Raw genomic sequence first — 115343 nt, 5'->3', positions numbered from 1 at the left:
TCTCTTGTATAGCAGATTTGATATTTTGTAATAAAGAGTTTCTGGTATTTAATAATGACATACACGTCTCCTAATTATTCTTGTGGTTCAGGCATTTGAAAGACATCTAGATGCTCGTTATTCATTTGATGTCTTTTATCATCATATAGATCATCTAAAAAATCTTGCTGCCAAACGTGCAAATTGTTCTGTTGTAATCCATGCAATAATTCCTGATAACGACGCTTTCGCTCGGATAAGGGCATCTCCAAGGCGGTTTTTAAACCTTGTATGACGCTACTGGGTTGGAGTGGGTCAATCAGGACCGCCGCTTGCATCTGCTCAGCAGCCCCTGCATAGCATGACAACACCAACACACCTGGGTTATCAGGATTTTGGGCAGCGATATATTCTTTAGCGACGAGGTTCATGCCATCTTTTAGGGAGTTCACCCAACCGATATCACTTTGCCAAAATGCCGTCATCAATGCTTGATGATTTAATACCTCTTCGCTATATGTGATGGCGTTCCAGTGGTTTATAGAGCCGTTAATGTTACCAGCACGGCCTTTAATATCACTGCCTCCAATATTTCCTGTCTTAAATTCATTGGCAGAAAACTGCTGATTGATATTATTCACCGCTTGCGTGACATCATCATAAAGTCGTCGATAAATGGGTAAATCTAAGCGGCTAGGGCACGCAATTTGTAAGAATTGCAGCTGGTTTTGATACATTGGATACTGCTGCAAAAAAGCGTGATACGCCGAAAAACGCTCTAACAAACCTTTAGAATAATCAATCCTATCAACGGCAATGATTTGTTGGGTGGCAGGTTTTATGGCCTCTTTTTTCTGACTGTTTTTTGCCGATTGAAAGGATAAATCAATGACCTGATTCTGTATTCTTGCGACGTTTACGCCGATTGGATAAGCGTTGATCGTCAATCTGTGCTGGTTACACCAGTCTAAATTAAGCACTAATTGTGTAGGCACTGATTTGGGCGTATGGAAAAAGCCATGCTCTGTATACGACGCCGTTATTTGCGACTCTTTTAAATAGGGTTCTTTTAAAAAGTGGCTTTGTAAATAATGCTCGACGACGGCGAGGCAGTTGGCTTTATCTTGCTGAGTTTGCGTGCCGAGCACATCATAATGGGCAAGGTGCTCAATCAGCGTTGGGGTTTTATCAAGTGTTTGCCAATACGGTAGTGAGGCAAAAGGAATGTGCAAAAAGAAGCCAATACGATTTTTGATTCCTAACTGTCTGCAATAGTAGGCCACGCTTAAAAAATGGTAATCATGCACCCAAATGACGTCGTCAGGCTGGAGGATTTTTTTTAGCTGTCGCGCGAAAAGACGGTTAACGGCTTGATAGCCTGCGTAATCTTCTGGCGCTTGGCTGATCAAATCGGGTTGCTCATGCAATAACGGCCACAGTACATTATTGGCAAATCCGCAGTAAAAGTGCGCATACTGTTGGCTGGTGAGGGCAGTCGTTACATAGGTGATGGTGGTACTAGCCCCAAGCTCGCCAGCACTCGCTAAGGAGATTTGTTTGCTACTATCAAACTTATTGGTAGCACAGGCACAGCAATCATGAGTGTCTATAACGTCGCCATTCCAGCCCATCCAAATGACTGAATTACCCATTAAAACATCTTCTAATGCGACCGCAAGCCCACCTGCCATTGGCCCGCTATCTGGCAGCTTAACTCGATTCGATAAGACTACTAAGCGACTCATATAATAGGCCTCGTTACTTTTTTTGATGACAAAGGATTGCTGTCTACTGAGTTGACAGAGCGACTACCGTGTTTTTGGCAAAAGCTTAAAAAGCTTTGAAGTAGAACCGTTACTTCAGAAATGTCATTTACATAATAATGGGCGCAGGTTGGTTCAGTACCCACTTTAATGCCCATGCTAGTTGTTGGCGAGAAGGCGTTTTCTATTGCCCCGTCTCCCTCTTGTATTGCTATAAATCCTGCCTCGTCAGTGACATCATCACCGATAAAAATCGCACAAGACGTCTCACTGGTTTGCATTTTTTCTAGTAAACTCAAAATGGCGGCGCCTTTATTTATCCCCTTTGGCACAATTTCAAACACATATTTTCCTAGCTTTACTGTCCAATCAGCGTGACTGTCCAGAACGGTTGACACAATGCTATCAGCCACATCGGCTAGAGTAGGGTTTTGCCGATAGTGTAAGGCGACAGAATAGGGTTTGGTTTCTATAATGAAGTCACTATAAGGTGTGCAAGAGTCGATTATGGCTTGCCTAATGGTAGACAGCTCGGTGATATCAATAGTGATACCGTCATTGTCTGTCTCATCATCAAACGCTATTTCTAATCCGTGAGTCGCTGCAATGGGTAATGTCATAGGGAAGAGCATCTGCTTTGCTTCTATCAGGCTGCGTCCTGTGATGGCAGCGATTTTGACACCGTGACTTTGGATTTTTTGTAAAAGCGTTAATGTTGCATCTGGGATAACACTGTCTTTTGGATTGAGCGTAAAGTCTGCAAGCGTGCCATCTATATCTAAAAACAAATAATAGTTCTGCTGATGGGATAAGTAATCGGCAAAGTTATTTGGCCTGATATATATAGGTGATAAATTCAAGCGGGGCATCCTTGCTGAAGTCACATTTTTTCTTTTGGAATAGAGCGGCATTATGTTTTGGCCTTATTTAACCCAAGTTCGAGATGATCTATGTGCAAAAAGACAACAGGTCGTTAAGTCGTGGTTTATAGAGAAATAACCAATAATCAACCAAGCCTTATCATGAGTTTGCCATAGACCCAATCAATTTTTGATAAGAAGAGTGTTTACTTTGGCGTAAGTTCTGTAACTTGACGAACATCTTTTAACGCGATTCTGTTATGGAATGTTCAGTTACAAAATCAAGGGCTTGCCTTATTTTTGATTGAGTCAAACAATACAAGAAGTGGCGTGAATTTGGTAAAAAATTATTGTTTTTTAAGGTAAATTTACAAGCGTAGATACTTGTAATGGCTAGTCACTGGATAAGACTGATTGAACTGGTATTTTTATAACGGTATATCCAAAAGCGTCTGAATAAGAGACAATACGCCCATAGATAGTAGACAATAGATATTCAACAAAGCTAACCCAAATAAAAAGGCCGTTTCAAATGACCGTTAATAACCCGTATAATTTTTTACCGCTGCAGCCTACAGGTAGAAACGAGACTGATAGTGCCAATACCTATGCGCCTGAAGACATGATTAAAATATACGAGCAGCAGTTTCTTATTCCAGTACCTGAAGAAAAGCTGACAGAGTTTTTGCCCGCGCTAAAAGCGTTTTACGACATTGATAATCATACCTTGGATGTCAGTGCCATTATTTTCGATGCGATAGCGGACTCTAGTATCATTTACAATCATAAAATCAAAGTAGGCGACTATCAAATACTAGGCGGATTGATAGAAGAAGCGATTGAATATGATGAAGACAATAAAGAAGAGGCAGGCGTTCAAGAAGATAAAGATGTCGAAAATGAAGAGCTTCAAGCCTATACGTTAGAATGTCAGCGTACTTTTTTCATTAACGATGTAGAGATACCGTATCATTTTAATTTATTCATTTATGGCGATGGTTATTCTACGTTGACCAAAAAAGAAACCGTGCTAGAAAAAATGTATTGGTTCGTCAGAGGAAGATTCGAAGAAAATCTATTGGATGATGCTGAGAGTAATGACAGTTTAGACTCTATTAATGAGCAGCTAGCGAGCTTAGGTATTCGAGAAATGGATCTGACGACCATCGATGAGATAGTAAGCTATGTAGAAAATAACATCATAGATGATGCCATGGTAGAGGCGCTTAACAAACTATTAGATGATGCGGAATAGTAGGGTGGTTCAGTCTGTAGGGTTGCTCTAGATAAAATAGTCTAGGACAGCCTTTTGGCTGTTGAGAGTTTGGCCCACGGCAAAAAATAAAACAGTGTTAATAAAAACGGATTAGAAAATTACATTGATATTTCTTATTATCATGATTAAACCACTGATGACCATGAGTATGAGTAGCATAATTCTAAACTGACTAATGCTCATTCCCGCCAAAAAGCGTTTGCCAATGATATTGCCAATAACCGCACCCAATCCTAACACAAGACCATAGACCCAAAGCTTGGCAGTGAGTAAGCCAAAAAAAGCGTAGCTAGCGATTTGTATAATACCCACAAAAAAAGAATTGGCCGTTTTGGTGGCGATAAGGTTTTCTTTTTCTAGTCCAGAATTCATATAAAAGGGGTTCAGTATAGGACCGAGACCACCCACCAATGTGCTCATAAAGGCAATGACAAAGCCTAACGGTATAAAGCCTACTTTGGGCATATCAAAGGTTTTACTGACTTTGCCGAACTTATATTGGAAGATGGTAGACACTAAAAATACGCCAATCAATAACTGAATCCAGCCTGCTTCCAAGCGACTAAATATCAATGCTGCCAGCCATGCCCCGACGAGAGCACTTGGCACGTAATATTTGGTCAATGACCAATCAATATCATGCCAGAATAGATACATCCGCGAGCCGTTACTAACAAAAGTGGCCAAATTGATCACAGGAGCTGCAGCTGTTGCCCCGAGCATCCAAGAAGTGACAGGTATCAGTAATATGGCACCGCCACCACCCGATATTATAGAGATAATAAAAGCAAGCATGCCAGCCACAAACAAGCCTACTAAGTGCCAAGTTGGGATGGTTTGTAATAAATCTAAAACAATGGACACTATAAAATCCTATTCCCATATAGTCGATACTAAATGAAATGAAATGAACACGCTACCTTATGATACGGTACTGAGGCAAGCTTTTTTGTTTACTGTGTTGTTGCTGACAGAGAACAAGAAAATATTATTCTAGCAGTACTGTATTTATTTTACAGTGGATTGACTATAGGAAGTTGGTAGAAACTTATAGAGTATCAGATTGAAAGCATGATGCTGATGTTAAATCTAATGTTTACAAAGGTTGTAAGAAACTCTTTCAACGCCATCTAAAATTATACGACCCTGCATATATTTCTAGGTTTTTGACCATCTCTCCTCAAAGAGTCCCTCAATTTCCTATATAATGTGAGCTGTTTCGTTATTGATAATCCATTCAATTTAGGCTTTTTTCTTAGCAAAAAATGCTTCTTATCAGGTAAAACGGTGCTTTATGTTCAACGCTTCCTCGACTCGTCTCAATAAATACATCAGCGAAAGTGGGATTTGTTCCAGGCGCGATGCTGACCGCTTTGTTGAACAAGGTAATGTATACATCAATGGCAAGCGTGCATCGGTTGGTGATCAAGTGGCTGTTGGAGATGTAGTAAAAGTCAACGGACAGCTGATTGAGCCACGCGAGCCTGATGATTTTATTTTTATTGCCTTGAATAAGCCAGTGGGCATTGTCAGCACCACGGAAAGCTCCGAGAAAAATAACATTGTCGATTTTGTGAGACATTCGGTACGTATTTTCCCGATTGGTCGTTTGGATAAAGACTCTCAAGGTCTAATCTTTTTGACCAACAATGGCGATTTGGTGAATAAAGTATTGCGTGCTGGTAATAATCACGAGAAAGAGTATTTGGTGACGGTGAATAAGCCGATAACAGATAGTTTTATTGAGGGTTTAGCGGGCGGTGTGCCTATGCTTGGCAAGATGACGAAAAAATGTCCTGTTACTAAAGTGGCGCCCAACGTATTTAACATCACGCTCGTGCAGGGTTTGAACCGTCAAATTCGACGTATGTGTGAGCACTTTGGCTACGAAGTCGTAAAGCTTGAGCGTACGCGGATTATGAATGTGAGTCTCAAAGGTACTCCCGTTGGAGACTGGCGAGACCTAACCCCAACAGAGTTGTCTGTCTTGCTTAAATCTGTAGAAGACTCTTCTTCGCAAGACAATCATTCGGGCAAGAAATCTGGCAATGCAGCACGCAAAAAACCTCGTACTGATGCCTCGTCAAAAGAGAGGTCGTCTTCAAAATCAGCGAGTTCAGCAAAGGGGCGTAATAAATACGCCAAGGATGATGCTAAAAAACCAGCAGGTTCGAAAGGTAGAAATAGACGTCCTTTTGGTGATGGCAAAAAGTCTGGGGGCAATGGCAAACCTGCTACAAATGGCAAGCGTCCTGCAAAAGGTCGAGGCTCTTCACGGTAATAAGTTTTTAAAGTGTGACTGCTTTATTTATTTCTGAAATGGCAGTAAGCTAAATAACTTTAACCTTAGTGAGATAATGTTATGTTTAAAATAAAAGTAGAACGCATTGTCAAAAAACCAATTGATGAGGTATTTGAGGCACTAAGTGATCATGCCAGTTATGGGTTATTCAAATCTGTAGGTGTGGCTAAGTTGGTGACTGAAGGTGATGAAGAGCGCAATGGAGTAGGCGCTTTACGAACGGTACAAACCGGAGCCTTTAAAGTCTGGGAGCGAATTACTGCGTTTGAGCGTCCTACGCATATGCAATATCAAATCGAAAAAGCTAACCCTATAAAAATGGAGCACTATAAGGGCATTATTGATTTAAAAGATTTAGGGGATGGAAGCACACATGTGACTTGGATATCTGAAGGCCGATTGGTTGTGCCATTGGTCGGGCGTTTGTTTGATCGTAAAATGCAGAAACAAGGTACGATAGTCTTTAATAGCATGCTCAAGTCTTTAGAAAGCCGCTAAATGAGCGGCAATGTTTAAGGCATGTCTTCAATTCAATCGATGGTAATCTAAATGGGCTAAAAATGGCTAAAAATGGCTAAATTTTGCCAAACTGCGTCAAATAGCTGGTTAATATCTCGATATTATTTACGCTATTTTCCTTGTTTGACTACAACTTATCTCATTATTGTTCTTATATTGGCACCATTTTTAAAATGAAGACACGCCCTAGTTTTATCTTGGGGTTTTTGTAATATCTTTTATAGTTTGCTCTGAGTGTTGCTTATGGAGTTTGGGCAACTCTTATTATTCTTAATCAGTCTTGTCCTTTATCAGGCTCGTTTTTGGCAGCTTCAATCTCGCTAAAACGCGCTAATTGCTCTGGTGTGGCTTTTTGTTGATACTTCTCTTTCCACTCAGCATAAGGCATACCATAAACAAGCTCGCGCGCATCTTCGTACTCGATTTCAATACCACGTTCCTCACCAGCAGCTTTATACCATTTGGATAAACAGTTACGACAAAAATCAGCAAGGTTCATTAGGTCAATATTTTGTACATCTTTACGCTCGTCTAAATGAGCCAATAAGCGACGAAATGCCGCGGCTTCTAATTCGATGTTTGATTCTAATTTTGCCATAAGATTTTTCCTAATCATTAATGTGTGTTTGTTACTATATTTGGCACTTTAAGAGTGCTGATAACCTGTATTAATCTATATTAAAAAAATCGTACAAGCAAACTTGGTAAACTTATCATAGTAGGGGTTCACTAATTTAAGACCTCTTCATCATAATATTAAACCACTTTTCATCTCCAAACCCCAAAAATTCGACAAAAAAAACCTCACTTCTTATATTAAGAAGTGAGGTTTTTAGTGCTTTTTCAATCCATATTTGGAGCGGGAAAAGAGATTCGAACTCTCGACCCCAACCTTGGCAAGGTTATGCTCTACCACTGAGCTATTCCCGCTGAATCATCATTTAAGTAACATCAGATGATGAAGGCGTATTATACGCAGTTTTTTTGGTGTGTCAACACTCATGATGAAAAAAAATAAAGTTAATAAAATAGGCATGTCTTCTAGCCATGAATTTATGTTATAACGGTTTATTATGATATGTATTCCAAAATATTTGTATTACATGAATAAGCAGGGATGCACTTTATAATTTAACCTTAATCACATTCACAATTTTCAATACTTACAAAGATAAGTTACAAGGATAAAAAATGAGTCAACAATATACCATCGCCGATTACTTGTTTGATCGTGTCGCAGAAGCAGGTGCCTCTGAGATATTTGGCGTGCCTGGCGATTTTAATTTGTCTTTTTTAGATAATATTATTGCCTCTGACAAATTACGCTGGGTGGGTAACACCAATGAGTTAAATGCAGGATACGCAGCAGACGGTTATGCGCGCGAGCGCGGGTTCGCAGCGATGGTGACGACTTTTGGGGTAGGTGAGCTATCAGCAATCAATGCGACGGCAGGCTCTTTTGCTGAGTATGCGCCAGTATTGCATATCGTAGGCGCACCCAGTACCGCATTACAAGATGCCAAACGTCGAATCCATCATTCATTGGGTGATGGCGTATTCAATCATTTTATCAAAATGGTCGAGCCAGTGACTGTTGCCCGTGCACAAATCACACCGGAAAATGCCGCATCAGAAATTGATAGAGTCATTCGCTTGATTCTCAAAAAACACCGCCCTGGTTACTTGATGTTATCACCTGATGTGGCACGCCAGCCCATTTATCCGCCGTCTACCAAACTGATTGATAGTGAAGAAAATATCACCAGCCAAGCCGCTTTGGCTGATTTCAAACAGGCGCTGATCGAATTTTTGCCAAACAAAACCACGACCTTGATGGCAGACTTAATGGTGCATCGTTTGGGGCTACAAAATCAGCTCAAATTACTCATTGCTGATACTGAAATTCCTTATACAACGCTGTCATGGGGCAAAACGTTACTCGATGAAAACAGTGAGCGCTGGGCAGGAACTTATGCTGGTGTGGCGTCACGTCCAATCGTCAAAGACGCGGTAGAAAATTGCGAATGCTTGATAAAAATCGGCGTGCAATATACCGATACCACCACCGCAGGTTTTAGCCAAGATATCGATGACGATGTCGTGGTTGATTTGCATTACGAGCGTGCGTCTATCAGTGGGCAGAACTTTGCACCCATTTCCCTAAAAGATGCCTTGCAGACCTTACATGAAGTGCTGACCTCAGGTATCAAAATCTTACCTAAACAATTCTGTAAAGAAGTGAAGCCGCACGAGCAAAATGGCAAAGATGATGAAGCGATCAGACAGGATGACCTTTGGCATATTATTGCGGATCGTCTAGATCATAATAATCTGGTGTTTGCTGAGCAAGGGACGGCCTATTTTGGTATCAGTGATGTTCGTCTGCCAGAAGGCGTGACCTGCTATGGACAGCCGATGTGGGGTTCAATCGGCTATACTTTGCCTGCCAGTTTGGGTGCGGCCATTGCGTCGCCGCACAAGCGGAGTGTGCTCCTGATTGGCGATGGCTCAGCTTTATTGACCATTCAAGAATTGGCGGTGATGTTCCAAGAGCGCATCAACCCTGTGATTGTCCTTGTTAATAATGATGGATACACCGTTGAGCGCGCGATTCATGGTGAAAACCAACGCTACAATGATATCCCCAAATGTGATTGGCAGTCGATGCCAAAAGCATTTGGTGGCAACGATGACAATACGTTGCTACTCAAGGTTGAAACTGCTGGCGAGTTAAAAGCTGCCTTGCTAAAAGCCGCTGCGACAAAAGATAAAATGGTGCTCATAGAAGTGATAGCAGACAAACAAGATATTCCGCCATTACTGGCCGATATCGCTGCTGCACTAAAGCCAAAAGCGGATTAAGAATATAATAGGTTTGCATCACCGCAAGAAAAACCCCATCCAGTTTCATGACTGCATGGGGTTTTTTTGAACAATTTTGAAAAGGGGCGTAACTAAACAGATATGCCTCTTATGTCAGTTTGCATACTCTAGTATTATGGTGAGTTGGACGAAGTTTAGCCGCTAGCACTTAAAAGGAGATAATCCACCATGATTTGGCTAAAAATGCTTATTGGTGCTTTGATGGTATTGGCCATTCAATTATTGGCGCAAACTCGATTTTTTTATCTGGCAGCGCTTGCACCACTTTTCCCCACTTTTGCTTTAATCAGTCATTTCATTGTCGGTACTGAGCGTAGCCATGCTGACTTAAAAGTTGCCTTGATATTTAGCATATTGGGTGTCATACCACATCTTGTTTATACACTTGTGGTCTTTGTTGGTATCAGCTATGTCAGTTTATACAAAGCATTGATGCTAGGGGTAATTGCTTGGATCATAGCCGCCGCTATTTTGGTAATGACATGGCAATATATTCAGGCTTAACTTGGCTGTGTAAATCTAATGATAGAATAAATAAGTCTTTCTAAAATACTGTTTTTTAAAGCAGATTATTTACAGTTAATTTCTGCAAATTTGGTGGCAAGTGTTATTCTTAAGGTCGGTTTTAAAATAATAATAAGACTTTTGATAGTAGGCGAGAAACTAACCAATAAACAATACTGTCACTTTGGCGCAATTTGCTTGTATTTTCGTATTTTGACGGTCATATCTCGACTAACATGCCCTAATATAAAACAAAAATGCTTGCAATCATTTTACTCATTATAATTGATAAAAATAGGGCTTAAAAAAGATGGATACCTTAAATATCCTGTATCTGGTAGGGGCATTGTTGATTTTTGCCAGTATCATGGCAAGTACATTATCAGCGCGACTGGGCGTACCATTATTACTATTGTTTTTGATGGTGGGGATGTTGGCAGGCGAACAGGGTATCTTGGGTATTGAGTTTTCCCAATATGCGCTTGCCAATTTTGTCGGTCAAGCAGCCTTAGCTTGTATCTTGTTAGACGGTGGTTTGCGTACGTCTTTTAAGTCGTTTCGAGTCGGTTTGAAACCAGCAATAACTCTAGCAACTTGGGGTGTATTGGTCACGGTAATGGTGCTTGGCGTGTTCGTTACTTGGTTGCTCGATGTCGATTGGCGTTTTGGTTTGTTGATGGCGGCCATTGTAGGTTCGACTGACGCAGCTGCGGTATTTTCGCTATTGCGCAATGGTGGCGTCAAGCTCAATGACCGCGTCCAAGCCACACTCGAATTAGAATCGGGTGGCAACGATCCATTGGCTATTTTATTGGTTACGGGACTGATTGCGTTAAATGTTGATCCCGCAGGTCAGACAGCGCTTGGTTTTTTAATTTTGCTGTTGCAGCAGCTGGGTGTTGGTCTAGGGATGGGCGTGCTTTTCGGCTATCTGCTGGCGCGATTATTGCCCAAATTGCATTTGGCAGAGGGTATGTATGCTATTTTGATACTGTCTGCTGGCTTGGCGGTTTTTGCGGCCACCAACTTGCTGGGCGGCAGTGGCTTTTTGGCCGTTTATCTCACGGGTGTGCTGATTGGCAATCATAAGGTGCGCTCTACTGAGCATGTTATGCGCGTGATGGATAGCTTTGCGTGGTTATCACAAGCGGTGCTCTTTGTGGTACTTGGACTATTGGTCACGCCATCGAACGTCATCAATGTTTGGCATTATTCTGTAGCGATTGCTGCCTTTATGATTTTGGTCGCCCGTCCTATCGCCGTCTATACCAGTGTCAAGCCATTTAAGTTTAAAGATAGAGAGATTGGGTTTATTTCTTGGGTTGGCTTACGCGGGGCCGTGCCGATTACCCTTGCCATGTTGCCAGTAATGGCAGGGATAGATAACGCCTTTATGCTGTTCGATATCGCTTTTGGTGTGGTGGTCTTGTCGTTAATTTTGCAAGGAACGACCATTCCGTTTATGGCCAATCTATTTAAAGTACGCATTCCTAATAACAAAGACCCAAAAGAAGAAAACGAAGTTTGGGTGTCGGACAAGGCGAGTATTACCTTGTATGAGTTTGAAGTTCAATCAGGCGCGTTTGCTATTGGCCGCCATCCAATGGACATCTCTCGGCGCATCAGCCCTGACGAAATCAGTGTTTTTGCGTTGGTACGTGCTCAACAGATCGTGGTGGTTGATGAAGATACCAAGCTAAAATATGGCGATAGCGTCTGGTACGCCATGCGCGGCAACCATGCTAGTAAAATCGCCAAGATCTTTAATGACACGACGCTCGACCGTAAAGTTATCGATGACTTTTATGGTGATTGGCTGCTGTCACCGAGTGTGAAGCTTGGTGATTTGCCGTTTTTTACTGGAATTATGGAATCCGACTCGCTTGTAGACGATTTGAAATCGAAAGGCGAGGACGGCTCAAAAAGTATGTGGGAACAAACGGTCGCTGAGTATGTGGTGGGTAGCTTAGATACGGCTCCAGTCTCAGGCGATACGGTTGAGATCAATGATGAGTGGTCATTGATTATTAAAGAGGTAGATGAGCAAGGCAAGTTAAGAACCATTGGCCTAAAACATCAAGACGTACCAGTAGCGGTATGATGTAAATATAGTCGATCCTAAATGAAAGAAGTACAAAAAAACCCTTTATAGACATACAATTCTATAAAGGGTTTCTGATTTAACGATCATTATAAAGGTAAGTTATTACCACATTAAATCATCTGGAATCACATAAGCAGCGTAAGGATCGTCTTCTGCTAACGCCTCTTCTGAGGTATCGTTAGACACGACCATAAATCCTTCCATTTTTGTATCGATACGATCTGCCAACGGGCGAGGGAGCAGCGCATAGCCTGCTTCCAATCGCGCAATCACCACATGACCGACGACGATTTGGTCATAGAGCTTTTGAGTGATAGCGATTTTTTTAACCTTAGAATCATCTACAAACTGATAGGTGACCTCACCACTGGTGTCCGTGATCTGATGCTGCTTAATCATTTGCACAATATTGGCTTTGAGCATCTTCTCTTCTAAAACACGTTGTTTTTCTTGATTGAGCTTTTGATCTTTTTCTAGCTTTTTTGCTTGCGCTTCTGCCAATGCTTTTTTGGCTTCCATGCTTTCTGAATCGCCAGTGCGCTTGGCATGCTGAGCTTGCTTGCTGATTTTATTGGCTTTTTTGCTATCCACCAATCCTGCCTTTAATAACTGAGCCTGTAGGGCATTCTTTGCCATAATTCTCTCACCTAAATAACGATACTTTTATTGTGAATGCTAAATCGTAAATGCTAAAAAAGACATTGTAGCAAACTATGCTGAGTGATTGTGATAGCGATACTAACGGTAAAGCAGAATAATGCGTTGTCACTGGAAGAAGCGACTTAAATTGGTTATTATCGAGTCAATAGATACGTTTTTTTTGTCGTATTTAGGACATGCTTCGGGCTAAGAGATAGCTTGGTCAGACATCGGTAGCGACTTTAAAGTATTTCAACTACAGGATTCACCAACTAAATTTAAGGATGAATTATGACACCATCACAGCACATTTTGGCCTGTATTGACGGCTCAGCAGTGACTGAATCGGTTTGTGATTATGCAGCATGGTATGCTAGCAAACTGAATTTACCAGTTGGATTGTTGCATGTTAGTGACGTTCCTGCTTCGATCAGACGTGATTTATCGGGTGCAATAGGCATCAATAGCCGTGAGTTTTTGTTAGAAGAATTGACCCAGCTGGACGAACAAAGAGCAAAGGTTGTAAACAGTTATAGCAACGCCTTAGTACAAGATGCAAAAAGTTATATTCGAGAAAACTTTGAGCAGGTTGAAATCCATATTTATCAACGTCACGGTAAATTGCTACCAGCCATTAATCACTTTAAAGCAGAAAACCGTGCCATCGTTATGGGACGGCGCGGTGAGGATCATAAAGACAGTCGTATTAATATTGGTAGTCAAATCGAAACGGTGGCGCGTGCCTCAGAGGTTCCGGTGTTAATTTGCTCAGAGACCTTTAAAGAGCCGCGCTCATATATGATAGCTTTTGATGGCAGCAAAACGGCTATTAAGGCGGCATGGATGGTAGCGAGAAGCCCTGTATTAAAAGGCATGCAAGGCCATATCGTCATGATAGGTAACCATAATGATACCGCCAAACAAAGCTTAAGTGCAGCCGCTGCACAATTAGAGGCCGCTGGTTTTATGGTAGACGCGCATCACTTATCGGCTGCCGATGCCGTTGATGGGTTGCTAGAATTTCAAGTAGATAATCGCATTGATATGATGGTGGTGGGTGCTTATGGTCACTCTAAGTTGCAGCAATTGTTTTTGGGCAGTACCACGACGGAAATCATCGCCAGCACGTTATCACCTGTGATTTTGGTGCGCTGACGCCTTGGTTTATAAACTTTCAAAATGTGGAATACAGTCAAACCATAGCGTTATAAGATGAATACCTAAACCGACTGCCGAATCAAACGATCATAACCAGTGTTGGACAATATTTATGCTTATTAATGCAGACTTCTCTCGCCGCGCAGCCCTCACGCCTGAGCAACATCAATGGGTCAAGTCACCGCAACAAGGAGTGGAGCGCCTGATGTTTGATCGCGTTGGCGCAGAAAAAGCGCGCGCCACCAGCCTTGTGCGCTATGCACCTCAGTCTTATTTCCCTCATCACTTGTACCCTGAAGGCGAAGAGATTTTGGTATTGTCAGGGACGTTTTCTGCAGATGATCAGCATTATCCCGTAGGCTGGTATCTGCGCAATCCGCCAACATCTGGTCATCAACCTTATAGCGATGAGGGCGCGGTCATTTTTGTTAAGCTAAGGCAGATGGTGGCCACTGAGTCTCGTCATGTGGCCATCGATACCCGAGATAACACCAACTGGCAACGCCAAAACCACCGCGATGTCTGTCCGCCGTTTGCCGATGGTACTGAACAGGTGAGCTTACAACGTCTATCGGCAGGTGAGGCACTATTTACGGATGAAACCATCACAGGTGGCGCAGAAATTCTGGTGTTAGAAGGCGAGCTGATAGACGATAAGCAGGTTTATAAGCGAGATGGGTGGATACGTCTGCCCGTAGGCGATTCTCCACCGATAAAGTCAGGATTAGAAGGCGCAACGATATATCTCAAAACGGGTCATTTAACACAACCAATCGGTGTATGAAAATGAATGTGCCATTTTATTGCAGTCATATATGGTTTTAAATGGTTTCTAAGACTGTCAAAATCATAAATGCACGTCGCGTATAGTCCGTTCAATATAAAAAAGATACGATAAATATGGTGCTCTGCTGGTATAAACTTTCCTCGCTTGCTGTGCGCTTTGCACTCCAGAGGCATCGAAAAATTCATCCCAGCATCGCTGTATTCTTTTTAAAGTGAATCGACCCTATTAGTCGACGCTTTCTGCATCGTTGCGCTTCTCGATTTTATGCTGATCTTCGGTGTTGTCGACTTTCCAATAACTCGATATGTATAAATGCGTTTTTGGGATTGGACGATCTACTTTAAAGTATTGACGTAAGGCCCGCATACTATGGAATTCACAAGCGGCCCAAACCGCAGGTTGTCCTGTCAGCCAAGTCAGGGTTTTAGTGTGCGCAAGTAATGGGCTGCTGTCAGCATTTGGCGTGGCATTAATGACCCAATGGATTTCAACGTTTTCTGGCTTTTGGAGGGTTTGACGATCTGCCTCAGTCGTGATTTCAATAACTGCATAACCGCGTGCGTCATTAGGCAGCTGGGCAAGGTTGACGGTAATCGCTGGCAGGGCAGTCATATCGCCAATCAATAAGAACCAATCTTCATCGTTGTTGATGAGCTTTTTTGGTCCAGGGCCGCCCACTAAAATTTGATCGCCCATTTGGGCGTTGCGCGCCCATGTTGAGGCAGGGCCTTCAGCATCATGCAAAGCGAAATCAACGTCTATTTCATTATCACGTTGGACGCTGATCGTATACGTGCGCATTAGTGGTCGAGCTTCTTCGCCCTGAGGAAATATGAGTTTGATATAAGCACTTTCTTGATCGATTGGAAAGTCTAGTAAATCATCACCACCAAGCGTGACACGGCACATATTTGGCGTGATATATTTGGTCTGAATGACTTCAAGTAATCTTGGATTGGGTTTTGCCATATTGTGATTTCCTTTTTTATAGTTTTACAAATGAGTTTAAGAACTGAGTAATATTAACATTAATGATTATCTTTATCATTTAAAAAATATATTGAGAAGATTTTAAAAAGAATAAAAAATACGGAACAATGAGGTTTTTATAATGAGACAGCGCAGAGAAGTGACAAAATTAATATCATTTAAAACCATATAATTAGATCAAAAGTATTTGATATCATAAAAATCACTAGTGATTGAGAGTGGTGTTCAAATAGGTTTTCTCGTATGATGCAATCGCTATTATAGGCAGCTTGTTGGCCTAAGAGTTATTCAAGGCATGTTGCTTTTATTTTAAATAGATACCAATCCCAAGAAATACGGTTCATCGCGTTAAACTCGTTTCGCCTACCATGCGTAGTACTTATACTCGTTTTCTTTGCTACTCTGATTTTCGAGATTGGTGTGGCTATAAAGGTCAAATTTATGAACAGGCAAGCACGTCAATACACTGACAATCAACGCTATTTTACGGTATGGCGTTGGCATTTTTATGCTGGAATGTTTGTCACACCTTTTTTGATTGTTTTAGCGTGTACCGCGCTTGGCATGTTGTTTATGTCCAACACCGCAGGCCGAGATCATGATCGCTTAACCATTGTGGTTCCAGAATCGACTGTACCAGCGCCTATTTCTACCCAAGCCAAAAGTGCGCTTACTACTTTACCTGACAGTACGCTTGTCAAATATATCGCGCCTCGTGATACAGACACAGTGACTTTGTTTCAGGTCAAATCCGCAGATCAGGACACGATGGTGGCGGTGAATCCTTATACGGCTGCTGTCGTTGACAGTACACCGACTAATGATAATTTATATTACACTTTTGATAGTATTCACAGTGACTTGCTGCTCGGCAAAGTTGGGGATTATCTCCTAGAAACCGCCGCATCATTGACGATATTAATGATTCTAACAGGTTGGTATTTATGGTGGCAAAAACGCAAGTCACTCAAAGGCATGTTGATTCCCGATGACCATACCAATGGTCAGACAAAACGCTCATTATTTCGTACCATTCATGCGACTCTAGGCAGTTGGATCTCTGTGTTGCTGCTGTTTTTTTGTATTTCGGGTATGGCATGGGCGGGCGTGTGGGGCGAGAGAGTGGTGCAAGCGTGGAGTCAGTTTCCGGCGGGCAAGTGGGGCGTTGCACCTATGCCTGTGTCTATTGACCACAGCCAACATCACGCTGGTATGGATATGACTGACGCCGCGCCACACGTTCATGGAGCAACACCAGCGATTGCATCAACACATGGCGATGCACTAAATACGGGTAAGGCCAAAGAAGTGCCTTGGGTGCTTGAATTGACACCGATGCCAGTATCAGGGACGACCATGGGTGAGCAGGGTATTGCGCCAAATATCCCTATTATGATTGATACGGTAGACCGATATGCTCGTGAAATTGGTTTTATCGGTCGTTATCAATTGAATTTACCACAAGGCAGTACGGGTGTTTGGACAGTCAGTCAAGACTCCATGAGCTATGATATGAGTAGCCCAACGGCTGATCGCACGGTGCACATCGATCGCTATTCAGGCAACGTGTTAGCTGATATTCGCTTTGATGATTACAATGCTTTTGGTAAGTTCATGGCAGCAGGCGCTGCGATTCATATGGGCACACTTGGGTGGTGGAGTGTGCTAGCCAATGTCTTGTTTTGTCTGTCTGTCATTGCCATTTGTGTGAGTGGTTATGTCATGTGGTGGCAACGTCGCCCTCGTGGTATTAATGAAAGACGCGGCTTAAATCCACCAGCACGTGGTCAGCGATTGTCTATATGGTGGCCGTTTGCTCTTGTTTTATTGGCAGTCGCTGTCATTTTCCCAACCGCCATCATCGCTATTGTCGTCATCGGGTTATTGGATTTTGTGTTGATATCTCGGATTGGGTTTTTGCAAAAGCTGTTAAAATAGAAGAGTGCATTGAATCAGTATTTTGTTTTTGAATGTAAGAAGGGGCATCTGTCTAACAGATGCCCCTTTTTTGCTATCATCATTGCATTATTTTTGGCACTGTTATTACTTTAGCATCGAGATTGCATCGGCACTGGCACGCTGTCGTTCTTCAGCGTTTAACTCGATGAGCTTGCCTTCTTTCATGAGTAACAATCGATCAGCATGCTCAAAGTAGCTGTCATCATGACTAATGATGAATAAGGTTTTGCCTAGGGCTTTGAGCTCGGGAATCAGTGTTTGATAGAATACTCTACGAAAAGCAGGATCTTGGTCAGCTGCCCATTCATCCAGTAACAGTATGTCTTTATGTTCCGCTACGGAAATCAGCATGGCCAATCGTTTACGTTGTCCTTGCGATAACTTGTCGGTAGACAAACGATGGTCGGTCACACTGACTTTGTCTTGTAGGTTTAACTTGTGCAACCACGTGTTCACCAGCGTCATATCAGGATCATTACCATGATTGCCGATGAGCTGTTTAAACAAATGCTGATCGCTAAAAATGGCAGAAAACAACTGTCGATAATCGGCATTGTTCTGTGAGTCAATCAGTTGTTTGTCTATGTGTACAGAACCCGTGGTAGGCGTAAAAAGCCCCGTCATGATTTTTGCAAGGGTGGATTTGCCGCTACCATTTGCACCGATCAAAAACACCACATCGCCACGTCTTAAGGTCAGATTGACGTCTTTTAATATATGGTTGGCATGAGTTGTATTTTTTGTCCCTGAAACAGGTGTATCAGAGTGATTGTTTTCGTAACGGTAGTGAATATCGGTCAAAGAAATAGATTGCCAGTTTTTTACCGCAACATCCGTGGCAAACTCTGCTTGATAATCCGCTAGTGCTAAAGATTGGATTTTATCTAGTGCCACTTGCGCTGTTTGTAGGGTTGGGTAAGCACCTACGGCATGCAGCAGCGGTGATTGCACGAACAAAATCGTTAAGGAAAAAGTAGTGGCGACCGCAATAGGTATATCAAGATAATTGGACACCGCAAACACCACGCCAATCGCTGCAAACATCATGATGTTTGACCAATTCACTGCTGATAAATGAAACGTATCAGACTTGACCACAGTATTTTCGTACGATTTAGCATGGGTCAAAAAATCGGTTTTGTATAACTTTTCAGCGCGGTGCTGATTAAGTGCTAGTTCCTTGCGGCCTTCTATGATGGACTCATAGTCTTGATACAAAAGATCGTTAATGTCTCGCAGTTCTGTCAAATGCGCATAAACATGCTTGACTAAAATGGTACTGATCCAAATCGTCATAGCAATCCAAAACATGACAATCAAGAGCAATGGTAGCGATAGCCAACCCAGATAAAGGGCGACACCCACCGATAAGATAACACCTTGTACCAGCTCTGGCATACGCACAAAAGCCACTGTGATGGACTGGATGTCTGAGGACAGGCTGGCGAGTAACCGTGCACTACCCAAATGGTCTATCTGCGGCACGCTGGTATCGATGATTTGTTTGACCAGTTTGGTTCTCAGCTCATAGACAAACTTGTGCCCCAAACGTGTCAATGCATACTGTGATATAAAAGTCGTGACCAGTAGCATCACCACCAAGGCGGCAAAGTAGCCCAAACTTACCCATGATAAAGTGTTGAAAACAGGTTGGCTAATAAAGGTGTGGTTGATATAAGCGATGATGCCCACACTAACCGCGGCATTCACCAAATTAAGTAAGATGACTTTAAGAAAAGGCAGACGATAGTGTGCCCAAATCATATGATATAAAGAAGCTGTAGCGCGAGAGGACATAGTGACTCAGTAATAGAATGAATTTTACGTATTTTTTATGGCATAAAAGGGAGTAGGTCGCGCCTAATCCCTTTTATTAAAATCGTATAAGTATGGTTCAACCGTACGTCTTAAAAGCTGTACGTCTCAAGAGCTGTGGGTTTTAAAAACCATGCGTCTTAAAAGTCGAAAGTCGCTGACACTTTTAAGGCAGTGGGTTCACCTGAATTTAAATAACCAGCATCTGCATAACCGCCCACTGATTGCCAGTAATCTTCACCAGTGACATTAGTCACCATGCCTTTCAATGTGACATCTTGTCCTGCTAGCATAGTTTTGTAGCGAGCACCAAGGTCTAACGTGGTATAACCATCAACCTTTAAGGTGTTGGCATTATCCGCATAACGAGCGCCTGTATGTATAACGTCGCCTGTTAATGTTAGTCCTTCGACTGCTGCTAAATCATACTCTAGGTTGACGTTGCTTTGTAGTGTAGGTAAGCCAATGACTCGATTGCCGTCTAACAAGGTATTACCGGTGTCTTTTTGTTTGGCGCTTAGATAACTGACACCCGCGATTAGGCGCATGTTTTCGCTTGGGCTACCAAAGACTGATAATTCAGCGCCTTGATGACGATTTTTACCATCTGCCGCAAAGGTATTGGTGTCATCAATATAAGCACGTGCTGAATCAATACGGAATACAGCTAGGCTACTGCCAATCGTCCCATTGTCGTACTTCACGCCTACTTCCGTTTGCTCACTGACATAAGGGGCTAAGTCTTGTCCTGCATTGGTGACTGGATTACCGCCATTCTCTAGAGGTGCTCTTGATCCTGAAGTTAGGCTTTCGATATAGTTGCCATAAATAGACCAGTCCATACTTGGTTGATAGACGATTCCAACACTTGGTGTCCATTTGCTTTCATCATAATTAGCGGTTTGCGCCTGAGTATTAGGGTCATAGCTGGCTGTTTCTATATTCTGATGACGCACACCCAAGGTGGTTTTTAGTTTGTCATCAAACAAAGAAAAGGTATCCGCTAAGGCAAAGCTTTGTAGTTGCTTTTTATTAGTTAATGTCGGGTTGTCTGAGTCACCGGCAAAAGTTGCGGTATTCGACCAGCTGTTATCGCGATAGTCAGTGGGGTCATATAAATTAGTCGCAAGCTGGTTATTAAAGTCAAAAGCATAAGCGCCTTTTTCTTCTTGATCATAAAGGTCCGCTGCTATTACCCAATCATGATCCACTACACCCGTTTGCCATTGACCACGCAGACCGAGCTCGGCACTCTGTACTTTATCTTCTCGGATATTATCAAATCGATAAACAGATCCAGTGCCATTGGTATTAGATACCGTAAGATTCGCTAAAGAGTTGTCTTCGTCGCTAATTCTAGCTCCATAAGCACCATAAGCGGTGATATTATCATTTAAGTCATATTCGCCTCTAATCGTACCAAACACATCTTCTTCGTTTGAATACGTCCAAGGCTGCGCCCAGTTTTTTGATCCTTTCGGAGCATTGGGCACTCCAGCAACACCTGCAAGCGTGACACTAGGACGAGTTTCTTTCAGCTTATTATCCTGCCAACCCAAATCTGCTGATAGTCGATACTGATCGCCTCTATAGTCCAGACCAAAAGCCGCTAGACCCAAGGTTGAGGATTCGTCATCGATTGCGCTGTCGCCATCTTGATAAGCGGCATTGAAGCGCACACCAAAAGCATCCTCTGCACCGAACCGATCACTAACATCTACCGCCACTTTGCCTTGATCGCCTTGACCATAACCGAGAGTCACCTCACGCAATGGCTCATTACCAGCGCGTTTTGGTAGCAGATTAATCGTACCGCCAGCGTTACCACCGCTGGGTGCCGCACCATTTAGCATGGCAGAGGCGCCGCGCTGCACTTCCACACGCTCGAACAGTTCAGTCGCGATATACTGTCTCGGTAATATACCGTATAGACCATTGAACATGGTGTCATCGGAGGTCGTGATAAAGCCGCGCATAAAATAGGCTTCTTGAAAGTTACCATAACCTCTAGCGACACGCACAGTGGGATCTTTTTTGAGCAGATCGCCCACGCTTTGTGCTTGCTGGTTGGTGATGTATTCATTGGTGTATGAGACGGTAGAGAAGGGCGTATCCATAATATCTTGATTGCCCAAGAGCCCAACACGGCTTCCTGTTGCGACTTGCTCGCCTGCGTAGGCACTCGGTAAGCCATCTGCTGACGCATCTGCACTACTGGTCACCACAATAGTATCCAGCACAACACTAGGCTCAGCTGACTGGCTATCGGTATAGATATCTGTTTGTGCCCATGCCGCTTGGCTTGCCCCAAGTATCACTACCGAGGTGGATAAGTAGGATGAGCACAAGGATTTGAATGAGCGTTGCTGACGGGATACAGTGGAAGCATCACGGCGGAATAAAGCAGAGTATAAGCGAGACAGTTGCATGAATGTTTCCAGCATGTTTGATTTAAATGCTTATTATAATGATAATTGTTTTCATTTCAATAACATTGCCACATTAAGTGTGAACCTATCTGTCAAGAATACAGAGTGTCATGCAGATTGCAGCTTTGCTCAGGGTATAGTCTGCAAAATATAGTCGGTGAAAAATAATATCGGTACAACACGTACTGCTGGTGCAAGTTTTTTTCGCTTACTGTGCCTGCGCAGCTCGATGCTACAAAAAATTTATACCAGCAGCACTGTCGCAACTTTAAGGTTTTTCAACTACATATGAAAAACCGACGGTCATTGCGCGCGCCAATAGACTTTTAACACCATATCCTGACGCGATAAGTCTAAGGTTGTCTTTAGTTGTTTTCTTAATAATTTGACCTCTGTGGCTTCAAGCGCGCCCCATACTTTGCCGATTTTGAGTGGCAATATTGTTAATGAGGTATTTAATAGGGCGGATATTTGTTCAGCAAGGTTGGCCGTTGGCGTATTAACTATATGTAGTAAATTGTTTTGTAAAAAATGCGCATCATGGTGTAATGGGTCGCTCAGTCTTAGCTCCTGTAGATAACTTATATCCTCTGGATCGTTTGTGATGGCAATGACAAGGGGCGGTAGTGGGTTTTGCCAATTCTCTAATAAATGAGCCACGGTAGGCAAAGACGTTTCATCACAGATGAGTAAACATTGACCGTCAGTGAGGTGTTCTGTATTTTCGGGATACTCACGCATGCTCTTGATTTGCATGTCAGGACTGAGAGAACGCGCCCAGTTACCGCCTGGCGTATCACCATGAATATAGACATCTATCCACGCTTGGACAGAGGCGCTGTCTGAATCTTGCCATGCTTTTCGTAACGTGTAATAACGCTGCAATGGCTTATCATGGTTTTCTGATGGTTCGGTTGAGGCCGATAAGACGGTTGGATTCAGCTCAAACAGATAGGCATATCCTGCATGATTCAGCGGAGTATGCTCGGGTGCGGTGACGACCAGTCGGTATAGATTAGGGCTGGCATAATAACCGTCAATCACGGTAAAACGTTGCTCTTGAAGTGTGACCGTGCGCTTACCAAGCTTACGGGCGGACATTTGTAATAACGTTATATATTGTTCTTGTAGCGTGGTTGAATCACTGATACGTGCTATAAAGTGAATAAAATACTGACTGATGAGGGCGTCGGATTTTTGGACAGTGTGGTCACTGACAAGGTTTTTATCTCGATGCGCATCGCCCGCAATTTCAGTGTAATAAATGGTTGCAACATCTAGCAATAGGCCATCGGCATAGATTTCTTTTACCGATGTCACGTCATATTCACTGATTAATCTGTCAGTAAATGCATTGACGAACATAGCAAGCTCATCTTGATGCTCTTCATTCACATGACTAATAAATTGGTCTTTATCAACCATGGCTAACGGTGTTTTACTAAGGTGCTGAGCAAGCGGTTGCGCCATAAAATTTCATCCAAGCCAAAATCAAATAACCGTTAAATCACTGTTAAGCAACCTTTAAGTCACTAAGTAACTGGCATCTAAAAATGTAAAGTAGTGAAGAGTACCGATAAAAATTAAAGGTGAAAAATGAGCCAATGACTGATAAGCGTAATATAGATACATGCGGTGCTAAGCATTGAGAATGGCGTGAATTATAGATGTTATTGATAACCATTACCATCTAAATTTTATTATGTTAATCCGTATGTATGTCACTGTCTTATGGCTAAAGGCGTACTTTTGGCCTAAAAATCCATTGACTGATGGTTGATTGATATAAAGATGCTATAGCAGACTCCATTCAAAAGGAATACAGTATCATCACTAGGATACGCCACTTTTCTGTCCATAGCGTTCGAGGATTTTATGCATCACTCTATTCATGACGAAGCACATTTGAGCAATCGCAATCATTGGTTGAGAGCGGCAGTGTTGGGCGCGAACGATGGTTTGATTTCGACAGCCAGTTTATTGGTTGGGGTAGCGGCGGCCAGCACAAGCAGTCAGACATTGTTGCTGACAGGCATGGCGGCGTTAACCGCAGGTGCGTTGTCGATGGCGGCTGGCGAGTATATTTCGGTCTCATCGCAAGCAGATACCGAAAAGGCGGATCTCGATAAAGAGAGACATGAGCTGACGCATAATGCTGAGCGTGAGCTGTTAGAGCTGACCAAAATTTATGAGGCGCGAGGACTCGATCATGATTTGGCGTATCAAGTTGCCGTAGGATTAACTGAACACAATGCACTAGAGGCGCATGCTCGTGATGAGATAGGCTTGACAGATCTTAGCCAAGCAAAGCCAATTCAGGCATCAGTCGCCTCGGGTTTGTCATTTGTGGCTGGAGCGATACTACCAATTATCGGAATACTGCTATTGCCAGCACAAACATTGGTCTGGTCACTGGCCTCTTTAACTGTAATGGGTTTAATGCTGCTGGGGATTATCTCTGCTCGATTGGGCGGTGCGCCTGTTGTTGCTGCGACGACTAGGGTAGTGGTTTGGGGCGTGCTCGCCATGCTGGCAACCTCATTGATTGGTCGCTTATTTGGCGTGGCAGTTTAAATATAAACTCACTTCTAATTAAAAAATACGATAGTGCTGGGATAAATTTTTTGTGGCACTTAACCTCGATTAAATTTGGAAACAACCATGACTTCACCGCTTCATCGTCTGTACTCTTTTCGTCGCTGTCCCTATGCCATGCGTGCACGTCTCGGTCTCTTGTTTGCCGAGTTGCCAGTGGAGCTGCGGGAAATCACCCTAAAGAACAAACCAGAGCAAATGCTAGCAATCAGTCCAAAAGGCACTGTGCCCGTTTTACAGCTTTTGGATGGGTCAGTGATTGAAGAGAGTATAGAGATAATGATGTGGGCGCTTGAGCAGAGAGATTCGCAAGGACTGCTTGATGAAAGGGTTTTATCTCAGGCCAATGCTTTGATTGAGCAAAACGACAATGAGTTTAAACATTGGCTAGATCGCTACAAGTATGCCGATCGTCATTTAGAGATGACCCAGACCGAGTATCGACAGCGAGGCGAGGTGTTTTTGCAGATTTTGGAGCAGTTGCTGAATAAAAATGCTTATCTATTGGGAGACAGTGTGACCATTGCCGATATTGGTATCATGCCTTTTGTACGCCAATTTGCTCATGTGAATCGCGATGTCTTTTATGGTTTACCGTATCCAAAACTGCAACAGTGGCTAAAATATTGGCTCGCGCATCCCTTATTTATACAGGCCATGACTAAGTTTCAACCATGGCAAGAAGACGATGATGTGGTGATTTTTCCTTCTTAACGCTGTGTTGGTTCTTAGGTAAATTGACGATATTGTTGAAAAAAAACGGCATACTCACATTGTGAATACACCGAAAATTGAGCCGTGTTAAATACTGACCATAGCCTCTTAAACACTGTCCAATTTAATTATGCCACTAAAGTCTTGACTGTAATGGAGTTGGTCTCATTTGGAGTAGATTACAGATGCGATGCAGATGCCATTTTTTAATTCGTATTAAATCTCCGCCGATACTCGCTCGGTGTCAACCCAACAATGCGCTTAAATATTTTACGAAACGCGCTGACATCACTATAACCTACCTTCCATGCAATTTGCTCAACTGCCAGCATAGAGAACTGTAGAAAATCTTTTGCTTCTCCGATGCGTAATCTTTGACAGTATTCCGTTGATGTCATGCCTGTGGCTTTATGGAAACGACGCAGAAAAGTACGTTCTTCTAACTGTGCATAATTGGCTAGTGTGGACAAATCAATATTCTGTGCCTCCGTTCTTTGCAGCCAATGTTGCACCTTTAGTATGGCTGCATCACCATGTGTTAATACCGGTGAAAACGCACTGTAATAGCATTGCTCGCGTCTTGAGGGGTCGACTAACAACATACGAGCGGTCTCATTCATCACCTGTGAGCCAAGAAACCGATCAACCATCCTAAGCCCCAAATCCGTCCAAGCCATCGCACCACCAGCTGTCACAATATCACCGTCTTCGATAATAATGCGATCCACATCAAGATCGATATCAGGGAAACGCTTCTCGAACTGCTCTACATAACACCAATGTGTGGTTGCCTTGCGCTTGGATAGTAGTCCCGTCTCACCCAGTAAAAAAGCACCGGCGCAGACAGATGACATTATCACACCTGATGAATGCTGATCTCTCAGCCATTCTAGCCAAGGCGCTGCTGCTTGCTTTGTAATTGGCGCCTCTAACGTTGGCGGGATAATGACAGCCGCTAATTTTCCTACACTATCGGGATTACTAGAAAAAGCGCAGGTAGGCAGCAGATTAGTATCTTTAATCTCCCATTGACTCACTTGTAAAGGAAGATCAGTTGTATCTTGGCGCTTGGCAGAGATTTTACTGGCAATGACGAACAAATCAGTCAGACCAAGGATGGCCGCCATTTGTGCTTTCTCATAGACGACCAAGCCGATTTCAATAGTGTTTTTTTGATTCATATGTCGTTATTAGCCTCTAATGTGTCGATGTGGCCACTCGTTAGTGTAGCACGGTGCTTGTAAAATATACGCCTATACAGCCGCTCCCATAAACAAAGAGGCATTATTATGAACAAACAAGCACTGATCGTTGTCGACATTCAAAATGAGTATTTCCCAGAAGGTAAGTTATCACTGGTAGGTATCAACGAAGCTGCTGATAATGCAGCTTTGGTTATTGCGTCTGCTAGACAAAAAGGCCATACCATTATTCATATTCGTCATGAGATGCCCTCTGCTGACGCATCGATCTTTACGCCGGGTAGCGATGGTGTAGAGATCAATGAGAAGGTAAAACCGATAGAGGGTGAGACTGTCATCACAAAGCATTACCCCAATTCATTCCGTGAGACTGCTCTTAAAGAGTTGCTCGATAAAGAAGGCATCAAAGAGGTTACCGTGATTGGTGCTATGAGTCACATGTGCGTGGATGCCACCGTTCGTGCGGCAGTGGACTTTGGTTATACCACGACCACGGTTCATGATGCCTGTGCCACGCTTGATCTTGAATTTAACGGGACGACGGTACCCGCAGCGCAGGCTCACGCCACTATCATGGCAGCGATTGAGTTTCTATATGGCGAAGTGATTGATACCCAAATTTGGATTGCGCGTTAATCCAGATTTTTTAATCCGCTCATGATTTAGTCATGAAATAGACTCTTAAACCAAATTATTATCAATAAGGTAACTATTATGAATATAGTAAAATCGCTGACCGGCACCACACTATTAAGTGGCGTGATATTTTCAACCGCATGTACCACCTTTGCCAGTCCAGCAGCAAATTCTAACGCTGTAAAACAGACAGCGACCAATACCGTTATCTTTCAGCAAATCCGCAACGCCACGATTATGCTCGATTATGCTGGCACTACTTTTTAGTAGACCCTATGCTTGCGCCTAAAAACGCCTACCCAGGATTTGCAGATACTGTAAATAGCGAGATTCGCTATCCAATGGTAGATTTGCCGATGTCTGTTGCAGAAGTGCTTAAAGCAGATGCCATTATCTTGACGCATTTACATGCTGACCATTGGGATGATGCCGCACATAACCTCGTGCCTCGTAATATGCCAATTTTTACCCAATATGCAGCCGATGCGGCAATCGTACGTAAAGATGGTTTCACCGATGTCAGAGTACTGACAGAGCAAGGGATTGTGTTTAAAGGCACTAGAATCAATAAAACCATCGGACAGCATGGTACTGATGAGATGTACAAGGTTCCAGCACTTGCTCAGTCACTTGGCAAAACGATGGGGATTGTGTTCCAAAAACCAAACTACAAAACAGTCTATGTCGCAGGTGATACGATTTGGGATAAAGAAGTAGAAGGTGCGCTCACTCGCTACCAGCCTGATGCGGTCGTCCTTAATGCAGGCTATGCGAAGCTGACTTCTTTTGATGACTCTATTATCATGGGTAAAGAGAATGTATACCGTGCGTATAAATTCTCTCCTAATGCTCAAATAATTAGCGTACACATGGATACGGTCAATCATGCAACGCTAACAAGAGCAGAGCTACGTCGTTTTATAGAAGAAAAGCACTTAGACAAGCAACGCACCCTCGTCCCTAATGATGGGCAGGTCTATAAATTTTAACAATCAATAAGTAGATCTCTTGTATAGGCCATTGCTAAACCTCCTCAGTGTGAAGCCGAGAGAGGGCGCTTTTGCAAGGGATCTATAATCTAACTGTCTATATGAATCATTCTTTACACACTTTCGTCTTCTCGAAGTGTCAACACTTCATAACCATCTGATGTGACGGCAATGGTGTGCTCCCACTGGGCAGACAGTTTTTTATCACTGGTGACGACTGTCCAGCCATCGTTTTTCGTTTTGACTTTGGCCTTACCTTGATTGATCATTGGTTCAATCGTGAATGTCATGCCTTCTTTTAGCATTAAACCTTTCCCCTGAATACCGTAATGCAGCACTTCTGGCGCTTCATGCATCTCACGTCCAATCCCGTGACCACAATACTCTCGTACGATAGAGTAGCCATTCTTTTCAGCATAGGTTTGAATGGCGTGACCAACATCACCGAGTGTCGCTCCCGGTTTTACCACACGTATGCCTTCCCACATGGCCTTATATGTCTTATCCACCAAGAGTTTGGCGAGTGGTAGCACCTCACCGATCATATACATTTTACTCGAATCGGCGATAAAACCACCTTGCTCTAAGGTAATATCCACATTCACAATATCGCCTGATTTGAGTATTTGACTGTCTGAGGGAATGCCATGACAGACCACGTTATTGACTGACGTGTTGAGCGCATACTCATAACCATATTGACCTTTGCTCGCTGGACGTGCAGCGAGCTGATCGACGATATGACGCTCAGCGAGATCGTTGATTTCCATCGTAGAGGTGCCGATGGTGATATTTTTATCAAGATAATTAAAAACTGAGGCGAGTAGGCGTCCAGACTTGCGTATTACCTTGAGTTCTTCGGGCGTTTTTAGCGTGATCTCAGCCATCGATAAGATTCCCTGTCTCAAGAGTATTTTTGACATCAGCTTTTTTCATCTGCTCATTAATAATTTGGCTATAAGTCATAGTAGGATTGGCCTCAGCAAGCATGCCTATCTTCATCCAATACTCAGCTTGTGCGTTAATAGAGCGCACCATTACCGTACTTGCCTTACGAATCTCTTCGTGCAGCGCATCATCAATTTTTACGATGCCCATCGGAATACCTCTAATATATGAAACGTATACGAATCATATATTATTGTGAACAAATTTCAAGCAGATTTTTGCACGCGTGAGTAATAATCTGGACTTATAAGTAGTTGCCGATTTCTTTTATGCTATATTTCTAAGCAGGTTTTGATGAATAATCACGTCATAAAAACGGGTTATCGTTATCTAAATAGTCATTGCTTAACCAGTTGATAGCGCGCAATGCTGGGACAAGGCACACTTCTAATGCACAAGGACAGTAAGATGGATGTAGCAAATGTAATCGAAACGTGGGAAGCAGAAGCATTACAAGTACAGGAGAAGTTGGGACCTGCTGGGGTGACCCCGCCTGCGGAGTTGGCTGGTTTGAGTGGTATGGAAATGTTTAAAGCGATGTTTGCAGGCGAATTGCCGCAGCCGCCTATTGGCGTGACGCTTGATTTTATGCCCATTCGCATTGAGTCTGGCACCGCCATTTTTCAAGGTCGACCGGGTCAGCAACATTACAATCCTTTAGGCAGTGTCCACGGGGGTTGGTTTTGTACGCTGTTAGACTCCGCTGTCGCGTGCGCCATTCAGTCTACCTTACCAGCGGGTAAAGCTTATACCACCCTAGAGATCAAGGTAAATATGATACGGGCTTTGAGCGATGCAACACCACTTGTGCGCGCCGAAGGCACCGTCATTCATGTAGGTCGAAAAACCGCGACCGCTGAGGGACGGATTGTAGGGCCTGATGGCAAACTATATGCTCATGCCACCACGACTTGTTTAATATTTGACGTCTAGTAGCGCCAAATGAGAGATGTGGTCGAGTATTGCGTAGTGTGCAGAGGTTTATAATCGTATTGTTGTAATTACATTCTTACCTTGGCGTTTCATGAATACTTTACCACTTAAAACGGCTTTGCCTATTCCTCAATAATAATAAGACCCATGTTATGCAAACATTCGAACGTACGATGACTCTAGATGGCAAAAATGCCAGATATTACGATCTATCAGCCTTGGTTGAAAGGGATAAAAACACTGAATCATCACCTGCGCATTTTTATGGCGGTAATGGATTTGCGACGGGTGTTTATATACCGCTATTGACCAAACTCAGTGAGCGATTCAATCTGAGCAGTCTGGCCATGCGCGGATATTGGCAAGATTTACCTTCTATGAAAAAGCTGACTCGTGAGCAAGACGCCGACGCACTGATTGATTTTTTGGAGAGAACGCAAGATAAGCCTGTGGTCGGTATCGGTCATTCACAAGGCGCGACAGCCACCGTCATTGCCGCTGCTAAATGCCCAGAATTGTTTTCGCAGTTGTATTTGATAGAGCCAGTGACATTTACCAAATCACAAAAACTCATTACTGATCTGATCCCTGACAGCATAAAGATCAGTCAAGAACCTTTCAAAAGTACGCTCGCTAAGCAAGCGGAGTGGCAAAGTATTGAGGCATACTACGAATATCTGCGGGCACATCGCGCATTCAAGCGCATTGGCGATGACCATCTTTATATCTTTGCGAAAAACAGTCTCATTCAAAATGAGGAAGCGGCGTATAGCCTGTTATTTACGCCCAAGCAAGAGTTGGCAAGCTACTTTGACACGCCTTTCGTCAATGACGCATTAAAAAAACTCAATAACATGGATTTTCCGTATACCATTATTATGGGCAAACCCTCCATTTTTATTAGCAATAAAGTCCGTAAAATCTGGAAAAGTCTTGTCCCAACGACGCACGTTATCGAGCTATCTGACAATGGACATCTTTTGCCCATGGAAGTACCTGAACCATGTGCCAATATCATTATAGAAAAGTTTAATGACAGGATGACCAATTTTTCATAGCGGCGCTTTATACATTATAATGTCACGTATCGATTGTATGTCGAGCTGCTTATCACTGCTCATATGGTGAGTTCAGTATAAAAACAAGTCAGCGGGACTGGAAGATAATGTATCTATTTTATGTAAAATCGACTATATATCATCATGGCTAAATAAACCAATCCTGCTGTTACTGTCAAACTGGCAAACCATACCACGACGAAATAGCCTGTTTGGTGTGAAAAATACGTCAATAAAAATGCAATCGCTAACAGTAGCAGCCCTAGCCAGCGTAGCCGATGACGACTTAAAAAAAGAGGTAATTTGTGCTGAAACGTATCCACATGTCTTTTACTGCTTATCATCAAGGCAATCAGGCCCAGCAGATTCAGTAAAAATAGCAGAATAGACAGCATTGAGTCAGATATGACCAAGTTAGACATACTATGGGTTTCCTGTCTGAGATGCCACGCGATATTTTGATTTCATCTTTTGCTCAGGCGACGGTTTTTTAAAGCCAGCAGCATAAGTGATATAAGCAAACAGCAGTGCTAGAATAAAAAGTATGACATCGAAGCTGATAAACAGTACATCGCGACTAAAGACACTGTGTAGAAACCCGCGTTCGGTAGTCAAGCTATTGAGTAGCGGCGTGAATAAGAGCGATAGCGTGACCAACGACAGTAATATGCGCCATGCGTTACGATTCGAGAGCAATAACGTCAGCACAAAGCTACATGCCCATATAATAAAAAATCCATCGACTTCCCACTTTGCACGTGCCGTCATATTTAAGGGTAGCAAACGGTTGAGCCATAAAAATCCTACCATAGCCAAAGGCAATCCAGCCAGCGTAGCAATATTAAGTTTTTCCACCAGCCAAAATCCCACATAGGGTTTGTCCATAGTGAGCAATTGGCGGCGGCGTTTTACTGTCCAAAGCACCAAACCCGTTGCAATCATACCGCAACCTGCTGCGCCCAATAAAAAATACAGCCAGCGCAGCCAATAATCGGCAAAGCGCCCTGCATGCAAGCCAATCATGACCGTATGAGTCGTCACAGCGAGCGGTGGTGGTTTGCTTTGTTTCAGGGTTTTTCCTGTTTGCCCGTCATAAATGCGAAACACGCCTATGGTTGATATCTGACGGTCGGCTTTGCCATCAATGATAATCTGGCTATGATCAGTATTGGGATGATTGATACTGACACTGGTAATTTTATAATTGGGGTTGAGCTTTTGCCAATCTGCTTGAGTGGTCGCCAGCAGTGGGGCAATACTTATCATCGGTGCAGGTTGCAACTCAGTCGCATCGGCTGCCCTATAAGAATAAATTTCTTCAAAAAACTGCTGGGTATCAATGTTAGCGATCATACCACCCCACGGCATATACAACGTGATTAAGGTAATGATGCCAGTGAAAGTAATCATGATATGAAAGGGCAGTGGTAGTACAGAAAAAGCATTGTGCGCATCAAGCCATGAGCGTTGTCCTTTGCCCCAACGAAAAGTAAAAAAATCGATAAAGATTTTTTTGTGGACAATGATGCCAGTAATGATAGCCATCAGCATCATCATGGAGGCAATACCGACGATGATCCTTGCCCATATCACATTCATATAATGCAAATCAAAATGCATACGATAAAAAAAGTTGCCACCAGCTGTATCTCTTGGCGTATAAATGGCTTGAGTTTGTGTATCAATTTGATAACTTAGTCTTTCATTCTCAGCACTGGTCGTAATATGTAAACGCTGCTCGCTACTAGTGCTAGTAGGACCGTTGGTGATAAACCAGTTTTTGGCATCGGTTTGGGTTGCTTGCAGATGCGTAATCGCCGTACCAAAAGGCTCTAGACTATCTATGTTGCTTACCGCGTTTTGAGGTTGTGAGGACGTTGCTGTTATTTGTTGCGAAATAGGGGGAATTTCAGGTTGCATCCATGCCGTCAGCTCATTATTAAAATAACTGACCGTACCCATAAGAAAAATGGTAAATAACAACCAACCAAGTAGCAGCCCAAACCAAGTATGAACATCAGACATGATCAGCCGATAACCTTTTGTCTTGGTTTTGTCTCTTGTCTTAATTTCGGTCATTGGTACGGTTTGGCGTTTAGCAGAGTCTGACATCAAAGATGACCTGATGGTAATAAAAGTCTAAATAGTGGCATAACATATCATTCCCAATATTCCTGCAATGACAGTGACTACCGTCCATGCCAGCCATAGACGTCGCAGCGAAAATACTAAAATAATCATGACTGCACATACCACGATGCTAGCAATCTGTCCCCAATAGATGGCAGAAATTGTCTCCATTGGTAAGGACAAAAACACAAGGTCAGTGAGCACCGCCACGCCATAGCTACCACCAATCGCTAACACAATACGACTAAAAACTGTGAAGTCAGGCAGATAAAAACCTTGACTGCTATGGCGTTTACTCATGTGACGACCTGTCTATTACGGTAAATGGTCAAACCAGTATCAACATTAAAAGCGATAGGTCAGTCTACCTACCACATTTATAGGCTCGCCATAAGTTAACCCAAAGAAGTTTTCACCAGCAAGATATTTCTGATTGAATAAGTTGTTGACGTTAACCTGTGCCTCTAGATTGTCATTAAAGGCATATTTTGCCATGATGCTAGCAAGTGTCACATCATCTTGACCGTACTTTTCGGATTGTCCAGTCACAGGGTTTGTGACAATGCCATAGTATCCATTTGACCAATCAATACCGCCACCAACGGTTAAATTAGGAATGACGTGATCAAGATCATAGGTGGCAAACAGATTAAGCGTAGTATCGGCGTAGCCAGTATTGATGGCTTTGCCATCCTTGTCTTCAGCATTAAAATGCGTGTAGCCAATAGTTGCTTTTAGCTTGTCACTAAACTGACCAGTGACTTCCACTTCGACGCCCTGACTGTTGGCACCTTCTGCTCCAACATAAGCGTCTTCAATGGTTCCTGGAATTTTTTGACCGCCATCAAGTTGCGCAAGGTTGTCTTGCTCGATTCTAAAGATACTAACTTGGCTTTGTAGCGCCCCATTATCTGATTCACTCTTTAGACCAATCTCGTAGTTTTTGCCTTCGATAGGATCAAGATAACGACCATTAATGTCGCGTCGAGATTGCGGCTTAAAGATGTCGCTATAGCTGGTATAAACGCTATGATTGTTATTGATATCATAAGTAATACCAGCGTAAGGCGTCCAAATGTGATCAGATTTGGTATCTACATTACTACCATACTGTACACCCGATCGCTCGTAATCAGACACACGAGTCCCTAAAATCACTGACAAAGGATCCGTCAGCTTAAGCTGAGTTGCCGCAAAGATGGCTTTTTCCTTAATCGTGACATCAGAGCTTTGAGTTTTCTCTCCCCACACTGGTTCAGGATAGCTGCCATCCCAGTCAAAAAATTCAGACACTGGCAAAAGTCCATCGGGCGGCGCTTTATAGGTAAAGGTATCAAGCTCGCTTTTGTTATATGAGCCACCCACGATGAGTTGATGCGTTCTGCCTAGAGCATCAAAATTACCCGTCAATTTGGTCTTAACATTGATTTGTTTGCGTTCGGTATCGGCATGGAATGGATTTAAGTTATAGACCAGTCCAACGTTAGGGTCAATAACCTGACTGCCATTGGCATACATATAAAGAAGTTTCGGACTGCTCTCGCTCTCGTTATAACTGGCGTTGGTGGTTAGGTTCCAGTCTTCATTGAAATCATGATTGATGTCAGCAAAGTAATAGACGTTGTCAGAGTCCCAGTTTGCCCAATCTGCACTGCCATTTTTGCTGGTATCCCAATCTGCTTTTGAGCCATCACTTAAGTAACTTGGCAAACCGCCCCACATGGTCGATTTTGATTTGTTGTGTTGACGGCTGGCTCCCACGCTGACAGTGGTGTTGTCGCTCACATCGGCATCAACGGTGGCATAGAGCAGTCTTTGACCCAATTCTTGACGGTCGATAAAAGTATCACCATCTTGATAACTTGCGACGACGCGGCCTCGTACAGCACCGCTCTCGCTCAATGACTGGCTACGGTCAACGCTAACGCCATAATTGCCATAACGATCGACGTTGGCAGACAGCTCTGTAGCAGGTACTTTGCTATCAGCACGTTTACGTATCAAGTTAACATTGGCAGAAGGATCGCCTGAGCCACTCATCAAGCCCGTGGCGCCTCGTACGATTTCAACATGATCAAACATAGCGGTATTAGCGTTATATTCACCCATTGCGGCTTGCTGGACAAAGTCGGTATTCAAGCCGTCAATTTGGAAGCCAGTAATGCCAAAACCTCTTGCCGAAAACCCACTGCGCGCGCCATCGATACTGCCTACTTGAATACCAGGCGCGCGTTTGAGTACATCTATCAAGTTGTTTGAGTTTTGATCTTTGATTTGCTGATTGGTGACCACGCTGACGGCTTGCGGCGTTTCTTTCGCTGATAGCGCCATTCCTGTGGCACTACTGGCGACGGGTATGGTGTAGCTATCAGTATTTTCAGTGACTTGGGTGGGCGTATCTGCCGTGACCACGATGGTCGGTAGTGTGGTACTTGGTTCTGCTGCGTCCCCTGTATCCTTGATTTGGATACCAGTGTCATTGGCTTGGTTTTGCTGTGAAGTTTCAGCATGAATCATGGAGGAGCTTAAGGCCAACGAAGCGATGGCTGAGAAATGCATGGTCTGTTTGACGAACCAACTTAAAGTACTGAATTTATGCCGCGTGGTGTTTTGTGTCATGGTAAACATTAAGTGAGATCTCGAGTAAAGTAAAAGTTTGATTGGTTAGACATTATCTCGATAAAGAGTGGAATTGCCTGTCAATAAAATTGATAAAGAACAATCCTGTCATGGCATCTTTGGAAGGCGCTACCAAATATTTCAGACATGATAATGATAATTGTTATTATTAGCAATACAATATAGAAATATTTTTGACACATTTACCTACCGATTGATATCGGAGGCTTATGAATCTAAGAAAATAAAACGAGTGGTATGCTTAGAGCATTTTTGAGGTGATATGCTCTAGCTATAGGTGATAATGGCTGAAATTTTTTATTTAGGATCAGCTATTTTTACGCTCTGATACGGCGCATCAGGTATAAGAAATATGCGCCGCCAATAATAGCGGCAATGGTGCCAGCCGGTATCTCGTAAGGGAATATAATATAACGACCAAGCCAGTCAGCGAACACCATGAGAGCTGCCCCCAAGATAGCGGCCAGTTGCAATTGGCGCTTGAGTTGAACGGCGCCCAACGTGGTGGCAAGGTGAGGCACCATCAGACCTACAAAACTGAGTGGCCCCACTGCCAACGTCGATATCGTACTAAGTGCTGCTACAAGGATTAATACCAAGCTTTGAAACAATCTCAAAGACACGCCAAGCTCACGGGCTATTCCGCCACCTAAGCTTAATATCTCTAGTGGCTTTATCACCATAAAACTCAATATAAAAAGCAATACTGCAAATATCACTAGCAGCCATGCTGTCTCGGGGCTGGCAAGATACGTGGAGCCTGACAACCAGCTGAGGACTGCTTGTAGTCGTTGATCGCCAGATATTTTGACCAAACTTAACAGACCGCCCATCAATGCCGCAATGGCCACGCCTACCAGCAATAGATAGGCTGGATTTACTCTGCGCGCGAGCCATAATATCAAACCAAGCACGATAGAAGCGCCGAGTAACCCTGAGAGTACAATGCCCGTGTAGCCAAAACTGGGTAAGAATACAAAGGCTAACACCACGCCTATGGCTGAACCTGAGCTGATTCCCAATACTTCGGGACTCGCCATGGGATTACGCGTTAAGGTCTGTAGCAACACGCCTGCAGTCGCCAACATCACGCCCGTTGCAGCAGCGCTTAGGGTGCGAGGCAATCTAAAATCAACGATTAGATGCCATATGGCATTTAGTTGCCAACCATTTGCTGTGGCGGTGAAGATAAGTATGCTGGCTATGAGCAGAACTAAGGCGACACTCCAGCGCAGTAAGTGAGTATCACGACGTTTTGAGACAAGCGTCGGCGTAATCTCATCGACATGCTGGCGACTTTGAGTCACTATCAGCCATATGACCAATGGCGCGCCAAGTATGGCGGTCATCGCATCAGCAGGTATGTTTAGGCTCAGGTAATGCTGTAGTATCGTCGTGATATTACTGGTAACCCACAACAAAAGCGCCCCAAACCCATAACCCAATAGCAACCGATATGCGATGTGTTTGACAGAAAACACATTCACGAGGGTAGCGGCACCCAAACCAATAAAACCAATAGGCCCCACACGACTCACCACAAGTGCCGTCAGTATGGCCACCAATCCCACGACCAAACCACGAATAAGATTGATGGGTACGCCCAAGCTTTTTGCTTGCCTATCGTCTAAGCTCATAATTTCTAGGGGTTTTAGCAACGGCATCAAGCAGACAACAGCGACCACACTAGCAATGGTCAATATGACAGACACCTGCCAGTTGTTTTGCGTGAGACTGCCCGCCGCCCATACCATGACGTTTAAGGATTCTTCAGCATAATAAATTAACAGTAAGGCAGTGATAGCACCCAATAAAATATTGGTGACCAATCCACCAAGCACCAACACCAAAGGATTCATGCGACTGGGCGCGGCTAGAATAAAAACAATGGCCATACTGCTGAGCGCGCCGACAAAAGCGACCCAAAAGCTGCCGCCGAGTGCCAAACTGGGCAGGAATAAAGTGACAAGTAGCAATGCCATGTTTGCGCCGCTACCGACTGCCAATGTCGTGTCTGAGGCCAACGTGTTTTTGACCAACTGTTGCAACAAGACGCTGACCAATCCTAAAAGACCACCAGACGTCAATGCCACCACCATAGTGGGTACGATTTGCAATTGAAGACTCATGTCGGCAAGTGACAAGTCAAACGAAGGCGTAAACAGGTCGATGAAAGGCAAGTTCCATAGTTGCTGTATAACCGCGTAACTGCTGACTACAGCCATCACTATTAATACCAGAACCATCATATAAATGGGGTTGGCCGACAAAAAATTGTTTTTAATCATCATAAATCGGTATTGCCTACAAAAGTGGCGTTCATTAGGCGATCAGCTAAGACGTTCATAGAAGCCACACCACTATTGTTCCATGTCGCTGGTAATAATGTCACGCAGCGCCCATTATCAGTGTTGTCAAAGGAATAGCCCAGTCGTTGCCATACCAAGCTGTCTTTTAATTCCAATTTGAGAAGATCACTGATCGGTTCGATGACCGCAAGACAAGTATCGTCATCAAGTTGCGCCAAATCCCCAAGCATGATGGGTGCAAAACCCCATTCATTACCATCTGCAAACGCCACCAGCTCTAGATCCATGGTCTCTAAAGCAGGCTGAAACAAACTGTTGTATGAAAACATACGCAAATTGTTGGTGTCGGCAAATTGTACGATGGCCAGCTTTTTAATATGTGGATAGCGCGTACGGAACGTCTGTCCCGCTTGCGCGATTTGATTTTTACTGTTGTCTAGATAATCCTGCGCAGCTTGAGGTTGGTGAATATACGCTCCCAATTCTAGAGTCGGCGTTATAAAATCCTCCCAAGCAGCGACTTTATTGGAGCTACTTAAGGCAAGAGAATGAACGGGCAGATCACCGTACATGGGGCGCAAATGCTCATAAAACGCACTGTCTATCACCACATCTACGTCTAATTGTGAGAACATCTCGGGATTGGGTTGATAGCGTGTCCCCACATCAGATGTCGTGGCGGGTATAATAGGCTTGCCGACCCATTCTTTATAAAAGGTTTTATCACCCATCGCAACAGGTGGATATCCCATCGCCGTTAATGTTGCGGCAATACCCCAGTCAGGGGTCATGACTTTAGGAGATATCTGCTCGTTTTGAGGCGGCATGGGCGGTGCTGTGGCATCAGATAATTGGCAACTGCTTAGCAAAATGCTTGAGCATAAGGCGACACAACGCCTGAGCAATACCTTATCTTTGCGTAATAAGCCTAAATGATTGATATGCACCATAGCGAGCAGTCTAAAAGTAAATGAAGCATTCTAAATAAAAACCACGTAATAATGCAAATGATTTTCATTTTTATTTATAAAGTGGCGTGTTAGCATATTTTTAAGAGAAAGAACATCAGTATCGCCATGACGGCTATTTTTGAAACACGACCATAAAATCAATTAAGGAACGATTATGTATATCACTGCCAATTTCGATGCAGGTAATATTGACGTTATCAGTTTAGAGGATAAAAAAGACATTCAATTGGCTATCCGTCCAGACGTTGGTGGCGAGTTTTTTCAGTGGTTTAACTTTCGACTATCCGGTCAGATTGGAGAACAATATGTTCTTAATATCTTAAATGCGGGGGAGGCATCATATCTTGAAGGGTGGGAGAATTACCAAGCGGTTGCGTCGTATGATCGTCAGCATTGGTTCCGTTTGCCAACTTCTTATAAAAATGGCGTTTTAACCATCATGGCAGAGCTCGCGTATGAGACCATTCAGATTGCTTATTTTGCGCCTTACAGTTATGAGCGTCATCAAGATTTATTAGCCGCCGTACAAATGCACCCGTTAGTAAGTGTAGAGCATTTAGGTGAAACGCTCGACAAGCGTGATTTAACCTTAGTCAAAATTGGTGATGGCGACAGCAGTACTGATGTGAATAAACGCAATATTTGGATTACAGCGCGTCAGCATCCGGGTGAAACCATGGCGGAATGGCTAGTCGAAGGGCTAATAGACAGTTTGTTAGACAGTGATAATGCCAACAGTAGATTGCTATTAGATAAAGCGAATTTTTATATCGTGCCTAATATGAACCCTGATGGTAGTGTGCGCGGACATCTACGTACTAACGCAGTCGGGACTAATTTAAATCGTGAATGGTCAAACCCAAGTCTAGAGAAAAGCCCTGAAGTCTTTCATGTGATCAACAAAATGGAAGAGACCGGTGTTGACCTATTTTATGATGTGCACGGTGATGAAGCCTTGCCTTATGTGTTCCTTGCTGGTTCTCAAGGTACGCCAAGTTATAGTGAACGCCTTGCGGGTTTACGTGATACATTTTCAGAAGTATTAAAATTAGCGAGTGCCGATTTTCAGTCTGAATTTGGTTATGACGTTGATGCACCGGGTGCAGCAAATATGACGCTCGCCACTAACTGGGTGGCTGAACATTTTGATTGCCTTGCCAATACTTTAGAGATGCCGTTTAAAGACAATGACAATGTACCTGATTCAGCTAGAGGGTGGTCACCAGAGCGTTCTGCTAAATTAGGTGAAGCCTCGCTGATTGCCATGTTGGCAGTGGTTGATGACCTACGTTAGTTAATGATTTACGTTGGTTAAAGGTTTATAGTGGTCATGTAAAATAACCTCTCAAGTAATTAAGAATGTTCAACATGGCCTAATATAGAAGGCAACGAATTTTGAAGACGCGGGTTCAACTCCCGCCATCTCCACTGAGTAAAAAAATCTGCTCATAAAAAATGATCGAATTTTTTATTTGCCTAATATGTCTCGTTTCTTTATCTATTCTTAATTATTATTTAAGTCAATTAATTTTTTCAAGAGCGGCCATTATTTCAGTATAATATGGCTCTGTGCCGACAAGCTTGCTTTGGGTGATTTTGTTCTGCCAATTGTATACTTTGTACTACCATACACTTTTACTAAGAAGATTTTATTATGCAAACCAAACGTCCGTTATATATTCCTTTTGCTGGACCAGCCCTATTAGAAACCTCTTTATTGAATAAGGGGAGCGCTTTTTCATCAGAAGAACGGAGTAACTTCAATTTAACAGGCTTATTACCTCATAACATTGAGACAATTGAAGAGCAGTCATTACGCGCTTATCATCAACTTCGCTCATTTACGAGTGATATGGATAAGCACATTTATCTGCGTAATATACAAGACACCAATGAGACGTTATTTCATCATTTGGTTGAGCAACATATCGAAGAGGTAATGCCTCTTATCTATACGCCAACCGTTGGCCAAGCTTGTGAAAAATTCTCGCAAATTTATCGCCGTAAACGCGGTTTGTTCATCTCTTATCCTGAGCGTCATAACATCGACGATATGCTGCAAAATGCAACCAAACAAAAAGTAAAAGTCATCGTTGTCACTGATGGTGAACGTATCTTGGGCTTAGGCGATCAAGGTATTGGCGGCATGGGCATTCCCATTGGTAAATTGTCTTTATATACCGCTTGCGGCGGTATTAGCCCAGCTTACTGCCTACCAATTTTATTAGATGTAGGTACCAACAACCAGCAGTTGCTTGATGATCCTATGTATATGGGTTGGAGAAATCCACGCATCTCTGGTGATGAATATAATGAATTTGTTGATTTATTTATTCAAGCCGTCAAACGTCGTTGGCCAGAAGTGTTGTTACAATTTGAAGATTTTGCGCAGGAAAACGCGACACCATTATTGAATAGATATCGCGACCAGCTATGCTGCTTTAATGATGATATTCAAGGCACTGCGGCTGTCTCAGTCGGTACATTGATTGCAGCGTGCTTAAATAAAGGTCAAAAACTGAGTCAGCAAAGAATCGCATTCTTAGGTGCAGGATCAGCAGGTTGCGGTATCGCTGAACATATTATTCGCCAAATGCAGCGTGAGGGTTTAACAGAAGAGCAAGCTCGCAGTCAGGTGTTTATGGTTGATCGTTATGGCCTATTAACGGATAGCATGACAGAGCTACAAAAATTCCAAGTACCTTTAGTACAAAAAGAATCCGCTATTGCCCACTGGGATAAGAGCCAAAAACTCGGTTTGGCACAAGTGGTTAAGCAAGCAAAAGTAACGGTGTTATTTGGCGTCAGTGGACAAAAAGGTCTATTTACACAAGAAGTAATCGAAACGTTATGTGCGAATACTGAACATCCAATCGTATTGCCGCTATCTAATCCAACGTCTCGTGTTGAAGCGACACCGCAGGAAGTGACGAACTGGAGTAAAGGTAAGGCAATTATTGCAACAGGCAGTCCTTTTCCTAATACCACTTTTGAAGGTCAGACTTTTGAGGTCTCTCAGTGTAATAACAGCTATATTTTCCCCGGTATTGGGTTAGGTGTTTTAGCATCACATGCCAAAGGTATCAGCGATAATATGTTGATGGCTGCCAGCCAAGCATTGGCAGACATATCATTGGAATATGAAAAAGAAGCAGGGGCAATATTACCTTCAATTCAATTCATTAGAGAGATCAGTGAAAAGATCGCCTATGCAGTGGCACTACAAGCGATTGAAGACAAACTGGCCTTGCCTGTAACAGCAGAAAATTTAGAACGTCGATTAAAAGCCAATTTTTGGTTGCCTAGGTACCGCAGCTATCGTCGTACTTCTTTCTAACTGCTAGAAAGTAGCTAAAAAGTAACTAGAAAGTACATATAAAAAAGCCGAATATTACTGTAAAAAGTAGCATTCGGCTTTTTTACTTATTTTAAAATAGGCTATCTTTATTTTAGTAGTCTAGCATGGTGCTTATCGATTACAGCCTATCAAAATATGTGGCTGATGATTAAAGCATTTATTTTTCTTTTACTGGTTTGTTTGCAAAGGCTTTGCCTTTAAAAGGTAAGAGCAATAAAATCCATAAAGAAGCATTTTGTTCGGGTTCAGGATATTCTTTTAGCCCAATATTTAACTTTTGATCTGATTTGGCGGCTTCACGTTTATAACTGCCAAACAACTTATCCCACCAAACAACGCTAAACCCGTAATTTGAATTGGTCTCAGATACGACTTGGCTGTGGTGAATACGATGCAACACTTGTGTTATTAACACTAGACGTAATGGTTTTTCAACTGCTGCTGGCAAGCGAATATTGGCATGATTAAACATGGCCAAACCATTTAATATAATTTCAAATATGAGTATGGCTATAGCAGGTACACCCAATACAATGACAGAAACAAGCTTAATCAATATGCTTAACACAATCTCAATGGGATGGAATCTAAGTCCGGTGCTGGCATCGATATGCGCATCGGCATGATGGACGCGGTGTAAGCGCCAAAGTAGAGGCACTTGGTGGAACAATCGATGTTGCCAATAAATGATGATATCGAGTAATAATAAACTAAGAATAATGGTGACCACATGGGGTAAATCGATTAGGTTAAATAAACCAATACCGTTTTGTTGACTGTAAATTGCCACAGCGGTTAACCCAATAGGAACCACCAATCGAGCAGTTACCGAAGCGGCAAATACTAACCCAAAGTTAGCAAACCAGCGCGTGCTACTTTTAATGGGGGACTGACGTGCCGGATATCGGTATTCCAGTAGCATCATCATGACCAATATGCTCAAAAAGAAGCCCAGCCGCCACCATACTTCATTGGCCATCATTTACCTCGTCGACTGTCTCATTGATATCAGTTTAGCTACCATCAGCTTTATTTGGATGGTGGTTTGTCTATAGCGTGTCTCTAATTAGCTCCGCCGCCACGTATGGTACTTTTCAAGTAGGTTTAATATCTTTTCAGGCGCATGATTGCGCTTCCATTCACCAGCAGCATATTTGTTGCCTTCGGTCCATGTTGGATATATATGAATGGTGCCAAGTATTTTATTAAGACCTAAACCATGTTTCATTGCCAGTATAAATTCAGCCATCAAATCTCCAGCATGCTCAGCTACGATAGTTACGCCTAGTATTTTGTCTTTGCCTTTTGGGGTAATGACCTTAATAAAGCCATGATTTGCGCTTTCAGTTACCGCACGGTCCAAGTCTTTAAAATCGTAACGAGTAATTTCAAAATCAATCCCTTTGTCGATAGCTTCTTGCTCGTTTAGACCCACACGGGCGATTTCTGGATCAAGAAAAGTTGTCCAAGGAACCACTCGGTAATCTACTTTAAATTTCTTTAGATTGCCAAACAAACTATTTACCGCGGCATACCATGCTTGGTGGGCAGCCATATGGGTAAATTGGTAAGGGCCAACGATATCGCCAGCGGCATAGATATTAGGGTAGAGTGTTTCTAAGTATTCATCGGTGTTGATAGTGCGTTCAGTTTCGATACCTAAGGATTCAAGACCGTAGCCTTCCAAACGTGCGCTACGGCCAACGGCACAGATTAATTCGTCGTATTCAATGGCTATTTCTTGCTTATCTGTGCTTTCGCTGTACCGCTCAACGATAAGGTATTTTTTATCATCACGAGTCTCACAACGAATCGCTTGATGTGAGGTTAAAACATCAACGCCACTTTCGATGAGTGCTTGTTGGGCAAATGCTGAAACTTCTACATCTTCTTTTTTGAGGAGTCGCTCGCCGCTTTCAATCTGTGTCACATTTGATCCTAAGCGGGCAAAAGCTTGCGCCAGCTCTGAGCCGATAGGTCCACCGCCAAGTACCACAAGCTTGCTAGGAGGTTTTTCAAGCTTAGAGAACGTATTCCAAAGAGTGTCGCTAGTCACATAGCCCGTTTCTTCTAGACCTGGCAAATTTGGTACAAAAGGACGTGCGCCAGTAGCAATGACAATTGAGCGGGCAGTGAGTCTTTGTGTTCCACCATCATTAAGTGCAATCTCAATCGTCCACGGATCGACAAATTTAGCGTAACCTTTTAATACTTCAACCCCCAAGTTGCTATAGCGCTCAACACTATCATTTGGCGCGATATCAGCAATGACCTTATGGATACGGCTCATGACGTTGTTAAATGAAAATTCTGGTTGGCTATTATTTAGACCATAGCGCTCGCCATTACGCATTTGTTCTACAACTTTAGCACTTTTAATGAGCGCTTTACTAGGGACACAACCGTAATTTAGGCAGTCACCGCCCATTTCTCCGGCTTCAATAAGTGTGACTTTTGCCTTAACAGTAGCAGCAATATAACTAGTGACGAGGCCACCAGCACCGGCGCCAATGACAATCATATTGCGATCGAATGTTTTAGGCTTGGTATAGTTTTTATAGACGCGACGTTTTTTTAATATATTTAATATTCCTTTAGCGAGTAATGGAAAAAGCCCTAACAAGGCAAATGAGGCAAGTAAATTAAAAGAGAAAATGTTTGATAGGCTTTCAATTTGCGCCAGCTGCGTACCTGCATTGACGTAAACCAAAGTGCCAGCGAGCATACCGAGTTGGCTTACCCAATAAAAAGTCTTGACCTTAATAGCCGTGACACCCATCAATAAATTGATTAAAAAGAAGGGGAATATGGGTACCAGACGTAAGGTAAATAGATAAAAGGCACCTTCTTTTTTTATTCCAGAGTCAATCGAGTGTAGGCGTTCAGGAAAGCGTTGCTTGATAGAATCACGTAATAAGTAGCGAGACACCAAAAATGCCAATGTTGCGCCAATGCTAGAGGCAAATGAGGCGATGAGTAAGCCTTGAAACAAGCCAAATAATGCGCCAGCTGCCAACGTCATAATGGTCGCACCAGGCAATGATAAGGCTGTCACTAATATATAGACGAAAAAAAAGCCACCAATGACGAGCCATGGTGACTGTGCTTTATATTGATCGAATTGACCCATCGAGCTTTTTAACCCATCAAGCGTCAATAACTCATTGAGATCAAAGTAAAAAAAGCTAATAATCAACAGCGATACGGCCAATACTAAGGCTATTTTTTTAATCATAAGTTATACAGCCAATCAATAAGGAAGATGTCTATTTGAAGATAGATAAAGGAAGATATTTGACGTATTTTTATTGGAACAGCGATCAAAATAAAGCGGGTTTGGGTGTTGAAGACAGGTTATAAAAAGTCATCAAATAGCACCTTCAATATAAGGTATTTATCGAGGATCAGCCATATAAACGTTCATTAAAGGCGTAAAATATACTATAGGGATTTTTGAGTGATTGTTCGAATTTATCGAATAACTGAGTCTGCGAGGATTACTCGGTAACTGGTTTAAATTATTTAATACTAGGTACTATATGGGTACTAAATAGTAAGTGATAGAAAACAGTAGACAATAAAAAAGACCTTCAATCACTTGAAAGTCTTTAATAGTATAGCTTATATATGGTGGGCCCAGTAGGACTTGAACCTACGACCAAAGGATTATGAGTCCTCTGCTCTAACCAACTGAGCTATGGGCCCTAACGTTAGACGCACAATGATACCTGATTTTTTCGATTTTTCAAGTAAAAGATAGCCAGTAATAAAGATATTTTTTATGATTGTCTATTTTTATGTCAAAACTCGTGTATCAATGTGATTGAGCGAGCTCGTATTAAGCTTTTGAGTCATCGCCATTAAAGGTTTTATTTTCTAAGATCTGTTTTAGCAGTAATTTGCGTTTGCAAATGCTCAATTCTAGCTTGACGCAATGCTTCACCAATCGCTGGGCCTTTTAGGTCTGGCGCAATGTCTTGTATGCTTATGGCATGGAAGCTATTTAAGGCTATCATCATTTGGCGGTGCTGTATTGCCAACTGCAAGACATGACTGGTTACCAGCAATTGTGAGAGCTTATCAGGCTCTTTGTGAGCACTGCAAGCTTGTATAAGGTCAATTTTTTCAGCCGCATTAAGACTGTTTATGACGCTTAAATTTTTGGCCTGTTGCACGAATAACTTGGCAAATTGGGTTTGAGCTTTTGGAATTTTAGCAATATTACCTATTTCATTAATTTCTTTTTCTATCGTTGAGGCACTGAAGCCGAGAGCGTTTGATTGCAAATTCAATAAAGCGGGATTAACACTGCTCATCAATAGTGCCCAACGCTGTGATAGATTCAACTGCATTTGACCGGAAAAATATAGAGCTGTTTGCACCGTTTCTCGTACATGATCATCAGTCCAAGCCTGATGCAATGGCGCAAAATACGCTGTAAGCGCACCGATTTCGAACAGTTGCTGCCAATATATATGAGGGGAGAGCTGCATGGTTGCGCGGCTTGATTCTTGCCAAATGCGCTCTGCACTCAAATGCGCAAGTTCTCCAGAGTGAACCAACTGGCGCATCAACGTTAAGGTTTCAGCAGCAATAGTAAATCCCAAATCATAATAACGGCTATAAAAACGAGCAGTGCGTAATACCCTTAGCGGGTCTTCACTGAATGCACTTGAGACATGGCGCAAGGTTTTAGTCTCTATGTCCGCCAGTCCGCCATAATAATCGATTACCTGACCATTGATGGGAGTGTCATCGTTTAGGCTGGTGACTTCTATTGCCATGGCATTAATCGTCAAGTCGCGACGCTGCAGATCGTCTTCTAAGCTCACGTCAGAGCTGGCATGGACACAAAAACCTTGATAGCCTACGCCTTGCTTGCGTTCAGTGCGAGCCAAGGCGTATTCTTCATGGCTGGTAGGATGCAAAAACACGGGAAAGTCTGTGCCCACTTGCTGGAATCCAGCATCCAGCATGGCCTCAACGGTAGCACCGACGACGACGAAGTCTTTATCTTTGATAGGGCGACCTAACAGCTGATCGCGCACCGCACCGCCAACAAGGTAAATTTGCATACTGTTCTCTTCTTATTGAATAAGTTATTGCTGATATTAAGTCATGCCATGAAAACTGATCAAAAAAAACCAGTCGATGCCTTGATAGCATTGACTGGTTTTAGTATAGCAGAGGGTCTCTATTAATAAGTTATAGAGACCCTTTTAATAATATGCGCACACTTTTATGATGTGTGTCATATATTACTGGTTTTCGTTTTCTAAGTCTTGAGCTTCAGTGACTGCAAGGGCTGTCATATTGACGACACCACGTGCGGTGGCTGATGGCGTTAGAATATGTACTGGTTTGCTGGTGCCTAACAGAATTGGACCAATAGAAGCGCTGCTGGTTGCCGTCTTAAGTAGGTTAAAGGCAATATTTGATGCGTCAAGCGTTGGTAAAATCAGTAGGTTTGCCGCACCTTTTAGTGGACTTGATGGCATGTGGTTTGAACGAATAATTTCGTTAAGCGCCGCATCGCCTTGCATTTCACCTTCAAAATCAAAGTCTACTTTCATATCAGTTAGTAACTGGTACACTTTACGCATTTTGACAGCGCTGGCACGGTTCGAAGCACCAAAGTTAGAATGTGAAACCAGCGCGACACGTGGGGTGATACCGAAGCGACGTAATTGATCGACCGCTAATACCGTCATTTCAGCCAACTGTTCAGCTGTTGGATCTTCATGCACATAAGTATCAGCGATAAAGATATTGCGATCTTGCATTAAGATGGCATTCATCGCATAAAAGTCATTAACGCCTTCTTTTTTATCAATGACACTTTGAACGTATTCTAGGTGCAGTTGATAATGGCTGAACGTACCACAAATCATGCCATCTGCATCGCCATTGTCAACCAGTAGTGAACCAATTAAGGTGGTTTTGCGACGGACATCACGACGTGCAAGCTCGATGCTGACACCGCGGCGTTTGTTTTTCTCGTAATAACCCTGCCAGTAATCTTTGTAGCGCGGATCATCATCTTGATTAATAATAGTGATGTTCTCGCCATCCTTTAAACGTAGACCCAGTTTTTCGATATTGGCTTCAATGACGGCAGGGCGACCAACCAAAATCGGTTTCGCCAGTTGTTCGTCAACGACGACTTGCACAGCAAGCAGTACATTGTTGTCTTCACCTTCACAATAAACAATACGCTTTGGCGCTGACTTGGCACGAGCAAAAATAGGCTTCATCACAAACGCTGAGTTATAAACAAACTCAGACAAACGCTGACGATACGCTTGAATGTCATCGATAGGTAAGGTTGCAACGCCTGAATCCATTGCTGCTTTAGCGACAGCAGAAGCAATCTCAATGATTAAGTTTGGTTCTAGAGGGCCTGGGATTAAGTAGTCGCGACCGAAACGTTGCATTTTTTCAATATTTCTGGCGCTGGTGGTTGGTGTGGCCTCGACGTGTGCCATGGCAGCGATGGCTTTAACACAAGCCACTTTCATCTCTTCATTAACGGTCGTGGCACCAACATCTAATGCGCCGCGGAAAATATAAGGGAAGCATAGTGCGTTGTTTACTTGGTTTGGATAGTCTGAGCGACCTGTTGCCATGATAACGTCTGGACGCACAGCGTGCGCCAATTCTGGCATGATTTCAGGGGTTGGGTTGGCGAGTGCAAAGACGATAGGATCTTTTGCCATACGGCGAACCATATCTTCTGATAATGTACCTGGCATAGATAGCCCTAGGAACATATCAACATCGTCCATGACTTCTTCGATAGTGGTCGCAGTCGTCTCACGAGCATAGCGCTGTTTGGTTTCGTCAAGGTTTTCGCGGCTGGTGCTGATGATACCGCGTGAGTCCGAAACAAAGACATTGTTTTTATTCACGCCAAGTGCACAAATAATGTCTAGGCAAGAAATGGCTGCCGCGCCTGCGCCTGAACAAACAATTTTGATCTCTTCGATTTTTTTGCCAGTAATCAACAAAGCGTTGAGCATCGCTGCTGCAACAATGATTGACGTACCATGTTGGTCATCATGGAACACTGGAATGTTCATGCGTTTACGCAATTCACGCTCGATTTTGAAACACTCTGGCGCTTTGATGTCTTCTAAGTTAATACCACCAAAGGTAGGTTCAAGAGAAGCAACCGCCTCGATGAACTTATCTGGATCGTTTTGGGCAATTTCAATATCAAAAACGTCGATACCTGCGAATTTTTTGAATAGAACGCCTTTACCTTCCATGACAGGTTTTGATGCCAATGGGCCGATATTACCCAAACCCAGTACCGCCGTACCGTTGGTGATGACACCAACCAAGTTGCTGCGTGCTGTATATTTAGCTGCTAACGTCGGATCTCTTTGAATCTCAAGACAAGGCACTGCCACACCAGGGGAATAGGCCAGTGCTAGATCGCGCTGGTTGGCGAGCTGTTTAATAGGAGTAACTGAGATTTTACCCGGGCGTGGGAACTCATGATAATGTAAGGCAGCTTGTTCAAACTGCTCTTTTTCTGTACTGTGGTTGTCCGTATTCAAAATGGTATCGTCATTCATAATAATTGCCATGGTTGGAATAAATTGGAATAATGTAAATGGTGCCAAAAATATGTCTCACCCTTTAACTATCATGGAATGATAAAAGTTGAAGGGCATAAAGACAGTAAAAAATAAATAGTGGCGATTGAATATTAGGTCAAAAACACGTTAGCATAAACCGCTGTTTGAGCATTATTGGCAATTTATCGCCTAGTCAATAGCGTTGAATTAAACGAATAATATACTAAAATGATATTCAACATTTCGCCAGTTGATAATACTAAAGACTGTGGGTTTATATCAACCATAATCTCGATATTATTGTTATTATTATCACGCCCTATTAGCAATTAGGATGAGCAACTGATTGGCATTTGCGGTGCATCTGGTGCAGGCGGTATGATATCAAGCTCGGTGGCAATACTTTGGACGGTATAAGGAGTGGCGAGTAAATCGAACACTCGATTGACCTCTTCAAACTGACCTTGTTCTGCTGCTGTGATAGCCCGCTGCGCCATACTATTGCGCAAGACATAAACCGGATTGTTGGTTCGCATGTCATTGATGGCTTGTTCAAAAGACACAAGCTCTATTTGTGCCAAATAATTTATTGACCAGTCTTGCCAAACTTTTTGTGCTTCCTGATTGAGCTCCGTTGTCAGTGTTGCCAGCAGATGCTGCTCGTAAGGGTGTTCGTCTGGCGCCACAAGACCCAATAGCGCCCTAAAGCTATTGGTATAATCAAGCAAGTTGTCTTCTAATAGGGTCAACCATTCAAACGCCAAGGTTAAGCTTTCCTTTTCATGTGGCAATCCAAGCTTACGGCACAGTCCTTGCTGATAATGCTGCATAAAGGTTGCCTCGTAAGGTGCCAAGCAATCTGCTAGCGTTTCACGATTGACACCTTCTAAGCGCATAAAATGGGGCAGCCAAACATTGAGATTCCAATGACCGATAGCGGGCTGGTTTTGATAAGCATAGCGCCCTGTATGATCAGAGTGATTGTTGATCCACGCTGGATTGAACCGTTCCATAAAACCAAAGGGCCCGAAATCTAAGGTACTGCCTGTAATAGATAAGTTATCAGTATTCATGACGCCATGGGCAAAGCCGATCAGCTGCCAGTCCGCTATCATCTTCGCGGTACGCTCAACCACTGCTGTCAAAAATGCCAGTACGGGTGTATCGCTATCACGGCATTCTGGATAGTAAGTGTCAATCATATAATCAGTAAATTCAGCGAGCAAATCAGGCGCAAAGCTGGCAATCCACTCGACATGACCAAGGCGAATATGGCTGTCAGCCACCCGCATCAGTGCGGCTCCCGCCTCCATACGCTCGCGCCGTACTCTTGTATCCGATACCACAAAACCTAAGGCGTTAGATGATGGAATACCAAGCTGAGTAAGGGCATGACCACACAGATACTCCCGAATAGTGCTACGCAGCACCGCGCGCCCATCACCCATTCGTGAGTAGGGTGTCAAACCAATGCCTTTGAGATGCAAGTCTTGTGGCTGACCGTCATTATCCAGCACTTGTGCCATTAATAAACCGCGTCCATCACCCAATTGGCCAGCCCATTGACCAAATTGATGACCCGCATAGGCCATGGCCAGCGGTTTAAATTCAGCTGGAACATATTGACCAGCAAGGATTTCCACCCAGCGCGACATTAACACATCATCGCCCGTCCAACCCAACTGCTCTGCAACCTGCACGTTGAAATGACCAGCGCGCGGATTGTCTAATGGCGTAGGCGGCTGCTCATGATAAAGGCGCGTGTCCAAGTGGATATAGCTGTTTTGATAACGCATAAAAGCCGTTCCTATTGAAGTATAAAATCGAATTATAAAGTCAGAAACTTACTATAGCATAGCCTTGATAGAGCGGCGTTTCACTCTGTCCATCTCTTGTAATCTATAATGATTCATCTGTTTTTATTAAAGAATTATAAAATCATATACAAAAAAATCCCTCTATCTGTTGCAGATAGAGGGAAGGAGAAACGTCAAATAGAGTGTCTGATGATTAGCATTTAAGCAGCTTTGGTGTTTTGACCAATAGAGCGAAACGCTGTTTTTAGATTGCTATTGTGCTCAAGTATTTTCTGTTCAATCTTAGCATAATCATGCTTCAATTTATCGTCAACTTCATGCAAACGATCAGCAAACTCTGTCTTTTTTAGCTCGATAGTTTTGGCTTTTAGTGCTTGCCACTCTTCAACCGTTTGCGTGAAAGCATCGTATTCAAACTTAATGCGATCTTGGAATGTTTTCATCGCATGAGGAAGATCAAGGCCACTCACTGCTGCCGTATCAATCTGTTGTTGAGCTTTCTTAAACTGCATCTGTACTTCAGCATGTTTAATGGTCGTATCATCAACCGTACGTAGCTCGGTGGTTAAGCCAAGTTTTGATAAGCCAGCAATCAACCATTTGGTTGGATCATATTGCCACCATTTTACGCCGTTACGATAGTCGTATTGGAAGAAATGATGATAGTTATGATAACCCTCACCCCAAGTCACAAGTGCTAAGAAGAAGTTATCACGAGCACTATTGGTGTCAGTATATGGGCGCGTACCAAACATATGACATAAAGAGTTGATGAAAAAGGTAAAGTGATGGGTCAATACCAAACGCAACAAACCAACGATGACCAATGTGCCCCATACATCACCAAGTAGCCAGCCAATAGCAGCGACCATACCGACGTTCAATGCGACTACCCACAGACCATAATACTTATGCTGAATACGTAGGGTTTTGTCTTTGGTTAGATCAGGAATGTTTTTGTAGTCAAACTTACCACTAGGATAATTGCGCAGCATCCAACCCATGTGACTAAACCAAAATCCGCGTTTCGCTGAATAAGGATCGTCTAAACGGTCATCAACATGACGATGATGGGTACGGTGACCAGAGACCCAGTCAAACGCAGAGCCTTGCACCGCTAGGGTAGAACCAAGTAATAAAAAGTTCTTTACCACTGGATGTGCTTTATAAGCACGATGCGACAATAGACGATGATAACCAGCAGTAATACTGATACCTGTCCACACCATAAAGGCACCAAACACCCCCCAAACTGGCGCGCTAACGTCATGAGTAAACAAATACCATGGCGTGATAATAGCGGCAGCAATAGGCGTGGCTACCAAGATAGTCGCTGGAATCCAGTTGATCGGTGCTTTTGTAAACTCAAACTCACGCATATCGATGGATGCTTCTTTACTAGAAGTATCGATTTGATCGGCAGTATCAGCGTAGTTGCGTTTGGCAACAGGCTGCTCATCGAGTGAGTTTTTCGTTTTATTCTCGTCAAAACGCGTCTTAAAACGTGTGACTTGAATGCTGGCAGCTTTGACAAGCGTGTCACCAGATTTGATAGCGAAACGTAAGCCTTTAAGCGGGAAGCCAAGTGCTTTTTTTGCAATCATATAATATCCCTAGCGGTATTAATTTAAGCCTCTATAGTACCTTAAATAACTAATAAAGTGAACACTTATACACTATAAAAATATTGCTAAATAACAATAACTTGTATCAATTATAGAATGTATTCACAAAAATAATCGGTGACTTATCAGGCATGGGGTAAAAGTGTAAGAAACACGATAGATATGTAGGCTGTGTTAGACAAATGCAATGTAGGATAGATTTATTATTTTAGTAATAAATGACTTGGGAAGTCCGTGATAATGACGTCAGTTTGCCATTTTATTAGCTGTTTAATGGTGTCGATATCGTTGACTGTCCACGCACTCACTGGCAAGCCATAACGGTGGCTATTTTTAATGACAGCTTGACTCAGGAGAGGGTAGTGGATGCCCAGCTGCACACAGTCAAGTTGCAAGGCCGTATTCGGTGCAAGTATCAATGTCTCAGGTGTGCGAATCAACAAGCCACGTGGAATATGCCTCAATAGTTTGTTGCTTTGCAGCCGCGTATGTAGCTCCACATCAAAGCTGGTCAGAACAATGGGAAGGCTGGCAAATGGGCTGTCAGTTAGATCGTGTGTCAAAGCCTTAATGAGTTTGCTGTAATCAGTACGGCAGTGGGTCTTAATTTCCAGCTCAATGTAACTAAAGTCAGCCAATATGGGCGCTATATCGGCCAATGCAATAATTCGATGCTTGAATTGCAAATGACGCTGGATCTCAATCATACTTAATTGATCAACGCGTGATTGCTGACCACACATGCGCGCCAAATCATCATCATGAAACACGACCAAACGGCCATCGCCGCTTAATTGCACATCGAACTCCACCCCCGTCAAGCCTTGTGGCTTAAGACGCTGGGCATATTGAAAGCCTGCAAATGTGTTTTCTAACGCCTCGCCACGAGCACCGCGATGACCCAATAATCGCGTATTTCCAAGATTTATCATATGTATCGGCTCTAGCCTGTTTTTAGCCGTAAGCATATATCGTCATACTTAGCTCGTCTAATGAAATTTGCCGATTCAAAAAAAATTTTCTGTAACTTTTTCACTAAGGCTAGAGCGCATACAAGCCATTATTTTGGTGTAGATTTGTGGATTTTATATCATTTGTATAGCGTATTTTTCGATGATGACAGCTTAAGAGTATTTTTTAAGCAGCTTTATAGAGGCGGGTTTGTTATGTTTTTGCAACCAATTGCAGGTTTTGTTCACAATGGGGGCGTTATTTGTATATCCATAGGCTACACTAATGACCATTTAATCTAAACACCGTATAATAATGTGGTTTTTAAACCGATAATCTTTAAGGTTGTGGTTTGAACGTTAAACACTGACCATCAGTGGCGGTACGAATAGTAAATTGGGAGCAAGATAAACATGAGCGTAGCAAATAAGAGTTTGAGCAAGTGGCAGAAAGTTGCTGGAATTGGCATAGTATGTGGTTTGGTGCTGACAGGCTGCGATCGCTCAGAGAAAGAAGATACCACTGAGACAGCGGAATTAACAGAACAAGACTCAGTAGACACTGAGGATACTGCTGCTACTGCGGTCAGTTGTGATGACCCAATGGTGCAAGATCGTCTCAAAGCAGCGCTAAGAAATACGCTCAATCAGCAAGCACAATCGCTGGCTGCCGACTATGCAAATGAGGCAGAAATCGATCTAAGTAGTGGCAGCATTACTGACAAGACCAATAGCGTTGTCATTGATGTACAAAATGCGGCGATCTTACAAGACACCAATAACAATGGTATGACGACTTGTCAGGCTAGCGTTAGTATGACGTTGCCGAGCGAAGATTTGTATCAAGCCAGCCAAGTACAAGCGGCAAATAACCAGCCAAGCCTGCAATCGCGTTTGGCGCAAAACAATATTCGTATCAATAACAATATGCTCGTTGATGACGCCTTTACCTATGTTGTTGGCACTCAAGGTGGTCAAGTACGTACACGTATTGCTGGACAGCCAGCATTGATTACCGTTGTGGCGGATGTGATGGCAGGGTCTGTATTCCAGTCAGCTATGGATGAGGAGCGTGCAGAACGTGCCGCGGAGCGCCGTGAATCTGCACAAGACAATGACAGTGAGTCAGCACCCGTTCGTCAGCCTAGAGTAACCAACCCAGTTGAGCCGACTCGTCCTGCTACGCCGCCAACTGTGAATAACAATCAAAGCAGTTCTAACGAAAGCAATGGGGCAACCTCCAATCCTAAAACGCCTGCCGTACCAAAAGTCGTGCCTAATGATGAAAGCATCGACATGGTTATTATTGAAGATGAAAGCGCTACTTATTAATAAGTTGGGTTAATACCAATACTGCTTATAAATAGTTAAGCAGTAATACCAAGTCAATAAAAAGCCCGCAGCGTCAACGTTGCGGGCTTTTTTAACTTATGACGACGGCTCGATATCGTAGCATTATTAAATACAGCTATTTATCATTAGCGAGTTTTTGTAACACTTGGCTGTCCCAAAGTACTTCAGCAACTTGCTTGGGATCAGTGCAAAAGCGAGCAGCAACAAACAGCCAATCGGATAAGCGGTTGATAAGGCTCACCGCAGTCGGACGAATTGCTTGAGGCTGTTGCTGCTGTAACAGAACGGCTTGGCGCTCAGCCCGACGGCACACGCTACGCGCCACATGTAACTGACTGACCAATACCGAACCTGTCGGTAAGATAAAATCTTTTAATGGTGGTAGAAAAGTATTCATGGCATCAATCTGCTGCTCTAACCAATCAATATGAGTGGCATTCACGCCTTCATATTCTGGCATCGCCAGCTCACCACCAATATTAAACAACAAATGCTGAATGATGACCAAGGCTTGTGCAAAATCTAACGCTGGTTGGGATTGCAAATGTTCAGGGAGTTGTTTTTTATTTGGTGTCTCGTTGTCTTTTACGGCTTGTGCCAAATGGGCGCGTACCAAACCGATATGTGAGTTGAGCTCGTCGATATCACCCATGACGTTGAATATCGTGTCTGTTTTACTGAGGCGGCTGCCATCTGCCATACCCGTACTACCATCATCTCCAGTACGAGTGTATATTTTGCTTAAACGATTGCCCATAGCGATTCCTTAACTATTTTTATGATTGAATGATATTAGTTGCGCGCCCATTGTAGTATTTTATGGCTGTTTTCGCTAAGATAATGGGTTAAATTTTGGCTGGCTCTCTTTTATATTGACTAGGGCGTGTTTGATATTCACAAATAGGTACTGTCAGTGCCATAGTCGAATAGTCGAATAATCGAACACGCCCTATACAATGGTTGTAAATTTTTTGTTTATGGACAACTGTAGCTCCTTAATATTTCATTTTGTTCTTTATACTTTTAATAAAAAGGCTTTTCCACTATGACCACACCCTTTGCCGATGCGATGTCTCAGCTTGCCATCTATGATTCAATGACTGGCGGCAAGCGTCAGTTTGTACCACTCAAAGCAGGACAGGTTGGCATGTATGTGTGCGGCATGACTGTCTATGATTATTGTCATATTGGTCATGCTCGGATGATGATTGGCTTTGATATGGCAGTACGCTGGCTGACACAATTGGGTTATGACGTCAATTATGTGCGTAATATTACCGATATCGATGACAAAATCATCGCCCGTGCGAACGAAAATGGTGAGGAAATTGGCGCATTAACGCAGCGCTTTATTGACGCGATGCACGAAGATTTTTCTGCGCTTGGCTGCTTATCGCCTGATGCCGAGCCACGTGCGACCGATCACATCAACGAGATGCAACAAATGATTGGGACGCTAGTCACGGGTAACTATGCGTATGCAGGAGACAATGGCGATGTCTATTATGCGGTCGATAGTTTTGCCGATTATGGCAAATTATCAAAGCGCAATTTAGACGATATGCAGGCAGGTTCGAGAGTCGATGTCGAAAACAATAAACGCAATCCGTTTGACTTTGTCTTGTGGAAAGCGGCAAAACCTGATGAGCCGCAGTGGGCATCACCGTGGGGACAAGGGCGTCCGGGTTGGCATATTGAATGTTCGGCGATGTCAACTAAGTGCCTAGGCAACACCTTTGATATTCATGGTGGTGGTCATGATTTACAATTCCCGCATCATGAAAACGAGATCGCTCAGTCTGAAGCCGCGACTGGTTGTGAATACGCACGTAACTGGATGCACGTCGGCTTTATCAATGTCGATGGCGAAAAAATGTCTAAGTCACTAGGCAATTTTGCAACTATTCGCGACGTGATGGCGAAGTACTTGCCTGAAACCGTGCGATTTTTCTTATTATCGAGCCATTATCGCAGCCAAGTAAACTTCTCTGATAGCGCATTGGATGAAGCACATAATAGCCTAAGCAGATTATACAACGCGCTCAAATTGGCGGAACAGCAAAAAGAGCAGACCTTAACAATTGATGAGGCGTTGATAAATGATGCCTATGTTAGCGCAACTGGGCAAGATTTTATCAAAGCGATGAACGATGATTTTAACAGCTCTACGGCTATTAGTGTGTTGTTCGGGCTGGCGCGTGATATCAATAAAGCGATTAAAGCTGAGGACGTGGAGACGGCTTGGCAATTGGCGCAGCAACTCAAAGCATTGGCACAAGTGTTGAATATTTTACAGCAGCCAGTACAGCAATTTTTGCAAGCAGTGATTGGTGAGCAGACAGATAGCGGCTTAACCGATGCTGTTATTGATGGCCTCATCACTGAGCGCGCAGACGCCAAAATCAGTAAAAACTTTGCGCGTGCCGATGAGATACGTGAGCAGTTAAAAGAGGCTGGCATTGAGCTTGAAGACAGCCGTGCTGGTACGACATGGCGGCGTGCATAAAGCACAAGTTTACAAAACACACATACAGATAGTCATAAATTAAGTCAGCCTTATGCTGGCTTTTTTTGTAGACTATATTTAGGGTATGTCATCAACTGGCACATTTATTAATTTTAATGCTTATAATCTAATTGATGACACGCCCTAGTTAAGTTAATTATAACAACCATTTTTTACCTCAAACCTCACACGAATGGGTGGCTTTTACATATATGAATACTTTCAAGGGCCGCATTATGACCACCAACAGTAAGACAATTGAGGTCGAAGGCCATAGCCACTCTATAGGTCAATATTTTCATCGATTATCGTTGCTATTGGCTTCTCTATTTATTGTCATCAGTGCCATTGGTATTCCCGTTATTTCTGCGCACGCGGCAAGCACTACCGATACACCAAGCAGTAGTGAGGAAAATACAACCGACACGTCCAGCACTCCATCAGCAGCAAGCAACCCTGATACCTTTACTGAGTATGCCGCTCAAAAGATTAATGCGATTAAAGACAAAGAAATAACCACTTCTAGTGTCGTAGAAGAAATGTTTGATCCTAACGAGCGTACCGCGGTAGAGCAGGCAGGGACGTTGCAAGGTGATGCGGGGCTAACGGGGGAGTATCATGAAAGTTATTATGTATTAGATCGACTCAATGCAGGCCTGCCACCTTTATCTAAACCCCCGAATCTAACCACACCACTGGCCACCTTAGAGTTTTTTCAATCAGCAGTGATGAAGCAGCAGTATGATTTGGCTGCTTACGCGCTGAATATGAATTTGATTGAGGATGACGTTCAGCGTAGTCGTGCTCTTGAGCTAACGCGACGTCTTGATTTTTTATTGTCCGAAAGAAAGCTTTACGTATTTGATGATTTGCCAGATCGACCTGATGGTCTGATAGAGCCGCCACTCGGTAATACCAGCAGCGTAATGGGCATTGCCAGACGCTCTATCCAACTTGGCTACATTGATTATCGTGAGCGCCGTGTCCCTATTTATTTGCAGCGAGTACGGGTAGAGGACAGTGCGCCTGTCTGGGTGTTTTCAGCTCAAACAGTTGGAAATATTGACAATCTATATGAGCAATATCATCCAGCAGAATTTGAGCGTTATTTACCCACGTGGATGAAGTTTAAAGTCTTTGGTATCGCATTGTGGGAGTTTTTGGCGTTAATCTCGTTTTTTTTACTGACGATGGGTGTGGGTTGGCTGCTGAGTAAAGGAACCGAAAAGATCATCAGTTATTATATCGATGATGAAAAATACAGTATGTATGTTGGTAGTAGTAATGGCGTGGCAGACTTGGTCGGTAAGCTGACAGTACCTCTAACCTTTGCCATCAGTTTTTTACTGGTATTTACCTTAGTGTCTGGTGGATTTCCTTACTTAGATGCCGTTGCTTCATCGACACGGCCACTGATTTGGATCGGTCTGGTCTTTAGTACCATGTGGTTGGGCATCCGCATCATTAACTTTTTTGCCAATCGTTATCAAAACATGCAGATTGAAAATTTGGCTGAAGAACATTTTGATAAAGAACGACGTCGCCGTACTTATGTATCGATATTTCGCCGGGTTTTTATCTTTGTTATGATTCTCGGCAGCATCTGGATAGGTTTGAGTGAGTTTGCCAACATGGAAGGCCTTGGCAAGACGATGTTAACTTCGGCGGGTATTGCAGGCGTGGTCATCGGTATAGCGGCGCAGCCTATCTTGGGCAATATTATCGCTGGTGTACAAGTAGCGGTGACGCAGCCTGTACGGATTGGCGACAGTGTAATAATGGATGGCAATTTTAGTACCGTTGAAGACTTGCGTTATACGTATGCCGTCCTAAAAACATGGGATGAACGTCGCTTGATTGTGCCGATGCGCGAGTTAATTACGGAAACCGTAGAAAACTGGTCACATACAGAGGTTCATCAGACCTGTCCTGTGTTTTTATATATCGATTATGGCGCAGATATTGGCGCCATCCGTCAGCATTTTATATCGATGGTCAAAGACCACAAGCTTTGGGATAACAAAAATGAGCCTGAAATATTTGTCGTTGAGGTGACCGAAAAAACCATTCAACTGCGCGGCGCTGTATCGGCGATAGGTCCCATAGAAGCGTGGACGCTTGCCTGTGAGATACGTGAACAGATGCTTAGCTACTTGCATGAGCAGCAAAATAAGTATTTACCAACAGAGCGTTTTGCATTAAGACAAGACCATTAGGAGTAAAAGAGAGTCACTAAAAAAAATCACCAATCATGCAAAGCTTGCCATGCCTATCGTTAGACCAAGACGCGCTTGTGTGAAATAAGCTGATAAATAAGCATGCGGTTCGTCTGCTTATTTGTTATAATGTGGCGTTATTTTTAAGGGATAAATGCAAAAATCCCACCCATCAAAATAACCACCACTAGGGGTCTGTATGTTGCGAATTGTCGATGAAGCTTTAACCTTTGATGACGTTTTATTATTGCCAGCCTATTCTGAAGTCTTGCCAAAAACTGCTGATCTGTCTACCCGTTTGACCAAAAGCATCACACTGAATCTACCGTTGATTTCTGCGGCCATGGATACGGTGACTGAATCTGAGATGGCCATTACGATGGCACAGCTGGGTGGTATGGGTATTTTGCATAAGAGTATGGATATCGTCAAGCAAGCCACACAAGTGCGTCGCGTCAAAAAATTTGAAGCGGGTACGGTTGTCGACCCGATTACTGTACATCCTGAAATGACCATTGGTGAGTTACTAAAATTGACTCAAGACAATAATATCTCGGGCGTACCTGTGGTAGAAAGAGGCACAGACAATGTTGTGGGCATCGTAACCCACAGAGATTGGCGTTTTGAAACCAATTTATCGTTGCCAGTCAGTCAAATCATGACACCAAAAGATCAGTTAGTAACGGTGCATGAAGGTGAAAGCAACGAAAATATCAAAAGACTGCTCCATGAGCATCGTATCGAAAAAGTCATCGTTATTGATGATCAATTCCGTTTGCGTGGTTTGATCACAGTCAATGACTTTGCCAAAGCAGAAAATAATCCAAATGCCTGTAAAGATGAGAAAGGCCGCCTTCGGGTTGGCGCTGCTGTTGGTACAGGGGCAGACACGCAAGCGCGCGTTGAAGCACTAATCGCCGCTGATGTCGATATTATCGTTGTGGATACAGCACATGGTCACTCAAAAGGGGTGATTGACAAGGTTTCTTGGATTAAAAAAAACTACCCGAATGTGCAAGTCATCGGTGGCAACATTGCCACGGGTGATGCAGCAAAAGCATTGCGTGATGCTGGTGCGGATGCTGTAAAAGTTGGTATCGGCCCCGGTTCTATCTGTACCACGCGTATCATCGCAGGTATTGGTGTACCGCAAATCTCTGCTATTGATAATGTTGCCAGCGCTTTACAAGACAGCATTCCCTTGATTGCTGATGGTGGTATTCGTTATTCTGGTGATATGGCAAAAGCAATCGCTGCTGGTGCATCATGCATCATGGTAGGCTCGCTGATGGCTGGTACCGAAGAAGCACCAGGCGAAGTTGAGTTGTTCCAAGGTCGTTACTATAAAGCGTATCGCGGTATGGGTAGCCTTGGTGCGATGTCAGGCTCCAATGGTTCGTCAGACCGTTATTTCCAAGATGCCAAAGATGGCGTAGAAAAACTCGTACCAGAAGGCATCGAAGGCCGCGTTCCTTATAAAGGCCCAGTCGCTGGTATTGTCAATCAGTTGGTTGGCGGATTGCGCTCATCAATGGGCTATACAGGCTCTGCGACGATTGAAGACATGCGTACCAACCCGCAGTTTATCAAAGTGACGTCAGCAGGTATGAAAGAATCGCATGTTCACGATGTGCAAATCACTAAAGAAGCACCAAACTACCGAGTGAGTTAAACGGTATTTAATTGTCCTAAAGTGTATTAATAGTAACGATTGACAGTAATGTCGTGACTTTGAGATACAAACAGCCAACAATGCTCTGTTATTGTTGGCTGTTTTTTTTGTAAAATACATAACAGATTATTATAACTACAACACTGCCTACATATACGTCTGGCCTTTCATTTCTAGACTTGAGGAATATACATAATGAGTTACTTTGGCACCGATGGTATTCGCGGCAAATTTGGTGAGTTACCGATTACGCCTGATTTTATTTTAAAATTAGGTTATGTGACAGGACAAGTATTAATAGAGAATAATGACAACCCTGCTCGCAAGCCAAGTGTGGTTATTGGTAAAGATACCCGCCTATCAGGCTATGTCATCGAAGGCGCATTACAAGCAGGCTTCAATGCTGCTGGCGTCGATGTTCATATGCTCGGCCCATTACCCACGCCTGCTATTGCGCACTTGACCCGTAGTTTTAATGCGGATGCTGGTGTGGTGATCTCAGCTTCACACAATCCATATTATGATAATGGTATCAAGCTGTTTTCGGCGGATGGTAAAAAGCTGACAGATGAGATGCAAAACTCTATCAATGATAAGTTAAAAGCCATTATGAATGCCTCTGAGGCTGATAATAATGTCATTATGCCTATTCTTGATCCGGCACAGCTAGGCAAAAATAATCGAATCAACGATGCCAAAGGCCGTTATATCGAGTTTTGTAAAGGCAGTTTCCCTTATCAGTATGATTTGAGCCATCTGACCATAGTAGTCGATAGTGCCAATGGGGCAGGCTACAGCGTGGCACCAAGAGTCATGCGTGAGCTGGGTGCAAACGTAATTGCCATTAACAATACGCCTGATGGTGTCAATATCAATGCTGATTGCGGTTCGACACATCCTGAAGGTTTACAAAAGGCAGTACTCGAGCACGAAGCAGATGTTGGTATCGCTCTAGATGGTGACGGTGATCGTATCGTGATGGTTGATGAAACGGGCAAACTCATTGACGGCGATGGTATCTTATACTTGCTTGCTACCCAAGGTCATACTAAGGCTAAAGGTGTGGTGGGCACACTCATGAGTAATATGGGTTTAGAGCTGGCACTCAAAGAAGCAGGAATTGAGTTTGCTCGGGCAAAAGTGGGTGACCGTTATGTCATGCACGAGCTTGAGGCCAACGGTTGGATATTGGGCGGAGAGCCTTCTGGCCACATTTTATGTCTCGATAAAAGCCGTACAGGCGATGCCATCATCGCTGGCTTACAAGTGCTGGCAGTCATGCAGGCGCGAGGTCGTGCGCTTAGCGATCTCGTCGAAGGTTTTGACGTGCTCCCACAAAAACTGGTCAATGTGCGTTTGTCTCAAATGCAAGATCCTTTTCATTATCCAGAACTGGTCGCGGCTTTTGATAAAGCGCAGGCTACGTTAGAAGGGCGAGGTCGTTTACTCATTCGTCAATCAGGGACAGAGCCGATGATTCGGGTGATGGTCGAGTCAGATGATGTCATAGAGTGCGATGTGATGGCGAATGAATTAGCCGATCATATTAAAGCGGTATTAGGTTAATCGTTCTCGACGGCACGCCTTAACGATATCAATATTAAAATAAGGAATTACGATGAGCATGGACTTTAGCGATCAGCGCCTCTCCTATGAAAAAGGCGAGCTTGACCAACAGTCAGTACCAGAGTCACCATTTGAGCTATTAAATGCTTGGATGAATGAAGCCATAGAGCAAAACGTGCAAGAACCATATGCGATGAGCTTGGCAACCTGCGGCGCAGATAATAAGCCCAGTGTGCGTATCGTCTTGCTGCGTGAAATGACGGATACCGGTATTGTTTTTTATACCAATTACGAAAGTGCGAAAGGACAAGACATTGTAGAAAATCCCAATGCTGAGGCACTGTTTTTTTGGCATGAGCTTGAGCGTCAAGTTCGTATTAGCGGTAGTATTGCTAAAATTGATGCTGATAAATCTGCCAGTTACTTCCAAAAACGTCCTCATGATAGCCAAGTAGGCGCTTGGGTCAGTCAACCACAAAGTGGTGAAGTGGATAATCGTGACGTAATGGAGCAAACGTTTGAGCAGCTCCAAGCAAAATATCCAGACAACACTACCGTGCCAACACCAGAGTTTTGGGGTGGGTATGAGCTTACGGTTGAAAAGATTGAATTTTGGCAAGGTCGTGCCAGTCGTATGCATGACCGCATTGTGTATACACAAGACAGCGGTAACAGTGAAAGTACGGCAAGTTGGACAACCAAACGTCTACTACCATAGCGTTTAGATTAATTTAAAAATCCATGTTGTTTGAACATGTATTAGAGCCACTCTAAATCCAATTATACGAGCATTTAGAGTGGCTTTTTTATGCTAATTTTTTATTGTGCCATCAGTGTCGATACCAGCTGAGACTGACATACCAGGACGGAGCCTCACAATCTCTGGCTGATTTGGGTCTAAGTCGATTCGTACGGGTATACGCTGCGCAACTTTTATATAGTTGCCTGTCGCAGGATTGGCTGCGCCTGCACTAAATTCACTACCCGTTGCTGGCGAAATATTACTGACATGGCCCGTAAATTCGGCGCCGCCAAGCGCATCTACACGAATAGTTGCCGCCTCACCAACGGCTATGTCGGTTATTTGCGTTTCTTTAAAGTTTGCAATGATCCAGATGCCTTTTGGTACGATGTACATAAGCTGAGTACCGGCGCTAACGTACTGACCTTCTTTGACGCTGACTTGGCTCAACTGACCAGATTCAGGTGCGGTGATGTGGGTGTTGTCGAGATTAATTTGGGCTTGTTTGACACCGGCTTGAGCATTTTTGATATTGGCGTCCAAAGAAGATCGATTGCCACTGGTTTTCTCACGATTTTGTTGAGCAGCTTGTAAATTTGCTTCTGCTTGTTGCACGCTCGCCTGTGCTTGAGCGAGTTGCGCTTTGATATGGGCAACTTCTGCTTTTGATACAGCGCCAATAGAATCTAACCCTTGGTAGCGGTTTACATCTTCACGAGCACTCTCTACATTGATCTTGGCACTGTATAAATCGGCCTTGCGTGCTTCTATTTGCGCTTGACTGGTCTGTGTATCTTGCGTGTTACTAGAGCGGTTGGTCACAGCCACTTCGATAGCAGCTTGTGCCTGCTCAAGCTGCTGCTGGAAAGTGCGATCGTCTATTTTTATCAGGAGGTCACCAGCTTTGACATTCGCAAAGTCTTGTACTGCCACTTCAGTGACGTAACCAGATACTTGCGGACTAATGATGGTGGTCTGACCTTTAACAAAGGCATTATTGGTTTGTTGTACCGACGGAGTAAAAGGAGGTAGCTTCCATGCATATAAAATCAAGGCCACGCCAACCACAATCATAAGAATCAAGAAACCTAAATTTAAATAGGATTTTTTCTTCGGTGACCAGCCCGTTGAGTCAGGAATAGGCTCTTTTGGTGGCATAGGCGTCTCGTCACTATCTATAGAGCTATCCACACGTGACCCCTCCAGATTGTCAACAGTCGCTTTTTGCTGTGGTGTATCAATGGTTTCTTGCACAGAGTTTGTAGTCGTCTCTACAGTATTGTTATCTGATTCTATACGTGTGTCTTTTATGGGAGCACCAGTTGACGTCTGAGGTGTTTGATCAAGCTCACTGGGTTTTTCTTGGCTCATGACGCGCTCCTGAATTTTGAATAAATATTTAAAAGTTTAACTTTTATTTAATTAGTTTGAACACGAGTAGTGAAATAAGCAGGATTACTTTGTTTCACGCATTTTGGCAATGACGGCGAGTTCTTTGGCAAGTGGGTTGCGTTTGTGGTAGCGATAGTAGAGGTAATTAATCAGCAATAAAATGGTGGTCACGGTCGCCAGCATCGCCATGAGAAAAAATAAGTCGTTATACGCTGCGACAGTCGCTTGTCGCTGGATACCTTGCAATACTTGACCGACGGCTGCCACATTTGCTTGTGCTGCATCTGTAGTTTGACTCGATAATATATTACGGTTGTTAGCAATTTGGGCGCTGAACGTAGGATCGCCTAAGTTGAGTGAGCTGACCATATCTGCATAATGGGTTTGGGTGCGAATGGTGGTAAAGGCCTGAATGCCAGCAGCACCTGCCAGCCCGCCAACCGTTTGTGAAATGCCAAAAATCACCGAAAAACTAATGATATAGGCAGGGCCACTGGCAATAGCACGTAAAAACCCTTCGAAAACCAGCGGTCCCATAAAGTATACAGCAGCAAAAGCAATTAAAAATTGACTGAAATAAAACATGTAAGGCGCGGAATTGATAGAGATACCCGTATCCATCCAAGCGCCTAATGCAATTAACGCCACTGCAAAAATAACAGGACGACGCAACTCCGTCGCAACGGTGCTAAAAACACTAATTACCAACGCCAAGACGCTGGCGGCTAGTATGACCGCATAAAAAGTAATCAGCTGCTCGTTGCCGTAGCCAAGGTTGGCAAGCAATCCTGCGGCGCCTACATTTTGCTCAGACAGCAAAATACGCATAACGGCACCAGTGACTGTAAAAGCAATAATATTCCGACTACGCATCCAGCGAACTTGTAGCATGGGGTTTTCGCGATGCGTTTCAATCCACAGCGCTATGCTAATATTGACGGCGGCAATAATGAGTGCGTAGATCAGCCAAGGCGTTGTCCACCACTGAATACGGCCCTGTACCAAAAATACCGCCAAGGCGGCAAGACCACTGGCAAAAAAAGCAAAGCTCAAAAAATCAAGTTTTTCAAAGACTTTTTCGGTTTTGCCGGGTGGTAGTTCTAATATATTAATGAGTCCAAAGCAAATCAGTGCCAATCCAAATTGAAATAAAAATAAGTTTTCAATCTGACCATCGATAGCAAGATAGGGCGAAATAATTCGTGATAATGGAATACCGAACTGCACCAAACCAAAACCTAAGATCAACCCACTAGTACGTTTAACGGTTGGCATACCTTGTAAGCAATAAAAAACGCCTAGGATGGTCATCCCACTAGCCACCATGCCACTTAACCCTCTAGCGATAATTTCTAGATCGTAAGAATCAATATTAATAGAGAGGTCGTTTAATAGATGGCTGCTGACCAACCACTGTAGACTCGTGGCAGCTAATAGAAAAAATAGCGTAATTTTACTAAAAAGTGACATGCCAAACTGCTGGCGAATTTTATATAATAGGACAGTGATACAAGCATTGGTCATATTATAACTGACCGATATCCAACCGCCTTCGACTGGCGTGAGTCCCATTTCGCCTTGGATTTGAGTCAAATTCGCAACCAATAGGCCGTTCTGAAAACTGGCGGTTATCCCAATAAAAATGCCGATGAGTAAATAGAACAGTTTACGGCGTGTAGGATGGTCAGGATTGGAGGGAGAGCCCACCATAATCGGTTGCTCGTGGGCTTTAAACTGGTATTCGTTACTCATGGACGTACCACAATCTGTATAAGAAAATACGATGACATAGAACAGATTCCAGACGGAAGATCGCGTCAGTGCAATTGACGGTCATGACATAAAAGCCATTCAATACACTGGTAGAACTAGAGAGACAACCTAAGAAATATGGCGAAGATTTTATCATAATCTTTATAGCGCTTTTGTCATTTGCACGACATTCATGGACTACTGTGCAATTTTATTGACCGCTAGTATTAAAAGTTCAATTATGTTATATGATATTTTATACGAGATGGTTATTAAGCTAAAGCACGCATAAAAAACAGCTCTATACAGAGCTGTTTTTGTCTATCAAGTATTAAGCGTGTGGTTAATACTTGATGCTAAAGGGTTTCGTCGTACTTTGCCTCTAGCTGCATGGCGCGCTTGTGGCTATCAAGTTCAGCCAGCGCTTCAGCATATTTTCTGATATTCGGATAAGCGTCGAGTTTTTGACGCTTGGCCAGAATGATCAAATCAAATGATAGCATAAAGTCAGCACCACTCAGCTTATCACCAACAATAAACGATTTACCTTCAACGGCCGCATCCAAATACTTAAACAATCTGGCTTTTTCAGTATCAATGTAACCATTCAAAAACTCATTGTCATTAACGCCTGCTTTTTTGCTAAATAGCTCCAGCATTAATGGCAACATAAGCGAGCTTTCTGCAAAGTCGTTCCACTGTAGATAATAGCCATAGTCTGAGCTGTCTGTCGCAGGACGCAAGCGCTCTGGTGCAAATCGTTCAATCAATAACTCAGTGATCGCACCTGACTCTGCATAGAGTTGACCATCTATTTCGATAACCGGAGACTTACCGAGTGGATGTACCGCCTTTAGAGACTCTGGTGCCAAATGAGTTTTGGCATCACGCTGATGACTGACAATTTCATAAGGGACATCTAGCTCTTCTAACAGCCACAAAATCCGTAATGAACGTGATTGATTGAGATGATGTAAGCGAATCATGATATTAACCTTTAAGCTTCGTTATCAGACGCTTAGCAGCCTCTTCTGATGATGCTGGGTTTTGTCCGGTGATTAACAAACCATCTTCAACGACAAACGATTCCCAATCAGCGGCTTTTTCATAATTGCCGCCATTGGCTTTTAATGCATCTTCTACTAAGAAAGGCACGACGTCGGTTAGGCCAACGGCTTCTTCTTCAGAGTTGGTAAAACCAGTGACTGTTTTGCCTTTCACTAAGTACTCGCCATCAACTTTCACATTTTTGAGGGCTGCAGGAGAGTGACAAACAAAGGCGACAGGCTTGTCTTGCTTGACGAAAGTCTCGATCAGGTTGATAGAATTCTCATCCACGGCCAAATCCCATAATGGACCATGACCACCAGGATAAAAGACTGAGTCAAAATCTTCAGCTTTCATATCAGCAAGTTTTTTAGTATTGGCCAAGTGCTCTTGGGCCTCTTTATCGTCTTTAAAACGCTTGGTATCTTTGGTTTGCGTGTCTTTAGTGTCGCTACCAGGATCTAGTGGTGGCTGACCGCCAGCAGGAGAGGCTAGGGTGACATTGACGCCCGCATCCAAAAACGCATAGTAAGGCGCGGCAAATTCTTCTAGCCAAAAGCCTGTTTTCTTACCAGTATCGCCTAAACGGTCATGTGAAGTTAGTACCATTAAAATATTCATAATTGTCCTTATTTATTGTTTATGTTTGCGTAAAGCAGATCGTTAACAGTCACGCTTCTTAAGTGGTACCGATATGATTTGCGTTATTGCTTTCAAACAACGAAGCCCTATTGGTACAAATGGTGACTGCTAATATTATTCCTGCTTCAAACATCATTTTCAGTAGTGATCTTAACGAGTTGTGTTGTTAAGTAGTTATTTACAACAGTCTCATGCTGTCATGAATTACTTAATATCAGCGACTTTGACCACTGTCTTACCAAAGTTATCGCCATTCAGCATATCTACAAAAGTACTTGGGGCATTATCCAGACCGTCAGCAATGTATTCTTTGGTTTTAACATCGCCTGACGCTACCCATTTGCTCATCGTTTTTAAGAACTCTGGGTAGTGATCGCCATACTCTTCAAAAATGATAAAGCCTTTAATGGTGAGGCGGCGGCTTAAGACCAGTCCTGTCAATACGCTCAAACGATCTTTGCCTTCAGGCAGTTCGGTGGCGTTGTATTGTGCGACCAGACCACAAACTGGGATACGCGCATGCGCATTCAATAGCGGCATTACGGCATCAAATACGTGACCGCCGACATTTTCGTAGTAAATATCGATACCATCTGGACATGCTGTTTTTAACTGCTCAGCAAAATCGTCAGCTTTATGATCGATACAGATATCAAAGCCCAGCTCATTAACCGCAAAGTCGCATTTTTCTTTGCCACCAGCGACACCAACCGTACGCACACCGTACTGATTACCAACTTGACCGACCGTGGCGCCAACTGGACCCGTGGCAGCCGCGACGACTAAGGTTTCGCCTTTTTGTGGTTTACCGATATCAGTTAGACCCATGTAACCAGTAAATCCTGGCATACCTAAGACGCCTAAACCATAAGAGGGATTTGCCATATCTTTATCAAGCTTTAGAACGCCTTCGCCATTACTGACGCTATAGTCCTGCCAGCCTGAGTTTGAGACGACCAAATCACCCACGGCAAATGTATCAATATTGGATTCAACCACTTGGGCAACGGTTCCACCTAACATGACATCGCCCACTTCTAATGGATCCGCGTAGCTTTTCGCATCGCTCATACGTCCACGCATGTAAGGATCTAATGATAGATAGACGGTGCGCAGTAGCATCTCATTGTCTTTTGGCGTTGGGATATCGCTAGTCACCATATCAAAGTTTTCAGCTTTCGGCTCACCTGTTGGGCGGCTGGCCAGTTTGATTTGACGGTTTGTATCTTGGCTTTGTTGTTTATCGAAGCTCATTTTAAGACTCCTTTAGAATTATTCATTGTAATTATTATAGTAACATTAATGGTAATAACGACTCAGCTCTGAGTCGTTATTACCGATTGAGTAGTCACAATAGATAGCATAACCCTATGTACTTATTGTGACTGTTACCGTTTTTATTATGAGGCTTTACTGGTCACTGCACGTTGTAGGATACGACGTGATACCTCTAAATCATTTTTGCCGTGCTCACCAAGTTTGACCATCTTATGGGCGTCAAGCTGCTTGACGATCGGGTCAATCGCTGATTCAGTTAAGTCAACGTCTTCTAAGCTGACTGGCAAACCAAGCTCGCGGAAGAAGTTTTCGGTATAGGTGATGGCAGTTTCAATGATGGCATCGTCATCTTGGTCAGTGTCAGTGATGTTCCAAACGTTACGAGCATACTGAAGCAGTTTTTCTTTTTTGCTTTCTTTAAGTTCACGCATCACTGATGGTAAAAGGATGGTAAGCGTGCGTGCATGATCAATAGCGTGTAAGGACGTAAGCTCATGACCGACCATATGAGTGGTCCAATCTTGTGGCACACCAGTACCGATCAGACCATTCAACGCCATGGTCGCCGTCCACATAATGTTCTTACGCGTTTCCATGTTTTTTGGATCTTGCTTGACCACTAAGCCTTCGTCAATAAGAATTTTAAGCAAGCTCTCAGCGAAAGCGTCTTGGACTTTAGCATTCACAGGATAAGTTAGATACTGTTCCATCACATGGACGAATGCATCAGCAACGCCATTCATTACCTGACGCTCAGGTAGAGTCAACGTTTTGACTGGGTCTAGAATTGAGAATTTAGGGAAAGCAAGTGGGTTACCAAATGGTAGTTTTGCTTGACGTTCACTATAGTTGATCACGCCGCCTGAATTCATCTCAGAACCAGTGGCTGGGATAGTCAATACAGCACCCAAATCAATGGCCGAGTCCATGTCTTTGCAATAGCCAGTGAGCGCATCCCACGCCTTATCACGTGAGACAGTGCCGTCTTCTTCGGTCAGTGAAGACACCAACGCGACAAATTTACTGCCATCAATGACAGAGCCGCCACCAACGGCTAGTAAAAAGTCAATGTTGTGCTCATTGACCATGTCCGCCGCTTTCAATAGGGTTGTGAATTCTGGATTGGCTTCGATACCGCCAAACTCAAATACCGTACGGTTACCGCTCGCTGATAACGCATCTTTAACTTCGTCTAACGTACCTGTACGCTGCGCTGAACCACCACCATAAGTGATAAGAACACGTGCATCAGTAGGGACGAGATCTGATAATTGTTCGATTTGGCCTTCACCAAAAACGATACGGACGGGGTTGTAATATTGAAAGTTATTCATAAAATTCCTAGTGTGATAAAAATATATCAGTCAAATATTTTGACGTTAAACAATGAATGGTCAGCAATGCGTGTTTGTGCATATACTCTAAGATTGATGCGCATTGTACATCAATTAGACCAGTCGTCTAGTAATGTTTACAAAACTCTCATGAAACAGGATAACCACCCATCATAATTCTAAACGTTATTATTAGACTAGTGATTAGGTACAAAAAAAGCCACCTTTGATTAGAGCGTCAAAGGTGGCTACGCTATTAACGACCCATTTGAGTGGTGGTCATGTGCCAAATTTCTGCCAAAGGTGTGTTTGTTTGACTGATCTTGGCAATCAGACTTGCTCCCAGCCACGCAAAATACCAGCGCTTGGCCATACTTTCAGCTGAAATGTTATCTTGGCGTGGTACGGACCCATCTAGCCAGCCAGCTTTGATCTGGTCAGCGAGCCACATGGTCGTTTGTTGATACCCAGTATCGAGCGCTTTACGCATGGTTTCTGACATATCGGCCACCTCTGCACTGAGTTTGACCACTAAGCATTTGCCATCGTCACAGCCGTTTTGTTGAGTATCATACCAGTTTTGAAAGTAGTTATATAATTTTTGCTGTGCGCTGACGTCTTGTGCGTCTATGATATTTAAACGAGTTTTATATAAGCTAAAGTAATGATTGATGATGGCTTCACCAAAGGCTTCTTTAGAAGCAAAGTAATGATAAAAAGAACCCTTAGGTACACCTGCTGTGTCCAAAATCTGTTTTAGACCAACAGCGGTAAAGCCTTTTTTGGCTATCAATTGGTAGCCGGTAGCAAGTAAGTGAGCCTTGGTGTCTAGTGAAGTGGTGGTAGCCTCTTTAGTGTTAGACATAAGTAGGAGTGCCTCCTTTAATAATAGTACATATAGAGTAATTGGCTGTCATTTGTATATCATATTGATGGTATATTTTAGTGGCATATATGCCTATATATTACATTTCATCAACAATGTTTACAGACAAAATAGACTCGTTTTATTGACAGCTATGATAGCATTAGACCAGTCGTCTATCAAGACAGGTTTTGTTTATATCAGTTATCCTATGGTTTTTTAGGTGATGATTTAATAATAGTTCAAACCTATTACTGGTAAGATCGCTTTAATTTAATCGATTCAATCAATTTATTGAAAATCAATCTGCCACATAACAAAGTAAAAATAAGGACAACCATGTCAAGTAACGATAACAATAGTGCCTACAGTGATTTTCATTTGCAGTTCATCGCAGGTGAATGGCAAAAAGGCAAAGATGATAGCATTAATACCAATACTAATCCCTATAATGGCGATACGCTTGTAGAAATTCAGCAAGCGACTAAAGATCAACTCAATGAAGCATACGATGCCGCCGACCAAGCTCAAGCCGAATGGGCGAAGCAGACACCTGCAACTCGTGCTGCTGTGCTATATAAGGCTGTTCATATATTGGAGCAGCGCCAAGACGAAATCGTCGATTGGCTGATTAAAGAGTCGGGCAGTACGCGTATTAAGGCCATGGTCGAATTTAGTGCGACGCGTGCGATCACTCTTGAGGCAGCGACTTTCCCTAACCGTGTACATGGTGAGATTCGCCCATCGAACACTCCTGGTAAAGAAAACTTCATCTACCGTGAGCCTATTGGCATCGTCGCTGTTATTAGCCCATGGAATTTTCCACTACATCTGACACAGCGCTCTATCGCACCAGCTTTAGCGCTTGGTAATGCTGTTGTGTTAAAGCCTGCTAGCGATACGCCGGTGACTGGTGGTTTACTGCTTGCAAAAGTGTTTGAAGAAGCAGGTCTGCCAAAGGGTCTGTTAAATGTGGTTGTCGGCTCAGGTAGCGAGATAGGCGATGCCATCGTCGAGCACAAAGCCCCAAGCCTAATATCGTTCACAGGCTCAACCTCAGTAGGCAAGCACATTGGTGAGCTGGCCAATGGCGGTGAGTATATCAAGCAAGTAGCACTTGAGCTGGGTGGTAATAGTCCGTTTGTGGTATTGAAAGATGCTGATATTGAACAAGCAGTAAAAGCCGCTGCTTTTGGTAAGTTTTTACACCAAGGTCAAATCTGTATCGCCATTAACAGAGTGATCGTCGAAGATGACATATATGACGAGTTTGTAGAGCGCTTCTTGGCACATGTCAAAACATTGAACGTGGGAGATCCTAGCAAACAGGACACTGCTGTTGGCCCTATCATCAATGAAAAACAAGTCAAATCGCTCAAAGAAAAAATTGCTAAAGCACAGGAAGAAGGCGCAAAGATGATACTAAGTGGCGAGATTGACGGCCAAGTAGTACCACCGCATATCTTTACTGAAGTAACTCGCGAAATGGATCTATCACGCAATGAAGTGTTTGGACCGTTGGTCGGTATTATCCGTGCCAAAGATGAAGACGATGCATTGTCGATAGCCAATGATTCTATGTATGGCTTGTCTAGCGCTGTATTTACCGCTGATATGCAAAAAGGTCTGCGCTTCGCTCGCGGTATCAGAGCAGGCATGACGCACATCAACGATATCTCAGTGAATGATGAAAGCAATACACCATTTGGTGGTGAGAAAAACTCAGGTATTGGACGCTTCAATGGCGAGTGGGTACTTGAAGAATTTACCAGAACGCATTGGATCTCAATGCAAAACGAGCCTCGTGACTATCCTTTCTAATAGTGTTCACCGCTCTAAGCGTATTAACCGTTCTAAAAGTATTACCTTAGAGTGATATATACAAAAAAAGACTGCCTTTATGGCGGTCTTTTTTTTATGCGAGATTTTTGATTTTCATTGATAGTATTTTATCTGATCGTCATTTAATAACTACTCATCTGGCATGAAAACCCAGCAATCCTTCGATTTCTTCGATGCTCATACGTCTAACCAGCGCTTGCTCTTCTACGGACAAGCGATTGGTATGTTCTTTTATCATGGTATGGATGCTTCGAGATATCTCACCAGTCGTAGCATAATACATTTGCGGCTGCTCCTTCGTCAGTCTCATCAAAAACTTATTAATGAGCTTACGCTTTTCGTCTGACTTGTTCTCTTCAGTCGTAGTATTATTTTGGGTCATGGTATTCTCCTAGAGGTAAGCCATTTAAGCAGTCAAGCTCCTGAGAGTCAATGCTTATGAAAGGTTTTTAAGATTGAGCGCCGTGGTCGAATACCAAACCTATCATTAAAAGAATATAGTATTTTAAAGCATTGAAAAGTAAGAGTAGTGGTTCAACAATAGCATCTAAATAGTAAGAGGTTTGCGAGATGTCAAATCAGCCATCAAATAAAAAAGTGACGTTGGTTTTATTTCATAACGATTTGCGAGTAGCGGACAACGCGACTTTGTTAAAGGCGGCAGCGCTATCCAGCAATGGACGGTTATTGCTCGTTTATGCCTCATCGTTGACTGACAGACTAAAAAATAAAGACAGTCATACTTATCATTATGACAGCCTGAGTCATGCCCGTAAGCAGTTTTTGTTCGAGAGTTTGGCTGACTTAAATGCATCACTAATGCAGCTTGGAAACCGGCTATTGTATTTGCCCAATAGCTCTGCAACATCAGATTCGTTCACCCAGCTGAGTGAGCTTATCGAGCAGCAATACGTCACAGATATTTGTGTCAGTAAAACGGCAGATTATAATCAAAACCAAGTATACGAGCTTTTACAGAAGCAGTATCCGCAAATAAGCTGGCATGTACAGACAACGGCGACTTTATTTGATGAGTTACCGTTAGAGCATCTACCTAAAAGTTTTACGCAGTTTCGCAAAAAAATTGAATCTAATCATGATTTATTGCATGCAGAAAAAGACAGTGTCATTTGCTTAACACCGAAATCACTCTCGCCATTGCCTGAAAGCATGTTTAATAGAGAAGGATACTTTTTTAAAATAGATAGGTCTGATACACAAGTGCTTAATGAGCACATACAACAACAGCCCAATTTTAAAGGGGGTGAGTCAAGTGGCCTAAAGCACTTAAAGGGTTATTTTGACTCCGATGCGCCGAGTACTTACAAAACCACGCGGAATGTGCTTGATGACTGGACCCACTCTACGAAATTTTCCGCTTGGCTGGCCAATGGTTCGCTGTCTGTGAACATGGTATTGAATCGTCTGCGCCGTTATGAGCGCGATATCATGGCAAATGATTCTACTTACTGGATATGGTTCGAGCTGCTCTGGCGTGAGTATTTTTATTGGTATGCCGCTGCTCATCAGCAAAAGCTATTTTGGCTTAAAGGCATTGCGCAGCACTCACCATCGACCCAGTTTAATCAAAAGCGTTTAGCGCAGTGGAAACATGGACAAACACCATATTCTATCGTTAACGCCTGTATGCATCAGCTAAAAAGTACAGGATACATGTCGAATCGTGGCAGACAATTGGTCGCTAGCTGCTTGGTTCATGAGCTGGGTCTTGATTGGCGTTACGGTGCGACTTACTTTGAGCAGCATCTTATCGATTATGATGTCGCCAGCAATTGGGGTAATTGGCAGTATTTAGCAGGGGTTGGCGCTGATCCGAGAGGGTGCAGGCAATTTAATCTCAACAAACAAACTGAGCAATACGATCCAAATGGCGAGTTTATCCGTAAATGGCAAGGTGAGGTATAGTCAAGTCACTATAAACTACATACAAGATAGGTATAAAAAATGAAAAAACCCAGTCCTTATTTAACCTTTGCTGGCGCTATTCCTTTCGTCATCTGTGCTTTTTTGATGACTGTGGGTGTTACAGCGATACCGGTTTTGGGGAAAACCGAGTATGTTCTATCTATTTATGGTTTGGTGATTGCCTCATTCATGGCAGGCGCGCATTAGGGTAATCATCTTAGCTTGGCTGATGACAATGCATGGGCATTCAAGCTTCCTGTGCTGAGTAATATTATTGCACTTGGCTTGTGGCTCGGATTTTTGGTCTTATCAAACGCGGAGTTTATTTGGCTACTTATCCTTGGTTTTGTGAGTTTGTTAATGATTGATTATGGTCTTCATCAAGCGCAGATTATCAGTCATGAGTATTTTAAAGTCAGAAAATATGTCACTTTGATTGTGGTTTTTGCATTAATGGTTGCAGTGGCTCAGTTATAAGTGGTGACAATGTTCAATAAAGAATGTCGAAAGGTGCTTACTAAGAAGTACTGGCTAAGAAATGCTGACTACACAATACACAAAAATATGAGTAGCGATATCGAATTTGTTTATGGCGTGTCCTAATTTTAAAAATAGGGCAACCATTTTGGCAGCCCTTTTTGTATTTTTACAGCTTTAAAATAGGTAGTCTGTTAAGCATTTTCTAACTTTGGACGGGCTTTATCAATTGCCTTCAACAATGCTTTTTCGAACTCACCCTCTTTGAAATTAACCAGATATGAGTGCGCCGCACAGAAGTTACGAACGTCACGCCATTCGTGTGCCAGATTGGTCGCCCAATCGCAATACTGCTTGCCAGCATCGGGTTTATCTTTTAGCGCTTTTTTAGTTGTGGGATGCAGTATCAGTTCTGGTAATACCGCTTCTAACAATTTCATCGGTGGACTCATAAAAGTGTCATCCACATGCAAGCTTTTGCTTGCAGGATGATAGGCCAATAAAGAACCAGCGTGAATCATCTCATTTGGCGAAATATAGTAGATACCTTCTGAGATGGAAAACTGAAGCTCAGAGTAGCGCTCAGCCACAGCATCGCTTTCAACCAAATCATCTGCCCATATCACTTCTGGTACTTGTTTCGGATGTCGGCTGCTGCCATAGAACGTTGCTTTCGGAAAGTCTTTGGCCATTTGTGCACAATGTACGGTATGAAAGGGATGGACGTTTAATACAGCTTCAACATCGCGGCCATCATTGGTCAGCGCCATTACCTCATCGCGTACCTCACCTGTTAAGGCGTAACTGTCTAAAAAAATAAAACGCCCTGATTCGAGCTTAATGAGTGAGCATTGGGTGCCAATATTTAAGACACCGCCAATGCGAAATGATCCGCGTATGTTCCAAAATCCTGCTCCTAAATCATGTATTTTATCTGACATTTATGGTTCTCCTTATTTGATTTTTGAAAAATGATTGATAGAGAGTCACTCAAACTGTGAGTAAGTTTTAAAAAAATGGATGCTACTAGATGCTGGTCTTACGTAAACCATTGTCGCAGTAGCTTATGACGACTGAAGCTCAGAACGAGCATTCTCAATGGCAGACAGTAGTGCTGCCTCAAATGAGCTTTCACCAAATTCAACCAATCCTGAGTGTGCGCCGCAAAAATATCGAGTATCACGCCACTTGTGTGCCAGCTCCGTTGCCCAATCGCAATACTGCTTACCAGCGTTCGGCTCATCTCTAAGTGCTTGTTTGGTGGTGGGATGCAAACCCAAATTGGGCTGTACCGCATTGAATAGCTTAGAAGGAGGAATCTCAAAAGTATCGTCAACATAAATACTTTGGCTAGCTGCATGATAAACCAATAAAGAGCTGGCATGGACGGCGTCATTGGGCGAGATGTAGTAAATACCCTTAGGAAGCGAAAAATCAAGCTCAGCATAGCGCTCTGTGACAGCGTCGCTTTCGACCAAATCATCTGCCCAGCTCACGCTTGGTATTTGCTTATGATGGCGACTACTACCATAAAAGGTCGCTTGCGGAAAATCCTGCGCCATTTGAGCACAGTGAATGGTATGAAAAGGATGCACGTTTAATACCGCTTCGACATCGTGACCATCATTGGTCAAATACATGACTTTCTGATGAATATCGCCTGTCAACGTATAACTGTCTAAGAAAATAAATCGTCCTGAAGCCAGCTTTATCAGAGCAGATTGAACCCCTATATCGAGTATGCCATTTTTAATAAATGAACCTCTTATACTCCAAAATCCGTGGCCTAAATCATAAATCTCATCGTTCATTATTATTGTTCCTTAAGGCTGATTTTCTCAGAACTTTCTATTTGTTAATATAAATTATTAATAAATAATGTCTTAATATAACAACTTACAAGTATGGTTTTTTGAGCGCGCAAAGTCTGTAATAAAAAAGATAGAAGCACTGTAGATGTGTAAAAATGCAAAAGAGTTGTTAGGTAAATGTAGTAGAACGCGCTTAATATCCAACACGGCCTTATACTAAATGAATAAAAAATCGAGCAATACTCTGAAACTTGAATCTGTTATTCGATATGATGAGGTAACGCATAGACTGCTTGATCATGAATACTTAATCCTATTGTGATTAACAGTCCAGATGTCTCGTTTTATTTCTATCACCTACGCCTATAGCTTTTGCTAAATGGCTCCAATATAGTCAGTATTATTTTGAATGATCATATAAATAAAAAGAGCCAAGCTCCTCACACAGACACGCCATCGGTTTCTGCGTATCATCCGTCAGTTGATTCACCCTCATGGATATTGAAAATTACGATTGGTTTAATTGGGATGTTTGCTTTTTTGCAAGTGTACTCTATCCAAGCCGTGCTACCTGTAATGATGGCAGATTTTTCTGCTACTGAGGTACAAGTCGGTATGGTTGTTGGGGCGACAGTGATGGCGATTGCCATCATGTCACCGTTCTTAGGGATGCTATCTGATGCGTTGGGGCGCAAGTCCTTTATCGTTGGCGCGTTATTATTCTTAGCAATACCTACCGCATTGATTGCCCAAAGTCCTAGCATTGGTTGGTTGGGATTTTTCCGGTTTATGCAAGGCTTATCTGTTCCTGGTATCACGGTTGTGACCATCGCTTATATTGGTGAGGAATTTAAAGGAAGAGCACTCACTGAGCTGATGTCATTTTATGTCTCAGGCAATGTGCTTGGTGGCTTTTTGGGACGTTTTTTACTTGGCCATTTACATGAGCTTATCGGTTGGCGGCTTGGCTATTATTTAATGGCAATGCTGACACTTGTGGGTGCGTTATGGGCATGGAAAATGCTACCGACGTCGCGCTGTTTTGAAGCCAATCCGAATGTGGGATCAGCGGTACAGACATTGGGTGAGCATTTGACCAATCGCTATGTCGTGACAGCGTGCTTGCTTGGCGCCTGTGTTTTATTCTCGCTAGTCGGTTGTTTCACCTTTATCAATTTGCATCTTGCTAAATCGCCCTACAATTTGAGTACAGGTGCGCTTGCCAACATTTTTGCCGTTTATCTGATTGGCGTGATTATTACACCATTATCGACCACGTTGTTGCGCCGATTTGGATCGGCGCGGACGGTTCGAGTTGCAGTGATGGTGTCAATGTTTGGCGTGTTATTGACCTTGGTGACGCCATTATGGGGCGTTATTATTGGACTGGCGATTATGTCGTCGGGTGTCTTTATCACCCAAGCCGCGACCATCAGTTATATCGCTGTCAATGTGAATAAAGGCCGCTCATTGGCTTCTGGTTTGTACTACATGGGCTACTATGCTGGTGGTACGCTAGGGGCGTGGCTGTGCGGCATGGCTTATGCGCGTGGGCAGTGGTCGCTCACCGTATGGTTGCTATTGTTTGTTCAAGTATTGGCATTGCTCGTTGCCAGTTTTGGCATGATTAAAACGAAATCACGTACCGCTTAATCTGCTTTTTGCAAAGAGTTTAAGAAACCATGGAGCCTACGATACTTATGTAAGGCCGCTTTACATAGCATCGGTTTTTTCTTACTATCAGTGAAAGAGAATGCCTTTTACGCTATTATTTATTTATAATTTACTTGCATACCTGACAACAAGGAAGTCACATTTATGTCAAATATCTATCAAAGCGCGCCTTCTGCTTATGATTATCCATTATTGGTAAAGCAGCTACTAAACCGAGCCAAGGCGGTATCGCAAGATCAAGAAATTGTTTATGCGGATAAAAAGCGCTTTACGTATAAAGATTTGTTTAACCGTATTAATCGCTTAGCCAATGTCTTAGCTGACCTGAATCTTGACGCAGGTGACGTGGTCGCAGTGATGGATTGGGACAGTCATCGTTATCTTGAATCTTACTTTGCCATACCGATGTCAGAATACATCCTGCAAACCGTGAATATTCGTTTGTCACCAGAAAAAATCCTTTATACCATCAATCATGCGAAGCCAAAAGTGCTATTACTCAACTCTGAGTTTGCGCCATTGGTCAAAAACTATCAGTTCGAAAATTCTAGCATCGAGCATATTATTTGGCTAGATGATAATGGGGTGACGTTTGAAGGCGTGTTTGGTGGCAATCAAAACCGTGTCATTGGTGAATATGAAGCATTGCTAAAAGCCGCTGATAGCGAGTTTAACTTTCCAGATTTTGATGAAAATACCATTGCCACTACCTTTTATACCTCAGGCACGACAGGTGATCCAAAGGGCGTGTTCTTTAGTCATCGCCAATTGGTATTGCACAGCTTAGCAGAAGCTGCCACGCTCGGTATGTTGCCCAATAAGCAAGGCGTCAGTTATGGTGATGTGTATATGCCAATGACCCCGATGTTCCATGTACATGCGTGGGGTTTTCCATTTACAGCCACTATGGTAGGTCTAAAGCAGGTCTATCCGGGACGCTATGCGCCTGATGCCTTAATGGATTTGATTATCAATGAAAAAGTGAGTATCACTCATTGTGTGCCTACGATCTTACAGATGGTACTCAAAGAAGCACAAGATCGTGACGCCAGTTTTAATGGTCTAAAAATGATCATCGGGGGTTCACGATTGACAGAAGGTTTGGCAAAAACGGCAATGGCACAAGGTATCGAGGTTTATACAGGCTACGGTATGTCAGAGACCGCGCCGCTTATTAGCTTGACAGAATTCAGTCTAAATGAACCCGAGATGACAGAGGATGAAGACATTGCTCGTCGTTGTATGACTGGCAAGCCTGTACTAATGGTAGATGCGCAGGTATGGGGCGAAAATAATCAATCAGTGGGCAAGGGTAAAGATCATACTGGTGAGCTGGTTCTACGTGCCCCTTGGTTGACCCAAAGCTACTTAAAGAATGATGATGCAGGCAAAGAGCTGTGGGAAAATGGCTACATGCATACTCAAGACATCGCCTATATACGCCCTGACGGTTATATTAGAATTACGGATCGCTTAAAGGATGTGATCAAATCAGGCGGCGAATGGATTTCATCGCTTGAGATTGAGACGATTTTATCGCTGCATCCATCAGTGGCTGACGTGTCAGTGATTGGGGTTCGTGATAAACAGTGGGGCGAACGTCCATTGGCACTAATCGTCCTCAAGCCGGCTTGCCAAGACACCAATATTGAGGATATCAAAGCCATTGCCGAAAAAGCAGTCGAGCGTGGCATCATTCCTGAGTATGCCGTACCAAGTCAGTTTAAGTTTGTTGATGAGTTACCAAAAACGTCGGTAGGCAAGCATGACAAAAAAGTCATGCGTGAGATGTATACCAATCAAACAGAAGTGTAGTTGCGTCAGATTGCCAACTAACAAAATGCTAGATCAGTCGAAATGAGTGGCTAATCACCTGCTTAGTAGTTGACCTTTATCGTGCGCTCTGCTACATTTTAAACCGATACATTATGTATCGGTTTTTTTAGTTCTGGCAGGGATAGCCAATCTTGGACTATATTGTTATCTGATACAATCGTATCGCATCACCATCGTTTACGCTAAGGACAGCCACTATGAGCGAACAAGCCACCCATCCAATCACTGACCAAGCTTCTATTCAAACGTTTGCTGATATCTATCATGATTCAATCAATAATCGTGAGCAGTTTTGGGCAGAGCAAGCAAAACGTATCTATTGGCATAAAGCGCCTGAAAAAATCCTTGATGACAGTCGTTTGCCTTTTGCCAAATGGTTCGTCGGCGGCGAGACCAATCTTTGCTATAACTGTGTGGATCGCCACTTAAAGGAACGCGCAGAGCAAGACGCATTTATCTGGCTATCGTCCGAGATTAATCAAGAATTGATCGAGACTTTTCCGGGTATTACGGATGCTTTTAAAGATTTGGGTAATAGTGTTGAGTTTTATACGGACTATACCAAGCGTCGCCTGACTTACAATGATTTATACAAAGAAGTAAATTATTTTGCCGATGTGCTACAGCGACACGGTATTGAGAAGGGCGATCGTGTCATCATTTACATGCCGATGATTTTAGAGGCGGCTTACGCGATGCTGGCCTGTGCTCGTATTGGTGCGGTTCATTCGGTTGTATTTGGCGGGTTTGCTGCCCACAACTTAGCTATTCGCATGGATGATGCTGAGGCAAAAATGGTCATTACGGTAGATGCCGGCCTTCGCGGTGGTAAGGTCATCAATTATAAAAACTTGGTCAATCAAGGAGTTGAGCAAGCAAACATAAAACCTGAGCATGTGCTCGTCGTGAATCGCGGCGTGCTGCCATTTAAACCACAAGATATAGACGTGGATTATGCCACGGAACGTCGCCGTAGCTGTGAGGCCAATGCCGTGGTAGAGCCTGTTTGGCTTGAATCCAATACGCCATCGTATTTGCTCTACACTTCTGGGACGACGGGTACACCAAAAGGGGTGCAGCGCGATACGGGCGGTCATGCGGTCGCACTTACGACTTCGATGGATTATATCTATGATGGTAAAGCGGGCGAGACCTTTTGGGCAATATCAGATATCGGCTGGGCTGTTGGGCATTCTTATACGATCTATGCGCCATTGCTCGCTGGCATGACCAGTGTCATGTATGAAGGCTTGCCACATCGCCCAAATCCGGGTATCTGGTGGCGTATTGTCGAAGCGAATAAGGTTAATATTTTGTTCACCGCACCTACAGGTGTGCGTATGCTCAAAAAACAAGATGAGACGTGGATGACGCGCTATGATGTATCAAGCGTCAAATCATTCTTTTTGGCAGGTGAGCCACTGGACGAGTCAACAGCCAATTGGTTGACCAAGCATTTAGGCGTTCCTATTTTAGATCATTATTGGCAAACAGAGTCTGGTTGGCCAATTTTGAGCAATACGCCCAAATTCAATCATAAACCGCACAAACAAGGATCACCGGGCTATCCGATGTACGGCTACGATGCGCATGTTATTAATGAAGAAACAGGAAAACCTTGCGTAGCTGGTGAAAAAGGATTGCTCGCCATCAAAGCGCCTTTGCCACCGGGTTGTCTAACCACGGTATGGCGTAACGATGAACGCTTTGTCAGTAGTTATTTTGGTCTGTTTGATGGTCAGCAGTATTCTACTTCAGATTACGCGGTAACGGATAAAGAGGGTTATTTCTATATCTTGGGACGTACCGATGATGTGATTAACGTTGCTGGTCATCGAATAGGCACGCAAGAGATCGAAGAGGCCATTAGTACGCATCCAGAGATGGCAGAGTGTGCCGTGGTGGGCATCCAAGATGAATTAAAAGGTGAGCTACCCATTGCCTTTTGTGTGTTAAGAGATCAGGAGCAAGTTGCGACCACTGAGAATCGCTTTCGTATTGAGCAGCAAGTGATTGGGGCTGTTGTGAAATCATTGGGCGGTATCGCACGACCAGCGGCCATTTATTTCCCGCAAGCACTGCCAAAGACTCGCTCAGGTAAAATCCTGCGCCGAGCGATTCGAGCATTGGCAGAAGATAAAGCCACAGGCGATATGTCGACGCTTGACAATCCAGCAGCGATTGATGCCATTAAGCAGTCTATGAAGGACTATTAAAACGCAAGTCAGGCGGGATTGTTATTGTTATACACAGCCAATGCTGTAGTTGAAATACTTTAAAATTGCACCAGCAGTATGTTTTGTATCGATATTACTTTTCACCGACTATAAACGATAAGCTCATGAGACATCATGGGCTTTTTTATTTTTGCACTTTGCTACAATTAACCTGATTATTTAACCCATAAATAAAAATTCGATAAAGCACTTGACCCTAAAATTGTTTTATTGTTATAGTCAATAACGATACAAAATAAATCATTTTAAATTGATGGTTTTTATAAAATTTTATAACTCATAAATTTCTTTAAACAGTTAAAAACCTCACAAAACGGTAGTCTCGCAAACAAGATAAGGATATCTTATGCATCACGTTCAGCAGCTTATCAATGGTCAGTTTACTCAATCAAAGACAGATGAGTGGATTGATATCACCGATCCAGCAACTCAAGAAGTCATCGCAAAAGTCCCACAAACTACGAACGACGAAATTAACCAAGCGGTCGCTGCTGCCCAAACGGCTTTTCAGACATGGCGCAAGACACCCATCACCACCCGTGCCCGTATTTTTTTAAAATATCAGGAGTTGATTCGTGACCACATGGATGAGCTGGCAGAAATTTTAACCGCCGAACAAGGCAAAACCATTGCCGATGCGCGCGGTGATGTCTTCCGTGGTTTAGAAGTGGTGGAGCATGCAGCAGGCATTGCCAATTTACAAATTGGAGACTTCGTTGAAAATGTTGCATCTGGTGTTGATACTTATAGTATTTGGCAGCCATTGGGCGTTTGTGCGGGCATCACACCCTTTAACTTCCCAGCGATGATTCCTCTATGGATGTTCCCGATGGCCATCGCTACGGGTAACACCTTTATTTTAAAACCTTCTGAACAAGATCCAATGGTCACCATGCGTTTGGTGGAGCTTGCCGTAGAAGCGGGCGTTCCTGAAGGCGTGCTAAACGTCGTGCATGGCGGTAAAGCGACGGTCGATGCTATCTGTGATCATCCCGATATCAAGGCCGTATCATTTGTCGGTTCTACTGCCGTTGGTCATCATGTCTATGAACGCGCTAGCAAATCAGGCAAGCGTGCCCAGTGTATGATGGGTGCCAAAAACCATGGTGTAATCCTACCGGATGCCAATAAAGAGCAAACGCTCAATCAGCTAGCGGGTGCCGCCTTTGGTGCCGCTGGCCAACGTTGTATGGCATTGTCAGTGGTGGTTCTGGTTGGTGCAGCAGGGGAATGGATCGATGACATCAAAGCCAAAGCAGAAAACTTGGTGGTATCAGCAGGTAAAAATGATAAAGACTTAGGCCCACTGATTTCTCCAGCCGCAAAAGCTCGGGTTGAGCATTTGATTGGCACTGGCGTAGAAGAAGGGGCGAGCTTATTACTTGATGGTCGCGGTATCACGGTTGAAGGGTTTGAAAAAGGCAATTTCGTTGGACCCACTATTTTTGACCATGTCACCGCCGACATGCAAATTTATCAACAAGAAATCTTTGGCCCTGTGCTTTGCATCATGCGTGCTGCGAGCTTGGATGAGGCGATAGAGATGCTCAATGCCAATCCACATGGTAATGGCACGGCAATCTTTACTCAATCGGGAGCAGCGGCACACAAATTCCAACAAGACATTCAGGTCGGGCAAATCGGTATCAATTTGCCGATTCCTGTGCCGCTACCAATGTTCTCATTCTCAGGCTCACGTGCCAGTAAGCTTGGCGCTCTTGGTCCTTATGGCAAACAAGCCGTACAGTTCTATACTCAAACCAAGACCGTCACGGCGCGCTGGTTCGATGATGAAGCGAGCCGTGGTGTGAATACCACTATTTCAATTTAATTATTGATCTACTGTATAGTTAGGTCAATACAAAAGAGGTATAACGGGTCTGGGATACATTTTTCGTAATCTGCGTAGGCACAGCAAGACAGAAAATTTGTCCAAGTCACGCGGTATACGTTAATTGTTCTGACTTTTATTTTGCAGTAGGATTTTATTATCGTCATATCGCTTTCATGATGAAGTAATGACGTATCAAATCTTATCCACCATATTTGCTATGTACGCACAAGGATGATCTCATGGATTTTTCATTGACCGATGACCAGATGGCCTTTCGCCAAACTGCCCGACAGTTTGCCCAAAAAGAGCTTAAGCCAAACGCGGCGGAATGGGATCGCACCTCGCATTTCCCAGTCGATGTGATAAAAAAATCTGGTGAGCTTGGCTTTTTGGGACTTTATACCAATCCAGAGTATGACGGTTTGGGTTTACCAAGGCTCGACTCAGCGATGGTATTCGAAGAGCTGGCATGGGGCGATACGGCTGTGGCATCTTATATGAGCATCCACAATATGACCGCATGGATGATCGGTGAATATGGTAGCGATACATTATGTCAGCAGTATCTGCCGAATATGGTCAGCGGTGAATGGCTTGGCAGTTATTGTTTAACAGAACCAAACGCTGGTTCTGATGCTGCCTCTTTGCGTACCAAAGCAGACAAGCAGGGCGACTATTATGTACTCAATGGCGAAAAAACCTTTATATCAGGTGCAGGCTCGACAGATGTATTGGTGGTGATGGCAAGGACGGGCGGTGCAGGGCCAAAAGGCGTGTCAGCGTTTGTCGTTGATGCCAATAGCGCTGGTATCGAATATGGTAAAAATGAGCATAAGATGGGCTGGAAAGCACAGCCAACGCGAACGATTAGCTTTAAGGATGTAAAAGTACCCGTAGACAATCTGATAGGCGAGGAAGGTCAGGGCTTTCGTATCGCGATGAAAGGCTTAGATGGCGGCCGTATTAACATTGGCATTTGTGCCGTTGGTACAGCGCAGTCAGCATTGGAGACGGCGACCAATTACGTTCAAGAACGCAGTCAATTTGGCAGTCCAATTGCCAGTTTACAGTCAGTACAATTTAAACTTGCTGATATGCTTACGCAAACGATAGCTGCACGGCAAATGCTCTATTTAGCAGCGCACAAAGTTGATAACAACGATTCGCAAGCGTCTACTTACTGCGCGATGGCGAAACGTTTGTCGACAGACCTTTGCTTCGATGTTGCGAATGAAGCGTTACAGTTGCATGGCGGCTACGGCTATCTGAATGAGTATCCACTTGAGCGCCACGTGCGAGATTTGCGTGTGCATCAGATTTTGGAAGGCACCAATGAAATCATGCGAGTGATTGTCTCGCGTCAACTATTACAGGACGATGCGCTAAGCCAATTACGCTAATGCTAATTGGAAAAGTAACGTATTCACCAACCAAGCATCATATATGTAGCCATACTAAAACAAGGATGTTCTATGACAGAGTATACCAATCTTAAATTGTCAATTGACAATCATACTGCCATCGTAACACTGCATAATCCGCCTGCTCATACGTGGACGATGGATAGCTTGCAAGCATTGAAACAGCTTGTCACTGACCTAAATGCGAATGACGATGTCTATGCCTTAATCATTCATGGCGATGGCGAAAAGTTTTTTTCAGCAGGTGCAGATCTTAATAATTTTGTAGATGGGGATAAAGGTCAAGCCATCAGCATGGCCATTGCTTTTGGTGAGGCGTTTGAAGCGTTATCCGCTTACCACGGCGTTAGTATCGCGGTCATCAACGGTTACGCGATGGGCGGCGGGCTTGAATGTGCGCTGGCCTGTGATATTCGTATCGCCGAAGCACACGCACAGATGGCGTTGCCTGAGACGGGTGTGGGCTTATTGCCATGCGCGGGCGGTACACAAAACTTACCTTGGCTCGTGGGTGAAGGTTGGGCGAAGCGGATGATATTGTGCGGTGAGCGCGTCGATGCAGCGACGGCATTGCGTATTGGTTTGGTTGAAGAGGTTGCGGCCAAAGGCGAAGGTCTCGCTGCTGCTCATGCGCTAGCACAAAAAGTCGCCAAACAGTCACCTGTGGCCGTCAGTTACTCTAAAAAACTTATCCAAGCTGCCCGATATACACCACCTGCGCAAAATCTCATACACGAGCGTGAAGCATTTGTTAAATTATTCGATACCAAGGACCAGCGTGAAGGTGTTCAAGCATTTTTAGAGAAGCGACAATCCAATTGGCAAAATAAATAAATAATACCAAACCCAAAAAATACGATTAGCTGCGTCAAATGCGTTTAGCCTACAACAGGTAGTACTTGCACGCGTTTTCCTTGCTACTCTAATCTTTGGGATTGGTATAAGACTGAACGAACGTATTTTTCTAATTTTCGTAGGTGCTTTTTATGATAAAAACAGATATGACAGTGACGGATGATAGTAGTAATAAAGAAACGCTAGCGATAGAGTCGCCTGTTCTGTTCGATACTGAGCCGACAGAGTGCGGCCATCTGCTCGGGATAATGACATTAAACACGCCCAAATCTCTGAATGCCTTGAGTGTTGAGATGTGCCAATTGTTATCAGCACAATTAGAGCGGTGGCAAGATGACAATCAGATAGTGGCATTGGTTCTAAAAGGAGCTGGGGATAAGGCGTTTTGTGCTGGCGGTGATATCCGTAAATTATATGACAGCATGTCTACCAGTGCGCCACTCCCGAACCCTTATGCGACAGAATTTTTTGGTAATGAGTACAACCTTTACCGACAAATGCATTTTTATACCAAACCATTAATACTGTGGGGTGATGGCATCATCATGGGTGGCGGTATGGGACTCATGGCAGCGTGCAGTCATCGTTTGGTCACCGAGCGCACGCGTTTTGCTATGCCTGAGATTACCATTGGATTGTTCCCTGATGCTTCTGGTAGTTGGTTTTTGCAGCGGATGCCAGCCAAAACAGGATTGTTCTTGGGGCTTACAGGGGCGATGTGTAATGGTAATGATGCGCTATTGGCCAATCTTGCAGAATATGCCGTCACCAGTAGTGATTATGATGCCATCATCCAGCGTTTAAAACAGAGCGATTGGCAAGTGGCAGCTCATAATATAGATAAATGTCATAACAATAGTGCTTACAGTATCGTCAGCCGCGCACTTGCTGCACAACCAGTGGCTGATTTACCTGATAGTAAGTTGGCGACCTACTGGCAACCTATCGCACAGCTGATGAATAGTGGCGGCTTGAGTGACATTGATGCATTACTACAAAGTGATGAGGCACTGGCACAGTTGGATGCAGTCTTTGCTGAGGATAGCTGGACACAGCGCGCCGTTGCTACTTATCGTCATGGTTGCCCAGTGACTGCCGCTTTGACTTATGCGCTGTATCACAGAGTTGCGGGTTTATCGATAGAACAAGTTTTATATTTAGAGACAAATGTAGCAGTACACTGCGCCGCCAATCCTGATTTTAAAGAAGGCGTGCGTGCGCTACTGATTGATAAAGATCGCAGCCCGCAGTGGTCACGTTCATTAGCCGATTGTTTAAGCCTCGATGGGCAAGCCTACATCCAACAGCATTTTGTGAATCCTTACCCGCAAGGTGAGCACCCTTTAGAGAATTGGTTGAGCGCCAACGCTTTAAGTAATCAGCTTGTTCGCTAAATACTTGATTTACCAGTTCAGCATAACCTTTAGATAAAAATTAGACTCAAAAAATAATGACAGACTATATGTAGCATTATCTACATAAGCAGTCATCAAGGAGCGATGAGATGGGTACAAATGATATCAGGACGACGGAGCAAAACGCTGACAAGCCAAGTATCGCCTTTATTGGCCTTGGTAATATGGGCGCACCGATGGCAGAAAACTTATTAAAGGCAGGATATGTACTGTCAGTCTATGATTTGTCTGAATCAGCGACTCAGCGCTTACAACAAGCAGGGGCAAGGGTCGCCGATAGTCCTAAAGATGCTGTCAGTAATGCCCAAGTAGTCATTAGTATGCTACCTGCTGGCAAGCACGTTCATTCTGTTTATTTGGGTGAAAATGGTGACGACGGTTTACTTGCCGCGTTGCCGAAAGGCACGCTGGTCATCGACAGTAGTACGATAGCGGCGGCTGATGCCATGAAGGTCGCAGAGGCAGCAGTCAAGCTTGGTATAGACTTCTTAGACGCGCCAGTGTCTGGTGGTACAGGTGGTGCAATCGCTGGTAGTTTGACATTCATTGTTGGTGGCAGCGACGATGTCTTTGCCAAAGCTGAGCCAATATTGGCGGTTATGGGCAAAAACATTTTTCATGCAGGCGATCATGGTGCTGGCCAAGTTGCCAAGATTTGCAACAACATGCTGCTTGGTATACTTATGGCAGGAACAGCAGAAGCCATCAATTTGGGTGTCAAAAATGGCCTAGACCCTAAAGTCTTATCGGATATCATGTTGCAAAGTTCAGGTCGCAACTGGACATTAGAAGTCTACAACCCTTATCCACAAGTCATGGAAAACGTGCCTTCTAGCAACGGTTATCAGGGCGGATTTATGAGCAAGCTGATGCAAAAAGATCTCAATCTTGCCATGCAAACGGCTCAAGATACCCATGTTGAAACGCCAATGGGCGCCAAAGCGACCGAGCTGTATGAGGCGCATGCAGTAGAAAACGGTGATAAAGACTTCTCCAGCATTATGGGTCGCCACGATAGCTCAGTGCTGTCTTAATGTTAATTTCAAAAAATAGGATTAGCAGCGTCCAGCTCGCTTAGTCTAGTCTACTAGCTATTGGTATAGTGAGTTCAGTACAAAAACGAGCCAGCGGGACTGGTATGAATTTTTCGCCGCCTCTAGAAGTAAAACTAAAAAAGGCCTGTCTCATTATAATGAGACAGGCCTTTTTCGCGTTTGCTCATTAGGATCTTTAGCTTTGCAGATCGTATACGAGGGTTTGAATATCCTGCGCCGCTTTTTGTAAGCGAGGTACATGAGTCAATAGTTCATCAAGCGAGACTCGTATGGTTGGCGCATGCACATATAACGACGCCAGATAGCGTGATTTTTTGTCCAATATGGGTACGGCCACTGCCACCATCTCAGAGATGAATTCCTCATTATCGATGCCGATGCCAGTTTCAGCAATACGATCAAGCTCAGCATTTAACGCATCGATATTCGTAATGGTGTTTTTGGTAAATTTGTCTAGTGGCAGACCCTGCAATATCTTATGGCGACTCGCGGCAGATAATTGGCTGAGATATAGCTTGCCCGTGGCAGTACACCACATGGGTGACTTTGCACCTACTGGTAAATAAATCTGTAGCGGCAAAGTTGTTTGTGCCCGATTGGTATAAATCATATGCATGTGGTAGGGAACACCAATACCACAGGTTTCTGTGATTTCATCAACCAGTTTTTGCAAAATCATTTGCCGCTCGTTAAAAAATAACCGCTGCTGCCAAAGCTCGACGCTTAAGTTACGTACCCGCTTACCAGGAATAATACCGCCACCAATATCGACGGTCAAAAATCCATCATCCACCAAATTTTGAATCAATCTATGCATGGTTGGTTTAGGGATATCCAGCTCTTGCGATAGCTCAAGTGGTGAGAGCGGCTTAGAGGCGTAAGATACGGCCTCTATTATCTCTAGCACACGGGTAATCGACGATACTTTAGGCATATGAATGACTCAATGATAATAAAAAGAATAAAATAAAAACATCACAACATTTTCATAAATAGAACAGACGGTAGCAAATCGGAAGCCTTGTGCTATGTCGTCATAGTTTCTAATTTAGCATAATATCAAGCTTATACGACAACCAGTCATGCTATATAGCAATATTTATATGACTCATTTGCATGTCATGGTTTTTATATAGTAGCAATACTAGATACGCTCACTCACAAAACACAACAAACTGTAGTAATAACCTATATAACTGTCATTGTATTAAATAGTGAGGTAGGTCATTATGATGACATATTTTGTAATACCCTCACATGAACATTAAGCTAGCCAATATTCATGTCTATGCAGTTTAGTTACTTTGAGAGTATTGTGTAACAGAAAGGCGGAGTTTTGCGGGTTGGTGTAGCAATTATTACAATACCTATGCAATCTTTACATAATGGCAAATAAAAAGCGCACCTATAGGGGTGACTTTTCCAGTCAAAATTGTTTTAATCTGCTCAACAAAATGATTGATTTAAAAAGACATTAAATTATCATTTTTTTGGGCGATTTATTCCACACTTTAGGAGAGTATTTATGAGACTTATTAAATTAACAGCAATTTCTGCTGCTGTATTAGCATCAACTGCCGCACTAGCAGCTGAACCTGTTATCGTTGTTGACGGTAATGATGCTGTTGTTTATGAAGCTGAGCCAGTTGCTGTCGCTTATGAAGCACAACCTGCTTCTTATGGCTACAATGCTGATGCTGGTGTAGTACGCAATACTACAGGCGCTGTCGTTGGTGGCACTAAGACTTTTTTCCAAACCGCTATCAACCCAGCATCTGTTAGTGCTGAAGTGGGTACGCTAGGTTATGGTGCTAACCTTGGTTGGTCACTAAACGAGAAAACTGAACTACAAGCTGGTTGGGCAGGTGGCGATGTTGCTGACCTATTCGGCGGCGACTTTGACGCAAACGATGTAAACTATGATGTTGATACAGATTTCAGTAACCCGTACCTAGGCGTACAACTACGTCCTGCTGGTAACTGGTTCACAATGGGCGCTGGTATCATTGTTCCTGATAACGATATCGATGTTCGTGCTAACGCTGAAGGTACTGGTTTCTACCGTATCAATGGTGAGAAATTCTATGCAGGTACTGCTTCTGTTGATGAGAGAGCTGATGGCGACTTTGGTGGTGAAAATATCGGTAACCTAGAAGGTACTATCGAGCATCGTAACAAGCTAGCTCCTTATGCTACTATTGGCTTCCGTCCTAACATCACTAATAACTTTGGTTTATTCGGTGAAGTTGGTGCTGCATATATGGGTAAAGTTGATGCTACCATTAACCGTGTAGCTGGAAATCTTAACCCTGCTGCTAATATTGCTGCAGACCAAGCTGAAAAGGATTTAGAAGATAAAAACTGGTTAGAGTGGATGCCAATCGCTAAAGTTGGTGCAACTTACCGTTTCTAATCTAATCACAGTCTAAGTACTGTTGTTAGAATAAGAGCAAAATAAAAAACGATCCTAATTAGGGTCGTTTTTTTTGTCTGTAATAAAGTAATGACTGTCGTTTTCGACAAGTATAGTCAAGGCATCTATAAATGGATACGGTGTTAACCTTGCTTACTGTATACCAATACTATTTGCACTCGGTTGCCTTGTACCCGCTTTAAACTGCCCCGACTATACATTTATAAAATCTCTAAAATATGACGATAGTTTGTTGAGTGGGCAACACTGCAATATGGTAATGAGACTGACTGTCGGCAATGACGATTAAAGGAGATTGCTCTCTTAGGGCACTCAGTAAACCAGCAATGAGATAAGCGTAGTCCTCACCTAAGCCTTGTGCCAACGTATACTGATGTATCTTGATAAAACTTTCTTTTATTTGCCATAGCAGTTTAGCGATAATATTACGTTGAATCATCGGCAGTGCTTGCATGGCGACAATCTCATTGGCTGAGTAAAAACGCTGAGCCACTTGCCATGCAACATCGTTATTTTCTATATCAATCCCCACAGGACGATCACGGCTAATAATCACGGCAACTTTATTGTTTAGAGGCTGATGAGTCGCTTGATCAGCGTGGTTATGCACGTCATTTTTATTTTTAGAGCCTGTATGACTAAAGCAGACATAGTGGTTGTTATCGATCAATCGATAAGGAAAAGCAGACTCATCCAAAGCATCGTTAATTTCTAGCTGATCAAGCAAATGTTGCAGTAATAATCGAACGCCTTTACGCTGTAGCTGGCGTTGATTGTGATTCATATCACGCACTGACAAAGCTACTGGTGAAAGGTAGTTCTGCCAATTGAGATTATCATGCCTATAGAAACTTAGCGGTGATATGTGAGAGGCGAGTAACCATGATGATTGCCCCCAGAACTCTTCAAAGCTTGGAGATAGAGAGTCATTCACTTGTGCCGTGGCGCACCATGTCGTAGGGGTGAGCTGAGTATATTGGGTATGAGTTAAGGTTGGCATCATTGAGTGTGTCGATTGATGTTGGTTGACAGAGTAAAACGTAAAAAGCCCAGCAATATGGTATCGCTGGGCTTTTATAAAGAACATTAAGCTTTATTTACTTTTATCGGTCTTACCAGTCTTAGTAAGACAGTTCAGCACGGCGATTTTGGGCATAAGCGTCTTCTGTGTTACCAGCAACCGCAGGACGTTCTTCGCCATAGCTGATGACACGGATGTTATTGACAGCGACACCTTGGGCAGCAAGATAATCACGTGCGGCTTGGGCACGGCGCTCACCCAAGGCGATATTGTATTCACGGCTGCCACGCTCATCAGTGTGACCTGCGATGACCACACCAGCGGCTGGGTTCGAGCTTAGCAAGCTTGCATGTTGATTTAGGACATTTGCTGCTTGTGTCGTAATCGCACTGCTATCAAAGGCAAAATAGACAACCGCTTGCAAATTCTCAGCACCAGAAATGACCGCATTTGAGTTATCTACGATAACAGCGCCAGTGTATCCAGCTTGACCGCCTGGAATACCTAGTGGGGCAACCACCACTTCAGAAGTAGAACGTTTGGTAGCACAACCTGTGGTTAGTGCAACTGCGCTTGATAATACAGCGAGAACTGCGATCTTAGAAAAACTGGTTGACATAGTGAGCTCCTAAAATTTTAATTAAATTTGTTTTTTTAAACTGCTTACGATAAAACTTAGGCAATTGCTATCTATCATATACTAAATGTTACTTTATGTAAGTACTATTACTGTAAATAATTCTAGAATTTACAGTTAGATATGCAATATCTTACCAACGACGCTTTCCCCAGTTTTCAGGATTTGCCCAGTAGTCAGCATTGAGCCAATTTGGTAGTTTTTTATAATCATATAAGTTAAATTGCCATAGGGTGGTTGATGCTGATGAAGTGAGTGATGAAGGTAATATTGTTTGATTACTCTCATCTACTTTTAACCCATGCTCATTTAAGATGTCAAATGGGGTAAAGCCATAAGCTTTTAAGTCTATGGTGCTATCCAGAGTGATTAGCAGATGTGCAGCATAAAGATCGCGATAACGCATGAGTATTGGGATATATTGTGGTAACAGCTCTGATGATAATGTAGGGAGCCAAAAGCAGGCCAGATCATAGCGTGTAGATGTCTGTTGTTGCGTAAGCTCTGATAAAGTTGATACTTGTAGTTTCTCAGTTGCGCTCACTGCTGCATCATTGTCTGTCTTAGGTATATGGTTGTTTAGCTGTGTTTTTAAGGCCGCGTAAGCACTGTCGTCTTGTACAATCCATAACACCGCAGCATCACCATTCGCTAGCGATGGTAGTAGAGCATCAACATAGTCTCTGAGTAGTGGTAAAGTAATATCTGAGCGACTGGTAATGTGCTTTGTCATATAATGGGCCGTTTATAAAATGTGGGTCATCAGTACGTCTATTAAATCATCTTAATGAACATTATCCAATGGATGATTTATACGGATTATTTGATTTGAAATCTTTGGTAGATTGCCATCACTGTCGCTATAGTCAGTCCTAAATAAAAGAGATACAACTATTATCCCGCGCTACTGGGGTAAATTTTCTTTGCTTGCTGTGCCTACGCAGACAGAGGCTACACAAAATTTACCCCAGTAGCACTGTATCTACTTTATAGTGGATCGACTATATGACAACCGTATTTCTATACTACTCACTATATTGATCACTGTTTCGACCTCCTTTATGGATTATAAACGTAGTAATTTTGAGGCTTGTACTTGAAAACTGACAGTTTAGTTCAATGTAGTTATAAATTTATTAAAAATAAATTGTCTCAAGAATTTGCATAATATTTGGTTTATTGCCGTAATCACTATCAATCTCTCCATTATCATCCGTTTATTCATATCATAAATAATAATAGGAATTCATATGTCTACCGCTGAAGCTGATGCTCAAATCATCAATCCAAGTATGCCTGATGTACCGCCGCATGCGCCTAGCAAAATCAACTTAAAAGATTATAAAAAACCAAGCTTCGATGTTGAAACCGTTAGCTTAGATATTAAGTTGTTTGAAACGTATGCACAGGTAGATAGTACGCTAAAAATGGTGCGCCAAACTGCAGGGGAGCTTGTCTTATTTGGCGAAGACTTAGAGCTACTAGCGATTACGATGAATGGCAGTCAACTGGCTGCTGACGACTATCAGCAACAAGCAGGAAAGTTGATGATTTTTAATGCGCCTGATGAGGCAACGTTGGATATTCAAGTACGTATCTGCCCGCAAACCAATACAGCGCTTGAAGGGCTTTATATGGCAGGTAGCGGCGACGATACCATGTTTGTCACTCAGTGTGAGCCAGAAGGCTTTCGTAAAATTACGTTTTATCCAGATCGTCCTGATGTGTTGGCGATATTTACAACGCGTCTTGAGGCTGATAAGCGCTATCCGACGCTATTGGCCAATGGTAACTTAGTTGAAGCGGGTGAGGTGGCAGACGAACCAAGCCGTCATTATGCTATTTGGCATGATCCGACTAATAAGCCAAGCTATCTATTTGCCTGTGTGGTCGCTGATTTAGACGTATTGACCGATTCTTATAAAACCAGTGAGGGTCGAGATGTCTTACTCGAGATATACGCAAAGTCTGCTGACATCGATAAATGTGATGTTGGCATGCAGGCGCTAAAAGATTCCATGAAATGGGATGAGGTCAATTATGGCCGAGCCTACGATTTGGATCGTTATATGATCGTCGCGGTCAGTCAATTTAATATGGGAGCCATGGAGAATAAAGGTCTTAATATTTTCAATACCGCCTGCGTGTTATCTAGCCCTGAAACCACAACAGATAGCCGTAGTTTTAGTGTGAAAGCCATCATCGCTCATGAGTATTTCCATAATTGGACAGGCAATCGCATCACCTGTCGTGATTGGTTTCAGCTATGTCTAAAAGAGGGTTTTACTGTCTACCGTGATCAATCGTTTTCAGCGGATCAGCAATCGAGTGCGGTACAGCGTATCGATGATGTAGCGACCTTGCGTGCGCATCAGTTTAGCGAAGATGCAGGGCCACTGGCGCATCCTGTGCGTCCTGAGAGCTTTGTTGAAATTAATAATTTTTATACCACGACGGTTTATGAGAAGGGCGCAGAAATCGTACGTATGATTGCTAATACCTTAGGGTCAGAGGATTTCCGTAAAGGCACAGACGAATACTTCCGCCGTTATGATGGGCAAGCCGTCACCGTTGAGGATTTTTTATCGGCACTCAGTATCACTGATGCTAAAATCGAAGACTTTATCGATTGGTATCGCCAACCGGGTACGCCAGTCGTTTCGGGGCATCAAGATTATGATAGCGCAGCACAAACGCTTACCATTACGTTGCGTCAGCAGACACGTCACGTCAGCGGTTTCGATGCACCAAAACCTTTACCAATTCCGGTAGCGACTGCATTATTTGATAAAGACTCGGGTAATATTGTCGCTGAGCGTATGTTGTTGTTAGACCAAGCGACGCAAACTTTTGTTTTTGAAGGTATCGCTGGTGAGCCTGTGGTGTCTTTATTACGTGACTTTAGCGCACCCGTACAGCTTAACTATGATTATCAAGATGAAGATTTGGCATTTTTACTCAAACATGAAACCAATGGTTTTAACCGCTGGCAAGTGACACAAATGCTGGTAAATCGTATTTTACTGCAATCTCAAGGCTCAAAGAGCAGCCCTGAAGTATATTTAGAAGCATTGGCACAGACGTTACCAGCATTGGCGGTCGATGACGCCATGTTGGCCGCGCGCTTGCTTGATATTCCATCAGCGCAGGAGCTGGCTTCTGCCATTCCTAAAGATTATGATCCAGAGTTGGTTAAAGTACAGCGTGAAGGATTGTATCAACAAGTAGCAAATACACTAAAAGATCAGTGGGCAACGCTTTATAAAAAGCTGCCCATGCACTCTTATGAGGATAGTGCTGAGGCTCGCGGCAAACGCGCCTTGCGTAATGTGATACTAGACATGGCATTGACTGCTAATATTGATGATGCAGTAGAATGGGCCGAGCAGCAGTATGAAAATGCCAGCTGTATGACTGAGCGTTTTGGTGCATTAAAAGCCATGGTCAATCATCAAGTGGCAAATGCTAATGGTTATTTGACAGATTTTTATGAGCGTTTTCAAGCGAATGATTTGGTCATTGATTTATGGTTCAGTGTGCAAGCATCTGCTGATAATGTGAGTGTTGACGCTATCCAGTCATTGCTTAATCATGAAGGTTTTGATTGGAATACGCCAAATCGTGTGCGCTCAGTGATCAGCGCCTTTAGCTCACAGCCGACAGTATTATGGACACAAGAAGGCCTCGATATCTATACTGGTGTGATTAAAAAGCTGGATGATGCCAATCCTGTATTGGCCTCACGCTTAGTGCAAGTGCTGGCACGATGGAACACATTGGCTGAACCACGTCGTCAAATGGCGCATGATAGTCTTTTAGATCTGCAAAAGCATGCCGCTTCTAAGCATGTACTTGAAAGTTTAGATAGCGTACTAAAGGCCGAAAATAGTTAATGGTAGACAGATTGGCTTATAGATGAGTAGATAAAAGAATCCCGCCTGACATGATAAATGTTAGGCGGGATTTTTTCAATTGGCTTAGCATCAACTCATGATAGATAACCGCTCGTAACTATTAGCGGTTAGGCAATACGTCTTTTACCATATCACGCAAACTATGTAGAGCAGTAACCGTGCTTTCCCAATCTAGACAACCATCAGTGATCGACACGCCGTATTCGAGTGCGTCTAAATCAGCAGTTAACTCTTGACGACCACCTTTTAGATGACTCTCAATCATCATGCCAATAATAGACTTATTACCGTTTTTGATTTGTTCAGCGACATTATTGATGACCATTGGCTGTAAATAAGGATCTTTACCTGAGTTGGCATGGCTTGAATCAATCATAATCTTACTATTGGTTTTGCCTTTTGCCAGCTCATTTTCAACCTGAGCGACAGCCGTTTCGTCATAGTTAGGTTTTCCGTTACCACCGCGTAGTACCACATGGGCGTAAGGATTGCCTTTAGATTTGATAATACAGACTTTGCCATCTGATGACAGACCTAAAAAGCTGTGACCCGCTTTTACTGCTTGCATGGCGTTGACAGCAACTGTCATTCCGCCGTCAGTACCATTTTTAAAACCAACGGGGCATGATAAGCCAGAGCTCATTTCACGGTGCGTTTGGCTTTCGGTGGTACGTGCGCCAATGGCTGACCAACTGATCAAATCCTGCATGTATTGCGGGGTATTTGGATCCAATGCTTCGGTCGCACAAGGCAAACCTTTTTCATTCAAATCAAGCAGTAGCTTGCGAGCAGTACGTAAACCTTTTTCGATATCAAAGCTGTCATTCATATCAGGGTCATTAATCATGCCCTTCCAGCCGACGGTAGTACGCGGTTTTTCAAAATAAACACGCATCACGACAAACACGCTGTCCTCGATTTCTTTGGCCAATACGGCCAAACGATCGGCATATTCGTGAGCGGCTTTGATGTCATGAATAGAGCAGGGGCCAATGACCACAAACAGACGCTTATCTTTACCATCCAAGATATTTTGGATAGTGTTTCGACCGTTTAGTACGGTTTTATAGGCTTCATCTGATAGAGGCAGCTCAGTTTTTAGCTCAGCGGGAGTAATCAAAGGAATAAATTTTTCAATATTCACGTCGTCAATATCTGCATTATGGGTAACTGATGTTGTCATGGTTATATATCATCTAGCTGATTTATAGGAATATTCATTATGCGGACAAAAGTGTTGGTTGACAAGGGTAGTCGCGCAGTTAATTGACTGATAACTGGAATGAGGAAACCAAAACTTAGTTATAGCTAAAAATTGTTGACACTTCAGAGTGGTTGATTTTTTATAGAATTTATACGCGATTTTAGCTATTTATGCCATCGTCACGTATGATGACGACATAAACGACTGAATCCAAATACGATAGATGACACGAATGCCCATTTGGTTTGGTCATCTTATCGCTCATTTTATGGATTATCTTTTATAATAGTCATTTTTGTATTAATTGTAATTTTGAATATCGAGAGCTTGTCATGACAGATTCTGCTACGCCTCATAATGAACATACTGCTGCCATCGCTCAGACAGTGTCTGATCAATACGTAGCGACAATAAAGACGACACCACTCGTCATAGGGATTGTCGCTGGTGAAGTGTCAGGTGACAGTTTGGGGGCTGATTTCATGCAGCAAATGAATAACCTGCGTGATGATATCATTTGGGTGGGCGTTGGTGGCTCCAAAATGCAAGCGCAAGGGCTGCAAAGTATTTTTCCATTGGTACGTTTGGCGGTGATGGGGCTGGTGGAGGTGATGTCACAGTTGCCTGATTTGCTCAAAGCCCGCCGTGAGTTACTGACGGCGTTTAAAGCAGCTAATATTGATTGGTTCATTGGCATTGATGCGCCTGACTTTAATCTGAGAGTGTCTAAAAAGTTAAAGCCGCAAGGTGTGTTCTGTGTGCAGTACGTCAGTCCCTCTATTTGGGCATGGCGTGAGTCGCGCATCCACAATATTAAAGCTGCCACCAATCTGGTGTTGTGTCTATTTCCGTTTGAGCTACCAGTCTATGAGCGCCACGACCATCCAGCAATCTGTGTCGGTCATCCGCTGCTACGTACCATCGATCAAGCGTTATTGGACACGCCTATCAATCAGCGCCGTAGCGAGCTGGTCTGGCATAACGATGGGTTGCAGCAGTTTTTTATTGAACGATTTGATGATGTCAGTCAGCTTATTTGTGTGATGCCGGGCTCACGGCGCGGCGAGATTACCGCCATTTTGCCATTGATGCTGGACGGTATCCAAAAGCTGATATTGTTAGATCCCAAGCTGTGTTTTATCATTCCAACTGTCGATCAAAATCATCAATATATCGTCCAAGATGTCATTGATCGACGCTCAGAGCAACTGCGCGCGGCTATCGTTGTGGTCTATGATGATAGCCAGCCAGCTTTTAGTCAGCAGGCAATGGCGGCATCGGATGTTGTCATGCTGGCATCTGGTACGGCAACGTTAGAGGCGATGCTGCTTGAGCGACCAATGGTGGTTATTTATCAACTAAATCAGCTAACCTATCAAATTGCCAAGCGGTTGGTAAAAGTGCCTTATGTGGCATTGCCCAATATTTTAGCGGGTACGATGATTGTTCCTGAGCTTATCCAAGAGCAGGCGAGTGGCGATAATATTTGCCGTACAGTCATGCGCCTCATGCAGCCACGTGCCTATGCCGAGCAATTAAGAGACCTTGTAGATACCAAGCAATCATTGCAACAGCAGAGCAATCATGACCCTGCTAATAGTGTGATTGAGCAGTGGTTTATGCACGATAGCCACAACGCCTAATTTACAATCGCTCGTAACCCATTCTCATCCTATTAATAAAAAGACATCATAACGCTATGAGTAATCAGCATTCTGTAGGAAATAATATGACACCAATTGATATGATTATTGAGCAAGTGGATGTTAAAGGTCAGTATATTCAACTTGCAGCGCCCATCCATTTATCAGGTCAATTGAATGTCTCCGAGCTGCTCACTCAATATGCGATAAATAAAAGAGAGGATTTAGCACAGTCTTCACTACAAATTGGCGTTGATGAAGCAGGGCGTGGCCCCTTACTGGGCAGTGTCAATGTGGCGGCTGCGATATTACCGGTGGCTTGGTCAGGACTGATTGAGAATCAGCCACTCAAGGATACGCCATTGTCACTATTGACGGACTCAAAGCAGCTAAGCGAAAAGAAACGTGACGTGCTTTATCCGCAAGTTTTGCAGTATGCCATTGGTCATGTCATCGCTGATGTACCAGCAGCAGTCATCGATCAGGTCAATATTTTGCAAGCAACGATGCTTGGCATGCGTTTATGTACAGAGGTATTGCTAGCGGCGATCGCCAAACATCTTGTTAACGATGTGATTGAAGCAAGTCATGCAGCTTCTCAAATGAGAGCTTATCAGCAAGTTCAGATATTGTTTGATGGTAATCGCTGTCCTGATCTAGATTATGCAATGCTTGATGAAATAGGCATAACAAGATCATTGATTGATTGCCAAGCTTGGGTGAAGGGTGATGCGCGTCATACCAGTATAGCCGCCGCCAGTATATTGGCAAAAGTCAGTCGTGATAAAACCATGTATGCCCTTGATGCCAAGCACCCAGAATATGGTATTGCCAAGCATAAAGGTTATCCGACGCGCGCCCATATGGAGGCGATTGAAACGTATGGGGTGTTAGCCGCGCATAGACGCAGCTTTGCGCCAGTGCGAAGAGCCCTAGAGAACTGACACAAATAGAAAGTAGCTCGTTTGGTAAATAGCCTAAGTATACATATCAATTATGACTAGAAAATAAAGACCATCTACCTATTAATAATAGGTAGATGGTTTTTTTAAAATAATAACAAAAACTTTGTGTAATGTAATACAATGTTACTACGACATGTAAATTGCTGTTAAATCAAAAGACTAACGCTTTAATAGTTGAATTTTATTTTCGCTATTATTCATATATATTACTATTTAATAGGATAAGAGATGACAGTTAATACTTCTCGATCACACCTTGTTGCAATGCTCTTTTTGACAACGCTTCTAACGGCTTGCGGCGAAGGGGGCTCTGATAATACCTCTGCGTCACCAATAACTTCGCCACCAGTAATATCAACACCTGATGATCAACCTGAAGAACCCACTGATATACCTGTGGGTACCGGTAGCGAGCCAACTGAGAATGATCCTCAAGGAGCATTGAGCGCCAGCAATCATTTTAGCCTTGCAAGAACCAGTTGTGGCTTAGGGGGTTTGTCTTTAGATACTGAGCTTGATGATATTGCTATTCAGCATGCAAACTATATCAAGTATGCATTTGCTAATGGCTCACCATCCCTAGCCAGATATAATGCGCACGTCGAAGATACGATCAGTGGGGCTGCTGAAGTTACCGGCACGAATAACCCGTTTTTTAGTGGTTTGAGCTTTTCAAATCGCTTGATAAATGCAAATTATTCTAATGCGCGATATGGTGTGACTGAAAATATTGCTCAATCTACTTACTTTTCTTCAGCCGGAAATTTTTTGAGTAATGATGTGGTAGCAAGCCTAATGGCCAGATCATTATTGGCAGCACCTTATCATTTGCGTTCTTTGATGTTACCAGCCTCAAGTTTGGTGGGCACTGGAATGGTTTCATATAAACCCAATGGTGAAAATCCAGCTACCAGCCAAGGCTATGTCTTAGTCAGTCATGCGTCTGCAACACAAACGACCAGAGACAACACAGTTTCAGGTATCTTTACCTATCCTTGTCAAGGTGTGACTGGCACAGTGACTGCATTATACAACGAATCGCCAAACCCAGTTAGAAATACGGGACGTGATTTGAGTACTGATCCTATCGGCCAGCCCGTTTACATTAGCATGCCAACAGCAAACAGGATCAAGATCAGCAACATCAAATTCCGAGATCTACAGCGCGCTCAGGATGTGCCAATCCAGTTACTTGATTTTGATAATGATCCGTATCTCAATACCGAGTACGCTCTACCAGCGAACGAAGCTTTTATCCTACCAATAACTGATGATTTAGACAGTTGTGAATCCGAACGCAGTATCAATCAAAGTCAGCAATGCGGGCTTTATGGTAATACTCAATATCAAGTAAGCTTTGATGTCTTGGTTGACAACAGAGCTTTAGAAAAGCAGTCGTTCACCTTTACCACTGGTGAAGTAAACTACTAAAAACTGCTCAATCTATATAAAAAAGGGCTGAATCAGAAAACTGGTTCAGCCCTTTTTTATAAGATAACTTTTTTCGGGGTTAGCGAACGATAAAAGATCTAAAAAACATCGATATTAAAAAGACGAGTTCGGCTGCTGCAAAAAGGCTTCTTCTTCGTCCGTTGACTCGCGATCTAACGTGTCATTACGATGGGGATAACGACCAAACTGCTCAATAATATCTTTGTGACGGTGCTCAAAATCCAAGGTTTCAGCATCGCCTAGCTGTTCAAACAGTGGCAGATAATGCTCGTGAATCATTAATGATTCTGAATGCATAAAAGGTATAATCATAAATTTACGCCAATCTACTGGTAGCGTATCAAAATGCGGATGCTGAATGGCCTCTTGTGCCAATACCAAGGCCATACTGTCTTGCGAAAAAGCACACGCTCGCCCGCGACATAGATTACGTGAAAACTGATCTAAGACAATAATTTCTGCCAAACGTCCAGCCAAAGCGGTGATTGAACTGTTACTGTCTGCTGGTGCTATTGTGATGCGCCATGTCACACATTCTCCCTGCTTTGCCGCCTGCCAAATTGTGCCAAATTTATCATTTATCTGCTGATCAAATGGATCGTTTTTGGCAAACCAATATTGCTCGTTGTCTTTGTCAAACCAAAAATCCAAGACCGCACGGGCATCAACATTGAGATACTCTAAATTGATGTTTTTTGGATCAACTGCCGATACATTGGTGCGGTTGGTAGAAGAGGAATAATCGGTGGATAATGACATAAGATATTCTAATTATGATGAATTTAGTCTACTATAGCGCAAATATTTATCTCTGTCATGATGCCAACAGCGGCTATTAGGTAACCTTTATGAACGCAAAAAACTCAGTAAAAAATCCCGACGCCTCTTTGCCATCAACGCCTTATTACCTACTTGATGAAGCGGCAATCGTTGCCAATATGCAGATTATCGCTCGGCTGTGTGAGTTATCAGGTGCTAAGGCGTTACTGGCGCTCAAATGCTTTGCAACATGGGGTGTGTTTGATGTGATGCAGCCGTATTTACATGGCACGACCTCGTCATCATTGAATGAGGTGCGTTTGGGCTATGAAACCTTTGGTAATAATGCCGATGTTAATAGCAAAGATAAAAAAGAAACGCATGCTTATAGCGTGGCCTATAGCGCTGATGAAATCCCTGAAGTACTCAGCTATGCGGATAAGATTATTTTTAACTCAATCTCGCAACTCAACGCGTTTAAAGATCAAGCAGCGGCGCAAGGTGTTCCAGTCGGATTGCGCTTGAACCCAAAAACGAGCAATTCATCGTTTATTATTGCAGATCCTGCTCGTCCTTTTAGTCGTCTTGGTGAGCATGATAGAGACAAAATTGCAGCAGTGCTTGATGATATTACGGGTGTGATGATTCATAACAACTGTGAAAATGACAGCTTTGAGGCTTTTAGTGAGAGCTTAGCAGATATAGAAGCTCGATTTGGAGACATTTTAGAGCAGCTAGAGTGGGTGAGTTTGGGCGGCGGCATTCATTTTATTGCGCCTGATTATCCATTAGAAAAGCTTGCCGAAAGATTAAAAGGGTTCAGCGAGACTTATGGCGTACAAGTGTATCTTGAGCCGGGGGAGGCGAGTATTCATGGCGCAGGTTCATTGGTCACGACCGTATTAGATACCATGCACAATGAAAAAAACTTGGCGGTCGTCGACGCCTCCATTGAAGCGCATATGCTGGATTTGCTGATTTATCGTGAGTCAGCGCCCATCAATGCTATTAACGAAGAAGCAATAAATATCTTGCCTGTTAATACTGATAAATCCGCGGATATGTCAGATAACACGATCATCTATGGTCGTTCTTGTTTGGCGGGTGATATCTTTGGTGAATATGAATTACCGAGTACTTTAAAGGTAGGGGACAAGATTGCTTTTGGTAATGCCGCAGGTTATACCATGGTAAAGAAAAATTGGTTTAATGGTGTGAATATGCCAGCCATTATTATTCGTCGTCTGGATGGCAGTATCGATATTCAGCGCGAGTTCGATTATCAAGACTACAAAGCAAGCTTGTCTTAATTTTAAATCTGCTGGTTTGTGATATACACAACTATTAGTTATCTTATTTATTAATTATTGCCGAAAAGCATGTAAAAATTGTTATAATCGCGTCGGGCAAATACGAGAGTATTATTTGCCCGACGGGTGCGTGGGTTTTCCTCGGTCTTCCTTTTTAATTCACGCATATCATTCACTCGTTTCTGTTTTGCATAGCCGCGATCAATGGTATCGACAGGGACACAAAGGAGGATTGTTCATTGAACACAAACCAACAAGTTAAGCCCAGCAAAAAAAACGTACTTATCATTGGGGCAGGCGGCGTCGCTCAAGTGGTTGCACATAAATGTGCCATGCATAATGACGTACTTGGCGAGATTCATATCGCCTCGCGTACTTTAGACAAGTGCAACGCTATCGCTCAAAGCGTCATAGAAAAAAACAGCTTTAAAACGCATGCGGTATTGCATACGCATCAAGTCGATGCCATGGATACTCAAGCATTAATCGATCTCATACAAGCCACTGGTGTGCAGATTATCATTAATGTCGGCTCCGCATTTGTCAATATGACGGTGCTCGAAGCTTGTATTGAGACAGGTGTGGCTTACATCGATACTGCCATCCATGAAGATCCCAGCAAGATTTGCGAGACGCCGCCATGGTATGACAACTATGAGTGGAAGCGTAAACAGCGCTGTGCGGACAATAATGTTACCGCGATTTTAGGCGCAGGGTTTGATCCTGGTATGGTCAATGCTTATGCACGTCTTGGCTATGACATGATGGATACAGGCTCGGTTACTGACATTGATATTATCGATATTAATGCAGGCAGCCACGGCAAATATTTTGCTACTAACTTTGATCCTGAGATTAACTTCCGTGAATTTACTGGGACGGTTTACTCTTGGCAGGATAGTAAGTGGCAATCTAATAAAATGTTTGAAGTGAAGCGTACCGATGATTTGCCAGTCGTTGGTGTACAAAACAGCTATTTAAGCGGTCATGATGAGGTTCACTCGTTATCTGCTAACTTAGATGTCCCCAATATCCGCTTTTGGATGGGTTTTGGTGAGCACTATATGAATGTCTTTACTGTGCTGCAAAACCTAGGTTTGCTGTCTGAGCAGCCTGTGATGACCGCTGAAGGCCAAGAAGTGATTCCGTTAAAAGTCGTCAAAGCCGTGCTACCAGACCCAAGCTCGCTGGCACCGAATTATACTGGCAAAACCTGTATTGGTGACAAGGTAAAAGGTAAGATTGATGGCGTCGATACCGAGGTATTTATCTATAATATCTCCGACCATAAAGACGCTTATAATGAAGTCGGTAGCCAAGGTATTTCTTATACTGCTGGCGTACCACCTGTTGCGGCTGCCATGCTAGTCGCGACTGGTGAATGGGATGCAGGCAAGATGGTCAACGTCGAAGAGCTGGATGCCAAGCCATTTATTAATCTATTGAACAAGATTGGTTTGCCAACGCGTATCAAAGACAGTGAAGGCGATAGAGCGCTTGAGTTTGATATTTAGTTAGCGAATGTGATTCAATCAAAAGCCTATCTGTTATAGATAGGCTTTTTTATGTCTGGGTCTATAGGGAGTTTTGGACAGGACAGACGCTATAGTTGGGGTATAGAGTGATATTATGTTCTTGCTACTATCTATCGTGGCTTGAATTATCTACACTTAGTATTCAATATTTTCGATTGTATAATATGTTAAGCATTTAAAAGTTTCGGAGCCATCAACTCCGAATGTCGCCTGATAAGCGGCTAAAGGGCGATCCCTTATCTAGAGTAGTCTCGAAATTTGGGCTGGTTGTGCCAGCAGAAGTCGTCTGATCGGGTAAGCTTATACTAGTCAAAGTCAGCCCAACCGCGTGGCAACGCGGTATATAAATGCGAATCTTTAATGATTCAACCGGTTGAGTCGTTTGAATGGATCAATGCCATGAAAATATCAACCAATATAGAGATTAAAGTAAATGTAGCAGCAGTAATTACAGCCATTAGTGGGTTTTTTCTTACAATTGCTATGATTTATTTCAATCTTTGAAAAGTCCTATGATGTCAGCGGCAGTTGGCATTATAGGCATTAAATATAACGTTTGCAGCCGCCTATAGGATTTTTAGGTCAGCGGTTAGCGGTGGAGGTTCAAATCCTCCAGCTCTTGTTTTGTTCCTAGTTATCTGTCTCATGTTGATGATTTTGTCTTATTTAAAAAATCGTATGTTGACAACTTTAGATTCAGACTATAATTCTGAAAAGGAGGATAATTATATGGGAAAAGTAGCAATTTCAAAATGTTTTGCAGCTTCAGTAATTGATGTTATTCAAGCGCTGGGAACAAGTCTTGTGGCCTTTGGTGGGCCGCTTACCTAAGAGTCTTTTATTAATTGAATAGATATCATTGTATTAAAAGATAACTAAGAACTTTTAAAATTAAATCAGCCCAACAGGGTGCGCCCAGCGCACCCTATAACTAAAATACAATACAATCAACCGATTAAACCTGACTAGGATTATAATTTCTCAATGCCGCAATACGGTCATCGAGAGTCGGGTGTGAGCGAAACAGGTTGGCGATACTAAAGCCTTGTGTTTGTCCTGATGAGATCGCAAATGCTTTCATACTCTCAGGCATTTGATCTGGGCGCTGTGCAGAAGGACGCAGCGCATCAAGCGCACTAATCATCTTGTCTTTGCTGGCAAGTTTTGCACCCATCTCATCAGCACGGAATTCGCGTAGACGTGAGAACCACATAACAATGGCAGATGCTAAGAAACCGAGCAAAATATCCATCACAATACTGGTCACAAAGTATCCAATACCAGGGCTATCGCTGGTATTTTTGAACACAGTACGGTCTACGAAACTACCAATAATACGCGCAAAGAACATCACAAAGGCGTTCACCACCCCTTGAATGAGCGCAAGTGTGACCATATCACCGTTTGCCACATGGCCAATCTCATGTGCGAGTACCGCTTCTACTTCATCTTGATTCATGTTCTGCAATAGACCGGATGAAACCGCCACCAGCGCTTTATTTTTGTTCCAGCCGGTAGCAAAAGCGTTTGGCTGTGAGTTATTAAAAATACCCACTTCAGGCATACCGATATTCACAGCTTGTGCTTGTTTGGCAACGGTATCTACGAGCCATTGTTCAGTGGCATTGCTGGGTGTTTTAATCACAACCGTACCTGTTGATCTCTTGGCCATCCATTTCGAGATAAATAGTGATACCATCGAACCAACCATGCCGTATATGCCGCACATAATCGCCAGACTGGTGTAGTTTAGCCCGCCCGCACCATGTACGCCTCCAATCCCAAAAAATCTGGATAAAATACCAAACACGATGCTAAATACCACAATCACCGCTAAGTTGGTTAATAAGAACAATCCAATACGCATCATGACGCTAATTTCCTAATTAAAATTTAAGTGCAACTTTAGGATAAAACCCTTTAGTAAGCAGTTATTTATATATTTTGATTCTATGTAAATGGCGTTATTTTGATAAATAACAATACCTTTGATGGTTTAAGTGCGGCGACATTACATCCTAGTGCTACTATTCAAGCTAGCAGCACTAGGGTGTTTTTGCTACTATCGGTCGTTATATAGTTAGGTCAATATAAAAGAGAGTTAGCGAGATTGAGATAAGTTTTTATCGACAAGCTTATCAATAATTCAATAGTCATTCGTATAACTAAAAAGAGAATATCAAATGCAATTAGAAATTAATGTGATCGATGCGTTTACTGACACTGTTTTTAAAGGCAATTCCGCTGCGGTTATTGTGACATATGAATGGTTAGATGATACTTTGATGCAGTCTATTGCGTCTGAAAATAACTTGTCTGAAACGGCTTTTATCGTTGTTGATGATAAAGGTATCTATCATATTCGCTGGTTTTCACCGTTAACTGAAATTGACTTCTGTGGTCATGCGACATTAGCGTCTGCCTTTGTACTGTTTAATAAAAACCTAAACGTACAGTCGATTAAATTTTCAGCCAAAGCTGTTGGCGTAATGACCATTGTCCAAACAGAAGCAGGCAAGATACAAATGGACTTCCCTAATAGAATGCCTGAAAAAGTTGATGAAATTCCAGAGAGTCTATCAGCAGGGCTTTCCATTGCGCCTGCTGAAGTCTACCGTAATACTCAAGCGTATTTCGTCATATATGACTCTGAATCGGATGTATTGAATGTTGTGCGTGATAATGAGAAATTGAAGCAGCTAGCGCCTTATGATGTGGTTGTAACTTGTCAGGCAACCTCAGAAAAGTATTATGATTTTGTCTCTAGATACTTTTGGCCAGCAAATGGTGGTGATGAAGACCCAGTAACTGGTTCGATCCATACTGGTCTTGCCCCTTTATGGGCGGAGCGTTTGGGTAAAAATGAATTGGTTGCTTATCAAGCGTCTAAGAGAGGCGGCGTGCTTAACTGCACCGTGGCAAATGATAGAGTGCTTGTTTCTGGTAATGCCGTGCAGTATTTGACGGGCTTTATTACAGTTGAGGGGTAATGTTTTTTGACTGAATTAAAGACGGTTGGGCTTTTTGCATTGACAGCCCTTGCAGAGATTGTTGGATGTTATTTGCCTTATCTTTGGCTACGAGAAGGCAAGTCCATTTGGTTGCTTATTCCTGCGGTGCTCAGTTTGGCGGCTTTTGTGTGGTTGCTGACATTACATCCAACGGCGGTAGGTCGAGTCTATGCCGCTTACGGTGGAGTGTATGTCGTTATGGCAATCATTTGGCTTTGGACAGTGGACGGCATTCGGCCGACTACATGGGATATATTAGGTTCTGCGGTGGCACTATTGGGAATGGCGATTATTATGTTTGCGCCGCGCAGTACATGACATAAAAATGCCAATCAAACGGTGAAGTTGATTGGCATAGATTCAATTGGCATAGCAACGCACTAATATTAATGTTTGCCTAAGATACTGCCATTGTCATCTTTCTTTGCTTGTTTGGCGGCTTTTTTCTCTTTTGCTGTCAAAAGCGGTTTCTTTTTGACGTTCTTTTTACTGTCTTGACCTTTGCTCATGGCTCTTTCCTTTGGGGTTAATAAATATACGGTTTTCTAAGTGAGAGTAAACTGACTTAATAATGACACCATGACAGTTAATACAAACACTATACTTTGATTCGAGTATAAGCGTAAGGGTGAGCAATTGATAGCGCTTGAACAATTCCACTACGATTTAATACTCTTTTTGGAACGCTTAGGTGCAATTGATTCGTTCAATCAATACGAGTATTGATAAGTGCTTACTTACGGATACATGGCAATTTGCTATAATGAGTGACAAGCCGATGACTAGACGCGGCAAACTCCTATTTAGCACAAAGATGCTTACTGTTTTGGTTGATTATCATGCGTATCCGTAAACTGTTTAAATTTGAAAACGCTCATATTGTTCGCAATTGTAGCTCTGAGCGTTGTAAACATTCTATTCATGGCCATAGCTATCAGATTGAATTGATTCTTGAGGCCAAGCGCTTGGATCATGGACAGATGGTTTATGATTTTGGTCTGCTGAAATCTTCGATCAAAGACATCATTGACAGTTTTGATCATGCCATCTGTTTTTGGAATAAAGACGATCCTGACTATATCGCTGCTTGCAAAAAATTCAGTGCGCGTTGGATCAGTTTGCCAGTATCACCGTCGGCGGAGCAGTTCTCGCGCGTGATATTTTTTTGGGCGCAAGAGATTTTACAACAAACCCAAATGCAAAATGGTGAGACAGATGTCAGCATTTACTCGGTGATTGCCCACGAAACCGCGACTGGTTATGCGCAGTGTTTTGCTGATGATGTGGCTAATGAGCAAATGGGCAAACTTGATTTAGAAGCGTTTGAGTTCAGCGAGCAAGTTTGTGCTGAATGGCATGATCCTGAGCTGTATGCCAAGTTGATTCGCGGGGAGCGTTTTGTCAATCCGTCAGTCACTATGCAGGTGCATACGCAAGTAAAGGCAGATTAAGCCAGATGTCTAATAATATAACAGACAACAAAAATGTGAAGACATTGATACTGCACTCTGAAGAGGATACGCAAGCTTTAGCCAAGCAACTGGCTGCTTTGTCATTGACAGGAAGCGTTTGGCTGGCAGGGGATTTGGGTGCAGGCAAAACCACATTGACTCGCTATTGGTTACAAGCGTTAGGGCATCAAGGCGCGGTGAAAAGCCCGACTTATACGTTGGTTGAGCCTTATAGTATTCGACAAAGTGATGGGACAAATAAACCTGTTTATCATGCGGATCTGTATCGTTTACAAGATCCAGAAGAGTTGTCATTTATAGGTTTTGATGAGTATCTGGATGAACCAAATGCACTGGTCATTATCGAATGGGCCAATCGTGCCGATAGTTATTTGCCAGCACCATCGCTGTTTATTGATATGACCCAAGGTAGTGACGATAATAATAAAGATGCTCGTCAAGTTGATTTGCGCCTATCGAAAGTAGGCCAAGCGCAAGGGATAGATTTATCAGTACTTAATATTTAGGTTTTAGGTTAATAGTTGATACCGAATAAAACGGGTACGCGATATTATAAAGCGAAACTGGTACAATTTTTTCTTGCTTGCTGTGCCGTTGCAGCTCGATGCTACAAAAAATTTATCCCAGTCTCGCTGACTCTCGTTTATATTGAACTGACTGTAACATATGATGAATACCTGACGTGCACTTCGAAATATATGATGCTCATTAATGTCCGATAATTATTCTAATACACGTATTAAAAAACTGTCACCGTTGCTAATCAATCAATTAGCTGCTGGTGAGGTCGTAACGCGTCCTGCAGCGGTGGTCAAAGAGTTGCTTGAGAATGCCATTGATGCAGGGGCTACCACTATCGCGGTACATATTGCTCAAGGCGGTATGGGCATGATTGAAGTGGTGGACAACGGTGCTGGTATTCACCGCGATGATATGGTGATGGCGATTACTCGTCATGCGACCAGTAAAGTCGCTGATGTGGCCAATCTTCATGGCATTATGACGTTGGGTTTTCGTGGAGAGGCATTGGCAGCGACGGCTGCTGTTTCGCGTCTGACATTGACCAGCAGTCATGACCATAGTGGTATCGGCCGCCAATTACAGGTCGCAGGTATATTGGATGATACGCCGAAACTATTACCTGTTGTGCACAATCGTGGTACGACAATTACGGTCAGAGATTTATACTTTAACGTGCCTGCTCGCCGAGGCAATTTAAAGTCGATTGCAACCGAATTTGGGCATATTGAAACCATTGTTCGTGAAGTAGCCTTAGCGCGGGCAGATATCACGCTCACGCTCTTTCACGATCATAAGAAAAGGCTCTCATTATCTGCAAGCGCAAGCGACAGTAGTAACAATAATCGTCTGTCCTTATCACGCCTTGAGCAAGCCATTGGCACCTCGTTGACAGAGACGGCCATTGAAGTGGTGGTAGATCTATCTAGCCTGATAGAGCACGCAAAAGAATACCATAGAACCGTTAGCAGCCATGCAGGTATCAGTGGCTGGTTATGGCCTATGCGTGATCAAAAGCATACTTTGCCAAAGCTTATCTATGTGAATGGCCGGCTGGTAAAAGAGGCGTTGATTAGTAATCAGCTGCGCCAATTGGCTCAAGAAGCACAGCTTGCAGGCATCGGTTATGCGCTCTATTTTGATTTGCCTACTGAATGGCTAAATATCAATGTACATCCCTCCAAACAGCGCATCAAAATCAGTCCACTCAACAATATCATGGCGCATTTAAGCCATGCGCTTCGGACAAAGCTCAAAATGGTCAGTGCGATAGAAATGACCAGTCAACAAGACAGAGAAGTATCAGGCCGTCATATTTCTACTAGAAAATCATTTGATTCGTCCAAGATTTCATCTAGCAATGAGCCGGTACTCAATAGACAAGTGCAATCTCCTAAACAGTCATATCAGCTGTCTCCTAAACTGCTGGTAAACAAAGAGTTATCTAAATATTCAGCAGAATTCCACATTGATGAGCCTTTGGACCAGAAGGTCAAAACTTCAAGCATTGTTTCAGTGGAGACGGACATTTTTTTAGGTGATTCATTTGCAGAAAAAACACACTTACCACACTGTTTAGATGTCATCACTCGCTTGAATGATTCAATACTTGAGCCTTCTCTTATTAAACACAGCGATCGTAAAGCGTTGCCTTGGCTCCTCTTTTATCATCAAGGCCAATATTTACTTATTAGTGCAAATGACTGGTGGTCAAAGTTAGCATGGTTGTTTGAATCGAATGTGTTTAAGAATGATGGTGTATGCCAAAACGAAGAAACACTGTGCAGTGCCAGTGCTATCAATCAGCAACTGACGACTGCAAGCACGCAAATGTCCAAGCAAGATTTGACAGTGTTTACAACAGATGTCGAAGCATTATTGACTAAGCATGCAATGGCAATCATCGATAATCATCGATTGGTAACGTGGATGCTTTCATCTGAACTTTAAAAATACTACGTTAGGTTTTGGTTACTCACAATTATTAACAACTATTCATCATTACTAAAGGCAATTCCATGAGACATTCGTCCGATCGCTTATCTCATAACTCATCTCATAAATTGGCAGATAATAGTGTGGTGTGTTTGATGGCACCAACGGCCAGTGGCAAAACAGCGCTGGCTTATGAGCTATACGATACCGGACGTTATGAGCTAATTTCAGTAGATTCAGCGCTGATATATCGCGATATGAATATTGGTACAGCCAAACCGTCTGCTGCTGAGCTCATTCGTTATCCCCATTATTTAGTAGATATCATTGATCCAATGCAAAGCTATAGTGTTGCTGAG

General features: G+C 43.2%; 93 protein-coding genes, 2 tRNA genes and 1 pseudogene (2 of these 96 cut by a window edge). 49 read left to right on the top strand and 47 right to left on the bottom strand.

What is annotated here, in order from left to right; all coding sequences use genetic code 11:
* The 3 genes in view from JMY02_RS00965 to otsB are tightly spaced (at most 13 nt apart) and all read right to left on the bottom strand, a layout consistent with a single transcriptional unit that may run on beyond the window.
* Positions 1 to 61: the 5' end (the start) of an acyl-CoA dehydrogenase gene (locus JMY02_RS00965; RefSeq protein WP_201594274.1), read on the bottom strand. Its footprint begins 1028 nt before the window's first position; 61 of the gene's 1089 nt are visible here — the first part of the coding sequence; it begins with the start codon at positions 59 to 61; the stop codon falls past the left edge of the window.
* Between the two features lie 13 nt (positions 62 to 74).
* On the bottom strand, positions 75 to 1724 hold the full coding sequence (locus tag JMY02_RS00960) for an alpha,alpha-trehalose-phosphate synthase (UDP-forming) (RefSeq protein WP_201594272.1): 1650 nt from the start codon (positions 1722 to 1724) through the stop codon (positions 75 to 77).
* The gene (gene otsB / locus JMY02_RS00955; protein ID WP_227678365.1) at positions 1721 to 2611 is read right to left on the bottom strand and encodes a trehalose-phosphatase; all 891 of its coding nucleotides are present in this window, start codon (positions 2609 to 2611) and stop codon (positions 1721 to 1723) included. Before otsB ends, JMY02_RS00960 begins: the two co-directional genes overlap by 4 nt.
* A gap of 523 nt (positions 2612 to 3134) precedes the next feature.
* Between otsB and JMY02_RS00950 the strand changes: the two genes are divergently transcribed.
* Entirely contained in the window at positions 3135 to 3857 is a 723-nt protein-coding gene (locus JMY02_RS00950; RefSeq protein WP_201594268.1) for a hypothetical protein, read from the top strand.
* Between the two features lie 111 nt (positions 3858 to 3968).
* On the opposite strand, the gene JMY02_RS00945 is transcribed toward JMY02_RS00950, so the two are convergent.
* Entirely contained in the window at positions 3969 to 4742 is a 774-nt protein-coding gene (locus JMY02_RS00945) for a sulfite exporter TauE/SafE family protein (RefSeq protein WP_227678351.1), read from the bottom strand.
* Positions 4743 to 5172: 430 nt separating this feature from the next.
* On the opposite strand from JMY02_RS00945, the gene rluF reads away from it, so the two are divergent.
* On the top strand, positions 5173 to 6159 hold the full coding sequence (gene rluF, locus JMY02_RS00940) for a 23S rRNA pseudouridine(2604) synthase RluF (protein ID WP_201594266.1): 987 nt from the start codon (positions 5173 to 5175) through the stop codon (positions 6157 to 6159).
* 81 nt (positions 6160 to 6240) lie between these two features.
* Positions 6241 to 6678 (top strand): SRPBCC family protein, encoded by a 438-nt coding sequence (locus tag JMY02_RS00935; RefSeq protein ID WP_201594264.1) that lies wholly within the window; start codon positions 6241 to 6243, stop codon positions 6676 to 6678.
* 295 nt (positions 6679 to 6973) lie between these two features.
* Here the strand turns inward: JMY02_RS00935 and JMY02_RS00930 are convergent, their stop codons facing one another.
* A complete protein-coding gene (locus JMY02_RS00930; RefSeq protein ID WP_201594262.1) occupies positions 6974 to 7297 on the bottom strand; it encodes a DUF1244 domain-containing protein in 324 nt (107 codons plus the stop codon).
* 257 nt (positions 7298 to 7554) lie between these two features.
* A tRNA-Gly gene (locus JMY02_RS00925) sits at positions 7555 to 7629 on the bottom strand.
* A gap of 261 nt (positions 7630 to 7890) precedes the next feature.
* Between JMY02_RS00925 and JMY02_RS00920 the strand changes: the two genes are divergently transcribed.
* From JMY02_RS00920 to JMY02_RS00910, 3 genes are all read left to right on the top strand, one after another.
* A complete protein-coding gene (locus JMY02_RS00920) occupies positions 7891 to 9561 on the top strand; it encodes an alpha-keto acid decarboxylase family protein (protein ID WP_201594260.1) in 1671 nt (556 codons plus the stop codon).
* Between the two features lie 189 nt (positions 9562 to 9750).
* Complete coding sequence (locus tag JMY02_RS00915) at positions 9751 to 10086, top strand: GlpM family protein (protein ID WP_201594258.1); 336 nt, start codon at positions 9751 to 9753, stop codon at positions 10084 to 10086.
* Positions 10087 to 10396: 310 nt separating this feature from the next.
* Positions 10397 to 12187: a potassium/proton antiporter gene (locus tag JMY02_RS00910; protein ID WP_201594256.1), complete on the top strand. Its 1791-nt coding sequence runs from the start codon at positions 10397 to 10399 to the stop codon at positions 12185 to 12187.
* A 105-nt stretch (positions 12188 to 12292) separates the two neighbouring features.
* Here JMY02_RS00910 and JMY02_RS00905 read toward each other — a convergent pair whose 3' ends face one another.
* Entirely contained in the window at positions 12293 to 12826 is a 534-nt protein-coding gene (locus tag JMY02_RS00905) for a DUF2058 domain-containing protein (protein WP_201594254.1), read from the bottom strand.
* Positions 12827 to 13120: 294 nt separating this feature from the next.
* Between JMY02_RS00905 and JMY02_RS00900 the strand changes: the two genes are divergently transcribed.
* On the top strand, positions 13121 to 13984 hold the full coding sequence (locus tag JMY02_RS00900; protein ID WP_201594252.1) for a universal stress protein: 864 nt from the start codon (positions 13121 to 13123) through the stop codon (positions 13982 to 13984).
* A gap of 115 nt (positions 13985 to 14099) precedes the next feature.
* Positions 14100 to 14771, top strand: a complete 672-nt coding sequence (locus JMY02_RS00895; RefSeq protein ID WP_201594250.1) for a cupin domain-containing protein — start codon at positions 14100 to 14102, stop codon at positions 14769 to 14771.
* Between the two features lie 228 nt (positions 14772 to 14999).
* On the opposite strand, the gene JMY02_RS00890 is transcribed toward JMY02_RS00895, so the two are convergent.
* Positions 15000 to 15743 (bottom strand): siderophore-interacting protein, encoded by a 744-nt coding sequence (locus JMY02_RS00890; protein ID WP_201594248.1) that lies wholly within the window; start codon positions 15741 to 15743, stop codon positions 15000 to 15002.
* Positions 15744 to 16205: 462 nt separating this feature from the next.
* On the opposite strand from JMY02_RS00890, the gene JMY02_RS00885 reads away from it, so the two are divergent.
* A complete protein-coding gene (locus JMY02_RS00885; RefSeq protein ID WP_201594246.1) occupies positions 16206 to 17702 on the top strand; it encodes a PepSY-associated TM helix domain-containing protein in 1497 nt (498 codons plus the stop codon).
* Between the two features lie 105 nt (positions 17703 to 17807).
* Here JMY02_RS00885 and JMY02_RS00880 read toward each other — a convergent pair whose 3' ends face one another.
* The 3 genes from JMY02_RS00880 to JMY02_RS00870 all read right to left on the bottom strand — a co-directional run bounded on the left by JMY02_RS00880 (position 17808) and on the right by JMY02_RS00870 (position 23437).
* On the bottom strand, positions 17808 to 19520 hold the full coding sequence (locus tag JMY02_RS00880; protein WP_201594244.1) for a multidrug ABC transporter permease/ATP-binding protein: 1713 nt from the start codon (positions 19518 to 19520) through the stop codon (positions 17808 to 17810).
* Between the two features lie 158 nt (positions 19521 to 19678).
* Positions 19679 to 21967, bottom strand: coding sequence for a TonB-dependent receptor (locus JMY02_RS00875; RefSeq protein WP_201594242.1), 2289 nt, complete (start codon positions 21965 to 21967; stop codon positions 19679 to 19681).
* Between the two features lie 303 nt (positions 21968 to 22270).
* Complete coding sequence (locus JMY02_RS00870; protein ID WP_201594240.1) at positions 22271 to 23437, bottom strand: siderophore-interacting protein; 1167 nt, start codon at positions 23435 to 23437, stop codon at positions 22271 to 22273.
* Between the two features lie 405 nt (positions 23438 to 23842).
* Between JMY02_RS00870 and JMY02_RS00865 the strand changes: the two genes are divergently transcribed.
* Complete coding sequence (locus JMY02_RS00865) at positions 23843 to 24541, top strand: VIT1/CCC1 transporter family protein (protein ID WP_201594238.1); 699 nt, start codon at positions 23843 to 23845, stop codon at positions 24539 to 24541.
* Positions 24542 to 24628: 87 nt separating this feature from the next.
* Entirely contained in the window at positions 24629 to 25276 is a 648-nt protein-coding gene (locus tag JMY02_RS00860; RefSeq protein WP_201594236.1) for a glutathione S-transferase, read from the top strand.
* A 206-nt stretch (positions 25277 to 25482) separates the two neighbouring features.
* On the opposite strand, the gene JMY02_RS00855 is transcribed toward JMY02_RS00860, so the two are convergent.
* Positions 25483 to 26457: a GlxA family transcriptional regulator gene (locus JMY02_RS00855; RefSeq protein ID WP_201594234.1), complete on the bottom strand. Its 975-nt coding sequence runs from the start codon at positions 26455 to 26457 to the stop codon at positions 25483 to 25485.
* A gap of 108 nt (positions 26458 to 26565) precedes the next feature.
* Here JMY02_RS00855 and JMY02_RS00850 point away from each other — a divergent pair, with 108 nt between their 5' ends.
* The 3 genes from JMY02_RS00850 (at position 26566) to JMY02_RS00845 (ending at position 28103) form a co-directional block, all read left to right on the top strand.
* Positions 26566 to 27114 carry a cysteine hydrolase family protein gene (locus JMY02_RS00850; RefSeq protein WP_201594232.1) on the top strand — a complete coding sequence of 183 codons (549 nt, stop codon included), beginning with the start codon at positions 26566 to 26568 and terminating at the stop codon, positions 27112 to 27114.
* A 78-nt stretch (positions 27115 to 27192) separates the two neighbouring features.
* Positions 27193 to 27381 (top strand): hypothetical protein, encoded by a 189-nt coding sequence (locus JMY02_RS13605; protein ID WP_227678350.1) that lies wholly within the window; start codon positions 27193 to 27195, stop codon positions 27379 to 27381.
* 8 nt (positions 27382 to 27389) lie between these two features.
* A complete protein-coding gene (locus JMY02_RS00845; protein WP_227678349.1) occupies positions 27390 to 28103 on the top strand; it encodes an MBL fold metallo-hydrolase in 714 nt (237 codons plus the stop codon).
* 113 nt (positions 28104 to 28216) lie between these two features.
* On the opposite strand, the gene map is transcribed toward JMY02_RS00845, so the two are convergent.
* Together map and JMY02_RS00835 are read right to left on the bottom strand one after the other, a co-directional pair.
* Positions 28217 to 28990: a type I methionyl aminopeptidase gene (gene map, locus JMY02_RS00840; protein WP_201594230.1), complete on the bottom strand. Its 774-nt coding sequence runs from the start codon at positions 28988 to 28990 to the stop codon at positions 28217 to 28219.
* Positions 28983 to 29201, bottom strand: a complete 219-nt coding sequence (locus JMY02_RS00835; RefSeq protein ID WP_201594228.1) for a ParD-like family protein — start codon at positions 29199 to 29201, stop codon at positions 28983 to 28985. Before JMY02_RS00835 ends, map begins: the two co-directional genes overlap by 8 nt.
* A 258-nt stretch (positions 29202 to 29459) precedes the next feature.
* Here JMY02_RS00835 and JMY02_RS00830 point away from each other — a divergent pair, with 258 nt between their 5' ends.
* Together JMY02_RS00830 and JMY02_RS00825 are read left to right on the top strand one after the other, a co-directional pair.
* Complete coding sequence (locus JMY02_RS00830) at positions 29460 to 29984, top strand: PaaI family thioesterase (RefSeq protein WP_201594226.1); 525 nt, start codon at positions 29460 to 29462, stop codon at positions 29982 to 29984.
* Between the two features lie 152 nt (positions 29985 to 30136).
* Positions 30137 to 31042, top strand: coding sequence for an alpha/beta fold hydrolase (locus JMY02_RS00825; RefSeq protein ID WP_201594224.1), 906 nt, complete (start codon positions 30137 to 30139; stop codon positions 31040 to 31042).
* Between the two features lie 113 nt (positions 31043 to 31155).
* On the opposite strand, the gene JMY02_RS13765 is transcribed toward JMY02_RS00825, so the two are convergent.
* From JMY02_RS13765 to JMY02_RS00795, 6 genes are all read right to left on the bottom strand, one after another.
* A complete protein-coding gene (locus tag JMY02_RS13765; RefSeq protein WP_227678364.1) occupies positions 31156 to 31437 on the bottom strand; it encodes a DUF3325 family protein in 282 nt (93 codons plus the stop codon).
* Between the two features lie 28 nt (positions 31438 to 31465).
* A complete protein-coding gene (locus JMY02_RS00815) occupies positions 31466 to 33154 on the bottom strand; it encodes a PepSY-associated TM helix domain-containing protein (RefSeq protein ID WP_201594219.1) in 1689 nt (562 codons plus the stop codon).
* Between the two features lie 27 nt (positions 33155 to 33181).
* On the bottom strand, positions 33182 to 33472 hold the full coding sequence (locus JMY02_RS00810) for a hypothetical protein (protein ID WP_201594217.1): 291 nt from the start codon (positions 33470 to 33472) through the stop codon (positions 33182 to 33184).
* A 45-nt stretch (positions 33473 to 33517) separates the two neighbouring features.
* The gene (locus JMY02_RS00805) at positions 33518 to 35791 is read right to left on the bottom strand and encodes a TonB-dependent siderophore receptor (protein WP_201594215.1); all 2274 of its coding nucleotides are present in this window, start codon (positions 35789 to 35791) and stop codon (positions 33518 to 33520) included.
* A gap of 338 nt (positions 35792 to 36129) precedes the next feature.
* Positions 36130 to 38103, bottom strand: a complete 1974-nt coding sequence (fhuB, locus tag JMY02_RS00800) for a Fe(3+)-hydroxamate ABC transporter permease FhuB (protein WP_201594213.1) — start codon at positions 38101 to 38103, stop codon at positions 36130 to 36132.
* Complete coding sequence (locus JMY02_RS00795) at positions 38100 to 39071, bottom strand: ABC transporter substrate-binding protein (protein ID WP_201594211.1); 972 nt, start codon at positions 39069 to 39071, stop codon at positions 38100 to 38102. The genes fhuB and JMY02_RS00795 overlap by 4 nt, the downstream gene beginning before the upstream one ends.
* Positions 39072 to 39246: 175 nt before the next feature.
* Between JMY02_RS00795 and JMY02_RS00790 the strand changes: the two genes are divergently transcribed.
* Both JMY02_RS00790 and JMY02_RS00785 read left to right on the top strand, forming a co-directional pair.
* Positions 39247 to 40386, top strand: a complete 1140-nt coding sequence (locus JMY02_RS00790; RefSeq protein WP_201594209.1) for a M14 family metallopeptidase — start codon at positions 39247 to 39249, stop codon at positions 40384 to 40386.
* Positions 40387 to 40746: 360 nt separating this feature from the next.
* On the top strand, positions 40747 to 42429 hold the full coding sequence (locus tag JMY02_RS00785) for an NAD-dependent malic enzyme (protein ID WP_201594207.1): 1683 nt from the start codon (positions 40747 to 40749) through the stop codon (positions 42427 to 42429).
* 178 nt (positions 42430 to 42607) lie between these two features.
* Here JMY02_RS00785 and JMY02_RS00780 read toward each other — a convergent pair whose 3' ends face one another.
* From JMY02_RS00780 to JMY02_RS00745, 8 genes are all read right to left on the bottom strand, one after another.
* Positions 42608 to 43432, bottom strand: a complete 825-nt coding sequence (locus JMY02_RS00780) for a sterol desaturase family protein (RefSeq protein WP_265087929.1) — start codon at positions 43430 to 43432, stop codon at positions 42608 to 42610.
* Between the two features lie 84 nt (positions 43433 to 43516).
* A complete protein-coding gene (locus JMY02_RS00775) occupies positions 43517 to 45685 on the bottom strand; it encodes an FAD-dependent oxidoreductase (RefSeq protein ID WP_201594205.1) in 2169 nt (722 codons plus the stop codon).
* 393 nt (positions 45686 to 46078) lie between these two features.
* A tRNA-Ile gene (locus JMY02_RS00770) sits at positions 46079 to 46155 on the bottom strand.
* Between the two features lie 164 nt (positions 46156 to 46319).
* Positions 46320 to 47525 (bottom strand): tRNA nucleotidyltransferase, encoded by a 1206-nt coding sequence (locus JMY02_RS00765; RefSeq protein ID WP_201594203.1) that lies wholly within the window; start codon positions 47523 to 47525, stop codon positions 46320 to 46322.
* Positions 47526 to 47708: 183 nt separating this feature from the next.
* Entirely contained in the window at positions 47709 to 50030 is a 2322-nt protein-coding gene (locus JMY02_RS00760) for an NADP-dependent malic enzyme (protein ID WP_201594201.1), read from the bottom strand.
* Positions 50031 to 50362: 332 nt separating this feature from the next.
* Positions 50363 to 51829: a protein adenylyltransferase SelO gene (locus JMY02_RS00755; protein ID WP_201594199.1), complete on the bottom strand. Its 1467-nt coding sequence runs from the start codon at positions 51827 to 51829 to the stop codon at positions 50363 to 50365.
* 221 nt (positions 51830 to 52050) lie between these two features.
* The gene (locus JMY02_RS00750) at positions 52051 to 53229 is read right to left on the bottom strand and encodes an acyl-CoA desaturase (RefSeq protein WP_201594427.1); all 1179 of its coding nucleotides are present in this window, start codon (positions 53227 to 53229) and stop codon (positions 52051 to 52053) included.
* Positions 53230 to 53678: 449 nt separating this feature from the next.
* A complete protein-coding gene (locus JMY02_RS00745) occupies positions 53679 to 54407 on the bottom strand; it encodes a glycerophosphodiester phosphodiesterase (protein WP_201594197.1) in 729 nt (242 codons plus the stop codon).
* Positions 54408 to 54839: 432 nt separating this feature from the next.
* On the opposite strand from JMY02_RS00745, the gene JMY02_RS00740 reads away from it, so the two are divergent.
* Positions 54840 to 55757 carry a hypothetical protein gene (locus JMY02_RS00740; protein ID WP_201594195.1) on the top strand — a complete coding sequence of 306 codons (918 nt, stop codon included), beginning with the start codon at positions 54840 to 54842 and terminating at the stop codon, positions 55755 to 55757.
* A gap of 136 nt (positions 55758 to 55893) precedes the next feature.
* Here JMY02_RS00740 and JMY02_RS00735 read toward each other — a convergent pair whose 3' ends face one another.
* Positions 55894 to 56535: a cob(I)yrinic acid a,c-diamide adenosyltransferase gene (locus tag JMY02_RS00735; protein ID WP_201594193.1), complete on the bottom strand. Its 642-nt coding sequence runs from the start codon at positions 56533 to 56535 to the stop codon at positions 55894 to 55896.
* Positions 56536 to 56823: 288 nt separating this feature from the next.
* Between JMY02_RS00735 and cysS the strand changes: the two genes are divergently transcribed.
* The 5 genes from cysS (at position 56824) to pdxH (ending at position 64456) form a co-directional block, all read left to right on the top strand.
* Positions 56824 to 58284 carry a cysteine--tRNA ligase gene (gene cysS, locus JMY02_RS00730; protein ID WP_201594191.1) on the top strand — a complete coding sequence of 487 codons (1461 nt, stop codon included), beginning with the start codon at positions 56824 to 56826 and terminating at the stop codon, positions 58282 to 58284.
* A gap of 236 nt (positions 58285 to 58520) precedes the next feature.
* On the top strand, positions 58521 to 60500 hold the full coding sequence (locus tag JMY02_RS00725; RefSeq protein ID WP_201594189.1) for a mechanosensitive ion channel family protein: 1980 nt from the start codon (positions 58521 to 58523) through the stop codon (positions 60498 to 60500).
* Between the two features lie 199 nt (positions 60501 to 60699).
* A complete protein-coding gene (guaB, locus tag JMY02_RS00720; RefSeq protein ID WP_201594187.1) occupies positions 60700 to 62172 on the top strand; it encodes an IMP dehydrogenase in 1473 nt (490 codons plus the stop codon).
* Between the two features lie 195 nt (positions 62173 to 62367).
* Positions 62368 to 63738: a phosphoglucosamine mutase gene (gene glmM / locus JMY02_RS00715; protein ID WP_201594185.1), complete on the top strand. Its 1371-nt coding sequence runs from the start codon at positions 62368 to 62370 to the stop codon at positions 63736 to 63738.
* 58 nt (positions 63739 to 63796) lie between these two features.
* Positions 63797 to 64456, top strand: a complete 660-nt coding sequence (gene pdxH / locus JMY02_RS00710) for a pyridoxamine 5'-phosphate oxidase (protein ID WP_201594425.1) — start codon at positions 63797 to 63799, stop codon at positions 64454 to 64456.
* Positions 64457 to 64549: 93 nt separating this feature from the next.
* On the opposite strand, the gene JMY02_RS00705 is transcribed toward pdxH, so the two are convergent.
* The 7 genes from JMY02_RS00705 to JMY02_RS00675 all read right to left on the bottom strand — a co-directional run bounded on the left by JMY02_RS00705 (position 64550) and on the right by JMY02_RS00675 (position 72790).
* Positions 64550 to 65851: an HlyD family secretion protein gene (locus JMY02_RS00705; protein WP_201594183.1), complete on the bottom strand. Its 1302-nt coding sequence runs from the start codon at positions 65849 to 65851 to the stop codon at positions 64550 to 64552.
* A gap of 84 nt (positions 65852 to 65935) precedes the next feature.
* On the bottom strand, positions 65936 to 67624 hold the full coding sequence (locus JMY02_RS00700) for an MFS transporter (RefSeq protein WP_201594181.1): 1689 nt from the start codon (positions 67622 to 67624) through the stop codon (positions 65936 to 65938).
* 356 nt (positions 67625 to 67980) lie between these two features.
* Positions 67981 to 68610, bottom strand: a complete 630-nt coding sequence (locus tag JMY02_RS00695; protein WP_201594179.1) for a glutathione S-transferase family protein — start codon at positions 68608 to 68610, stop codon at positions 67981 to 67983.
* A gap of 4 nt (positions 68611 to 68614) precedes the next feature.
* Positions 68615 to 69292: a type 1 glutamine amidotransferase domain-containing protein gene (locus JMY02_RS00690; RefSeq protein ID WP_201594177.1), complete on the bottom strand. Its 678-nt coding sequence runs from the start codon at positions 69290 to 69292 to the stop codon at positions 68615 to 68617.
* A 225-nt stretch (positions 69293 to 69517) separates the two neighbouring features.
* A complete protein-coding gene (locus JMY02_RS00685; RefSeq protein WP_201594175.1) occupies positions 69518 to 70567 on the bottom strand; it encodes an NADP-dependent oxidoreductase in 1050 nt (349 codons plus the stop codon).
* A gap of 146 nt (positions 70568 to 70713) precedes the next feature.
* A complete protein-coding gene (locus JMY02_RS00680; RefSeq protein ID WP_201594173.1) occupies positions 70714 to 71925 on the bottom strand; it encodes an iron-containing alcohol dehydrogenase in 1212 nt (403 codons plus the stop codon).
* Between the two features lie 256 nt (positions 71926 to 72181).
* Positions 72182 to 72790, bottom strand: a complete 609-nt coding sequence (locus JMY02_RS00675; protein WP_201594171.1) for a TetR/AcrR family transcriptional regulator — start codon at positions 72788 to 72790, stop codon at positions 72182 to 72184.
* A 339-nt stretch (positions 72791 to 73129) separates the two neighbouring features.
* Between JMY02_RS00675 and JMY02_RS00670 the strand changes: the two genes are divergently transcribed.
* Positions 73130 to 74611, top strand: coding sequence for an aldehyde dehydrogenase family protein (locus JMY02_RS00670; protein WP_201594169.1), 1482 nt, complete (start codon positions 73130 to 73132; stop codon positions 74609 to 74611).
* A gap of 154 nt (positions 74612 to 74765) precedes the next feature.
* Here the strand turns inward: JMY02_RS00670 and JMY02_RS00665 are convergent, their stop codons facing one another.
* Positions 74766 to 75014, bottom strand: coding sequence for a hypothetical protein (locus JMY02_RS00665; RefSeq protein ID WP_201594167.1), 249 nt, complete (start codon positions 75012 to 75014; stop codon positions 74766 to 74768).
* 188 nt (positions 75015 to 75202) lie between these two features.
* Between JMY02_RS00665 and JMY02_RS00660 the strand changes: the two genes are divergently transcribed.
* From JMY02_RS00660 to JMY02_RS00650, 3 genes are read left to right on the top strand one after another with little or no spacing between them, the layout of a single operon-like run.
* Complete coding sequence (locus tag JMY02_RS00660; RefSeq protein WP_201594165.1) at positions 75203 to 76558, top strand: DASH family cryptochrome; 1356 nt, start codon at positions 75203 to 75205, stop codon at positions 76556 to 76558.
* Between the two features lie 39 nt (positions 76559 to 76597).
* Positions 76598 to 76765 (top strand): hypothetical protein, encoded by a 168-nt coding sequence (locus tag JMY02_RS00655; protein WP_201594163.1) that lies wholly within the window; start codon positions 76598 to 76600, stop codon positions 76763 to 76765.
* 15 nt (positions 76766 to 76780) lie between these two features.
* Entirely contained in the window at positions 76781 to 77035 is a 255-nt protein-coding gene (locus tag JMY02_RS00650; RefSeq protein WP_201594161.1) for a DUF3429 family protein, read from the top strand.
* A gap of 194 nt (positions 77036 to 77229) precedes the next feature.
* Here the strand turns inward: JMY02_RS00650 and JMY02_RS00645 are convergent, their stop codons facing one another.
* Together JMY02_RS00645 and JMY02_RS00640 are read right to left on the bottom strand one after the other, a co-directional pair.
* Positions 77230 to 77976 carry a hypothetical protein gene (locus JMY02_RS00645; protein WP_201594159.1) on the bottom strand — a complete coding sequence of 249 codons (747 nt, stop codon included), beginning with the start codon at positions 77974 to 77976 and terminating at the stop codon, positions 77230 to 77232.
* Between the two features lie 123 nt (positions 77977 to 78099).
* Positions 78100 to 78846, bottom strand: a complete 747-nt coding sequence (locus tag JMY02_RS00640) for a hypothetical protein (protein WP_201594157.1) — start codon at positions 78844 to 78846, stop codon at positions 78100 to 78102.
* A gap of 507 nt (positions 78847 to 79353) precedes the next feature.
* Here JMY02_RS00640 and JMY02_RS00635 point away from each other — a divergent pair.
* The 8 genes and pseudogenes from JMY02_RS00635 to mmsB form a co-directional block, all read left to right on the top strand.
* Entirely contained in the window at positions 79354 to 80499 is a 1146-nt protein-coding gene (locus tag JMY02_RS00635) for an MFS transporter (RefSeq protein WP_265087936.1), read from the top strand.
* Between the two features lie 165 nt (positions 80500 to 80664).
* Positions 80665 to 82335, top strand: coding sequence for a fatty acid--CoA ligase (locus tag JMY02_RS00630; protein ID WP_201594155.1), 1671 nt, complete (start codon positions 80665 to 80667; stop codon positions 82333 to 82335).
* A 218-nt stretch (positions 82336 to 82553) separates the two neighbouring features.
* Positions 82554 to 84572: a propionate--CoA ligase gene (locus JMY02_RS00625; RefSeq protein ID WP_201594153.1), complete on the top strand. Its 2019-nt coding sequence runs from the start codon at positions 82554 to 82556 to the stop codon at positions 84570 to 84572.
* Positions 84573 to 84939: 367 nt separating this feature from the next.
* Complete coding sequence (locus JMY02_RS00620; RefSeq protein ID WP_201594151.1) at positions 84940 to 86424, top strand: CoA-acylating methylmalonate-semialdehyde dehydrogenase; 1485 nt, start codon at positions 84940 to 84942, stop codon at positions 86422 to 86424.
* A 242-nt stretch (positions 86425 to 86666) separates the two neighbouring features.
* Entirely contained in the window at positions 86667 to 87827 is a 1161-nt protein-coding gene (locus JMY02_RS00615; RefSeq protein ID WP_201594149.1) for an acyl-CoA dehydrogenase family protein, read from the top strand.
* A 72-nt stretch (positions 87828 to 87899) separates the two neighbouring features.
* Positions 87900 to 88682: an enoyl-CoA hydratase gene (locus JMY02_RS00610; protein ID WP_201594147.1), complete on the top strand. Its 783-nt coding sequence runs from the start codon at positions 87900 to 87902 to the stop codon at positions 88680 to 88682.
* A 152-nt stretch (positions 88683 to 88834) separates the two neighbouring features.
* Positions 88835 to 90097, top strand: coding sequence for an enoyl-CoA hydratase/isomerase family protein (locus JMY02_RS00605; protein ID WP_406947695.1), 1263 nt, complete (start codon positions 88835 to 88837; stop codon positions 90095 to 90097).
* Positions 90098 to 90204: 107 nt separating this feature from the next.
* Positions 90205 to 91152: pseudogene (mmsB, locus tag JMY02_RS00600) on the top strand (3-hydroxyisobutyrate dehydrogenase); the annotation flags it as partial.
* Between the two features lie 196 nt (positions 91153 to 91348).
* Here mmsB and JMY02_RS00595 read toward each other — a convergent pair.
* Complete coding sequence (locus JMY02_RS00595) at positions 91349 to 92107, bottom strand: IclR family transcriptional regulator (protein ID WP_201594143.1); 759 nt, start codon at positions 92105 to 92107, stop codon at positions 91349 to 91351.
* A 591-nt stretch (positions 92108 to 92698) separates the two neighbouring features.
* Here JMY02_RS00595 and JMY02_RS00590 point away from each other — a divergent pair.
* The gene (locus JMY02_RS00590; protein ID WP_201594141.1) at positions 92699 to 93586 is read left to right on the top strand and encodes a hypothetical protein; all 888 of its coding nucleotides are present in this window, start codon (positions 92699 to 92701) and stop codon (positions 93584 to 93586) included.
* Positions 93587 to 93818: 232 nt separating this feature from the next.
* Here JMY02_RS00590 and JMY02_RS00585 read toward each other — a convergent pair whose 3' ends face one another.
* The 3 genes from JMY02_RS00585 to JMY02_RS00575 all read right to left on the bottom strand — a co-directional run bounded on the left by JMY02_RS00585 (position 93819) and on the right by JMY02_RS00575 (position 95998).
* Positions 93819 to 94610: a 4'-phosphopantetheinyl transferase family protein gene (locus JMY02_RS00585; RefSeq protein ID WP_201594139.1), complete on the bottom strand. Its 792-nt coding sequence runs from the start codon at positions 94608 to 94610 to the stop codon at positions 93819 to 93821.
* A 118-nt stretch (positions 94611 to 94728) separates the two neighbouring features.
* The gene (gene pal, locus JMY02_RS00580) at positions 94729 to 95247 is read right to left on the bottom strand and encodes a peptidoglycan-associated lipoprotein Pal (RefSeq protein WP_201594137.1); all 519 of its coding nucleotides are present in this window, start codon (positions 95245 to 95247) and stop codon (positions 94729 to 94731) included.
* Between the two features lie 151 nt (positions 95248 to 95398).
* Complete coding sequence (locus JMY02_RS00575) at positions 95399 to 95998, bottom strand: DUF6231 family protein (RefSeq protein WP_201594136.1); 600 nt, start codon at positions 95996 to 95998, stop codon at positions 95399 to 95401.
* A 559-nt stretch (positions 95999 to 96557) separates the two neighbouring features.
* Between JMY02_RS00575 and pepN the strand changes: the two genes are divergently transcribed.
* The gene (gene pepN / locus JMY02_RS00570) at positions 96558 to 99158 is read left to right on the top strand and encodes an aminopeptidase N (protein WP_265087935.1); all 2601 of its coding nucleotides are present in this window, start codon (positions 96558 to 96560) and stop codon (positions 99156 to 99158) included.
* Positions 99159 to 99279: 121 nt separating this feature from the next.
* Here pepN and JMY02_RS00565 read toward each other — a convergent pair whose 3' ends face one another.
* Positions 99280 to 100362: a 3-deoxy-7-phosphoheptulonate synthase gene (locus JMY02_RS00565; protein WP_201594132.1), complete on the bottom strand. Its 1083-nt coding sequence runs from the start codon at positions 100360 to 100362 to the stop codon at positions 99280 to 99282.
* A 353-nt stretch (positions 100363 to 100715) separates the two neighbouring features.
* Here JMY02_RS00565 and lpxB point away from each other — a divergent pair, with 353 nt between their 5' ends.
* The 3 genes from lpxB (at position 100716) to JMY02_RS00550 (ending at position 104422) form a co-directional block, all read left to right on the top strand.
* A complete protein-coding gene (lpxB, locus tag JMY02_RS00560) occupies positions 100716 to 102026 on the top strand; it encodes a lipid-A-disaccharide synthase (protein ID WP_227678348.1) in 1311 nt (436 codons plus the stop codon).
* 86 nt (positions 102027 to 102112) lie between these two features.
* Positions 102113 to 102970: a ribonuclease HII gene (locus JMY02_RS00555; RefSeq protein ID WP_227678347.1), complete on the top strand. Its 858-nt coding sequence runs from the start codon at positions 102113 to 102115 to the stop codon at positions 102968 to 102970.
* 249 nt (positions 102971 to 103219) lie between these two features.
* Positions 103220 to 104422 carry a CAP domain-containing protein gene (locus JMY02_RS00550; protein ID WP_201594128.1) on the top strand — a complete coding sequence of 401 codons (1203 nt, stop codon included), beginning with the start codon at positions 103220 to 103222 and terminating at the stop codon, positions 104420 to 104422.
* A gap of 114 nt (positions 104423 to 104536) precedes the next feature.
* Here the strand turns inward: JMY02_RS00550 and JMY02_RS00545 are convergent, their stop codons facing one another.
* Positions 104537 to 105202: a DUF924 family protein gene (locus JMY02_RS00545; RefSeq protein WP_201594126.1), complete on the bottom strand. Its 666-nt coding sequence runs from the start codon at positions 105200 to 105202 to the stop codon at positions 104537 to 104539.
* An 89-nt stretch (positions 105203 to 105291) separates the two neighbouring features.
* On the opposite strand from JMY02_RS00545, the gene JMY02_RS00540 reads away from it, so the two are divergent.
* On the top strand, positions 105292 to 106512 hold the full coding sequence (locus tag JMY02_RS00540; RefSeq protein WP_201594124.1) for a carboxynorspermidine decarboxylase: 1221 nt from the start codon (positions 105292 to 105294) through the stop codon (positions 106510 to 106512).
* 239 nt (positions 106513 to 106751) lie between these two features.
* A complete protein-coding gene (locus JMY02_RS00535) occupies positions 106752 to 108026 on the top strand; it encodes a saccharopine dehydrogenase family protein (protein ID WP_201594121.1) in 1275 nt (424 codons plus the stop codon).
* A gap of 976 nt (positions 108027 to 109002) precedes the next feature.
* On the opposite strand, the gene htpX is transcribed toward JMY02_RS00535, so the two are convergent.
* Positions 109003 to 109917: a protease HtpX gene (gene htpX, locus JMY02_RS00530; protein WP_201594119.1), complete on the bottom strand. Its 915-nt coding sequence runs from the start codon at positions 109915 to 109917 to the stop codon at positions 109003 to 109005.
* 313 nt (positions 109918 to 110230) lie between these two features.
* Here htpX and JMY02_RS00525 point away from each other — a divergent pair, with 313 nt between their 5' ends.
* A complete protein-coding gene (locus tag JMY02_RS00525) occupies positions 110231 to 111037 on the top strand; it encodes a PhzF family phenazine biosynthesis protein (RefSeq protein ID WP_201594117.1) in 807 nt (268 codons plus the stop codon).
* A 6-nt stretch (positions 111038 to 111043) separates the two neighbouring features.
* Positions 111044 to 111376: a YnfA family protein gene (locus JMY02_RS00520; RefSeq protein ID WP_201594115.1), complete on the top strand. Its 333-nt coding sequence runs from the start codon at positions 111044 to 111046 to the stop codon at positions 111374 to 111376.
* 68 nt (positions 111377 to 111444) lie between these two features.
* On the opposite strand, the gene JMY02_RS13685 is transcribed toward JMY02_RS00520, so the two are convergent.
* Positions 111445 to 111567: a hypothetical protein gene (locus JMY02_RS13685; RefSeq protein WP_021815223.1), complete on the bottom strand. Its 123-nt coding sequence runs from the start codon at positions 111565 to 111567 to the stop codon at positions 111445 to 111447.
* Positions 111568 to 111897: 330 nt separating this feature from the next.
* Between JMY02_RS13685 and JMY02_RS00515 the strand changes: the two genes are divergently transcribed.
* The 4 genes from JMY02_RS00515 to miaA form a co-directional block, all read left to right on the top strand.
* Positions 111898 to 112509 carry a 6-pyruvoyl trahydropterin synthase family protein gene (locus JMY02_RS00515; RefSeq protein ID WP_201594113.1) on the top strand — a complete coding sequence of 204 codons (612 nt, stop codon included), beginning with the start codon at positions 111898 to 111900 and terminating at the stop codon, positions 112507 to 112509.
* A 5-nt stretch (positions 112510 to 112514) separates the two neighbouring features.
* On the top strand, positions 112515 to 113036 hold the full coding sequence (tsaE, locus tag JMY02_RS00510) for a tRNA (adenosine(37)-N6)-threonylcarbamoyltransferase complex ATPase subunit type 1 TsaE (protein ID WP_201594111.1): 522 nt from the start codon (positions 112515 to 112517) through the stop codon (positions 113034 to 113036).
* A gap of 205 nt (positions 113037 to 113241) precedes the next feature.
* On the top strand, positions 113242 to 114999 hold the full coding sequence (gene mutL, locus JMY02_RS00505) for a DNA mismatch repair endonuclease MutL (protein WP_201594109.1): 1758 nt from the start codon (positions 113242 to 113244) through the stop codon (positions 114997 to 114999).
* A gap of 68 nt (positions 115000 to 115067) precedes the next feature.
* Positions 115068 to 115343 carry the start of a tRNA (adenosine(37)-N6)-dimethylallyltransferase MiaA gene (miaA, locus tag JMY02_RS00500; RefSeq protein WP_201594107.1) on the top strand. 906 nt of this gene lie beyond the right edge of the window, so the window shows 276 of its 1182 coding nt (coding positions 1-276); its start codon is at positions 115068 to 115070; the stop codon falls past the right edge of the window.

The sequence above is a fragment of the Psychrobacter vallis genome, from assembly GCF_904846715.1.
Taxonomy (GTDB): domain Bacteria; phylum Pseudomonadota; class Gammaproteobacteria; order Pseudomonadales; family Moraxellaceae; genus Psychrobacter; species Psychrobacter vallis.
The sequence above is the reverse complement of the archived record's forward strand: the minus strand, read 5'-3'. Positions and strand labels throughout refer to the sequence as shown.

What these genes read in the sequence shown, in the direction of transcription:
- JMY02_RS00960 (WP_201594272.1), bottom strand. Translation starts at nt 1,724, where the DNA reads ATGAGTCGCTTAGTAGTCTTATCGAATCGAGTTAAGCTGCCAGATAGC.
- otsB (WP_227678365.1), bottom strand. Translation starts at nt 2,611, where the DNA reads ATGCCCCGCTTGAATTTATCACCTATATATATCAGGCCAAATAACTTT.
- JMY02_RS00950 (WP_201594268.1), top strand. Translation starts at nt 3,135, where the DNA reads ATGACCGTTAATAACCCGTATAATTTTTTACCGCTGCAGCCTACAGGT.
- rluF (WP_201594266.1), top strand. Translation starts at nt 5,173, where the DNA reads ATGTTCAACGCTTCCTCGACTCGTCTCAATAAATACATCAGCGAAAGT.
- JMY02_RS00935 (WP_201594264.1), top strand. Translation starts at nt 6,241, where the DNA reads ATGTTTAAAATAAAAGTAGAACGCATTGTCAAAAAACCAATTGATGAG.
- JMY02_RS00930 (WP_201594262.1), bottom strand. Translation starts at nt 7,297, where the DNA reads ATGGCAAAATTAGAATCAAACATCGAATTAGAAGCCGCGGCATTTCGT.
- JMY02_RS00920 (WP_201594260.1), top strand. Translation starts at nt 7,891, where the DNA reads ATGAGTCAACAATATACCATCGCCGATTACTTGTTTGATCGTGTCGCA.
- JMY02_RS00915 (WP_201594258.1), top strand. Translation starts at nt 9,751, where the DNA reads ATGATTTGGCTAAAAATGCTTATTGGTGCTTTGATGGTATTGGCCATT.
- JMY02_RS00910 (WP_201594256.1), top strand. Translation starts at nt 10,397, where the DNA reads ATGGATACCTTAAATATCCTGTATCTGGTAGGGGCATTGTTGATTTTT.
- JMY02_RS00905 (WP_201594254.1), bottom strand. Translation starts at nt 12,826, where the DNA reads ATGGCAAAGAATGCCCTACAGGCTCAGTTATTAAAGGCAGGATTGGTG.
- JMY02_RS00900 (WP_201594252.1), top strand. Translation starts at nt 13,121, where the DNA reads ATGACACCATCACAGCACATTTTGGCCTGTATTGACGGCTCAGCAGTG.
- JMY02_RS00895 (WP_201594250.1), top strand. Translation starts at nt 14,100, where the DNA reads ATGCTTATTAATGCAGACTTCTCTCGCCGCGCAGCCCTCACGCCTGAG.
- JMY02_RS00890 (WP_201594248.1), bottom strand. Translation starts at nt 15,743, where the DNA reads ATGGCAAAACCCAATCCAAGATTACTTGAAGTCATTCAGACCAAATAT.
- JMY02_RS00885 (WP_201594246.1), top strand. Translation starts at nt 16,206, where the DNA reads ATGAACAGGCAAGCACGTCAATACACTGACAATCAACGCTATTTTACG.
- JMY02_RS00880 (WP_201594244.1), bottom strand. Translation starts at nt 19,520, where the DNA reads ATGTCCTCTCGCGCTACAGCTTCTTTATATCATATGATTTGGGCACAC.
- JMY02_RS00875 (WP_201594242.1), bottom strand. Translation starts at nt 21,967, where the DNA reads ATGCAACTGTCTCGCTTATACTCTGCTTTATTCCGCCGTGATGCTTCC.
- JMY02_RS00870 (WP_201594240.1), bottom strand. Translation starts at nt 23,437, where the DNA reads ATGGCGCAACCGCTTGCTCAGCACCTTAGTAAAACACCGTTAGCCATG.
- JMY02_RS00865 (WP_201594238.1), top strand. Translation starts at nt 23,843, where the DNA reads ATGCATCACTCTATTCATGACGAAGCACATTTGAGCAATCGCAATCAT.
- JMY02_RS00860 (WP_201594236.1), top strand. Translation starts at nt 24,629, where the DNA reads ATGACTTCACCGCTTCATCGTCTGTACTCTTTTCGTCGCTGTCCCTAT.
- JMY02_RS00855 (WP_201594234.1), bottom strand. Translation starts at nt 26,457, where the DNA reads ATGAATCAAAAAAACACTATTGAAATCGGCTTGGTCGTCTATGAGAAA.
- JMY02_RS00850 (WP_201594232.1), top strand. Translation starts at nt 26,566, where the DNA reads ATGAACAAACAAGCACTGATCGTTGTCGACATTCAAAATGAGTATTTC.
- JMY02_RS13605 (WP_227678350.1), top strand. Translation starts at nt 27,193, where the DNA reads ATGAATATAGTAAAATCGCTGACCGGCACCACACTATTAAGTGGCGTG.
- JMY02_RS00845 (WP_227678349.1), top strand. Translation starts at nt 27,390, where the DNA reads ATGCTTGCGCCTAAAAACGCCTACCCAGGATTTGCAGATACTGTAAAT.
- map (WP_201594230.1), bottom strand. Translation starts at nt 28,990, where the DNA reads ATGGCTGAGATCACGCTAAAAACGCCCGAAGAACTCAAGGTAATACGC.
- JMY02_RS00835 (WP_201594228.1), bottom strand. Translation starts at nt 29,201, where the DNA reads ATGGGCATCGTAAAAATTGATGATGCGCTGCACGAAGAGATTCGTAAG.
- JMY02_RS00830 (WP_201594226.1), top strand. Translation starts at nt 29,460, where the DNA reads ATGGATGTAGCAAATGTAATCGAAACGTGGGAAGCAGAAGCATTACAA.
- JMY02_RS00825 (WP_201594224.1), top strand. Translation starts at nt 30,137, where the DNA reads ATGCAAACATTCGAACGTACGATGACTCTAGATGGCAAAAATGCCAGA.
- JMY02_RS13765 (WP_227678364.1), bottom strand. Translation starts at nt 31,437, where the DNA reads ATGCTGTCTATTCTGCTATTTTTACTGAATCTGCTGGGCCTGATTGCC.
- JMY02_RS00815 (WP_201594219.1), bottom strand. Translation starts at nt 33,154, where the DNA reads ATGTCAGACTCTGCTAAACGCCAAACCGTACCAATGACCGAAATTAAG.
- JMY02_RS00810 (WP_201594217.1), bottom strand. Translation starts at nt 33,472, where the DNA reads ATGAGTAAACGCCATAGCAGTCAAGGTTTTTATCTGCCTGACTTCACA.
- JMY02_RS00805 (WP_201594215.1), bottom strand. Translation starts at nt 35,791, where the DNA reads ATGACACAAAACACCACGCGGCATAAATTCAGTACTTTAAGTTGGTTC.
- fhuB (WP_201594213.1), bottom strand. Translation starts at nt 38,103, where the DNA reads ATGATGATTAAAAACAATTTTTTGTCGGCCAACCCCATTTATATGATG.
- JMY02_RS00795 (WP_201594211.1), bottom strand. Translation starts at nt 39,071, where the DNA reads ATGGTGCATATCAATCATTTAGGCTTATTACGCAAAGATAAGGTATTG.
- JMY02_RS00790 (WP_201594209.1), top strand. Translation starts at nt 39,247, where the DNA reads ATGTATATCACTGCCAATTTCGATGCAGGTAATATTGACGTTATCAGT.
- JMY02_RS00785 (WP_201594207.1), top strand. Translation starts at nt 40,747, where the DNA reads ATGCAAACCAAACGTCCGTTATATATTCCTTTTGCTGGACCAGCCCTA.
- JMY02_RS00780 (WP_265087929.1), bottom strand. Translation starts at nt 43,432, where the DNA reads ATGATGGCCAATGAAGTATGGTGGCGGCTGGGCTTCTTTTTGAGCATA.
- JMY02_RS00775 (WP_201594205.1), bottom strand. Translation starts at nt 45,685, where the DNA reads ATGATTAAAAAAATAGCCTTAGTATTGGCCGTATCGCTGTTGATTATT.
- JMY02_RS00765 (WP_201594203.1), bottom strand. Translation starts at nt 47,525, where the DNA reads ATGCAAATTTACCTTGTTGGCGGTGCGGTGCGCGATCAGCTGTTAGGT.
- JMY02_RS00760 (WP_201594201.1), bottom strand. Translation starts at nt 50,030, where the DNA reads ATGAATGACGATACCATTTTGAATACGGACAACCACAGTACAGAAAAA.
- JMY02_RS00755 (WP_201594199.1), bottom strand. Translation starts at nt 51,829, where the DNA reads ATGCGTTATCAAAACAGCTATATCCACTTGGACACGCGCCTTTATCAT.
- JMY02_RS00750 (WP_201594427.1), bottom strand. Translation starts at nt 53,229, where the DNA reads ATGCGTGAGTTTGAGTTTACAAAAGCACCGATCAACTGGATTCCAGCG.
- JMY02_RS00745 (WP_201594197.1), bottom strand. Translation starts at nt 54,407, where the DNA reads ATGATAAATCTTGGAAATACGCGATTATTGGGTCATCGCGGTGCTCGT.
- JMY02_RS00740 (WP_201594195.1), top strand. Translation starts at nt 54,840, where the DNA reads ATGAGCGTAGCAAATAAGAGTTTGAGCAAGTGGCAGAAAGTTGCTGGA.
- JMY02_RS00735 (WP_201594193.1), bottom strand. Translation starts at nt 56,535, where the DNA reads ATGGGCAATCGTTTAAGCAAAATATACACTCGTACTGGAGATGATGGT.
- cysS (WP_201594191.1), top strand. Translation starts at nt 56,824, where the DNA reads ATGACCACACCCTTTGCCGATGCGATGTCTCAGCTTGCCATCTATGAT.
- JMY02_RS00725 (WP_201594189.1), top strand. Translation starts at nt 58,521, where the DNA reads ATGACCACCAACAGTAAGACAATTGAGGTCGAAGGCCATAGCCACTCT.
- guaB (WP_201594187.1), top strand. Translation starts at nt 60,700, where the DNA reads ATGTTGCGAATTGTCGATGAAGCTTTAACCTTTGATGACGTTTTATTA.
- glmM (WP_201594185.1), top strand. Translation starts at nt 62,368, where the DNA reads ATGAGTTACTTTGGCACCGATGGTATTCGCGGCAAATTTGGTGAGTTA.
- pdxH (WP_201594425.1), top strand. Translation starts at nt 63,797, where the DNA reads ATGGACTTTAGCGATCAGCGCCTCTCCTATGAAAAAGGCGAGCTTGAC.
- JMY02_RS00705 (WP_201594183.1), bottom strand. Translation starts at nt 65,851, where the DNA reads ATGAGCCAAGAAAAACCCAGTGAGCTTGATCAAACACCTCAGACGTCA.
- JMY02_RS00700 (WP_201594181.1), bottom strand. Translation starts at nt 67,624, where the DNA reads ATGAGTAACGAATACCAGTTTAAAGCCCACGAGCAACCGATTATGGTG.
- JMY02_RS00695 (WP_201594179.1), bottom strand. Translation starts at nt 68,610, where the DNA reads ATGATTCGCTTACATCATCTCAATCAATCACGTTCATTACGGATTTTG.
- JMY02_RS00690 (WP_201594177.1), bottom strand. Translation starts at nt 69,292, where the DNA reads ATGAATATTTTAATGGTACTAACTTCACATGACCGTTTAGGCGATACT.
- JMY02_RS00685 (WP_201594175.1), bottom strand. Translation starts at nt 70,567, where the DNA reads ATGAGCTTCGATAAACAACAAAGCCAAGATACAAACCGTCAAATCAAA.
- JMY02_RS00680 (WP_201594173.1), bottom strand. Translation starts at nt 71,925, where the DNA reads ATGAATAACTTTCAATATTACAACCCCGTCCGTATCGTTTTTGGTGAA.
- JMY02_RS00675 (WP_201594171.1), bottom strand. Translation starts at nt 72,790, where the DNA reads ATGTCTAACACTAAAGAGGCTACCACCACTTCACTAGACACCAAGGCT.
- JMY02_RS00670 (WP_201594169.1), top strand. Translation starts at nt 73,130, where the DNA reads ATGTCAAGTAACGATAACAATAGTGCCTACAGTGATTTTCATTTGCAG.
- JMY02_RS00665 (WP_201594167.1), bottom strand. Translation starts at nt 75,014, where the DNA reads ATGACCCAAAATAATACTACGACTGAAGAGAACAAGTCAGACGAAAAG.
- JMY02_RS00660 (WP_201594165.1), top strand. Translation starts at nt 75,203, where the DNA reads ATGTCAAATCAGCCATCAAATAAAAAAGTGACGTTGGTTTTATTTCAT.
- JMY02_RS00655 (WP_201594163.1), top strand. Translation starts at nt 76,598, where the DNA reads ATGAAAAAACCCAGTCCTTATTTAACCTTTGCTGGCGCTATTCCTTTC.
- JMY02_RS00645 (WP_201594159.1), bottom strand. Translation starts at nt 77,976, where the DNA reads ATGTCAGATAAAATACATGATTTAGGAGCAGGATTTTGGAACATACGC.
- JMY02_RS00640 (WP_201594157.1), bottom strand. Translation starts at nt 78,846, where the DNA reads ATGAACGATGAGATTTATGATTTAGGCCACGGATTTTGGAGTATAAGA.
- JMY02_RS00630 (WP_201594155.1), top strand. Translation starts at nt 80,665, where the DNA reads ATGTCAAATATCTATCAAAGCGCGCCTTCTGCTTATGATTATCCATTA.
- JMY02_RS00625 (WP_201594153.1), top strand. Translation starts at nt 82,554, where the DNA reads ATGAGCGAACAAGCCACCCATCCAATCACTGACCAAGCTTCTATTCAA.
- JMY02_RS00620 (WP_201594151.1), top strand. Translation starts at nt 84,940, where the DNA reads ATGCATCACGTTCAGCAGCTTATCAATGGTCAGTTTACTCAATCAAAG.
- JMY02_RS00615 (WP_201594149.1), top strand. Translation starts at nt 86,667, where the DNA reads ATGGATTTTTCATTGACCGATGACCAGATGGCCTTTCGCCAAACTGCC.
- JMY02_RS00610 (WP_201594147.1), top strand. Translation starts at nt 87,900, where the DNA reads ATGACAGAGTATACCAATCTTAAATTGTCAATTGACAATCATACTGCC.
- JMY02_RS00605 (WP_406947695.1), top strand. Translation starts at nt 88,835, where the DNA reads ATGATAAAAACAGATATGACAGTGACGGATGATAGTAGTAATAAAGAA.
- JMY02_RS00595 (WP_201594143.1), bottom strand. Translation starts at nt 92,107, where the DNA reads ATGCCTAAAGTATCGTCGATTACCCGTGTGCTAGAGATAATAGAGGCC.
- JMY02_RS00590 (WP_201594141.1), top strand. Translation starts at nt 92,699, where the DNA reads ATGAGACTTATTAAATTAACAGCAATTTCTGCTGCTGTATTAGCATCA.
- JMY02_RS00585 (WP_201594139.1), bottom strand. Translation starts at nt 94,610, where the DNA reads ATGATGCCAACCTTAACTCATACCCAATATACTCAGCTCACCCCTACG.
- pal (WP_201594137.1), bottom strand. Translation starts at nt 95,247, where the DNA reads ATGTCAACCAGTTTTTCTAAGATCGCAGTTCTCGCTGTATTATCAAGC.
- JMY02_RS00575 (WP_201594136.1), bottom strand. Translation starts at nt 95,998, where the DNA reads ATGACAAAGCACATTACCAGTCGCTCAGATATTACTTTACCACTACTC.
- pepN (WP_265087935.1), top strand. Translation starts at nt 96,558, where the DNA reads ATGCCTGATGTACCGCCGCATGCGCCTAGCAAAATCAACTTAAAAGAT.
- JMY02_RS00565 (WP_201594132.1), bottom strand. Translation starts at nt 100,362, where the DNA reads ATGACAACATCAGTTACCCATAATGCAGATATTGACGACGTGAATATT.
- lpxB (WP_227678348.1), top strand. Translation starts at nt 100,716, where the DNA reads ATGACAGATTCTGCTACGCCTCATAATGAACATACTGCTGCCATCGCT.
- JMY02_RS00555 (WP_227678347.1), top strand. Translation starts at nt 102,113, where the DNA reads ATGACACCAATTGATATGATTATTGAGCAAGTGGATGTTAAAGGTCAG.
- JMY02_RS00550 (WP_201594128.1), top strand. Translation starts at nt 103,220, where the DNA reads ATGACAGTTAATACTTCTCGATCACACCTTGTTGCAATGCTCTTTTTG.
- JMY02_RS00545 (WP_201594126.1), bottom strand. Translation starts at nt 105,202, where the DNA reads ATGTCATTATCCACCGATTATTCCTCTTCTACCAACCGCACCAATGTA.
- JMY02_RS00540 (WP_201594124.1), top strand. Translation starts at nt 105,292, where the DNA reads ATGAACGCAAAAAACTCAGTAAAAAATCCCGACGCCTCTTTGCCATCA.
- htpX (WP_201594119.1), bottom strand. Translation starts at nt 109,917, where the DNA reads ATGATGCGTATTGGATTGTTCTTATTAACCAACTTAGCGGTGATTGTG.
- JMY02_RS00525 (WP_201594117.1), top strand. Translation starts at nt 110,231, where the DNA reads ATGCAATTAGAAATTAATGTGATCGATGCGTTTACTGACACTGTTTTT.
- JMY02_RS13685 (WP_021815223.1), bottom strand. Translation starts at nt 111,567, where the DNA reads ATGAGCAAAGGTCAAGACAGTAAAAAGAACGTCAAAAAGAAACCGCTT.
- JMY02_RS00515 (WP_201594113.1), top strand. Translation starts at nt 111,898, where the DNA reads ATGCGTATCCGTAAACTGTTTAAATTTGAAAACGCTCATATTGTTCGC.
- tsaE (WP_201594111.1), top strand. Translation starts at nt 112,515, where the DNA reads ATGTCTAATAATATAACAGACAACAAAAATGTGAAGACATTGATACTG.
- mutL (WP_201594109.1), top strand. Translation starts at nt 113,242, where the DNA reads ATGTCCGATAATTATTCTAATACACGTATTAAAAAACTGTCACCGTTG.